Raw genomic sequence first — 100,286 nt, 5'->3', positions numbered from 1 at the left:
ACTCAGGCCCTGGTCATCATCGCCCGCAAGCTGGCTCGCATCGCGTTTTCTCTCATGAAAAACCTGAGCGAATACCAGTCGAAAGCGGTTTTGGAGGCTTCCCCAAAACCATAGAATCTCCCACAGTGATTGTGTTCACAACTCAAAATGTGGGAGCGGCGGTGCGACGATTCGACTTGCTCGCGATAGCAGGCGACCCGGTCTACAGCCTTACACTGGCAAACGTCGACTCATTGCGCGCCTGGCTCAACGCCGACAACGGCCCCGACAACGGTGACAACACCAGCGCCTGCGGAATCGGCAGCATCGCCACTTGCTGCGTGGTGTTGGAACCGACGCGCTCATCGCGTGGCGGAATGCCGAAATATTCGCGGTAGCACTTGGAGAAGTGCGGCGTCGACACAAACCCGCACACCGAGGCCACTTCGATAATCGACATCGGCGTTTGCTTGAGCAACTGCCGCGCACGAATCAGGCGCAGCTTGAGGTAATAGCGCGACGGCGAGCAGTGCAGGTATTTTTGAAACAACCGCTCCAACTGCCGACGCGATACGGCCACATACACCGCCAGTTCGTCCAGGTCGATCGGCTCTTCGAGGTTGGCTTCCATCAGCGCGACAATTTCCTGCAGCTTCGGCTGGTTGGTGCCGAGCATGTGCTTGAGCGGCACGCGCTGGTGGTCCTGCTCGTTGCGGATGCGTTCGTACACAAACATCTCGGAGATGGCGGCAGACAATTCACGGCCGTGGTCGCGGCTGATCAGGTGCAGCATCATGTCCAGCGGCGCAGTGCCGCCAGAGCTGGTGAAGCGGTTGCGGTCGAGGGTGAACAGGCGTGTGCTCATGGCCACGCGCGGGAAGGCTTCCTGCATCGACGCCAGGCATTCCCAGTGCACGCTGCAATCAAACCCATCGAGCAAACCCGCGCACGCCAACGCCCAACTGCCGGTGCACACAGCGCCGAGACGCCGCGACTGGCGCGCTTGGCTTTGCAGCCACGACACATGCTCGCGGGTGACGGTGCGCTGGATACCGACGCCGCCGCACACGATCACCGTGTCCAGCGCCGGCGCTTTGTGCATGGAGGCATCGGGGGTGATTTGCAGACCATCGCTGGCCCACACCTGGTTGCCGTCGACGCTCAGGGTTGTCCAGCGATAGAGCTCGCGGCCGGACAGTTGGTTGGCCATGCGCAGCGGTTCCACGGCGGACGCCAGGGAAATCAGCGTGAAATTGTCCAGCAGCAAAAAGCCGATGGATTGGGGCGCACGGTTCTGGGGTTGAGCCCCTGAGTTGGACGACGTCATCGCGGTATCTCCTCACACAAAGCGGGTGATGGCCTCAGGCGAGGCTCTTGTTATTGCGCTCTGTTCCCGAGCGATAAAAAGCGAAGGGAGAGAGGCTTTGAATGGATAGAGCAAATGCCATGCCCAAAATTGAATGACCATTCAATAACTCCTGAAAACGACCTGTTGACGTGTCTATATAAGCCCACGCAAGAAGTGCGGGATATGCCTCGAAAAACGCGTAGCCGTTGTCCGCTCAAGGTGTGTGAGCAGTTCGGTAGCACTTGTGTGAAGTGCGCTTTGCGGGCGTAGGAAAATTCTGTCACCACACGCACAGGTGACAGCGGGTCAGGCCGGGATTTGCTCGAAAGCGACTTATCTGTTTGCGACGCGCTAAAAGGTGGCGCTTTTGGAGTGGGGTGTGCACTTTATGAGCAGTAGTGGCTGCACCACCGCTATCGTGTCTGGCCACTCGCCCATCGGGTCCATAATGGCGGCGGTGTGCTGCCGTGACCGATGCCGGTGGCCGATAAAGACCCGTAACGCTGAACTTCGACCCGCCTGACTTGTTCCAACAGTTCACGTTCACGCAATGCCTGGACGAACAACGCCGCTGCGCGCATGGGGCCGACGGTGTGAGACCTCGAAGGCCCGATGCCGATCTTGAACAGGTCGAAAACGAAAACGCTGATCGCCATTGCCGTGCAACGCCTCGGTGAGCACAGGCCAGGCACCAGCGAGCTACACGGCCCAGATCGCGGCATCATCAGGCTTTTGCCCGTCATCAAGCCGTCTCATACCGACGTAACCATGCTAACCAGCGTCGCCCGTGCGCAATCGTCAGTTTTGGCCGTTTTTAACTGTGCATATCGGTAAAAACTACAGTTTTGCGGTTAAAAAAAGCTGTAAGCGACGTCACCGACACTGGATACGACCATCCCTGTACTGGATACGACGCCCCCTGTAGGCGTCAGATTTTCACTGGTACATGATCAGTCTCGACTCGTTTGCAAGGCACCGTGCCAGAGCTGTCTGTCGCACGTCCCAACCGCAACCCTTATAAAGCGCGGCGAATGCCGCCAGAAAAGACACAGGAGTCTACCCCCATGAAAGGTTCACCCTCGTTGTTGTTGGCCGCCATGTTGAGTCTGCCGGTGATGGCACACGCCGCAGAACCGGAACAGTGCAAGACCGTTAACTTCTCTGATGTCGGCTGGACCGACATCACCGTGACCACCGCCACCACCAGCGAAGTCCTCAAGGGCCTGGGCTACAAGCCGCGCACCACGATGATTTCGGTCCCGGTCACCTACAAGTCGCTGGCCGACGGCAAGAACATGGACATCTTCCTCGGCAACTGGATGCCGACCATGGAGAACGACATCAAGCAGTACCGCGATGCCGGCAGCGTAGAAACCGTGCGCGCCAACCTGGAGAACGCCAAGTACACCCTGGCCGTCCCCGAGGCGCTGTATGACAAGGGCCTGAAAGACTTTGCCGACATCGTGAAATTCAAGGATGAGCTGGACGGCAAAATCTACGGCATCGAACCAGGCAACGACGGTAACCGCACCATTCAAACCTTGATCGACAAGGATGCCTTCGGCCTGAAAACCGCAGGTTTCAAGGTGGTCGAGTCAAGCGAAGCCGGGATGCTCTCGCAAGTTGAGCGTGCCACCAAACGCGGCAAGGCCATCGTGTTCCTTGGCTGGGAACCGCACCCGATGAACACCCGCTTCAAGATGAAATACCTGACCGGCGGTGATGATTCGTTCGGCCCCAACTACGGCCAGGCCACCATCTACACCAACGTGCGCAAGGGCTACACGCAGGAATGCAGCAACATTGGCCAACTGCTGAAAAACCTCTCGTTCACGTTGAACATGGAAAGCACCCTGATGGGCAACGTGCTCGACGACAAGATGAAGCCCGACGCCGCAGCCAAGGCCTGGCTGAAGAAGAACCCGCAAGTACTCGACACCTGGCTCGCCAATGTGACCACCGTGGACGGCAAGCCAGGGCTTGAGGCCGTCAAAGCCTATCTCGACAAGTAAGCCTGTTGACCCCGGGCCGGTGCGCTGGCCCGGGATGTTTTTCCCTTCGCATGTGGACCTTCACTACCATGCTGACTGAACATAAAATCCCGCTGGGCCAGTACATCGCTGCCTTCGTCGATTGGTTGACCGAACACGGCGCCAACTATTTCGACGCAATCGCATCGACCCTGGAAACGATGATCCACGGCGTGACGTTTGCGCTGACCTGGTTCAACCCGCTGGCATTAATCGGTCTGGTTGCGCTACTCGCTCACTTTATTCAACGTAAATGGGGCCTGACGGTTTTTGTGATTGCCTCCTTCCTGCTGATCCTGAACCTGGGGTACTGGCAGGAAACCATGGAAACCCTCGCGCAAGTGCTGTTCGCGACCCTGGTTTGCGTGGTCATCGGTGTGCCGCTGGGCATTATCGCCGCGCACAAACCGATGTTTTATACGCTGATGCGGCCGGTGCTCGATCTGATGCAGACCGTACCGACCTTCGTCTACCTCATCCCTACCCTGACCCTCTTCGGGCTGGGTGTGGTGCCCGGGCTGATTTCCACCGTGGTGTTCGCGATTGCGGCGCCGATCCGCCTGACCTACCTGGGCATCCGCGATGTGCCGCAAGAGTTGATGGACGCCGGCAAGGCCTTCGGTTGCTCGCGCCGTCAGTTGCTCTCGCGTATCGAACTGCCGCACGCCATGCCGAGCATCGCTGCCGGCATTACCCAATGCATCATGCTGTCGTTGTCGATGGTGGTGATCGCGGCCCTGGTGGGCGCCGACGGCCTCGGCAAGCCGGTGGTCAACGCGCTGAACACCGCCGACATTGCCTTGGGCTTTGAAGCAGGTCTGGCGATCGTATTGCTGGCCATCATGCTTGACCGCATCTGCAAACAACCCGACGCCAAAACTGGGGGTGATGCATGAGCATTATTCGATTCGACAAGGTCGACGTGATCTTTTCCAAAGACCCACGCGAAGCGCTCAAGCTGCTCGACCAAGGCATGAGCCGTAACGAAATCCTGAAAAAGACCGGGCAAATTGTCGGCGTTGAAAACGCCAGCCTGGATGTAGAGAAAGGCGAAATCTGTGTGCTGATGGGCTTGTCGGGCTCCGGCAAGTCGAGCTTGCTGCGCTGCATTAACGGGCTCAATACCGTCAGCCGTGGTCAGTTGTTTGTGGAGCATGAAGGCCGTCAGATCGACATCGCCTCGTGCACGCCCGCCGAGCTGAAAATGATGCGCACCAAACGCATCGCCATGGTGTTCCAGAAGTTCGCCTTGATGCCTTGGCTGACGGTGCGCGAGAACATCAGCTTTGGCCTTGAGATGCAGGGCCGCCCGGAAAAAGAGCGGCGCAAGTTGGTGGATGAAAAACTGGAGCTGGTGGGCCTGACCCAGTGGCGCAACAAGAAGCCCGACGAGCTGTCCGGCGGCATGCAGCAACGCGTCGGCCTGGCCCGTGCCTTGGCGATGGACGCCGACATTCTGCTGATGGATGAACCCTTCTCCGCGCTCGACCCGCTGATTCGCCAAGGCCTGCAAGATGAACTGCTGGAGCTGCAACGCAAGCTGAGCAAGACCATCGTGTTTGTCAGCCATGACCTGGATGAAGCACTCAAGCTGGGCAGCCGCATCGCAATCATGAAAGACGGCAAGATCATCCAGCACAGCGTGCCGGAAGAGATCGTGCTGAACCCGGCGGATGACTATGTGCGCACCTTCGTCGCGCACACTAATCCGCTGAACGTGCTCTGCGGTCGCAGCCTGATGCGCACAGTGGACAACTGCACCCATGTGAACGGCTCGATCAGCCTGGACCCGGGCGGCGACTCCTGGCTGGACCTCACCGAAGGCAACGTGATCAAGGGCGCCCGCCAGAACGGCACAGCGTTGAACCTGCAGAACTGGGCACCGGGGCAACCGGTAGAAGGTTTGGGCCGCGTGCCGACGCTGGTGGATTCCAATATCGGCATGCGCGATGCGTTGCAGATTCGTTACCACACCGGGAATAAGTTAGTGCTGCAGGACAACAACCAGGTGGTGGGGATATTGGGCGACAGCGAGCTTTACCACGCCCTGCTCGGCAAAAACCTCGGCTAACCCAACACCCCAAACCCCACTGAAAAAACGCGGTCAGTGTGGGAGGGGGCTTGCTCCCGATAGCGGTGCAACAGTAGCAGCTGTGCTGACTGAAACACCGCCATAGGGAGCATGCCCCCTCCCACAGTTGAGCGCATTCCCACCGGGCTCAATCATCAGCTATAGACACGGCCAAGGAGCTGCCGATGGCTTTCAAACTGATCGAGCACGTCCCGGGTGATTTGTTCCTGGGCAAAGCCCATCAGGTCGTATTCCTGAGGCCCGTTGTGCAGGTAAACCTCGGCCCGGTAGTAACGCGTGCGCTCTTCCTCGGGCAAGTCGCCTGGGGCCGACGAGTAAGCATCCAGGCTCACTTCGTAAACGAACGGGTTGCCCTCCTCCATCTCGATGCGCAGACCAATACAGCGTTTGGATTTGCCCAACAGGGTCTGCACGTCCAGCCCCTGATCACGCAACGCCGTCGCCGCCTCTTCCAGCGCCGGCGTTACGTGCTTGTCCATAAAGCGCTGCACGGTGGCCTGGCTCGGTTGCAGGTCCAGCGCGGTCAAACGCTCGCTGAAACCACGGCGGCCACGCTCGGCCAGTTGCGCCTGCTCCTGTTCGATCGCCACGTCCTGGCGCATGGCCTTGTGCAAACCGAACATGAACAGAATCAGCACCACCGAAAACGGCAGCCCCGCCAACACCACCATGGTTTGCATGGCTTCGAAGTTGCCCGCAAACAGCAGGCCGATGGTCACCAGAGTGATCACCGCCGACCAGAAGATACGCAGCCAGTGCGGCGCATCTTCGTCCACGTTGCCGCCGGTGCACGACAGGTTAGCCATCATCACCGCGCCGGAATCCGCCGGGGTCAGGAACAACACAAAGCCGACGAAAATCGACACGCCGATCACGATGTTCGACGCCGGGTAATGCTCAAGCAACTGGTAGATGGCCATCGACGGTTGTTCCAGCGCCGTCTTGCCCAGTTCCACCGCACCGTGGTTCAGCACCAGGTCCAGCGCCGAGTTACCGAAGATCGACAGCCACGCCAGGGTGAAGCCCAGCGGAATCAACAGCACGCCGGCCACCAGTTCACGCACGGTGCGACCACGCGAAATACGCGCGATGAACATGCCCACGAACGGCGCCCACGAAATCCACCACGCCCAGTAGAACAGGGTCCACAGGCCCATCCAGCGCTCGGTCTTGTCGGCGTCGCCTGCGTACACATAAAGGTCGAAGGTTTTCAGCACAATGCCGTTGAGGTAATCGCCGGTGTTTTGCACCAAGCCATTGAGCAGGTGCAGGGTGGGGCCGAACAGCAACACGAAGATCAGCAAACCGCTGAACAGCACGATGTTGAGGTTCGACAGGCGGCGAATACCGTTTTCCACACCCGACACGGCGGCGATGGTCGCCACAGTGCTCATCACGATGATCACGATCAACAGGTTGGTGTTGCTGTGCTGCATGCCGAACAGGTTTTCCAACCCGGACGACACCTGCATCGAGCCGATGCCCAGGTTCGTCACCAGGCCGAGCAAGGTCACGAACATGCCAAAACCGTCCACCGCATGGCCAGCCGCGCCTTTTACCCAGCGTTCGCCCACCAGCGGGTACAACGCCGAACGCAACGCCAGCGGCTGGTTATGCCGGTACGCAAAGTACGCCACGGCCAAGCCGACCAGCGCGTAAATCGCCCAGCCGTGCAGGCCCCAATGCAGGAACGTCAGTTGCAACGCCTGGCGTGCCGCACCGTTGCTGGCGGCCGCGCCTTCGGGCGGGTTGAAGTAGTGGTCCAGCGGCTCGGAGGCGCCGAAGTACAGCAGCGAGATGCCGATGCCCGACGAGAACAACATGCCGGCCCAGGCGCCGTAGCTGAAATCCGGGGTGTCGTCCTTGCTGCCCAGTTTCAATTTGCCGTACGAGGAAAACGCCAGGCCAACCACGAACACGAGGTAGGCGGCGATGACCACCATGTAATACCAGCCAAAGCTTTTCGACAGCCAGGCCTGCGCTACACCCAGCATGCGCCCGGCCTCCTGCGGGGCGATGATCAAAATGGCGGTCAACAACAGAATCAGCGCGGTGGAGGTGTAAAACACCCAACCGTTGACCCTTACCTTTTCCGGCGGGGTCTTTATAAGAGAGGCAGAACTCATGGCGCAGATGCTCCAGGCAGTGCTAGAGAGAGAAACACAAGGCAACGGTTATCCCGGAACATCGATTTTTCGGCAGTCGACGGACGGGTGTTATAAAGACACCGCGAAAATTCCAGAGCCGACGCGAGCGTCAGCAAGGCCTTGATACGGCCTGTTTCAAGGGTTTTTGCAGGTGTCAGATGCTGCGGCCCACGCGTAGGAAATACCTGTAGGCCGCGGCTATTTGTCGCAGAGCTTATTCTTTGTTGATTGAACGTTCAATCAAAACAAAATAGACTGGCCTTCAAGCCGGGGACGTTTATCGCCCATCGGCAGGCCTAAGGAGAGGTGCTACATGCCCAAGGTCGGTATGCAACCCATACGCCGCCAACAGTTGATCGAAGCCACGTTAACGGCCATCGATCAGGTCGGAATGGGCGACGCCAGCATTGCGCTGATCGCCCGTTTGGCCGGTGTCTCGAACGGCATCATCAGTCATTACTTTCAGGACAAGAACGGCCTGATTGCCGCAACGATGCGGTACTTGATGAATGTGCTGATCGAGAACGTCCACGAACGCCGGCTGGCGCTGAAAGACGACAGCCCCCGTGCCCACCTTCAGGTGATCATCGGTGGCAACTTCGACGCCAGCCAAGTCAACGGCCCGGCGATGAAAACCTGGTTGGCCTTCTGGGCCTCCAGCATGCACCACCCGTCATTGCACAGGTTGCAGCGGATCAACGATCACCGCTTGTATTCGAACCTGTGCTGCCAGTTCCGCCGGGTGCTGCCGCTGCCCGAAGCACGCAGCGCAGCCCGCGGCCTGGCAGCGTTAATCGACGGTTTGTGGTTGCGCGGCGCCCTGTCGGGAGACGCTTTCGACACGGAGCAAGCGCAGCGGATCGCTTACGAATACATGGATTTCCAATTGGCCAAGCAGGTGAGTTAGAGCACACATAAACGCTCAACCCCTGAACGTCTGCCGCTCAGTGTTGCCAGAACCCCACGGCTCACTTTTTGGCGGGTAACGCCAACCACTTATGCACTTGCGAGGACTTTATGGCCCGTTTCGAACTGCAAAAACTCTACATTGACGGCGGCTACAGCGACGCTGGCAGCGATGCCACTTTCGACGCCATCAACCCGGCTAACGGTGAAGTTCTCGCCCAAGTGCAACGCGCAACGTTCGATGACGTTGAACGTGCCGTGGTCAGCGCTGAAAAAGGCCAGAAAATCTGGGCCGCGATGACCGCCATGGAGCGTTCGCGCATCCTGCGCCGTGCCGTCGACATCCTGCGTGAACGCAATGACGAACTGGCCGCGCTGGAAACCCTGGACACCGGTAAATCGTTCTCCGAAACCAAGTACGTCGACGTCGTGACCGGCGCTGACGTGCTGGAATACTACGCAGGCCTGGTGCCGGCCATCGAAGGCGAGCAGATCCCGCTGCGTGACACCTCGTTCGTCTACACCCGCCGCGAGCCGTTGGGCGTGGTTGCCGGTATTGGCGCGTGGAACTACCCGATCCAGATCGCCCTGTGGAAATCCGCACCGGCCCTGGCCGCCGGTAACGCGATGATCTTCAAGCCCAGCGAAGTCACCTCGCTGACCACCCTGAAACTCGCCGAGATCTACACCGAAGCCGGCGTTCCAGCAGGCGTGTTCAACGTACTGACCGGCAGCGGCCGTGAAGTCGGCACCTGGCTGACCGAGCACCCGCGCATCGAGAAAATCTCGTTCACCGGCGGCACCGACACCGGCAAAAAAGTCATGGCCAGCGCGTCGAGTTCGTCGCTCAAGGAAGTCACCATGGAACTGGGCGGCAAGTCGCCGCTGATCGTGTTCGAAGATGCCGACCTGGACCGCGCCGCCGACATCGCGATGATGGCCAACTTCTACAGCTCCGGTCAGGTCTGCACCAACGGCACCCGCGTGTTCGTGCCCAAGCACCTGCAAGCGGCATTTGAAGCGAAGATTCTGGAGCGTGTTGCGCGCATTCGCATCGGCGACCCGCAAGACGACAACACCAACTTTGGCCCACTGGTCAGCTTCGCCCACATGGAAAGCGTGCTCGGTTACATCAAGCTGGGCAAAGAGCAAGGCGCCCGCCTGCTGTGCGGCGGCGACCGCCTGACCGATGGCGACCTGGCCAAAGGCGCGTTCGTGGCACCGACCGTGTTCACTGACTGCACCGACGAGATGACCATCGTCCGTGAAGAAATCTTCGGCCCGGTGATGAGCATCCTCACTTACGAGACTGAAGAAGAAGTGATCCGCCGCGCCAACGCCACCGACTTCGGCCTGGCTGCGGGCCTTGTGACCAAAGACTTGAACCGCGCCCACCGCGTGATTCATCAACTGGAAGCGGGCATCTGCTGGATCAACGCCTGGGGCGAGTCCGACGCAAAAATGCCGGTCGGCGGCTACAAGCAATCGGGTGTTGGCCGTGAGAACGGCATCAGCTCGCTGAACAACTTCACCCGCATCAAATCGGTACAGGTTGAGCTGGGCGACTACGCATCAGTGTTCTGATGAGCCTCAAGCGGCAAGCTACAAGCTGCCAGTAACAGCAGCTTGGTTTGCCGCACCTCCCAGATACACCGCTCGCTGCACTTTCTTGCAGCTTGAAGCTTGAAGCTTACAGCTCCCAAGGAGACCTTATGACTACAGAATACGATTACATCATTGTGGGTGCCGGCTCCGCCGGTAACACCCTGGCGACCCGTCTGACCGAAGACGAAGGCGTCACCGTTTTGCTGCTGGAAGCCGGCGGCCCTGACTACCGTCTCGATTTCCGTACCCAGATGCCCGCCGCCCTGGCGTTCCCGCTGCAGGGCCGTCGCTACAACTGGGCCTACGAAACCGACCCTGAGCCACACATGGACAACCGCCGGATGGAATGCGGCCGCGGCAAGGGCCTCGGTGGTTCGTCCTTGATCAACGGCATGTGCTACATCCGTGGCAACGCCATGGACTACGACAACTGGGCCAAATTGCCCGGTCTGCAAGACTGGACGTACCTCGACTGCCTGCCCTACTTCCGTAAAGCCGAAACCCGCGACATCGGCGCCAACGACTGGCACGGCGGCGATGGCCCAGTCAGCGTGACCACGCCGAAAGCCGGCAACAACCCGCTGTTCAACGCCATGGTTGAAGCGGGCGTACAAGCCGGCTACCCGCGTACCGAAGACCTGAACGGCTACCAGCAAGAAGGCTTCGGCCCGATGGACCGCACCGTCACGCCAAACGGCCGTCGCGCCAGCACCGCACGCGGTTACCTGGACACGGCTAAAAAGCGTTCGACGCTGACCATCGTCACCCACGCCCTGACCGACAAAGTGTTGTTTGAAGGCAAGCGTGCCGTGGGCGTGCGTTACCTGATCGGCGCTGCCGAAGAGCGCGTTGAAGCCCGCGCGCGCAAAGAAGTGCTGGTGTGCAGCGGCGCAATCGCCTCGCCGCAACTGCTGCAGCGCTCCGGTGTCGGCCCGGCCAAACTGCTCGAAAGCCTCGACATCCCGGTGGTCCACGACCTGCCGGGCGTCGGCGAAAACCTGCAGGACCACCTTGAGCTGTACCTGCAATATGCCTGCACCCAACCGGTGTCGCTGTACCCGTCGCTGCTCTGGTACAACCAGCCAGCCATCGGTGCCGAATGGCTGTTCAACGGCACCGGGATCGGTGCCAGCAACCAGTTCGAAGCCGGCGGTTTTATCCGTTCGCGCCCGGAATTCGAGTGGCCGAACATCCAGTACCACTTCCTGCCGGTGGCGATTAACTACAACGGCAGCAAGGGCGTGCAAGAACACGGTTTTCAGGCGCACATGGGTTCCATGCGTTCGCCGAGCCGTGGCCGCATCCAGCTCAAATCGAAGAACCCGCGGGACTACCCGAGCATCCTCTTCAACTACATGGCCAGCGAGCAGGATTGGCAGGAGTTTCGCGACGGCATCCGCCTGACCCGTGAAATCATGCAGCAGCCGGCGCTGGATCAATACCGTGGCCGCGAAATCAGCCCCGGCATCGAAGTGCAAACGGATGAGCAGCTCGACAAGTTCATCCGCGAACACGCCGAAACCGCGTACCACCCCTCGTGCTCGTGCAAGATGGGCGACGATGAAATGGCCGTAGTCGATGGCGAAGGCCGTGTGCATGGCCTGCAAGGGCTGCGCGTGGTGGATGCCTCGATCATGCCGATCATCACCACCGGCAACCTGAACGCGCCGACGATCATGATCGCCGAGAAAATCGCCGACAAGATCCGTGGCCGCCAGCCATTGCCGCGCAGCACCGCCGACTACTACGTGGCAGGCGATGCGCCAGTGCGTGGCAAGCCGATGCGTGAAGTCGGCCCTACCGCGCAGTAACGGTGTCGCTCCCATCGGGAGCGAGCCCCCTCCCACATTTGAAGGTATTCACACATCAAAATGTGCGAGGGGGCTTGCTCCCGATGAGGCCCGAACAGGCACCTCAACGCCCTCCGCCTGCCTACACTCTCCTTGATCAGCGCCCCGCCCCAGGCCTACTCTGTTGCCTGCCCGCGATGAGCCGCCCACAAGGAAGGCCCCATGTTCGAACACCACGCCACACTCAAAAAGCATTTCAGTGCCCTGCGCACCACCGCTGAATTTTTCTCGCTGCGTTACGTGCGCGAATCCGGCCAATACCTGTCGGTACGCAAAAACGTCGCCGCACCGCCACACTTGAACCACGACGAGGGCGCCATGCTCACCGTGCGTGTCAATGGCGTGGAAGCCTACGCCGCCACCAACGACATCTCCCTTGCCGGCCTGCAAGCCGCCCTCGAACGCGCGGAACAACAAGCCCGGCGGATCTTGCCGCACGCTCTGCTCGACCTGCACACGCAGCCCGTCGCAACTGACGTCGCCGACTACGTGTCGCCCGACCTCGACCAGCCCTTCCCGTCCTTGAGCGACTGCTACCAATTGCTCGGTGACGAGTCTGCGAGCGTGCCCAAAGACCAGCGGCTGGTGAGCTGGGAAGTCAGCCTGGGCACCACCCGCGTCGAACAGATCTACCTCAACAGTGCCGGCGCCGAACTGCGCCAGGCGCAACGCTTTGTTTACCCGGGCGTGAGCGTCACCGCCTTCGACGGCAACGACAGCCAAACCCGCACCTTGGGCGGCAGCAACTTCGGCCAGCAAGGCGGCGCGAACGTGATCAGCCGCTTCGGCCTGGTCGGCGCCGCCAGCAGCGTCGCCGACCAAGCCCTGCAATTGCTGCTCGCGCCGAACACGCCGCACGGCCCGCGCGACCTGCTGTTAATGCCCGACCAGATGATCTTGCAGATCCATGAATCCATCGGCCACCCGCTGGAACTGGACCGCATCCTCGGCGATGAGCGCAATTACGCCGGCACCAGCTTTGTGAAGGCCAGCGACTTTGGCCACCTGCAATACGGCTCCAAATTACTGAACGTGACCTTCGACCCGGAGATCCCCGAGCAGCTCGCCAGCTACAGCCATGACGATGACGGCACCCGCGCCAGCAAGCAGTTCCTGATCCGCGACGGCCTGCTGATCAAGCCATTGGGCGGTGCGCTGTCGCAATTTCGCGCGAATATGCCAGGCGTCGCCAACAGCCGCGCGTGCGGCTGGAATCGCCCGCCAATCGACCGTATGGCCAACTTGAACATCGAGGCAGGCGACAAAAGCCAGGCCGAACTGATCAGCGGCATCGAGCACGGTATTTTGATGAGCACCAACCGCTCCTGGTCCATCGACGATGCGCGTAACAAATTCCAGTTCGGCTGCGAATGGGGCCAATTGATCGAAAACGGCGAGCTCAAGGGCGTGGTGAAAAACCCCAACTACCGGGCGATTTCCGCGCAGTTCTGGCGCAACCTCAGCGCCGTTGGCGACGCCAGCACCTTCAAGGTTTTGGGCACGCCAAACTGCGGCAAAGGCGAACCCAACCAAGTCATCCGCGTCGGCCATGCCTCGCCCGCGTGCGTGTTCAGTAATGTCGATGTTTTTGGGGGAGATGCCTGATGAACAACTTCAAGGCACTGGTGGATTGGCTCAAGCAGTCGATCACCGACAAGGAACAATTCCACCTCGGCTTTGCTGCCGAATCATCCGAATTCGTGCGTTTCAACCACGCCAAAGTGCGCCAGGCCGGGCAAGTGCAACAGGCCAGTGTGAACCTCAAGCTGATCAGCGATGGCCGGCATGCCGACCTCGGCATCACCCTCGCCGGTTCGCCGGAACTCGACCGCCAGCGCCTCGCCGATGGCCTGCAACAACTGCGCGAAACCCTGCCATTACTGCCGCAGGACCCGTACTTGCTGCTCAACCACGACGCCTGGCAAAGCCACAACGAACAGTTGCGACCCTTGCCGGAGCTGGCCAAGGTACTCGAAGCAATACACCAGGCCGCAGAAGGTGTGGACATGGTTGGCTTCTACGCCGCCGGCCCGATCAGCCGTGGTTTTGCCAGTTCAAACGGTGCATTCGGCTGGCATCAGGCCAATAGTTTTAACGTCGATTTCAGCTTGTTCCACGCCAACGGCGAAGCGGTAAAAGCCAGCTACGCCGGGCACACCTGGAACAGCGCCGAGTTCGCCGCGCGCTTCCAACAGGCGCGCGAGCAGTTGGAGTTTCTCGGCCGCCCGCTGCACAAGCTAGCGCCAGGGCAGTACCGCGCCTACCTCGCGCCGGCCGCACTGGAAGAAATCTTCAGCATCATCACCTGGGGTGGTTTTTCCGCCCAGGCCATCGCCAGCAAGGGCAGTTCGTTGCAACGCCTGTACGCGGGCGAACAGTCGTTGAGCCCATTGGTCACGGTGAACGAGCAGATCAGCGGCTCCTTGAGCCAGGCGTTTTCCACCGAAGGCTACCCGCGTGGTGATGTAACGCTGATCAGCGCGGGCGCAGCCTGCGGCCAACTGATCAACTCGCGCAGCGCCGCCGAATATGGCCTCAGCACCAACGGCGCGAGCAGCGACGAATCACCCAGCGCCCTGCAAGTGGCAGCAGGCAGTTTGGCCCAGGCCGATATTCTCAAACAGTTGGGCACCGGGCTGTACATCAGCAACCTGTGGTACTTGAACTACTCCGACCTGCCGGCGGCGCGCCTGACCGGCATGACGCGCTTCGCCACGTTCTGGGTGGAAGACGGCGAGATCAAAGCGCCGGTCAGCACCATGCGTTTTGATGACAGCGTGTACCAGTTGCTCGGCTCCCAACTCGAAGCCCTGACCGCTGAGCGAGAACTGCTGCTGTCGGCAAGTACCTACAGCCAGCGCAATACAGCCTCCAACTTGCTGCCGGGCGCCCTGGTAAAACGCCTGACGCTGACCTTGTAACCGCAGTTACTCCAATATAGGAGGGGCGGTGCGACGATTCGACTTGCTCCCGATAGCGGTGCATCAGCCAGTGAGTCATTGACTGATATACCGCTATCGGGAGCAAGCCCCCTCCCACAGTGTTTGTGCTGTTTTCACACACCTTGTTTCGCCCCTTCCTACCGCCCATTCCCATTTAACCCGTCTGCCCGCGTGGCCAGTTGTCGCCTCCAAAAAACCCCGCTATAACGGTTAGTGGCACTCTGCCACCCAACCCACGTGCGCGCACGTAAAGCATGACCTTGCCCGGGATAGGGCAAGCTGGAGCGTTGACATGAACCATGGAAGTTTTGTCATTCAAAAGCTGTTCAAACACTACAACGTGTACACAGAGCAACTAGGCAACGACCCAACCAAGAACACCGTGCTGATGGTCAATGGCGCACTGTCCACCACCCGCTCCTTTGCCCGCACCAGCAAGTGCCTGGCGCAACACTTCAACGTGCTGCTGTTCGATTTGCCGTTTTCCGGCTACTCCCGCGAGCACAACACTGACTTGGGCCTGGTGACCAAGGACGACGAAGTGCAAATCCTGCGGGCGCTGGTGGAGCGCTTCGAGGTCAACCACTTGGTGTCGGCGTCGTGGGGCGGCATCTCGACATTGCTGACCCTGGCGCACAACCCGCCCTCCATTCAAAGCTCGGTGGTGATGGCCCTGGCCCCCAACCTCAACCAGGCCATGCTCGATTATGTGGAACGCGTGCGCGTGCTGATCGAGGCCGACGACAAGTCCGCGGTCGGCGACCTGCTCAACGAGACGGTCGGCAAATACCTCTCGCCACGGCTTAAACGCAATAACCACCGGCACTTGTCGAGCATGGCCACTAACGAGTACTGCCAGGCGCGCTTTCATATCCAGCAAGTGCTGGCGCTGGGCGATGGCAATTATCTGCCGGCGCTTACCCAAATCGAAACGCCGGTGCATTTTCTCAACGGCACGCTGGACGAATACACGCCCGCCGACGAGGCCCAGTTGTTCAAGCGGTATGTGGGGCGCAGCAGCTTTGCCAGTGCCGAACACACTGGCCACTTACTCGACCTTGAGTCGCGCGAGGCGGCGCTGGCGGTGCACCGTGCGCTGTTGGATTTTTTGGTTGGAAAGCACGCTGCGTTGTCAGACCTAGACGAACAGCCAATGGGAAAAGGCGCGACGGATGGCGCATAATCGCCGACACATAGCCTGCTAACAAAAAGGGTTCACATGCCGAATCGCGTCCCTCTCGATGCCAAGACCGCCCGCTGGCTGCCCTGGGTGGTGGCGATTGCCTTCTTCATGCAGTCGCTGGATGGGACGATCCTCAACACGGCGCTGCCGGCCATGGCCCGCGACCTCGCCGAAAACCCGCTGCGTATGCAAGGCGTGGTGATTGCTTACATGCTCACCGTCGCCTTGCTGATTCCGGCGTCGGGCTGGGTGGCCGACCGCTTCGGCACCAAAAAAATCTTCTTCGGCGCGATCATGCTGTTCAGCATTGGGTCCTTGCTGTGTGCGCTGTCCAGCAGCCTGAGCATGCTGGTCGGCGCGCGAGTGATTCAAGGCTTGGGCGGCGCATTGATGCTGCCCGTTGGGCGCCTGGTGGTCTTGCGCGCTTACCCGCGTTCCGAACTGGTGCGCATCATGGGCTTCATTACCATCCCCGGCCTGCTCGGCCCACTGCTCGGCCCGACGCTGGGCGGCTGGATGGTGCAATACCTGACCTGGCACTGGATCTTCCTGATCAACCTGCCGGTGGGCATGATCGGTTGCTACGCCGTGTGGAAACTCATCCCCGACCTGCGCGGCAGCGAGCGCACGCGTTTTGACAGCATGGGGTTTGTGCTGTTTGGCGCGGCGATGGTGTTGATCACCATCGCCATGGAAGGCTTGGGCGAACTGCACCTGCCGCACCTGCGGGTGATGCTGTTGCTGTTCGGCGGGCTGGCGTGCCTCGCGGCTTATTGGCTGCGCGCCGGGCATATCGATAACCCGCTGTTCTCGCCGGTGCTGTTCAAGACCCGCACCTTTGCCGTGGGCATTTTGGGTAACCTGTTTGCGCGGCTGGGCAGCGGCGCCCTGCCGTTTCTGGTGCCGCTGCTGTTGCAGGTGGCGCTGGGTTACTCGCCGTCGGAAGCCGGCATGAGCATGTTGCCGCTGGCAGCGGCGGCGATGTTTGCCAAGTCCATCGCGCGCACACTGATCGAGCGCCTCGGTTACCGCGTGGTGCTGACCGGTAACACGCTGTTGCTCGGCATGATGCTCGCCAGTATGGGCCTGGTCAGCGAGCACACGCCCTACCCGCTGCTGCTGTGCATGCTGGCGGTTTTGGGGGCGATCAACTCGCTGCAATTTACCGCGATGAACACCGTCACCCTGATCGACCTCGACGACGCCCAGGCCAGCAGCGGCAACAGTTTGCTCTCGGTGGTCGCACAATTGTCCCTCAGCCTTGGGGTGGCCTGCGCCGGCGCACTGCTCGGCGGGTTTACCCTGGAAACCGGCAACGACGGCGTCGAAAGCGTATTGGGCGCCTTCCAGTTAACCTTCCTCACGGTGGGCATCATGGCGATGCTGGCGGCGGCGATCTTCTTGCAACTGTCGCCCAAAAAAACAGCTGCAAGCTAAGGGGCAGCTTCAAGCTAAGGTGCAGCTACAAGCTTCAAGCTTAGGAGCAGCTACAAGCTTTAAGCGGTGACGCTGCTTGTAGCTTGTAGCTTGTAGCTTGTAGCTTGCAGCTTGCAGCTTGTAGCTTGCCGCTTGCCGCTGCCCACCCCCTCGTCCGAACGATGCGAGAAATTGGGTGGGGGCCTGTTACACTGCGCGACATTTTGTTTTGCAGAGCCAGTCCCGTGACTACCATCGCCACCGCTTTTAATACTTTGCCGCTCTCCGCCGCCATGTTGGCTAACCTCGACTCGCTGGGTTATGTCGAGATGACGCAGATCCAGGCGCAAAGCTTGCCGGTGATCCTCAAGGGGCTGGACCTGATTGCCCAGGCCAAGACCGGCAGCGGCAAAACCGCCGCCTTCGGCATCGGCCTGTTGAACCCGATCAACCCGCGCTACTTCGGCTGCCAGGCGCTGGTCATGTGCCCGACGCGTGAGCTGGCCGACCAGGTCGCCAAGGAAATCCGCCGTCTGGCCCGCGCCGAAGACAACATCAAGGTGCTGACCCTGTGCGGCGGCGTGTCCCTGGGCCCGCAGATCGCTTCGCTGGAGCATGGCGCGCACGTTATCGTCGGCACCCCCGGCCGTATCCAGCAGCACCTGCGCAAAGGTTCGCTGGTGCTGGACGGCTTGAACACGCTGATCCTCGACGAAGCCGACCGCATGCTCGACATGGGTTTCTACGACGCCATCGAAGACATCATCAGCAAAACCCCGGCACGCCGCCAAACCTTGCTGTTCTCGGCCACCTACCCGGTGAGCATCAAGCAATTGGCCTCCAAGTTCATGCGTGCGCCGCAACAGGTCAAGGCCGAAGCGTTCCACTCCGATGACCAGATCGAGCAGCGTTTCTACGAGATCTCGCCGGAAGAGCGCATGGACGCGGTGACCAAAGTGCTCGCGCATTTCCGCCCGGCCTCTTGCGTCGCCTTCTGCTTCACCAAGCAGCAAGTGCAGGAAACCGTGGATCACCTGACCGCCAAGGGCATTTCCGCCGTCGGCCTGCATGGCGACCTCGAACAGCGCGACCGCGACCAGGTACTGGCGATGTTCGCCAACCGCAGCACCTCGGTGCTGGTGGCGACCGACGTTGCCGCGCGCGGTTTGGACATTGACTCGCTGGACATGGTGATCAACGTCGAACTGGCCCGCGACTCGGAAATCCACATCCACCGTGTAGGCCGTACCGGCCGCGCCGGTGAGACCGGCATCGCCATCAGCCTGGTGGCGCCGTCCGAAGCGCACCGCGCCCAAGCCATCGAGCAATTGCAAAAATCGCCGTTGAACTGGGACCAACTGGACAACCTCAAGCCACAAAGCGGCGGCCCACTGCTGCCGGTGATGAGCACCCTGTGCATCGGCGCAGGCCGTAAAGACAAGGTTCGCCCAGGCGACATCCTTGGCGCACTGACCGGTGAAGCCGGCATACCGGGTGCTCAGGTCGGCAAAATCGCGATCTTTGACTTCCAGGCGTTTGTGGCCGTAGAGCGCGGGATCGCCAAGCAGGCGCTGCAGCGCTTGAATGACGGCAAGATCAAAGGCCGTTCGTTGCGCGTGCGTATCCTGTAAAAGCGCTCCCCTTCAATGGAGGCCTAATGTGGGAGGGGGCTTGCTCCCGATGAGGGTATTTCAGTCACCTGATGTGTCGCTGAACCACCGCCATCGGGAGCAAGCCCCCTCCCACATTTGCCTGTATTCCAATTCAGCACTTGTATGAGGACACCGTTTTGCGCTCGACCGAAGTTGTGATCATTGGCGCCGGCGCCGCAGGCTTGATGTGTGCACTGACCGCCGCCGGGCGTGGGCGCAAGGTGATGTTGATCGACCACGCGAACAAGGCCGGCAAAAAGATCCTGATGTCCGGTGGTGGCCGCTGCAATTTCACCAATATGTACACCGAGCCTGCCAACTTCCTTTCGCACAACGCGCACTTCTGCAAATCCGCACTGGCGCGTTACACCCAGTGGGATTTTATCGCGCTGGTGGCCAAGCACGGCGTGCCGTACCACGAGAAAAAACTCGGCCAGTTGTTCTGCGATAACAAGTCGAGCGACATCCTCGGCATGCTGCTGGATGAATGCATCCAGACCGGCGTGAACATTCATCTGGACACCTCGATCGAGGAAATCGCCAAGCTCGAACGTGGTTATCAGTTGCAGACCACGCTGGGTGAGCTGCGCTGCGAATCGCTGGTGATCGCCACCGGCGGCTTGTCGATTCCGACCTTGGGTGCGACCGGTTTTGGTTATCAAGTCGCCAAACAGTTCGGCCATGAACTGCTGCCGACCCGCGCCGGGCTGGTGCCGTTCACCATCACCGACCAACTCAAAGACCTGTGCGGCGAGTTGTCCGGCACCTCGGTGGACTGCCTCGTCAGCTGCAACGACCAGAGCTTTCGCGAGAACCTCCTGTTTACTCACCGTGGCCTCAGCGGGCCGGCGATCTTGCAGATTTCCTCTTATTGGGAACCCGGCGACACCGTCGAAATCAACCTGCTGCCCGACCACGACGCCCACACTTGGCTGCAACAGCAACAGGTGGAGCGCCCCAACAGTGAGCTGAAAACCCTGCTGGGTGAAATCTTCACCAAGAAGATGGCCAACCTGCTGGCCGACACCTGGTTCGCGTCCAAACCGATGAAGCAGTACACCCACGCGGAAGTGGCTGACATCGCGCAAAAACTCGGCCGTTGGCAACTGGTGCCGGCGGGCACCGAGGGCTACCGCACGGCCGAGGTGACGCTGGGCGGTGTGGACACGCGAGAAGTGTCGTCCAAGACTATGGAATCGCTGAAAAGCCCGGGCTTGTACTTTATCGGTGAAGTGCTGGATGTGACCGGTCACCTCGGCGGGTTTAACTTCCAGTGGGCCTGGGCTTCGGGTTACGCCGCCGCGCAATACGCCTGAAAATTGGATGTGTGGGAGGGGGCTTGCTCCCGATAGCGGTGCCTCAGTCAGTACAGGTATTGCCTGAACTTCTGCCATCGGGAGCAAGCCCCCTCCCACATTAAGTGCAGTACAGGTATTGCCTGAACCTCTGCCATCGGGAGCAAGCCCCCTCCCACATTAAGTGCAGTACAGGTATTGCCTGAACCTCTGCCATCGGGAGCAAGCCCCCTCCCACATTAATTGCATTCCACATCTGGAGTGCAGTGCCTGGAATATATTTTGCCCATCGATGTGATCGCCACGCTTGCCGTGGCGTCTTTGATAGCTCAATTTAGCGGCATCGTCCCGGAAGACTCCAGACTTCATGTCATCGACCTCGTTCAAGCAGTCCATGCGGCGCCTGTGGGCGCTGGATAAATTCAGTTACAGCGTGCGCGTGTTCATCGCCCTCACCGGCAGCATGGCGCTGTGCTGGTATCAGGACGAGATGGCATTGCTGATCCCGCTGTTCCTGGGGATTATCGCCAGCGCGCTGGCCGAGACCGATGACAGTTGGCAAGGCCGCCTGAATGCCCTGGCGGTGACGCTGGTGTGTTTCAGCATTGCCGCGCTGTCGGTGGAGCTGCTGTTCCCGTACCCGTGGTTTTTCGCAATTGCCCTCGCCCTGGCCAGCTTCTGCCTGACCATGCTCGGGGCGCTGGGCGAACGCTATGGCGCAATCGCTTCGGCAACATTGATTCTGTCGGTGTACACCATGATCGGCGTCGACCAGCGCGGTGACGCCTTCACCGACTTCTGGCACGAACCGTTGCTGCTGGTGGCCGGTGCCGCATGGTACGGCGTGCTGTCGGTGCTGTGGCAGGCGCTGTTTTCCAACCAGCCGGTGCAGCAAAGTTTGGCGCGGTTGTTTCGTGAATTGGGGCGTTACCTCAAGCTCAAGTCCTCACTGTTTGAGCCGATTCGCCAGTTGGATGTGGAAGCGCGCCGCCTGGAGCTTGCCCAGCAAAATGGCCGGGTGGTCGCAGCGCTGAACGCGGCAAAAGAAATTATCCTGCACCGCGTGGGCAATGGTCGCCCCGGCTCGAAGGTCAGTCGTTACCTGAAGCTGTATTTTTTGGCCCAGGACATTCACGAACGCGCCAGCTCGTCCCACTACCCTTACAACGCCCTGGCCGACGCGTTCTTTCACAGTGACGTGTTGTTCCGCTGCCAGCGCCTGCTGCGCCAGCAAGGCAAAGCCTGCCAAACGCTCGGCGAATCAATCCAACTGCGCCAGCCGTTCATTTATGACGACAGCTTCGCCGAAGCGCTGGGCGACTTGAACGCCTCGCTGGAACACTTGCGCATCCAGAGCAACCCGGCCTGGCGCGGCTTGCTGCGCTCATTGCGTGCCCTGGCCGCCAACCTGTCGACCCTCGACCGCCTGCTCGGTGACGCGAGCAACCCCGACGCCCTCGCCGACGCCACCGACAGCAACCTGCTCGACCGTGCGCCGCGCAACCTCAAAGAAATGTGGACGCGCCTGCGCACGCAACTCACGCCCACCTCGCTATTGTTCCGCCACGCCCTGCGCTTGGCCCTGGCACTGACCATCGGCTACGGCACGCTGCACGCGATCCACGCCTCGCAAGGTTATTGGATCATCCTCACCACCCTGTTCGTCTGCCAGCCCAACTACGGCGCCACCCGGCGCAAGCTCGGCCAGCGGATCATCGGCACCGCCATCGGCCTCACCGTCGCGTGGGCGCTGTTCGACCTGTTCCCGAGCCCGCTGGTGCAATCGATGTTCGCCATCGCCGCAGGCCTGGTGTTCTTCCTCAACCGCACCACGCGCTACACGCTGGCCACGGCGGCAATCACGCTGATGGTGTTGTTCTGCTTCAACCAAGTGGGCGATGGCTACGGGCTGTTCCTGCCAAGGCTGTTCGACACCCTGATCGGCAGCCTGATCGCGGGCCTCGCGGTGTTCCTGTTCTTGCCGGACTGGCAAGGCCGTCGCCTGAACAAGGTGCTGGCCAGCACACTGACCTGCAACAGCATTTACCTGCGCCAAATCATGCAGCAATACGCCGCCGGCAAAAGCGACGACCTCGCCTACCGCCTGGCCCGTCGCAATGCGCACAACGCCGATGCGGCGCTGTCGACGACACTCGCGAACATGCTGATGGAGCCTGGCCACTTTCGCAAAGAAGCCGATGTGGGCTTTCGCTTTCTGGTGCTGTCGCACACCTTGCTCAGCTATTTGTCGGGGCTGGGGGCGCACCGCGAAACCCTGTTGCCGGCCGAAGTGCGTGAGCATTTGATCGACGGCGCGGGCAATACCCTGGCCGCGAGCATCGACGAAATCGCCACGGCGCTGGCCAACAAACAGCCGATCGCGATTCAGAGCGACGCCGAAGAAGCCCTGGCGGCGGACCTTGAGCAGATGCCGGATGAGATCGATGAAGGGCAGCGACTGGTGCAGACGCAATTGGCCTTGATCTGCCGGCAGTTGGGGCCGCTGCGCACGCTGGCCGCGCACCTGATCAAAGATACCCGCGCGGCTTAGGCCGCCCTCGGGCGCAAGCCCCCTCCCACATTTGGCCCACAAGAACGCTACATTCCGTGCGCCTTCATCAACCGCGCATAACTGCCATCGAGCTTCATCCTGGCAATCTCGCGGTCAAAACCGGCGACGATCTGCTCATGCTCGGGGTTCTTCAGGCTGACCAGAATATGCAGGCTGTTTTCACTCAACGGCGTCGGCAAAAACTCCACCGCATTACGCACCTTCAGCGACTCGCGCGCGAGGTAGTAGCGGGCCACATATTCATCTTCCAGCGTTAGCCTTACGCGCTGCGCCGCAAGCATGCGCACGGCCATGGCGAAGTTATGCACAGGTACTTTTTGCAACTGCTCATCTTGGTCGAATGCCGCCGAATAGGCATACCCGCGGACCACGGCGATGGGCTCGCCGTGCAGTTGCTGCAAATTCTGATACTCGATAGGGTCTTCAACGCGCTTGATAAAACGCACACGGTTAACCAGGTACGGTTCGGAAAACTGCCCCAACTGCGTACGCGCAGCGTCATACCAGGCATTGACCAACACGTCATAGCGGCCATCGCCCACGCCCAGCAACGCACGCGCCCAAGGCACCTGTTCGAAATCACTTGCGTAGCCTGCGCGCGCCAAGGCCGTGCTGACAATATCGGTGGCCAGCCCGCCGTTGATCAAGGTGGCATCGGTAAAAGGCGGCCATGCATCCGCGACCAGACGCAGGCGCTGCGCGAACGCTGGCTGGGCCAGCAACAACACTGCGATCAAAGCAACGGCACGAGAAAATCGCGGCATGCTCAAGGTCCTTGGCGGGGCAGGTGATGGCCTTATAACAATAGCTCATCAATAATCCTGTACTGCAGATTACACAAAGAAGTCAGCGACGACTGAACTCAATGATGGCGATATGACGCCACTCACACAATTGCCGAATTTAGACAGCGAGGCACGCTGCGCTTACTATCGGCAACCGTCACTCAGAAGAGATCACACCATGAGCGTTGAATGGGTCTGCAAACATCACGATGAGCTTGGCAAGGAACAGTTGTACGCGATTTTGCGCCTGCGCAGCGACGTCTTCGTTGTCGAACAGAAGTGCGCTTACGCGGACCTCGACGGGCAGGACCTGTCGGGCGACACCCACCACCTGATGGCCTGGAACGATGACGCATTGGTGGCATACTTGCGCCTGCTCGACCCGGAGTCTCAGGGCGGCGATGTGGTGGTGGGTCGAGTGGTGGTGGCGCCGGTGGCACGCGGCACCGGGCTGGGCCATCAGATGATGCAGGAAGCGCTCACGCGCATTGCATCTATCTGGCCAGAAACGCCGATTTTTCTGTCAGCCCAAGCGCATCTGCAGGGGTATTACGGGCGGTACGGTTTTGTGGTGGCGGGCGAGGAATACCTGGAAGACGATATTCCCCACATCGGTATGCGCCGCCTCTGAGGGCGCCATCGGGAGCAAGCCCCCTCCCACAGTTGAATGTGTTCACACATTGAATGGGGTGGCTGTGCTGAAGCCATCGGAGCAGGCTCTTTCTCATATTTTGACTGTGTTCACACATCCACTGTGGGAGGGGGCTTGCTCCCGATGGCGGCAGGCCAGTCACCGCAGAACTCAGGGGTAACCCAAAACCTGCTTGATCGACGCCAGATTCGCCTCGATCCAGCCCCGATCAATCGCGCCCCAGCTACGAATCCGATAGTGCCCCGCATGGTTGCGGGCGCCGTCTTCCTGCTCGAATTCGCACACAATATCCAGGTCGGCCAGTGCGGCAATGGTGTCCTGCGCCGTGCGCCGGGGCATGCCAGTGGCCTCGGTCAACGCCGGCACGCTGCTGGCCTGCTGGCTGTCAATCAAGTACGCCACGTACAGGCGGCGGTAAAAACTGCTTTTGGTTTTGCTCACGTCCATGGTCTATCGCCTGGTGAGGTTAGGGCTTGCCCTGCAAATCGCGATACGTGAGGTACACCCGCAGGTCGAATTCCACCTGATGGTAGCCCGGCATCATGTACTCGCAGAGTTTATAGAACGCCTTGTTGTGGTCCGACTCTTTGAAGTGCGCCAGCTCGTGCACCACGATCATGCGCAAAAATTGCGGCGCGGCCTCTTTGAACAACGCGGCGATGCGAATCTCTTTCTTGGACTTGAGATTACCGCCCTGCACCCGTGAAATCGTGGTGTGCAGGCCCAAAGCGCGGTGGGTGAGGTCGAGGCGGTTGTCGAAGAGTACTTTGTCGATGGCCGGCGCGTTACGCAGGTGTTCCTGCTTCAAGGCCAAGGCGTAGCTGTACAGCGCTTTATCACTCTGCACCGCGTGGCGCTCGGGGTAACGCTGATCCAGGTACGCGCCCAACTGGTCCTTGGCGATCAGTTGGCGCACTTGCTCCTGGAGGGCTGCGGGGTAGGCCTGGAGGTATTTCAGCGCGGTCATGGGGTCTGCAACAGGGTTCGAAAGGCCGCCAGTGTAGCGAATTCAAAGCAGACGGGGGCGAGACCAGGCGGCCAATTCCTCGGCCATCAGCGGTTGCGCTGCCCACGGCCCCTGGATAAACGAGCAACCATTGGCTTTGAGCCAGTGCGACTGTTCGAGTGTTTCCACACCTTCAGCGATCACCAACACATCAAAATGCCCGCACAACTGGATAATACTGCGGGCCATCGCCGCGTCCCGCATCGAGCCTGGCAAGCGCGCGACCAGTTGCGGGTCCAGCTTGAGCGTATCGAACTCCAGGTCACGCAGATGGGCCAGTGAACAGCGGCCCAAACCGAAGTCATCGAGGGCAATACGCACCCCAAGCTGACGCAATAACTTGAGCTGCTTGTTGGCCTCATCCACGTTGTTCATGAGGCTGTCTTCGCTGATTTCCACCTCCAACTGCCGCCCCTGTAACCCATGTCGCTCGATGACCTGCTGCAGTTGGCTCGCAAGGTTAGGCATATTAAATTGGCTGCTGCTCAAGCTCACGCTCAACACCAGGTCTTCGTCAAAGGTGCTGTGCCAGGCCTGGCGCTGCGCCGCCACTTGCTGGTAGATCCAGGTGCTCAACTGGCTGATCAGCCGCGCCTCCTCCAGCAACGGTAAAAACAGCCCAGGCGGCACGTCACCGACACTCGGGTGCTGCCAGCGCAACAGCGCCTCGACGCCGCGCAAACGGCCGTCATCCAGCGACACCTGCGGCTGGTACACCAGGGTGAAATCCTTGTTCTGAATGGCGCTGCGCACGCTGTCTTCGAGCATCAGGCGTGAACGCGCGCGGCCGTTCATTTCCTGATCGTAATAGCGATATTGCTGACGCCCCGCGCGCTTGGCTTCGTACATGGCAATATCCGCTGCGCGCAGCAGGCCGTTCAAGTCCGAGCCGCAGTCCGGGAACGTCGCAATGCCGATGCTGGCACCGAGCATCACATCCAAACCATCGACCTGCTGACACACCGACACGCGCTCGATCAGCTTCTCTGAAATCTTTGCCGCCTGTTCCGGGAATTCCAGCTCCAGCAACGCGGTGAACTCATCCCCGCCCATACGCCCCAAAATGTCGTAGGAACGCAAACACGCCTGCATTTGTTCCGACACCCAGCGCAACACGCGGTCGCCCGCATCATGGCCCAATGTGTCATTGACGCGCTTGAAGCCGTCGAGGTCCAGGTACAGCAACACCAGCGACAGCCCGTTGCGCTCGCTGCGCAATAAGGTGTTCTCCACCGCCTGGTGGAAGCCGCGCCGGTTCAGCAGCCCGGTCAACGGGTCGGTAACGGCCTGGAACTCCAGTTGCTGGTGCAGGTGGCGCACCTCGGACATGTCCAGCACCGTCACCACCATGGCCTTTTGCTCGGCGGGCAATGGCGCGCAGGACAAAGCCACCGGCACCTGCTGGCCGCGACCCGTGCGCAAAATGGCGTCGTGCTGGCGCCACGTCTGCCCCTTGCGGTACGCCTCGAACATCGGGAAACCCAACCAGGTGGGCACATGCGGCTTTTGCAGGAAACTCAAGAAGCTCTCGCCCTGCAACTCCGCCATGGTGGCATTGAGTAACCGGGAAATGGCCGGGTTGGCGTACTCGATCACACTGCCCTCGCCCACCACCAGAATGCCCTCGGCGGCGTTGTCGAGCACCGAGGCATTAAACGCGCGGGCAGATTCCAGGTCATGGCTCAGGCGCTGCAAGGCCCGGCGGTTGCGCTGCTGCTCCAGCAGGGCCTGCACCTTGGGCTTGAGGATATTCGGGTCAAAGGGCTTGAACAGGTAGTCGATCGCACCGCTGGCGTAGCCTTCCAGCACGGCGGCGGAGGACTGGGCATGGGCGCTCAAAAAGATAATCGGCGTCATACGCGTACGCTGGCTGCCGCGCATCAGGCGCGCCACTTCAAAACCGTCCATGCCGGGCATGCGCACATCCAGCAGCACCAGGTCGATTTCGTGCGCCAGCAGTAACTCCAGGGCTTCGAGACCGGAACTTGCGGTTATGACGCGCCAGTCTTCACGCTGCAAAAGCGCACGCATACTGCTGAGGTTTTCCGGGTAGTCATCGACCACCAGAAGAACCGAACTGCCATCGCCGTGGTGTGAAGCGCAATCCATGCTACGTCTCTTCCTGAAGGAACTACACCGGCTACTTCTGATAACAAAACCGGACAAACTCTGAGGGCTAACTCTAGCCCCGGTTCTAAAAAATCAGAAGTGACCTCAGTGCCATCATTGCGCCAAAGTTCAGGAAGCCGACTAACGGTCAACCTCTACAGCCCGCGGTTCATGGGAAACATGGCTTTTTGACACTCCTCTGACGCCAATAAATTGCCACGCAATGTTTAACAAGCCGGTGAGCACCGCCTATAAAGAAACAGTAAGGCCTGCGGGCCAAAGCCTTCACCCTCTGTAAAAGGCCAACACCATGATCGACCTTTCCACCTGGAACCTGAGCATTCCGGTCGGCTCCCCGCCCACGACAATCGACACGCCGAAACTGCTTAGCGGCTTCAAGGACCAATATTTCCAGGCCGAAGGCAGTGACGTGCAATTCTGGACGCCGGTGACCGGCACCCGCACCGAAAACGCCGTTTACCCACGCAGTGAACTGCGCGAAACCTACGCCGACGGGCGCTTGCGTAATTGGACCTACCCCGAGGCCGACAACTACCTGCGCGCCACCCTGGCCGTGACCCAAGTGCCGTCCTCCGGCAAAATCGTCATCGGCCAAATTCACGCGTATGACAGCCAAAAGCCGCTGATCAAACTTGAGTACCAATTCAAGGAAAAAACCCAGACCGGTAACATCGTCGCCAAAGTGCGCATGCGCCCGGATGAAGCGGAAGGCCGCGTGATCATCGTGGCCTCCAATGTGCCGTTGACGACGAGCTTCACTTACGTCATCAACCTCAATAAAGCCGGGCTGTTGAGTGTCGAGGCGGCCGACGGGCAGTGGAACGAGCGCATCGGCGCCGCGTGGGGCGACAAACCTTTGTATTTCAAGGCGGGGGCGTATGTGCAGGACAACAGTGGCGACACCAAGGAAGGCGCCCGCGTGACGTTTGCCAAGCTGGACATTGATCACGACTAAGCGCATTGGCCGCCATTTGTGTAGGCCATGTCCTATAAATACAAGGACCATTCCCTCAGCACAGTCACCCCTGTGGGCGGGGGCTTGCTCCCGATAGCGGTGGGTCAGCCACTTGATGCATGGGCTGGCCCACCGCCATCGGGAGCAAGCCCCCTCCCACAGTTGTTTTGTGTGGGCTGAGCAGGCAGTGTTGGTCCTACACGACCGTTGCGGCGGATCAGGTCGGCGCTTATAGTTCGCGCCGTCGCTGGCATTCATCAGCGACAGGGTTTCGCAGCCCTACAGAGTTAATTCCGCACCCGTCACAAACGGCCCCGGCGCTCAGCCGACGGCCGTCTTTGTTATGGCGGCTGTGCGTGGGAGACCTTCGGGTCTGCCGGGTCTTAACTCCTCGGTCTGCGAACCCGCGTACAGCTGCCACCCCACTTGTTTCGCAGCAAACGGTGGCTATTCTTCTCTTGAGTTAAGGATTTGCCATGACAACCCAACTGCCGCCCCGCCGCTTCTATCCCTGCGCGCAAACCGCCACCGACTCCCCCGTGCTGTTAATCGACAGCGAAGCCCCATTGCCGGACCTGCACGCCTGCCTGCGCGAACGCCTCAACGCAGCCGTTGAACACCTCAACCTGATGGCCTGCTCCAGCCTGCCGGACTTCGCCGAGCGCGACCTGAACAACGTGGCCAACACCGCACGCATTCTGGTGCAGGACGTGAGCGATGTGTTCCACGTGATCGAACAGCGTGGTTTGGATACGCCTGACGCAGCCTGATCAAATCTCACCCACAAAAAAGCCCGCATCGCTGCGGGCTTCTTTTAAACACCTAAGGCTTAGTTCACCTTGGCGTTCAACTCACCTTTCAGATAACGCTGGTACATCGCTTCCAGCGAGATCGGCTTGATCTTCGACGCATTGCCCGCCGTACCAAACGCTTCGTAACGTGCGATACACACGTCGCGCATGGCGGTGACGGTGGCGCCGAAGAATTTACGCGGGTCGAATTCGCTTGGGTTGGTGGCCATCAGGCGACGCATTGCGCCGGTGGACGCCAAACGCAGGTCGGTGTCGATGTTGACCTTGCGCACGCCGTACTTGATGCCTTCAACGATTTCTTCAACCGGCACGCCGTAGGTTTCTTTGATGTCGCCGCCGTACTGGTTGATGATCGCCAGCCACTCTTGTGGCACCGAGGAAGAACCGTGCATCACCAGGTGGGTGTTAGGGATGCGTTTGTGGATTTCCTTGATGCGGTCGATAGCCAGCACGTCGCCGGTCGGCGGCTTGGTGAACTTGTAGGCGCCGTGGCTGGTGCCGATGGCGATAGCCAAGGCGTCAACCTGGGTCTTCTTGACGAAGTCCGCGGCTTCTTCCGGGTCGGTCAGCATTTGGCTGTGATCGAGCACGCCTTCGGCGCCGATGCCGTCTTCTTCACCGGCCATGCCGGTTTCCAGCGAACCCAGGCAGCCCAGCTCGCCTTCAACCGAAACGCCGCAAGCGTGAGCCATGGCCACGGTTTGCTGAGTGACGCGTACGTTGTATTCGTAGTCGGTTGGGGTCTTGCCGTCTTCGCCGAGCGAGCCGTCCATCATCACCGAGCTGAAGCCCAGCTGGATGGAGCGCTGGCACACGTCAGGGCTGGTGCCGTGGTCCTGGTGCATGCACACCGGGATGTGCGGGAATTCTTCGATGGCGGCGAGGATAAGGTGACGCAGGAACGGGGCACCGGCGTATTTACGCGCGCCGGCCGAAGCCTGGACGATCACGGGGGAGTCGGTCTTGTCAGCGGCTTCCATGATGGCGCGCATCTGCTCAAGGTTGTTGACGTTAAAGGCTGGGACGCCGTAGCCGAACTCGGCTGCGTGGTCCAGCATTTGACGCATGCTGATAAGTGCCATTGTGTTGTCTCTCCCGATCGAGGGTCGTTAATCGTGCAAGCCTGCCGTAGCGGCGGCTGCTATTCAAGTTATTGCAGATCAAGGGGTTAAGGCTTGGCCTGCTGAATCGTTTTTTCTATGTCCGGCTCACGCTTATGCCAATTTTGGAACCGGATTTAATGTGGGAGGGGGCTTGCTCCCGATGGCGGTGGGGCAGCCACCACCTTCATGGACTGATAGATAACCATCGGGAGCAGGCCCCTCCCACACTTCAAATCTCAATGACATCAGAGATCGTGTTCGGTATTACTGAGCCTTACAACCGCGCCCAATCAAATCATCGGTGGCGACCCAGTAAATCAGGCCTTCTTCACCTTTGGTGTGAAACGCCAACTGGTCGTTGCTGTACAGCACGCCCGAGGCGGCAACGTCTTGTTTAAGGCGATACACCGGGTCAGCCCCGCCGAGGCGCACATCCACCTCGCTGTGGGCCGCGTTGGCAAAGCGCCAGTTGACTTCGGCCTTGCTGTCACAGGTCCAGGTGGTCCACGTGCCTTGCGGCTCTGCCTTGTTGAACAGGTTCATGCTGCTGCAACCGGCCAACAAGGCCAGTGCTGCCAGGGCGAAAACGCCTTTCATTGCCAATCCTCGAACGACGGCCCAAGGGCCGCCACTGCTGTCGGTTAGTTGATCAGACCCATCAAGGGCAACCCTGTTCCTGACCGTTGGGCGCGGAGTCGTATTTCTCCAGCCGTTCATTGCCGATGCGCTTGTTGATCACCGGCATGGTTTCGGCTTGCCAGTCAGCCTGGTAGCAGTTGTTTCTCTGCGCTGGCGCAGGCTTGCCGGCCGGTGACGGCGCCGCGCTTGGCGTGCTACCGCAGCCGGCCAACAGGCCCGCCGCGATGACCAGTGCCAACGACTTGATCATGGGAATGCTCCTTTTCCGGATCATGCGCCTTAGCCCTTGGCTCGGGTTTCCAGCACTTCAACGGCGGGCAGTACTTTGCCTTCGACGAATTCAAGAAACGCGCCGCCACCGGTAGAAATGTAGGAGATCTGGTCAGCAACGCCATATTTATCGATGGCCGCCAGGGTGTCGCCGCCGCCTGCGATGGAGAATGCCGAGCTTTCAGCGATGGCCTTGGCCAGCACTTTGGTGCCGTTGCCGAACTGGTCGAATTCAAATACGCCGACCGGGCCGTTCCACAAAATGGTCTTCGACGACTTCAGCAGTTCAGCGAAGTTGGCCGCGGTTTGCGGGCCGATGTCGAGGATCATGTCGTCAGCGGCCACGTCAGCGATGAGCTTGACGGTGGCTTCGGCGCTTTCGGCGAATTCCTTGGCAACTACCACGTCGACCGGCAGTGGCACGCTGACTTTTGCCGCAATAGCGCGGGCGGTGTCGAGCAGGTCCGGCTCGTACAGCGACTTGCCCACCGGGTGGCCGGCGGCGGCCAGGAAGGTGTTGGCGATGCCGCCGCCGACGATCAGTTGATTGCAGATTTGGCTGAGGCTGTTGAGCACGTCCAGCTTGGTCGACACTTTGGAGCCGGCAACAATGGCGGCCATCGGCTGCGCCGGGGCGCCCAACGCTTTGCCCAGTGCGTCCAGTTCAGCGGCCAGCAACGGGCCTGCCGCGGCCACTTTGGCGAATTTGGCCACGCCGTGGGTCGAGCCTTCAGCGCGGTGCGCGGTGCCGAAGGCGTCCATCACAAACACGTCGCACAGCGCCGCGTATTGCTGGGCCAGCTCGTCGCTGTTGCTTTTCTCGCCCTTGTTGAAGCGCACGTTTTCGAACAGCACGATGTCGCCGGCTTTTACGTCGACGCCACCCAGGTAATCCGCCACCAGTGGCACGTCACGGCCCAAGGCTTTGCTCAGGTAAGCGGCCACAGGCTTGAGGCTGTTTTCAGCGGAAAACTCACCTTCGGTCGGGCGACCCAGGTGCGAGCAGACCATCACGGCCGCGCCTTTTTCCAGGGCCAGCTTGATGGTCGGCAGCGAGGCCAGGATTCGCGCATCGCTGGTGACAACACCGTCCTTGACTGGGACGTTGAGGTCTTCGCGAATCAGCACGCGCTTACCTTGCAGATCGAGGTCGGTCATCTTCAACACGGTCATGGGTCGCAGTTCCTGAATTACTGTTGAGGTTGTTTAGAAGCGATGTGCAGATAATGTTCGGCAACATCCAGCATGCGGTTGGCAAAGCCCCATTCGTTGTCGAACCAGGCCAGAATATTCACCAGCCTTGGGCCGGAAACTCGCGTTTGGCTGGCATCGACAATTGCCGAATGCGGGTCATGGTTGAAATCACAACTGGCGTGCGGCAACTCGGTATAGGCCAGCAGGCCTTTGAGCGGGCCGCTGGTGGCGGCGTCGCGCAAGATCCGGTTGACCTCGGTAGCATCGGTGTCGCTGACGGTTTGCATGGTGATGTCCAGGCAGGACACGTTCACCGTCGGCACCCGTACGGCTTTGGCCTGTATACGCCCGGCAAGTTCCGGCAATAATCGCTCAATGCCACGGGCCAGGCCGGTGGACACCGGAATCACCGACTGGAACGCCGAGCGCGTGCGGCGCAGGTCTTCGTGGTGATAAGCATCGATGACCGGCTGGTCGTTCATCGCCGAGTGAATCGTGGTGATCGACACGTAATCCAGGCCAATCGCCTGATCCAGCAAGCGCAACAGCGGCACACTGCAATTGGTGGTGCACGAGGCGTTGGACACCAGCAGCTCGTTGCCGGTCAGGCAATCCTGGTTGATGCCGTAGACGATGGTGGCGTCGACATCCGCCTCGCTGGCCATCGGCTGGGAAAACAGCACACGCGGTGCGCCGGCGTCGAGAAAACGCTGGCCATCGGCACGCGTGTGGTAAGCACCGGAGCATTCCAACACCAGGTCGACGCCCAGCGCCGCCCAGTCGATGCCCTCGGGGGTGGCACTGCGCAAGACTTTTACGCAGTCGCCGTTGATATGCAGACAATCGCCTTCTACCCGCACTTCGCCGGGGAAGCGGCCGTGGGTGGAGTCAAAGCGTGTCAGGTATTCGATGCTGGCCATGTCGGCCAAATCGTTGATCGCGACAATTTCAAACCCGGCCGCCGCCCCTCGTTCGAACAGCGCACGCAAGACGCAACGACCAATGCGGCCGTAGCCGTTGAGTGCAACTTTGTAGGGACGCGGTTGGGGCATGGGGTTCTCGATCAATGTTAGTTCGGTGTTGAATGTTCTGACGCTATCGCGAGCAAGCCCGCTCCCACATTTGAGCGGGTTCACACAGGTTGAATTGTGAACCCATTCTAATGCGGGAGCGGGCTTGCTCTGGGCGGCATTCCGACGATGGGGCCCGAACAACCACCCCAATCTACAGCCTTAGTCTTCCAGCAGTTCTTCAGCCTGACCCAGAATATTTTCCAGGGTAAAGCCGAACTCTTCGAACAACGCTGGCGCCGGCGCCGACTCCCCGTAGGTGGTCATGCCGATCACGCGGCCTTCCAGGCCCACGTATTTGTACCAGTAGTCGGCGTGAGCCGCTTCGATGGCGATACGCGCGCTGACTTGCAGTGGCAATACCGATTGCTTGTAGCCGGCGTCCTGCGTTTCGAACACGCTAGTGCACGGGATCGACACCACACGCACCTTGCGGCCTTGCTCGGTCAGCTTGTCGTACGCCTGAACGGTCAGGCCCACTTCGGAACCGGTCGAGATCAGGATCAGCTCCGGCTCGCCCTCGCAGTCCTTGAGCACATAACCGCCACGGCTGATGTCGGCGATTTGCGCGTCGGTACGCACTTGGTGTTGCAGGTTCTGACGCGAGAAAATCAGCGCCGAAGGGCCGTCCTTGCGCTCGATGGCGTGCTTCCAGGCCACCGCGGATTCAACCGCGTCGGCTGGGCGCCAGCAATCCAGGTTCGGCGTGGTACGCAGGCTGGTCAGTTGCTCGACCGGCTGGTGCGTCGGGCCGTCTTCGCCGAGGCCGATGGAGTCGTGCGTGTACACATGGATCACACGCTTCTTCATCAACGCGGCCATACGCACGGCGTTGCGCGCGTATTCCATGAACATCAGGAAGGTCGCGCCATAAGGCACCAGGCCGCCGTGCAACGACACGCCGTTCATGATGGCGCTCATGCCGAACTCGCGCACGCCGTAGTACATGTAGTTGCCGCTGGCGTCTTCAGCCGACACGCCTTTGCAGCCTTTCCACAGGGTCAGGTTGGAACCGGCCAGGTCAGCGGAACCGCCGAGAATTTCCGGCAGCAGCGGGCCATAGGCGTTCAGCGCGTTCTGGCTGGCTTTACGGCTGGCGATGGTTTCGCCTTTGGCCGCGACTTCGGCGATGTAGGCCGAGGCTTTTTCGGAGAAGTCGGCAGGCAGGTCACCGGCCAGGCGACGCACCAGCTCGTTGGCCTGTTCCGGGAATTCAGCGGAGTAGGCAGCAAAACGCTGGTCCCACTCGGCTTCGGCGGCCAGGCCTTTTTCCTTGGCGTTCCACTCGGCGTAGATGTCGGCCGGAATCTCGAACGGGCCGTGGTTCCACTTCAGCGCAGCGCGGGTCAGGGCGATTTCCGCGTCACCCAGTGGGGCACCGTGGCAGTCTTCTTTACCTTGCTTGTTCGGCGAGCCGAAACCGATGGTGGTCTTGCAGCAGATCAACGTCGGCTGCTCGCTCTTGCGCGCGGTTTCGATGGCGGTTTTGATTTCTTCCGGGTCGTGGCCGTCGACGTTGCGGATCACCTGCCAGTTGTAGGCTTCGAAACGCTTCGGGGTGTCGTCGGTGAACCAGCCTTCGACTTCGCCGTCGATGGAGATGCCGTTGTCATCGTAGAAAGCAATCAGTTTGCCCAGGCCCAAGGTGCCGGCCAACGAGGAAACTTCGTGGGAAATGCCTTCCATCATGCAGCCATCACCCAGGAACACGTAGGTGTGGTGGTCAACAATGTTGTGGCCAGGGCGGTTGAACTGCGCCGCCAACACTTTTTCAGCCAGCGCGAAGCCAACAGCGTTGGCCAGGCCTTGGCCCAGGGGACCGGTGGTGGTCTCGACGCCTGGGGTGTAGCCGAATTCCGGGTGGCCCGGGGTGCGGCTGTGCAGTTGGCGGAAGCTCTTGAGGTCATCGATGGTGACGTCGTAGCCGGTCAAGTGCAGCAGCGAATAAATCAGCATCGAGCCGTGGCCGTTGGACAGCACAAAGCGGTCACGGTCAGCGAACAGCGGGTTGCTTGGGTTGTGTTTCAGGTAGTCACGCCAAAGTACCTCGGCGATATCCGCCATGCCCATCGGGGCACCGGGATGGCCGCTGTTGGCTTTTTGCACGGCATCCATGCTGAGGGCACGAATGGCGTTGGCACGCTCACGACGGCTGGGCATCGCTGTTCTCCTGAGGATAGTGAATAAAAGAAACGGAAAAAAGAACCCGCATTTTCCCTCAGCCACCGCCTTCGGGCAATGAAAGATAGTCACTTGTGGGTGTTTTTCCTGTGGTTGGCCCGGCAATCGCCTGCAGAAACCGTGCGTCGCTTCGTCTAAAGCTTATAGCCGCTGCTTATAACCGCCGATTATCGACCAATATCAAAACTTTTTGATATTGGCCTTGCAGGGATTTCCAGCCGTCACTAGACTGCTGGCCTTATGAACTTACCCGTGCCCTCCCTGCGTCCCGACGACGGCGATGAACTTGCAGCCTTGTGCAAGGCCGCCGGTGATCCGTTGCGCCTGAACGTATTGCGCGCACTGGCCAACAACTCGTTCGGCGTACTCGAACTGGCGCAGATCTTCGCCATCGGCCAGTCGGGCATGAGCCACCACTTGAAGGTGTTGTCACAGGCAGACCTGGTGGCCACGCGCCGCGAAGGCAATGCGATTTTTTACCGCCGCGCCCTGCCCCACACCGAGTTGCTTGGCGGCAAATTGCACGCGGCCTTGCTCGAAGAAGTCGACAACCTGGGCCTGCCCGGCGACGTGCAATCGCGCATCGGCCAGGTTCACGGGCAACGCGCGGCGGCCAGCCAGGACTTTTTCTCACGCGTGGCCGAGAAGTTTCGCGCCCAACAAGACCTGATCGCTGGCCTGCCCCAATACCGCGAAAGCGTACTGGCGCTGTTGGACAAGCTGAGCTTCAGTGAAGGGGCGACTGCACTGGAAGTCGGCCCCGGCGACGGCGGCTTTTTGCCGGAACTGGCGCGACGCTTTCAACAGGTCACGGCGCTGGACAACAGCCCGGCGATGCTCGAACTGGCGCGCCAGTTGTGCGAGCGCGAAGCGCTGGGCAATGTCAGCCTGCAGCTCGCAGACGCGTTGAACGACACCAGCCTGCGGGCCGATTGCGTGGTGCTGAACATGGTCTTGCACCATTTTGCCGCCCCCGCCGACGCCCTCAAGCAGATGGCCAATTTGCTGCAACCCGGCGGTAGCCTGCTGGTCACAGATTTATGCAGCCACAACCAGAGTTGGGCCAAGGAGGCCTGCGGTGATCTCTGGTTGGGTTTTGAACAGGACGATCTGGCCCGTTGGGCCACCGCTGCGGGACTCGTTCCCGGGGAAAGCCTCTATGTAGGTTTACGTAATGGTTTCCAGATTCAGGTCCGCCATTTTCAGCGGCCGGCTGGCGACACTCACCATCGGTAAATATCAGGAAAACATCGAGATGAGCGAATACTCCCTTTTCACCTCCGAGTCCGTGTCTGAAGGGCATCCGGACAAAATCGCCGACCAGATTTCTGACGCGGTGCTGGACGCCATCATTGCTGAAGACAAGTTCGCCCGAGTGGCGTGCGAGACTCTGGTGAAAACGGGCGTGGCGATCATCGCCGGTGAAGTCACCACCACCGCGTGGGTCGATCTGGAACAGATCGTGCGTGACGTGATCACCAAGATTGGCTACAACAGTTCCGACGTCGGCTTCGACGGCGCGACCTGCGGCGTGATGAACATCATCGGCAAGCAGTCGCCCGACATCAACCAGGGCGTGGACCGCGCCAAGCCTGAAGATCAGGGCGCTGGCGACCAGGGCCTGATGTTCGGCTACGCCAGCAACGAAACCGAGGTGCTGATGCCGGCGCCGATCACCTTCTCGCACCAGCTTGTGCAACGGCAAGCCGAGGCCCGCAAAAATGGCCTGCTGCCGTGGCTGCGCCCGGATGCCAAATCCCAGGTGACCTGCCGTTACGAAGGCGGCAAAGTCGTGGGTATCGACGCGGTTGTGCTGTCGACCCAGCACAACCCGGACGTGTCCTACGCCGACCTGCGCGCAGGCGTGATGGAGCTGATCGTCAAGCACGTGCTGCCTGCCGAACTGCTGACCAAGGACACGCAGTTCCACATCAACCCGACCGGCCAGTTCATCATCGGTGGCCCGGTGGGCGACTGCGGCCTCACCGGCCGTAAAATCATCGTCGACAGCTACGGCGGCATGGCCCGTCACGGCGGCGGCGCGTTCTCGGGTAAAGACCCATCCAAGGTTGACCGTTCGGCGGCCTACGCCGGTCGTTACGTGGCCAAAAACATCGTCGCCGCCGGCCTGGCCGAACGTTGCGAAATTCAGGTTTCCTACGCTATCGGCGTGGCTCAACCTACGTCGATCTCGCTGAATACCTTCGGCACCGGCAAGATCAGCGACGACAAAATCGTCAAGCTGGTGCGTGAGATCTTCGACCTGCGCCCGTACGCCATCACCACCATGCTCGACCTGCTGCACCCGATGTACCAGGAAACCGCAGCCTACGGCCACTTCGGTCGTACACCTGCGCAGAAGACCGTCGGCGACGACACCTTCACCACCTTCACCTGGGAAAAAACCGACCGCGCCAACGACCTGCGCATCGCTGCCGGCCTGTAAGCACTCGCGACACACAAGGCCCCGCAGGGTTTACCCTGCGGGGCTTTTTATTGCCTTGGCAAACGCCTTTCAAACGGTGCAGCGTCCGCTCAACAAAGGTTGCAACACATTTGCCAGGCCCGATAAAAACGCAGCGGGCGAAGCCTTGGCCGGCCTGTTCAGGCAAGCAGAAACACGCGGTAAACAGCCGCGCCCGCTCGGGGCTTTTTTATCGCCGCATGGATCACTTAGGCTGGGCACCCTTTGCGAGCAAGGATGCTCATATGCGCTTACTGACTGCTCTTTTACTCAGCGCCCTGCCCTTTTTGGCGTGGGCCGAAGCATGCCCCGAAGAGGCCCGATCACAGGTCGGCACCCTGGCCATCCAAGTCGAGCTGTGGGATGACAGCTACCACCGCCTTGGCCACTCGCCGGTCAGTGATGAGCTGTATGACCAGGCCCGCCAGCGCCTGGCGCAGTGGCGCGAATGTTTCCCCGCACCCAGCCAGGTGGCGGATAACCCACTGGCGAGTTCACGGGGCACCCAGCCTCACCCGGTCGCGCACACGGGCTTGAAAAAACTGCTGGATGAGCAGGCTGTTGGTGACTGGCTCAGCACACGCCAAGACGTATGGATTCAACCCAAGGTCGACGGCGTGGCCGTGACCTTGGTGTATCGCCAGGGTCGCTTAAGCCAACTGATCAGCCGGGGCAATGGCCGGCTCGGCCAGGATTGGTCAGCCGCCGCGCGCAAGATCCCCGGCATTGTTCAGCAACTGCCGGAGCCGCTCGACCTGGTGCTGCAGGGCGAACTCTATTGGCGCCTCGACGAGCATGTGCAATCAACCCACGGCGGGCTGAATGCGCGCAGCAAAGTGGCAGGCCTGATGAACCGCCGACAGTTGAGCGACACCGATGCCGCCGGTATCGGCTTGTTCATCTGGGGGTGGCCTGACGGCCCAGCGGACTTCAGCGAGCGCCTGGCCACGCTGACGCGCTGGGGCTTCACCGAAACCCGCCAATACAGCCAGCCCATCCAAACCCTCACTGATGCCGCGCAGTGGCGCACTTTTTGGTACAACCATCCGCTGCCCTTTGCCAGTGATGGCGTGGTGTTGCACCAAGCCTTGCACGCGCCCGCCAAACGCTGGCAGGCCAGCGCGCCTTACTGGGCGGTGGCCTGGAAGTACCCGGTCACCAAGGCGTTGGCACTGGTACGCGAGGTACAGTTCAAGATCGGCCGCACCGGGCGCATTACGCCCATTTTGGAGCTTGCACCGGTGCGGCTGGACGATCGGCAAATCAACCGCGTCAGCGTAGGTTCGCTGAAACGCTGGCAAGCACTGGATATTCGCGCAGGCGACCAGGTGTCGATCAGCCTGGCGGGGCAAGTGATTCCGCGCCTGGACCAAGTGGTCCTGCGCAACGAGACCCGCGTGCAGGTGCCAGTGCCCGACCCTCAGAACTTCCATGCCCTGAGCTGTTGGCAACTCGACCCGGGTTGCGAGGAGCAATTGCTCGCGCGCCTGACGTGGCTAAGCGGCAACCAGGGCCTGTCATTGCCGCACGTGGGGCGCGAAACCTGGAACGTATTGATCCAGGCCGGTCTAATCGCAGGCATTCTCGATTGGTTGACCCTGGATGCCGCAGAGCTTGCTAATATTGATGGCTTCGGTGATCGCAGCCGTGCGCGGCTGCTCGACAGCCTTCAAAGCGCTCGGCAACGGCCCTTCGCACAATGGCTTAAAGCCTTGGGCGTTCCGCCCTCGGCGCGCAACGAGCTGGACGGTGGCTGGCAAACCCTGGCTGCCAAAGACACCCAAGCCTGGCTGGCTACCGACGGCATCGGCCCGGGCCGCGCGGCGCAACTGAGCGCTTTTTTTCGCGACCCGCAGGTACAGGCCATGGCTGAAACATTACGTTTGGCCGGAATCGACGGGTTTTAAGCACGCCCCGGCCCATTATTGAACCTCGGCAGAATTCACCCTGCTCACCGATTGCGACCCTGGAGCACCACATGAAATACCTCGCCCCACTTGCCTTTTTAACCGTCGCAAGCTTCCTCACCACGCCACTGCTGGCCGCCGAAACAGCGCCAGAACTCACCGGTTGCGCCGCCAAACGCCAAGCCATCAGCACCCGGATCGAACAAGCCAAGGCGCACAACAACAGCGAACAACAAGCCGGCCTTGAAAAAGCCCTGAGCGAAGTCACCGCCAACTGCACCGACGCGTCCTTGCGCAAAGAGCGTGAAAACAAAGTGCTCGACGCCAAACATGACGTCAGCCGCCGTCAGGCAGACCTCGACAAAGCCATGAAAAAGGGTGACGCGGACCGCATCAACAAGCGCAAGGACAAGCTTGCCCAAGCGCGCAAAGACCTGCAGGACGCCGTCGAAGAACTCGACCAGTAAAACCGGTCAATGGTCTCGAAACTGTTTATGACACGCCGTGCAGGCATCTTCGACCTTCTGCACCGCAGGCCCAAGGTTGGCGGCCGCGTAAGGCTGCACCTGGCTTGCAACCACCAATTCACCGGTGGCGGCTTCAAGGTTGCGGGCCAACGCCTGGAAGCGTGCTTGTTGCTGCCACACGTTATCCTTGGCGCTGGTGTGATCTTCTTCACGCACATTCGGAAAATGCTGCCACGGCTCAAAGGACAATGCATTGAGCTTGACCGCACCGTCGGCGAACCGGGCGCCGTCGAACGGGATGCGCCCACGCAACATGCCGCCCAAGTCTTCGCTGGTCTTGAGCATCTGTTTGAAGATCGCTTTGCGCTGGCCCAGCGGCGAATTCGGATCGACACCGCCGCAGGCGGTCAAGGCCAGGCAGGCCAGCAATGCAACCGTCAATTTGTTAAAAGTCATGGTGGCTCAGGGTCACGGGAAACGGCGGCCAGTATCCTCGCCCCGCCCGTAAAGGCCAATAGCCCTATTAATAATAAGGGTTGCCGAGAAGCGCTACGGCGCGGGCAATCGCTTCAGGAATTGTGCGCATGAATATCACCTTTAATACCTGGAGCCGCCGCCTGGCGTGGGCTCTACCACTGTTTGCGCTGCTGGCCGGTTGCGATACGGGCAAAGACGCCGGCAAAAAAGAGGAAGCGGCCAAACCGCATGCCGTCGCCACTTACGTGAGCGCACCGTGGGAAGCGCTGCCGACAGTCTCGGACAGCGATTTGCTGGCCGGGTTTGAATCCTGGCGCAGCGCGTGCCAACGCCTCAAGGCCGACCCGATATGGGGCGCCACCTGTGCCGCAGCGGCCAGCGTGCCCGCAGATGCGCTGGCGGTTCGCGGTTTTCTCAAGGAACGCCTTGACGTGTTCGGCCTGCGCTCGGCCGACAACACACCCAACGGCTTGATCACCGGCTACTACGAACCGGTGTATCCCGGCAGCCTGACCGAAACCGCCACCGCGCATGTGCCGGTGTACGGCGTGCCGGATGACCTGATCATCGTCAACCTCGAAAGCATCTACCCGGAACTCAAGGGCAAGCGCCTGCGCGGTCGGCTCGAAGGCCGCGTGCTCAAGCCGTATGACGATGCCAGCACTCTCAACGGGAAAGGCTCCACGGCCAAGCCGATTGCCTGGCTGACCAACCCGATGGACCTGCAATTTCTGCAAATCCAGGGTTCGGGCCGCATTCAACTGTTGGATGGGCGCCAACTGCGCGTCGGTTACGCCGACCAGAACGGCTACCCCTACCGCCCTATTGGCCGCTGGCTGGTGGAGCAAGGCGCGCTGAAAAAAGACGAGGTGACCATGGGCGCCATCAGCGCCTGGGCCAAGGCGAACCCGCAGCGCATCCCGGAGTTGCTGGCGAGCAACCCCAGCTACGTGTTTTTCAGCGCCCGCCCCGACAGCAATGAAGGCCCGCGCGGTTCGCTGAACGTGCCGCTGACTGCCGGCTACAGCGTGGCGGTTGATCGCAAGGTAATTCCGCTGGGTAGCCTGCTGTGGCTGTCGACCACCAAACCCGATGGCTCGCCGATTGCCCGGCCGGTAGCAGCGCAGGACACCGGCGGTGCAATCACCGGCGAAGTGCGTGCCGACTTGTTCTGGGGCACCGGTGAGGCCGCCGGTGAGTTGGCGGGCAACATGAAGCAGCAAGGGCAAATCTGGATGCTCTGGCCAAAAGGCGCCGCCTTACCGCATGTGCCCGACGCACCGGCTGGCACCTGACAAACACTGGAGGCCAAAGGTGGGAGGGGCTTGCTGCTTCCCACACGGGCTTTGCGTCACGCCTCAGATCGAGACAAAAAAGAAACTCGCAATCAACGCCATGCCCACCAGCCACACCACTGAACGCAGCATCGCCCAATCCGCCAGGTAGCAAATGATGTACAGCAACCGGCTGGTGATAAACAACACCGCCAGCACGTTGATGGTTACCAGTGACGCCGTACCGGCCAAGTGCGCAATGATCACGGCAGCGGCAAACGCGGGCGTTACTTCAAAGCTGTTGAGCTGTGCACTGTGAGCGCGTTTAGCAAAGCCTTCGAGCGTGTCCAGAAAAGCGCGAGGGTCGTGGTTATTGCGCGGCCCGAACTTGCCGCCGCTGAACTTGGCCACACCCGTGCACAGGTAAGGCAGAAAAATTGCGATTAACACACACCAGAAAGCGACCGTCATCACACACTCCTTTTGTCGTTTTAAACAGCAATGGGCGTTTTAGCATTAAACCTGCCCAACCGCACTTACCCGCTATGAGCGCATAAAGCAGCCAAAGGTTCTATCACGCTTTTACCCAACGCCGTGCAACCTCACGCCGCCACTGCGGTCCATGCACCCATTAACGCTCTACCCACTCACTTCCAGGGACCCCGGATGCTTGAACTTGTCGCCGCCTTCATTTGCCTCACCACGCTGCTCACCTATGTGAACTTTCGTTTTATCGGCCTGCCACCCACCATCGGCGTGATGGTCACCGCCTTGCTGTTTTCATTGATCCTGCAAGGCCTCAGCGTTATCGGCTTTCCCGGCCTCGAAGAACATATTCAGCAATTGATCGGCCAGATCGACTTCGGCGACTTGCTGATGAACTGGATGCTGTCGTTCCTGCTGTTCGCCGGCGCCTTGCACGTCAACTTGAATGACTTACGCAGTTACCGCTGGCCCATCGGCCTGCTGGCGACTTTCGGCGTATTGATTGCCACCGTGGTGATCGGCAGCCTGGCGTATTACATCTTTGCCTTGTTTGGCTGGCACGTAAGCTTCCTCTACTGCCTGCTGTTCGGCGCGCTGATTTCGCCCACCGACCCGATTGCAGTGCTGGGCGTGCTGCGAACGGCAAACGCCTCGAAACCGCTTAAAACCACCATCGTCGGCGAGTCGCTGTTCAACGACGGCACCGCAGTGGTGGTGTTTACCGTGCTGCTGGGCATCGCACAGTTGGGCGAAACGCCGACCGTGGGCGCCACCGCCATGCTGTTCGCCCATGAGGCGATTGGCGGCGTGGTGTTCGGCGGGCTCATCGGCTACCTGGTGTACCTGATGATCAAGAGCATCGAGCAACACCAGATCGAAGTGATGCTGACCCTGGCGCTGGTCATCGGCGGCTCGGCCATGGCCACTGAACTGCACGTCTCAGCACCGATTGCGATGGTGGTGGCGGGGCTGATCATTGGTAACCTGGGCCGCAAGCTTGCGATGAACGACATGACCCGGCGTTACCTGGACGGCTTTTGGGAACTGCTCGATGACATGCTCAACGCCCTGCTGTTTGCGCTGATCGGCATGGAGCTGTTGCTGTTGCCGTTCAACTGGCTGCACATTTTTGCCGCCAGTTTGCTCGCCGTGGCGATTCTGCTGTCGCGCTTGCTGACCGTGGCGCCGGCTATCCTGCTGCTACGCCGCTGGCGCACGGTGCCGCGCGGCACTGTGCGCATCCTCACGTGGGGCGGCCTGCGCGGCGGGGTGTCGGTGGCATTGGCACTGGCCTTGCCGCTCGGCCCGGAGCGCGATTTGCTGCTGAGCATCACCTACATCGTGGTGTTGTTGTCGATCCTGTTGCAGGGTTTAAGCATCGGCAAACTGGTCAAGCACGTGACCAAAGGCGAACCCCAAGCCACGCCCGAACATCACTGATCCTTTTTAATCTGCTGCGGGTGCCTCGGGTCCGCAGCCGATTTACCCGGCAGGCTGCTTTCGCTGCGGATCTGCGCGTGGCTGATCAGCGCAAAAATAAAGCTGCCGCCGATGATGTTGCCCGCCAGGGTCGGCCCGGCGAACACCAGCCAGAAGTCCTTCCACGGCAATTCACCGGCAAACACCAGGTACGAGACTTCCGCCGAGCCGACGACGATGTGGGTGAAATCCCCCAGCGCCATCAGGTAGGTGATCAAGATGATGATGAACATCTTGGCGCTTTCCATCGACGGGATCATCCACACCATGGTGGCAATCATCCAACCGGAAATAATGCCTTTGGCGAACATCTGGCCGGGGTCGTTTTCCATGACTTTGCGGCCGATTTCAAGGAAGGCCTGGTCGGTCTTGGTGTCGAAAATCGGCAAATGCAGCATCACATAGGCCACCAGCAAAGTGCCGCAAAGGTTACCCACCAGCACCACCGACCACAGGCGCAACAGCCGCCCGGCATTTGCCAGGGTAGGTTTGCTCATTACCGGCAGCACGGCGGTCAGGGTGTTTTCGGTGAACAGTTGCTGGCGCGCGAGGATGACCGCGAGGAAACCCGCGCAGTAACCGAAGCTGGCGATGACTTTGAATGCTTCGCCGTCCGGCAGGCGCGAGTTGAGCAAGCCCATGCCCATCAGCGACAGGCCCATGGTCAGGCCAGCCGCCAGCGCCGACCACCACAGTGCGGCGACGTTGCGCTCCAGCTCCTGGTCGCCCTGGGTGCGGATAATTTCGTGCAGTACCGCCGCACGCGGCGGCTGGTTTTCGTCCACGTCCTGCTGCTCTTCCTGCGACAGGTTGGGGGTTTTACCGTCTTCTTGCGTGGCCATGGTGATACCTGAGCGGGGGCGATGTTCAGGTACGACCTATCGCCATCAAGAGCGTTCACTGGCCACCCACAGGATTATTCGGGAAGGCTGTCTTCCTGGAACTGATCCTTCACGTACTTGATCTCGGTACGCCCGTGCGGCGCCGGCAAGCCGTCTTCACCGAGGTTGACGAAGACCATTTTTTCCACAGTGAGGATGCTTTTGCGCGTGATCTTGTTGCGCACTTCACAGGTCAGGGTGATTGAGGTGCGACCGAACTCGGTGGCGGTGATGCCCAACTCGATGATGTCGCCCTGGCGCGAGGCGCTGACGAAATTGATTTCAGAGATGTACTTGGTCACCACGCGCTGGTTGCCCAGTTGAACAATCGCGTAAATCGCCGCTTCTTCGTCGATCCAGCGCAGCAAGCTGCCACCGAACAGGGTGCCGTTGGGGTTGAGGTCTTCGGGTTTTACCCATTTGCGGGTGTGGAAGTTCATGGCGGGGCTCCGGGTCTGAGGTGTTTGGGAGATAGGGTTATGGCCCCAGCTTCAAGTTTTAAGCTGCAAGCCGCAAGTAAAAGCCGAATCGCTTTGACTTGCCGCTTGTAGCTTGTAGCTTGAAGCTTGTCGCTTGTCGCTTGCCACTAGCCGGACAAAGAAAGCTATAATCGCCCCCGATTTCGAACGGCTATCCGTTCTCCCGCCACCTGTCCGAGGGGCGCTGCAGCAGGTTCAACCTGTCAGGCTCGGATGGGGCGTTGTCGGGGCAGGTATTACCTGGCCTGGTACTAAACGCACAACGGCGCCCATTCGCACACTACGAATGGAGGCTCTTCATGAGCGCTGTAATTACGCCTGCAGATTTCACCGACTACAAAGTCGCCGACATGTCCCTCGCTGCCTGGGGCCGTCGCGAAACGTTTATCGCCGAATCCGAAATGCCTGCCCTGATGGGTCTGCGCCGCAAATACGCCGGTGAGCAGCCGCTCAAGGGCGCGAAGATTCTCGGCTGCATCCACATGACCATCCAGACTGCCGTGCTGATCGAAACCCTGGTTGCCCTGGGCGCCGAAGTACGTTGGTCGTCCTGCAACATTTTCTCGACTCAAGACCAGGCCGCCGCTGCTATCGCCGCTGCCGGTATCGCGGTGTATGCCTGGAAAGGCGAAACCGAAGAAGAGTACGAGTGGTGCCTGGAGCAAACCATCCTTAAAGATGGCGCGCCATGGGATGCCAACATGATCCTCGACGACGGCGGCGACCTGACCGAACTGCTGCACAAGAAATACCCGCAGATTCTGGACCGCGTTCACGGCGTGACCGAAGAAACCACCACTGGCGTGCACCGCCTGCTGGACATGCTGGCCAAGGGCGAGCTGAAAATCCCGGCCATCAACGTCAATGACTCGGTGACCAAGAGCAAGAACGACAACAAGTACGGCTGCCGTCACAGCCTGAACGACGCGATCAAGCGTGGCACCGACCACCTGCTGTCCGGCAAGCAAGCGCTGGTCATCGGTTACGGTGACGTGGGCAAAGGCTCCGCTCAGTCGCTGCGTCAGGAAGGTATGATCGTTCGCGTTTCCGAAGTCGACCCGATCTGCGCCATGCAAGCCTGCATGGATGGTTTTGAACTGGTGTCGCCGTTCATCGACGGTATCAACACCGGCACCGAAGCAAGCATCGACAAAGCACTGCTGGGCAAGATCGACCTGATCGTGACCACCACCGGCAACGTCAATGTGTGCGACTCGAACATGCTCAAAGCCCTGAAAAAGCGCGCCGTTGTCTGCAACATCGGCCACTTTGACAACGAAATCGACACTGCTTTCATGCGCAAGAACTGGGCATGGGAAGAGGTCAAGCCGCAGGTACACAAGGTTCACCGTACCGGCGCCGGCACTTTCGACCCACAGAACGACGACTACCTGATTCTGCTGGCCGAAGGCCGCCTGGTAAACCTGGGCAACGCCACCGGCCACCCAAGCCGCATCATGGACGGCTCGTTCGCCAACCAGGTACTGGCGCAAATCTTCCTGTTCGGCCAGAAATACGCCGACCTGTCGCCAGCCCAAAAAGCCGAGCGCCTGACCGTGGAAGTGCTGCCGAAGAAACTCGACGAAGAAGTGGCCCTGGAAATGGTCCGCGGCTTCGGCGGTGTGGTGACTCAACTGACCAAAACCCAGGCCGACTACATCGGCGTGGCTGTTGAAGGCCCGTTCAAGCCACACGCTTACCGCTACTGATAGCAGCTGCAAGCTTTTAGCTTCAAGCGGCAAGTAAAAGCGGGTTGTTTACTTGCATCTGGTGGTTGAGAGCTTGCTACTTTATTGCTCCTTAAGCAGTTGAGAGATGTGAGCTTCAAGCAACAGCAACAGGCGCACCGCCCTCTTGCCGCTTGAAGCTTGCAACTTACAGCTGGAGACTCCCCATGTCCCAAGACCGTCGCTACAGCTTCGAGTTCTTCCCGACCAAGACCGATGCTGGGCATGAAAAACTGATGGCCACGGCCAAGCAGTTGGCCAGCTATAACCCCGACTTCTTCTCGTGCACCTACGGCGCGGGCGGTTCGACCCGTGACCGCACGATCAACACCGTGCTGCAGCTGGAAAGCGAAGCCAAGGTTCCTGCCGCACCGCATTTGTCCTGCGTGGGCGACAGCAAGGCCGACCTGCGCAGCCTTCTGACCCAATACAAGCAAGCTGGCATCAAGCGTATCGTCGCCCTGCGCGGCGACCTGCCGTCCGGCATGGGCATGGCCAGCGGTGAGCTGCGCTACGCCAATGACCTGGTGAGCTTTATCCGCGAAGAAAGCGGCGATCACTTCCACATCGAAGTAGCGGCTTACCCGGAGATGCACCCTCAGGCGCGTAATTTCGAAGACGACCTGCACAATTTCGTGCGCAAGGCTAACGCCGGCGCCGACAGCGCGATCACCCAGTACTTCTTCAACGCCGACAGCTACTTCTACTTTGTCGAGCGTGTGCGGGCGATGGGCGTCAACATCCCGATCGTGCCGGGCATCATGCCGATCACCAATTACAGCAAGCTGGCGCGGTTCTCCGACGCGTGCGGCGCAGAAATCCCACGCTGGGTGCGCAAGCAACTGGAAGCTTATGGCGATGACGTCAAGAGCATTCAGGCGTTTGGCGAGCAGGTCATCAGCGAGATGTGTGAAAGATTGTTGCAAGGTGGTGCGCCAGGCTTGCACTTCTATACGCTTAACCAGGCTGAACCGAGCCTCGCTGTCTGGAACAACCTGAAGCTGCCACGCTAAGGTTTTTTCCAAAGTGCCCAGGCCCTCATAAAGAGGGCCTTTGCGGTTTTAAACGCCCACGGAATTGTGCAGTCCATGAATACAGCAGCCCCGACGCCCCGCCCGCAACTGGTCTACCTGGTGTTCGGGGCAGAGACTTACCATCAAGAAGCGGTATTCAGTATCGCCAGCGCCCTGGCTTTTTTGCGCGATACGCAAGACGCCGCCATCGATATTCAGGTGTTCAGCGATAACCCCGAGCCTTATCGCCTGTTGCCGGTGCGTGTGCGCCCGCTGGATGAAGCCACGCGTAAACGCTGGTGCGAGCCGCATGGCTACCACTTCCGTACCAAACACGTGGTGCTGCGCCAGGTGCTGCAAGAGTCCGAAGTGGCCCTGTTGATCGACACCGACACGTTTTTTCATCACTCGCCCATGGCGCTGTTTGAACGCGTGCAACCGGGCACGCTGTTATGTAACGCCTTCTACACCAAGTACGGCGACAACCCCGAAAGCATTCTGTACAGCGCCCTGCACCAGCGGCTGCGTGACATGGGCGTGGCCGATGACGACATGATGACGCTTAATTCCGGGGTCATGGGCCTGCACCAGCAAGACGCGCACGTGCTTGATCGTTCGATCGAGTTGATGGACGAACTGTTCCCGCATGCCCAAGGCGCCTACACCCTGGAAGAGTTCTGCCTGTCGATCGCAGCTTACCGAACACTCAACGTGCGTGAATGCCCAGACCTGATCCACCATTATTGGAGCCGCAAGCAGCTGTTCCGGGCCAAGGTCAAGGCGTGGATCGCCAAGCACGCGGCCAACCCCACCAGCGCACTGGCCCTGGACGACACTCGCCAGGTGTCAGCCCACTTGCCACGCCCGCCGCGCCTGCAACGTTTGATGTACAAGCTGGTGACGCTGGTGCTGCCCAAAAACCAGCAGCAATTTATCCGCGAAATCCTCTACGGCTGCTATGAGCACGAAAACGAATTCGACCAGGCGTGCGGCCCGGTTTGGTGGGACAAGGCCCGACAAAATCAGGAAGAACGCCAGAAGCGCCCGATTGACGCGCACCTGCTTGAGCACTGGTTCGCCAACCCGGTGGTGCGGCTGATTCTGGGTGAGCGGCGCGAAGCGATCTATGAGCACCTGATGAAGTCCCCCGGCAAATAAAAACCCGCGCTGCCCGTCGACAGCGATACCAGCGCTTCTTTTTAGCCCGAGACAGACGTAACCTCGGGGCATGCGCGTATTTTTCCAGTTGCTAACCGCGGTTCTTTTCACTTGCCTGAGCCTGAGCGCCCAAGGCGAGAAACTGCGCATCGTCACCGAGCCGTGGGCACCTTACGTGTACGACGATAACGGCACGATGCGCGGGCTCGACTATGAAACCACGGTGATTGTGTTTCAGCGCCTGGGCATCGAGGTGGAATGGCAATTCCTGCCCTGGAAGCGTTGCCTGGCGATGCTCGACCAGGGCCTGGCGGATGGCGCGCTGGATATTTTTCACAGCCGCGAGCGCGGCAACCTGCTGCTCTACCCCAGCGAGCCGCTGTCCGACGTGGAGTTCGTGCTGTTCTACGCCACTGCGCGCCCGCATCCGTTCCACACCTTCGACGACCTGCGCGGCCTGACCATCGGCACCTCGCCGGGGTACCTCTATGGCGCTCAATTCAGCGAGTCCACCCTGTTCAATCAGGAGCCGGCCGCCAGCCATGAAGCCAACTTCGGCAAACTCGCGCTGGGCCGGGTCGACTTGGTGATCACCGACCGCCGGGTCGGCCAGCATGTGATCAAGGCGCTCGGGCTCAACGAGCAGATTACCCAGGCACCCGAAGTCATCAGTCGCCAGCCACAATATTTGGCGGTGCGCCGTGGCGCAGGCATGGATTTGCTGGTGCAGCGCTTTGCCGCCGAGCTTAAACGCTTCAAGCAAGAGCCCGCGTATGCGGCCTTAAGTGCCAAATATGCCGGCGTGAGCCCCCAAACCAACGCATTACTCGCGCCTGCACACACCGTTGAGCAGCAGGAAAGCAGCGCAGAGTGATTGCTCTGTTATACTCCGGCCTTTCCGCCAGGCTCACGCCCGGCCGCTGAGGTCTTGAAAAAGGCACCTAACCCCGCGACGAACGCAGCTTATAGCGCGCGACCGCCGGTGGAGTGCCCGCCAGACGCAGCAGGACCGGACGGGATTGCGCTCCCCTAAGCGCCATTCACGCCCGGTAAGATTATCCCTTTGGGCCAAGCCCTAACTAAAACAGGATTACTCATGTCCTTTGCTTCCCTCGGTCTCTCCGAGGCTTTAGTCCGCGCCATCGAGGCAGCGGGCTATACCGAGCCTACTCCGGTGCAACAGCGGGCCATTCCCGCCGTGTTGCAAGGCCGCGACCTGATGGTTGCGGCGCAGACAGGTACTGGTAAAACCGGTGGTTTCGCCCTCCCGATTCTGGAGCGGTTGTTCCCTAACGGTCACCCGGACAAATCCCAGCGTCATGGCCCGCGCCAACCGCGCGTACTGGTCCTGACCCCTACCCGCGAACTCGCCGCCCAAGTGCACGACAGCTTCAAGCTGTATGCCCGCGACTTGAAGTTCGTCAGCGCCTGCATCTTCGGCGGCGTCGGCATGAACCCACAGGTTCAGGCCATGTCCCGTGGTGTTGACGTGCTGGTTGCCTGCCCCGGTCGCTTGCTCGACCTGTGCGGCCAAGGCAGCGTCGACTTGTCCCACGTGGAAATCCTCGTGCTGGACGAAGCTGACCGCATGCTCGACATGGGCTTTGTCCATGACGTGAAAAAGGTCCTCGCCCGCCTGCCGGCCAAACGTCAGAACCTGCTGTTTTCGGCAACGTTCTCCAACGACATCACCGCCTTGGCCGGCAAGCTGCTGCACAACCCGGAGCGCATCGAAGTCACGCCGCCGAACACCACGGTCGAGCGTATCGAGCAACGCGTATTCCGCCTGGCCGCCAGCCACAAACGTTCGCTGCTGGCGCACCTGATCACCGCCGGCGCCTGGGAACAAGTGCTGGTGTTCACCCGTACCAAGCACGGCGCCAACCGCCTGGCCGAGTACCTGGACAAGCACGGCCTCACCGCCGTTGCCATCCACGGCAACAAAAGCCAGAATGCTCGCACCAAAGCGCTGGCCGACTTCAAGGCCGGTGAAGTGCGCATCCTGGTCGCCACCGACATCGCCGCGCGCGGCCTGGACATCGACCAACTGCCGCACGTCGTCAACTTCGAGCTGCCAAACGTCGACGAAGATTATGTGCACCGTATCGGCCGTACCGGCCGTGCCGGGCGTTCGGGTGAAGCCATCTCGCTGGTTGCGCCGGACGAAGAAAAACTGCTGAAAAGCATCGAACGCATGACCAAGCAGAAAATCGCCGACGGCGACCTGATGGGCTTCGATTCCAGCGCCGTAGAGGCCGAAAAGCCTGAAGTGCGCGAGCGCCCGGACGTGCGTAACCCACGCAACCCACGCGGTCCGAAGGGCGATGGCCCGAACGGCGGCGGTGGTGGCGGAGGTCGTCGCGACAAGGGCAAAGACAAGGGCGGCAAAGAAAAAGCGCCGGTCAATGGCCGTGGCGACCGCCCGGCCCGCGAGCAAAAACCGCGTGAAGGCACCCCGGCCCGCGAACAGCGCCAGCCGAGCCAAACGCCACGCGCCGCAGCCGACCGCGCGCCGGACGAGTTCCTCGACGACGATGTGGATAACTTCGGTAACCGCGTTGATTACGTGCCCCAGGCCAAACCAGCCCAAGGCCGTGGCCGTCGTCCAGGTGCTCCGGCACAAGGCGCCGGTGCAGGTGCCGCCAGCGGCGCGCCACGTGGCGGCCAGCCACAGGGCGGTCGTCAGAATGGTCCGCGCAACAGCAGCGGCGGCACCACCGGCACACCACCTGCCAAGCGCAGCGGCCCGCGTAATGGCGCACCGCGTGACGGCCAGGCGCGTCGCGAAGACTCGCGCAGTAACAACCGTCGCCCGGCCCGTGACGAGCAGCCTCGTTTGTCCGAGCCCGCCGTGCAAAACCCACGCGGTGGCCCGGCGCCGAAGATCATCCACAAGGAGTCGAAAGCTGACCGCTTCCCGACACCTGAGCAGTTGGATCAACTGCCAGGCCGCCCTCGTGGTGAAAAACCAGCGTTGCTGACCCGCAACCGCTGAGTTTTAAACGGCAAAAAAAACGCCCCGATTAATCGGGGCGTTTTTGCATCCGGCGGTTAATTTATTGATCAGCCGCCTCGCCCGCTTTATGAAATAGTTTGGCGAAGATCATCCAGCGCCCCTCAACTTTCATCAGATTCAAATAATCGACCATTACATTATTGAACAAGCGCAGACGCACTTTCACGATGGCCATTTCTGCGGACATCACGTCAATCATCAGCACTTCATCAAGTTGCGGAAAACCGCCTTCTTGTGGCGACTTTCGGCCTTGAACCATGCTCCGATACTCGGCAAAAGGTCGCACAACCACCTGCGCATTCTGCGCGCTATAAAGCACGCAGCCACGGTGAAAGACTTTATCGAATGTGCCCAAATCCTGGGTTTGCAACACATTAAAGTAGTCCTTCAGAAACGCTTGAATTTCATCTATCACGGCTCACAACTCCCGACGTTCAGCACGCGGTTATTTAAATAAATAACCCGTCGCGCATTATCGACAGACCACTGATTTCACGTATAGCGGCTATTATTGGGCTTTTATGTGAAAGGAATTCATACATTGAAACTTCCTCCACTCGCCGCACTTCGCGCCTTCGAAGCATTGGCCCGGCTAGGCAAGGTGACCCTGGCCGCCGCCGAGCTGCATGTCACCCACAGTGCCGTCAGCCATCAAATTCGGTCTCTTGAAGAGTATGTGGAGATAGCGCTGGTGTTGCGCAACAAACGCTCCCTGGCGCTGACCGATGAGGGCCGCGTGTACGCCTACCAGATCAGGCAAGCGCTGGGCGAGATCGCCAGCGTCACGGAAAAACTGCTGGCGAAAACCAAACACGCGCAACTGAGCATTTCAGTGCTGCCCTCCTACGCCATGCATTGGTTACTGCCGCGCTTGCATGATTTCAGGAGCGCCCACCCCGAGGTGCACCTGAGGTTGGAGTCGAGCATGGCGTTCGCCAGCTTCGAGCAGGGCCCGCTGGATTGCGCCATCCGCTTCGGCCATGGGCAATGGCCCGATGTGCATTGCGAAACGCTGATGGGCGACTCGCTGCTGGTGGTCGCCGCGCGCGACTTCAACCACGGCGTTCTGCCAGGCACCGCGCAAGCCATCCTGCAGCAGCCCCTGCTGCACGCCAGTGAAAGCTGGCCGATCTGGCTCGGCGCTGCGGGCCTGGAAGGCCAACGCCCTCAAGCCTCAGTGGAGTTTACAGAGTCTACGCTGATGCTCGAAGCGGTCAGGCTGGGGCACGGGGTCGCGTTGACCCGCCGTTCCATTGCCCATTCACTGATTCAACGCGGGGACCTGGTCAGACTCACCGACATCGAACCGGCGCACCCTTCACGCTACTTTCTGGTCTGGCCGGTGGGCAGTAAACATTCAGCGCAGTTAACCTTGCTGCACACTTGGCTGAAAGAACAGGTGCTGGCCTATCAAGCTGGTTTATAGACCGCCAGGCAGCAAAACGCCGACCCTGAGGCCGGCGCTGTGCGTGCAAAACAGCGAAATAATTACTTCGCTTTGACACCTTCCAGCGAGATGTCCAGGTCCAGTGTCTGCGAAGACGGGCCTGGGCCTTTGATGCCGAAGTCGTTCAGGTTCAGCGTGGTGGTGGCGTTGAAGCCAGCACGTTCGCCGCCCCATGGGTCTTTGCCTTCACCGTTGAAGGTAGCCTTGAAGGTGACAGGCTTGGTCACGCCGTGAAAGGTCAGGTCGCCGGTCACGTCAGCGGTTTTCTCGCCGGTGGATTTAACCGCGGTAGACACGAACTTGGCGTCGGCGAACTTGGCAACGTCCAGGAAATCTTTGCTGGCGATGTGCTTGTCACGTTCTGCGTGGTTGGACCACAGGCTGGCGGTTTTCACGTCGACTGCGATTTTGCTGGCCTCAGGCTTGGCGGCATCCCAGCTGAACGTACCGTCCCAATCCTTGAAAGTACCGTGGATGTAGCTGTAACCCAGGTGGCTGATTTTCCAGTCGATGAAGGCGTGTTGGCCTTCTTTGTCGATTTTGTAGTCAGCGGCCATTACCGAGCCTGCAGACAGCAGGGCAGAACCGAGTGCCAGAGCAACGAGCGTCTTTTTCAACATGCTTTCTATTCCTTGTGAGTCGAGGTTGAACATCAGGCTTTGCGCCCCAGCATTCGCGTGAGGGTCGCATCACGATCGATAAAGTGGTGTTTCAAGGCAGCCAGGCCGTGCAAACCGGCGAAGACCACCAACACCCAGGCGAGGTACAAATGCACCACGCCGGCGGTGTCTGCCTGGTCCGGTAGCCCGGAAACCACGGCAGGAATCTCAAACAGGCCAAACACCGGAATACCGACACCGTCTGCGGTGGAAATCAGGTAACCGGCAATCATCACGGCAAACAGCCCGACATACAGGAACGCATGGCCGAACGCAGCCCCAATACGCGTCAAACGGCTGTAGCTGGCCAGCGCGGGCGGCGGCGGGCTAAACAGGCGCCAGACGATGCGTATCAGCATGATGGCGAACAGCGTGATGCCAATGCTTTTGTGCAGGTCGGGCGCCTCTTTGCGCCAGGTGCTGTAGTAGTCGAGGCCGACCATCCACAAGCCCAGCGCGAACAAACTGAACACTACCAAGGCTACGCCCCAGTGCAAAACAATGCTGACCCACCCATAGCGGGCCGATGAATTACGTAACTGCATGTCCCAACTTCCGTATTAGCTGTGCCAAAGACTAGCGATTTACCTATCGGATTAAAGCCGAAAATTTCGCTTTGAACTATCGAGAAATACGATCTTGAGATTATGCACAGTACGTTAACAATCAATTAAGGACTATTCCCAAGAAACGTGACAGATCGTCCTGCGTTTACGGCGAATTCATCCTTCAGGCCTGCAATGGGTTGTGGCACAGCCTGGCATTGCATAGGCTTGCGCGATTGTTTCACCTGCGCCGGCCGCAGGGCCGCTTCGAGGAGATAGACGATGGGCTTGAATAACCAGTGGATGCAACGCGACCTCGCGGTGCTGTGGCATCCCTGCACCCAGATGAAAGACCACCAGCAACTGCCGCTGATCCCGATCAAGCGCGGTGAAGGCGTTTGGCTGGAAGACTTCGAAGGCAAGCGCTACCTTGATGCTGTCAGCTCCTGGTGGGTCAATGTGTTCGGCCACGCCAACCCGCGTATCAACCAGCGCATCAAAGACCAGGTGGACCAGTTGGAGCACGTGATACTCGCGGGTTTCAGCCACCAGCCGGTGATTGAGCTGTCGGAGCGCCTGGTCAAGATGACGCCCGAAGGCCTGACGCGCTGCTTTTACGCCGACAACGGTTCGTCGTGCATCGAAGTCGCGTTGAAGATGAGCTTTCACTACTGGCTCAACCGTGGCCAGCCGAACAAAAAGCGCTTCGTCACCCTGACCAACAGCTACCACGGCGAAACCATTGCCGCGATGTCGGTGGGCGACGTGCCGCTGTTTACCGAAACCTACAAGGCGCTGCTGCTCGACACCATCAAGGTGCCGAGCCCGGATTGCTACCTGCGCCCCGAGGGCATGAGCTGGGAAGAACACTCGCGCAACCTGTTCAAGGCCATGGAACAGACCCTCGCCGAGAATCACGACAGCGTTGCGGCGGTGATCGTCGAACCGCTGATTCAGGGCGCCGGCGGCATGCGCATGTACCATCCGGTGTACCTCAAGCTGCTGCGTGAAGCCTGCGACCGTTACGGTGTGCACCTGATTCACGACGAAATCGCCGTGGGTTTCGGCCGCACCGGCACTATGTTCGCCTGTGAACAAGCCGGCATCCGCCCGGATTTCCTGTGCCTGTCCAAAGCGCTCACCGGCGGGTACCTGCCCTTGGCGGCGGTGGTCACCACCGACGATGTGTACGACGCGTTCTACGACGACTACCCAACCCTGCGCGCCTTCCTGCACTCGCACAGCTACACCGGTAACCCGCTGGCGTGCGCGGCGGCCCTGGCGACGCTGGATATTTTTGAAGAAGACAACGTCATCGAGAACAACAAGGCCCTGGCCCAGCGCATGGCCACCGCCACCGCGCACCTGGTGGACCACCCGCACGTGTCGGAAGTGCGCCAGACCGGCATGGTGCTGGCGATCGAGATGGTCCAGGATAAAGCCACCAAAACCGCCTACCCGTGGCAGGAACGCCGTGGCTTGAAGGTGTTCGAACACGCTCTGGAGCGCGGCGCGCTGTTGCGGCCATTGGGCAGCGTGGTGTACTTCTTGCCGCCGTATGTGATCACGCCGGAGCAGATCGACTTTTTGGCTGAAGTGGCCAGTGAAGGGATTGATATTGCGACCAACAGCAACGTCAGCGTGGCCGTGCCCAAGGACTTTCACCCAGGCTTCCGTGATCCGGGCTAATCGGTAATCCAGGGCGAACCGGCTAGCGTGGTGAGCGGGCCTGTTTGCCACAATAAGCATGCCCGTCACACTGAACACTGCCGCCCTTTAGGCTTCGTACATTTTTCAGAGAACAGAAATGAGACTGTCCCGCTTTTTCACCGACATCCCGCTGAGCCTCGGCGAGTTCGAATTACCGGAAGCCCAGGCGCATTACATCAGCCGCGTGTTGCGCATGAACGAAGGCGACGCCGTGCAACTGTTCGACGGCTCCGGCCAGGAGTTTTTGGGCACGTTGCTGGAAGTCGGCAAAAAGCGCGTCAGCGTGCAACTCACCGAACACTTCGCCGGCCAGGCTGAATCGTCGCTGCATATCCACCTCGGCCAGGGCCTGTCGCGCGGTGAGCGCATGGACTGGGCGATTCAGAAAGCCACCGAACTGGGCGTGAATGCAATCACGCCGATTTTCAGCGACCGCTGTGAAGTGCGCCTCAAGGACGAACGTGCCGACAAGCGCCTGTTGCACTGGCGCCAAGTGGCGATCAGCGCGTGCGAGCAATGCGGGCGCTCCACAGTGCCGGTGATTCACCCGCCACTGTTGCTGGCGGACTGGCTGAAGCAGGCCGAGGCGGATTTGAAGCTGGTATTGCACCCGGTGGCCGAGCCGCTGGTCAGCCATGCGAAGCCTGCCAGCCTCGCCTTCTTGATCGGCCCTGAAGGCGGTTTGACCGACCTTGAAGTCGACACCGCCCAACGCGCCGGCTTCCATGCCGCCCGCCTCGGCCCGCGCGTGCTGCGCACCGAAACCGCGCCAGTGGTGGCGCTGGCCGTGGCGCAACAACTGTGGGGCGACTTCTAACCCTGCTGTGCAAACCCAGTCAAGAAGGTGGCAGCAGCATTGTGCAGGCGACTCGGTATCTCAGTGGTACCCAGTGAAATGTGGGAGGGGGCTTGCTCCCGATGACGGTGTATCAGACGGCAAATGTACGGGCCGGCCCACCGCTATCGGGAGCACGCCACCTCCCACCTTTTGCACGGGTTGGCGGTTAAAGCACGTAATGCATGATCGCCACGAAATGCAGCAAACTCCCGCCGATCACAAACAGATGCCAGATCCCATGGGAATGCCGCAGGCGATCCTCCAGGGCAAAAAAGATAATGCCCACGGTGTACAACACCCCGCCCGACGCCAGCCACACAAACCCCGCCGTCCCCAGCGCAGCGATCAGCGGCTTGACCGCCACCAGCACGATCCAGCCCATCACCGCGTAAATCACGATCGACAGAATGCGTGCCTCGGAGCGCGGCTTGATCTCTTGCAGAATGCCGATCACCGCCAGCCCCCACACAATACCGAACAGCGTCCACCCCCACGGGCCTCTTAACGTGACCAGGCAGAACGGCGTGTAGCTGCCGGCGATCAGCAGGTAGATCGAGAAGTGATCGACCTTCTGCATGATCTCTTTTCGCCGCCCGCGCACGCTGTGGTACACCGTCGACGCGCTGTACAGCACCAGCAGCGTAAAGCCATAAATCGCCACGCTGACAATCTTCCAGGGGCTGCCGTCCAGGCTCGCCACCACCAACATACACACTGCGCCAACAAAGGCTGCAACCGCCCCGAGCAAATGGCTCCAGGCGTTGAATCGTTCCCCGTGATACATGTGCCACTGACCTCCAGCTCTCGTTAGCGATTCACCTATAAGGGTCCAGCGTTGCGCAGCAGAGTGCAAGACCGTTGTTATCGGGGCACAATCGAGCGCATTCGAACAAGAGCCACGGCCATGCTGATCGACGAAGAATTCACCCTCAAGAAGCTCGAGATCTTCCTGGCGTTCATGCGCACCGGCAACCTGGCCCGCGCAGCCGCCGAGTTGCACACCAGCAACGTCAGCGTGCACCGCGCCATCCACTCGCTGGAAAACGCGCTGCGCTGCCCATTGTTCAAACACGAAGGGCGCAACCTCACCCCGCTGGAAAGCGCCTATGTGCTGGAAGAGCGCGCGCAAAAGCTGGTGGCCGACGTGGTCGACAGCGTGCGCCTGACCCGCGAAGCTGCCGGTTTTTCCGCCGAGCGCTTCAAGCTCGGCTCGCTGTATTCGCTGACGGTGAAGACCGTGCCGCAACTGATCATGGGCCTGAAAATCCGCCGCAGCGAACTCAACATCGACCTGATTCTGGGTTCCAATTTCGACCTGCTGTACAAGCTCAAGAACATGGAAGTGGACGCTATCCTCATCTCCCTCGACGAGCGCGCCAACGACCCCGACTGCGAACAGATTGCGCTGTTTACCGACGACATCTTTTTGGCCACCCCGGCGGATTCGCCGTTCGACCGCGAGCAGCAAATCGACCTCGCCGACGTGCGTGACGCTACGTTCATCACGCTCACTCAAGGCTTCGCCACCCACCAGGATGGCAACCGTGTGTTCAAGCAAGCGGGGTTCGAGCCGAAGGTGGCGATGCAGGTGAACGACATCTTCACCCTGTTGAGTATGGTCAGCTCGGGGGTGGGTTACGCGTTGCTGCCGGGAAGGATTGCGGCGGTGTATGAGAACCGCGTGAAGCTGATACCGCTGCAACCCCGGTATCGGTTGCAGCAGCACATTGGCGTAGTGTTCTTGAAAGCCAAAGAGCGCGACCCGAACTTGCTCGCGCTGTTGGCAGAATGCCGGATGTACGCCAATCGGCAGGTGCCAGCCTGACACAAAGCCATCGGGAGCAAGCCCCCTCCCACATTGGGCTGCAGTCCAAATATCGGCGTACAGATCCAATCAAATCTGAGAGAGTTTCTTGCCTCATACATTGGGCTGCAGTCCAAATAGGGGCATGCAAACCCAATCAAATCTATGAGGGGATTCTTCCCTCACACACTGGGCTGCAGTCCAAATAGGGGCATGCAAAGCCAATCAAATCTGTGAGGGGATTCTTGCCTCACACACTGGGCTGCAGTCCAAATATCGGCATGCAAACCCAATCAAATCTGAGAGGCTTTCTTGCCTCACACACTGGGCTGCAGTCCAAATATCGGCATGCAAACCCAATCAAATCTGTGAGGGGATTCTTCCCTCACACATTGGGCTGCAGTCCAACTACCGGCATGCAAATCCAATCAAATCTGAGAGGGTCTCTTGCCTCACACATTGGGCTGCAGTCCAACTATCGGCATGCAAATCCAATCAAATCTGAGAGGGTTTCTTGCCTCCCACACTGGGCTGCAGTCCAAATATCGGCATGCAAGCCCGATCAAATCTGAGAGGCTTTCTTGCCTCACACACTGGGCTGCAGTCCAAATAGGGGCATGCAAACCCGATCAACTGTGGGAGGGGGCTTGCTCCCGATGGGGCCAGACCAGGCACTCACATTCCCGAATTTAGCCGACCAAACCACGCACGATGAAGTACAGCAGCGACGGCCCGAGCAGGCAGCCAAGCCCGGTGTGGAACGTCGCGGTCAACGCGCCATACGGCACCAACCGCCGATCCGTCGCGGCCAAGCCTGCGGTCACACCGCTCACGGTGCCGGCCAAACCACCAAACACCATGGCCGAACGCGGGTTATCCAGGCCCATCCAACGCGCCGCCACCGGCGTGCCGACCATCACCAGAATTGCCTTGATCAAACCGGTGGCAATCGACAGCGCCATCACGTCCGAGGTCGCGCCAATCGCGGCACCGGTCACCGGGCCGACGATGTAGGTCACCGCCCCCGCGCCGATGGTGGTCATGCTGATCGCATCACGGTAACCAAACGCCCAGGCCATGCTCGCGCCAACAATAAACGGCAGAATCGTCCCGAGCAGCAGCGCAATCACACCGATCATCCCCGCTTTACGCGCTTCGGTGGCTTGCACTTCAAACGCCGTGGCGACGATGGCAAAGTCACGCAGCATGGCGCCGCCCATCAAGCCAATACCCGAGAACAGCGCCACGTCGGCCAAGCCTTTTTGCCCGCCGGTCAGCGTGCCGCCCACCCAGGCCAGCACCAAGCCGATCACGATGGCAATCGCCGAGCCGTGAATGCGCCCGAAGGTCAGGCGCTTGGACAGCACCACCGACACCCACATCACCACGCCGACGAACGCGAACGCGGTGACCAGGCCGTTATTCACCAAGCCTTTTTCAATCAGAGGCCACATATCAGCGGCCCCCCGCAACAGGTGTCGGCGCAATCAGCGGTTCTTCATCGGGCAACGGTTCGCCTTTGTGAGTACGGCTGATCAGGGCGATGGTGCAACCACACACCACCACCGAACCGATGGCCGCCAGCACCGCCACCGGGCCGCCGTGCAAGGCGGTAACCACGTTTTGTTGCGCGGCCATGGCGACGACCACCGGGATATACATCGCGCCCCAGAAGCCCACGCCCATCTCGCAATCCTTGGTCATGCCGCCGCGCTTTTGCATCCACAGGCGCGCGCAGATCAGCAGGATCATCGCGATGCCCACCCCGCCCACATTGGATTTAACGCCGAGCAACACGCCGAGCATGTCACCCAGTATCACGCCCGCCAGCATGCAGATTGCCAGCAGGGCCACACCGTAAATAATCATTGTTGTTATCCTCAAAGTGCTCGATCGAAATTGTTGTTTTTGTGCTTCGAAAGCCTTGGGTGATGCTTTATCGGTGGCGGCGCTCCTCCTCTTGCAGCAGGGCCTGCAAGGTGTCCAGGCGCGCGCCTTCACAGGCGATCACCGTGCCTTGTTCAAATACGCGGCGTGACAGGCCGGTCAGCACGCTGCCGGGGGGCAGTTCGATTTGCAGGCGCACGCCGCGCTCATAGGCGCTTTGCACGGTGCCGCGCCAGTCGACGACGCGGCACATGTTGAAGGCCAGGTCGTCGCGCAACTGTTCGGGGTTGTGGATCGGCCGCGCGCGGGTGCTGCTCAAGTAGGTGATGCGCGGCGTCTTGAGGGTAACGAAGGCTTGCGCCAATGCCCGCGCCGGTTCCTCCAGCAACGCGCAATGCGACGGCACGCTGACCGCCAGGCGCCTGGCGACGCCGTTGCCTTTGATGCGCTCGGCCACACGCTGCATGGCTGCATCGCTGCCGGCAATCACGGTTTGGTTGTCGGCGTTGATGTTTGCCAAATACACCGGGGTTTCGCGGCTGTGAATGTCGGCCAGCACCTGTTCGACTGTGGATAACTCGGCGCCGATGATCGCGGTCATGCCGTAGCCTTGTGGATAAGCGTTTTGCATCAACTCGCCGCGCAGGCTGACCAGTTTCAGCGCATCGGCAAAGTCCAGGGCGCCCGCGATGACTGCCGCCGGGTACGCGCCAATCGACAGGCCCGCCACGTAATCCGGGGTGTGTTGCAGCAGGCGGGCATGCGCCACACCGGCGATCAACAGACAAAGCTGCACGGCACGCGTGGACTCCAGAGCGTGCGCCACATCGAGCTGACGGACGTCTTCACCTAACGCATTGCTGGCTTCCTCCAACACCTCAGCGGGCAACCGCTGGAGCATGCCGGGCCGTTGGGCGCCCTGCCCTGGAAACACCAGCAGGCTGCTCATGCCACGGCCTGCCACGGGTCGAGCACCAGGTGCGCCCCGCTGGCGGTTTTCAGCAGCACGCGGCGTGAGCCACCCGCCCATTCACGCAGGGCAAACGCGCCAAATGGGCTTTGCAGTTGCAGGTCTACCGCGCAGGGCGCCGTGTCCAGTAACGCCAGTAACGCCTCGGCATCGCTGCGTTCAAGCCGCTCGGGCGCACACACAATCAAATCCAGATCGCTGCCGGCATGCAGCGCTTGAATGCCGGTGGCCAACTCAAACCCTGCGCTACCGGTGACGCCCCACGGCGCCTGCGCCAACACCGGCCGCAGTTGATCAAGTGCGCGCAACGCCGGTAAATCGCGCGGTGAGATCACCTCGCGCAGCGCCTGCGGCGTCACTCGCCGCTGAATCGCTGCGGTGGGCATCACGGCCGCAAACCGTTGCTCACGCAGGCGCCCGCGCACGCCCACCGCCACCGTGCCCGGCGCGGTGAGCGCGCGGCGTACCACCACGGGCTCGCCCGCCGCGATGACCTCGGTCACCCACGCCGGGACAGCGGCGGGCAGATGCGCCGGGGTCATGCCCCAGAGCAAATCGTGGGCGTTCACCATTGCTCCCGCAGCAGTTCGCGCACGTGGCTGGAGGCGGCGCGATTGGCTGCGCCGAGGCGGCCGCGCAAATCACTGCCGCCTGCCTGTACATCCTTGATCGCATTCGCCAGACAATCACCGACCCGCGCCACATCATCGGCGCTGGGCTGTTCAATTTGACTGACCGACAAGGTTTCCCAGAGCAACCCGAGGCTGGCGTAGCTGTCGATGTCATAGGCCATCGGCGGCACACTGGCGGCCAGGGCTTCCAGCTCTTCGACACTGCGCAAGGTCACTCGCGCCGCCGATGCCTTGCCCATCGCGTGCACCATCACGCCGGGGTCACGCAGGGCGATCAGGCGGTTGGCCTGGTAGCCGTGGGCCAGAAACGCGCCGGACATGGCCTTGCCCACCAACAGCGCGATCACCGGGTGCCCGGCCAACCGAGCGCGCGCGTAGCTGTCGGCAGCAGCGGCCAGCGCCTGGTGAATACCGAGGGCTTCTTCGCGACGGCCATAGGCTTGGCTGGGCACATCGACGATGGCGATAATCGGGCGCTGGTCGCCACGCTCGATGGCGGCGTCCACCGCCTTGGCCAAGCCCCAACCTTCGAGCAAACCGACCTCGCCATTACGCGCGCGCGGGAAGCGGTTGTGTTCATCGGTGACCACGGCGATAAAGCGCACGGCGTGTTCGCCCAACATGCCATCGGCGACTTTCAGCGACGCCGGCAAACCGTCGACGGGCGTGGCGCCGTTGCTCAATGCATTGAACCACTGCAACCCTCTCATGAGCGTTCTCCTTGATACAGCTCGCGCACCGTCGCCGGGTCGATTTGCGGTGTGGCGTCCAGCTCGGCCAGGCGCGCCAGGTAAAACCCGGCGCGGCGGCTGCGTTGCTCGTCAGGTAAACCGTGTTGCAACAATGCGCTGACGGTGTGTTGAACCTGCGCCACATCGTCGGCCACATAACGGTCGGCCAGGCCGCTGTTAAAACGCTGCTCGCCGCCGGTCAGGCTCCAGATAAACGGGCGGTCGCGCGAATCGTATTCTTCCAGGCCCGCTTCCTGCTCGATCACCTGTGGGCCGTTGAGGCCAAGCCGCGCTTCACGGGTGACCACGAGGTAACTGCACAACCCGGCGGCGATGGACATGCCGCCAAAACACCCGACGCTGCCTGCCACCACACCGATCACCGGCTGATACTGGCGCAGGTCGACAATCGCCGCGTGAATATCGGCAATCGCGGCCAAGCCCAGGTTGGCTTCCTGCAAGCGCACGCCGCCGGTTTCGAGCAACAGCACCGCACGCGTGGGGATGCCCTTGCGGTTGTCCTCGGCGGCCAGCTCCAGTGCACCGGCGATTTTTGCGCCGCCGACTTCACCGAGGCTACCGCCTTGAAAGTTGCCTTCGATGGCGGCCACCACCACCGGCAAACCGGCGATGTTGCCCTTGGCGATCACCACGCCGTCGTCGGCCTGAGGCACCACGCCTTGGCGGCTCAGCCACGGCGACATCACGCGTTGGAATGGGTCGATCAGTTCACGGTAAGAGCCAGCGTCGAGTAACGCCTTGGCTCGCTGCCGCGCGCCGAGTTCGACAAAGCTGTGTTTAGCCAGCAAGTCAGTCATGGCCGATCTCCTCGAAACCCTGCTCCAAGCGCAAGCGCACCACGCCGGGCGTCGCACCGAAGTCGTGGATGTCAATCTTCAATGCCGGGGGCGTCTGCTCCTGAAAGATTCGTTCGAACAGATGCTGCCAGCGCTGTTCGGCGCCATTCACCGAGGTCTGCACCTGAATCGTCAGCGTGCCGGGCGTGCCCGGCTCCAGCAGCACTTCAAGGTCGCCGGAACCGACGCAACCTACCAGCGCACGGCCTTTTGGCGGCTGCCCGGCGGGGAATTCAAAGGTTAAGGTTTCCATCAAAACGCTCCGTCGAGGCGGTCGAGAAACAGGCAGGCGGCCAACAGGTCAGCGGCGCCACCGGGGGAGGCATTCAGGGCCAGCAGGTGTTGGTCGAGTTCGTGCAGTTGGCGGCGCCCGGCGAGGCTTGCGCTGCCGCCGGCCTCCAACACTGCCTGCGCGCCGCGTTGCATGGCGTGCAAGCCTTCGGTGCCCGCGCGGTAAAGCACGCAGGTGTCGGCCAGCTCGGTCATGATCGCGAGCAACGCATCCAGGCGCGCGTTCTGTTCGCCGGCGTTTTGCAGGCGGCTTTTGTGCAGTTGCGGCAGGCCGCGTTGCATCACCGCAGGGAAGCCGAGCTGCGCTTCTTCCCGCGCACCGCGTGCGCCGTAGCGTTGCGCAACCTGAGCACCGTGGCTCAGAGGTTGCGGGGCGTAGCGGTCGTTGAGCAAGGCAAGCCTGGCAGCGTTCAAGGTGATGGCGCGAGGTGCCAGAGCGGCCGCCGCCGTGAGCAACCCGAGGGCCCAGATGGCGCCGCGATGGGTGTTCACGCCGCCGGTAGTGACGAGCATTGCCTGCTCGCCTTCGCGACCAATACGCCCGAGGGCTTCGCGCAAGGGCAAGCCGACTTCACCGCATTCAAGCGCGGCTTCGGCCATTTCCTTGAACATCGGCCACAGCGACAGCGCCGAGGCGTGCATCAGCCCCAGGTGCAAATCGCTGTGCGCGCCGTTACCGCGACGGTCGACCAAGGCAGGTTTTGGCGACAAGTCAGCCTCATCGATCAACGCCTCCACGGCCCTATCTGCCAGGCGATCCGCCAGGCTCAGTTCGTGCAGTTTAAGGGCGCGCATTTACCAGCTCCTGAACTTGGCGGGTGGGTTGTACAGGCCGCCGGACCATTCCACCAAGTCGGCCACGCTCTTGGCGGCCAACAGTTCGCGGGTGGCGTCGGTGCGGCGGATGCCCAAGTCTTCCGGCAACGCGATCAAGCCTTCGCGGCGCATGCGCGCGGTGTCTTTGGGGTTATGGCGCATGCCGATGGCGGTCACCCCGGCGACGGCGGCGATCATCGCCTGGCGTTCTTCAAGCGAGCGCGCTTTGTACAGGTAGGCGATGCCTTCTTCGGTCAGCAAGTGGGTAACGTCGTCGCCGTAGATCATGATCGGTGCCAGCGGCATGCCGCTTTTGCGCGCCACTTCCACCGCGTCGAGGGTATCGACGAAGGTCGGCTTGCCGCCTTCCTGGAAGGTCTCGACCATTTGCACCACGAGCTTTTTGCCGCGCTCAAGCAAGGCTTCAGGCGCGTCGTCGTGGCGCATATCCAGCCACGCCGGCGTGCTGTGGCGACGGCCGCGCGGGTCGTGGCCCATGTTCGGCGCACCACCAAAACCTGCGAGGCGACCCCGCGTCACCGTGGAGGAATGGCCGTCGCCGTCGACTTGCAGGGTGGCGCCGATGAACAGGTCGACCGCGTATTGGCCAGCCAGTTGGCAAACCATCCGGTTGGAGCGCATCGAGCCGTCGCGCCCGGTGAAGAACACATCCGGCCGCGCGGCGATGTAGTTTTCCATGCCCAGTTCGGTGCCGAAGCAATGCACGCTGTGCACCCAACCGCTTTCGATGGCGGGGATCAACGTCGGGTGCGGGTTGAGTGTCCAGTTGCGGCAGATCTTGCCCTTCAGGCCGAGGGATTCGCCGTAGGTGGGCAGGATCAATTCGATGGCGGCGGTGTTGAAGCCGATGCCGTGGTTGAGCGACTGCACGTTGTGTTTTTCGTAGATGCCACGGATCGCCATCATCGCCATCAGCACATGCACCGGCTTGATGTGGCGCGGGTCGCGGGTGAACAGCGGTTCGATGTAGAACGGCTTGTCGGCCACCACCACAAAGTCCACCCAACTGGCCGGGATGTCGACGCGTGGCAATTCGCTGACATCATCCACCAGCTGGTTAACCTGCACGATCACGATGCCATCGCTGAACGCGGCGGGCTCGATCAGCGCAGGCGTGTCTTCGGTGCTGGCACCGGTGTAGATATTGCCCGCGCGGTCGGCCATGAAGCCGGCGGAAAGCACCACGTTGGGGATCAGGTCCACCACCAGCCGTGCGTAGAGTTCGATGTACGTGTGGATCGCGCCGATTTCCAGCAACCCGTCTTCGAGCAACTGGCTGATGCGCAGTGATTGGGTGCCGGCAAACGAGAAATCCAGTTTGCGCGCGATGCCTTTTTCAAACAGGTCGAGGTGCTCGGAACGGCCGACACTCGGCATGATCATGTGCAAATCGTGGAGCTTGGCCGGGTCGGCTTTGGCCAGGGAGCGCGACAGAAAGTCGGCCTGCTTCTGGTTGTTGCCTTCCAGCACCACGCGGTCGCCGGGCAGGATCAGCGCCTCAAGGGCTTCGACGATCTTGTCACTGGGCAACACCGCCCCGTCGGCAAACTGCTTGACCAGCCCGAGGCGCCGCTGCTTCTCGTCGCGCCGCCGCGTCCAGCGCGAGTCGGGGGTGATGGTTGTTGTCATGGTCGCTCCACGGGTTTGCTGTCGTGGGCTGTACCTTAGGAGTGAACGGCGGGGCTATCAATCAAGCTCAGCGCTGGATCGTTACGGCGGGGTTAATGATGACTCAATGAATACGGGCTTAATCTTCTTCGCCATTCGCTGCGATGGAACCATAACGTCCTGAACAGCGCCACGGCGGCGAAGATGTGCAGCCCCACAACCGCCGCCGCACTCCATTGCCAAAGGCCCGACAGTGCCTGGCCGTACACCGGCAACAGCAGCACGAGCAGCGCCACCAGCGCGCCTGCACCCAGTTGCTCCCAGTTTTGCAGGCGACTTGGACGGGAGACGATCGCGTAACCAAGCAAGGCGCCCAGACACACGATCAGCAGGCTTAACAGGTCCTGCTCTGCGACGGGAGGCCACTCCAGCAAACTGAGTGGCAGGCCGATCGCGAACACGGTGAATGAGCAAATTCCGACAAACACAAAGGCATATTCGAGGGCGTCCAACAGGCGGTTACGGATGAAACCCCGCGCCTGCTCATCTTCATCGTTGCTTGGGCCTTGGGATATAGCCACCGCCAGCAGGCCCGAGCCGAGGCCGCCCAGCGTCATGACCACAAAATTGCTCACAACCCCTTTGATCGCGTTGTCGGCACCGATGAGCTTGAGACTTTCCAGGTACACCAGAATAAACACCGCGCCTGCGCACGAAACCATGAACCCCCACAGCTTGCCGCGGTTGGACTGAACGTTCATGGTCACAGCGGCCGTCAGCACCAGCACCACAAACCACATGAGCAAGGCACCGGTAAACCGATTGAGGTTGTACAGCCAGGCGAACCCATCCAATAGCCACATTGCGTCGATACTTCCATCGAAAAACTCCCTTGGCTATCGGCAGTGGGTCGAGGATCTTTACCGCGCGCGGTGCGATCAGGTGGGTCAGTTGAATGGTGTCAACTGCCAGGTCGCCATCGGGAGCAAGCCCCCTCCCACAGTTGATCTGTGGCATCTGCCAGGTATCAGTCCCCTATAGGGGACCATTTTTTGATTCGGGTGAAGGGCTGACTTGCTCCAGCGCTCTGTCGACCAGTAACTGCGCCAACTCTGCCATTTGCTGAATCGCCAGCATCGTCGCGCGCTGGGCGGTGTCCAGGTTGAAGGCTAGATTGCAGGTCATTGCGTTGAGAGAAGACAAGGTTTCGCTGGCGTTGACCAGCACGGCTTCGGTGTTTTGATGGGGGTTTACGGTGAACAGTTGGGCAGGCGGATTTGGAGTGGGTTTGACCATGATTAAGCTCCTAAACAGTTAATAAGGAGCGCCATCGTTCGCTTGCACGCGAATGAGGGTGGCGACCGTGCGCAGGTGTGCAAGACCGGGCCTGTTCAGGACACCCAGCAGGTCCGAGGACCTCCTGCGTGCAGCCGCCATAAAGCAGAGAGCACAAAAAAAGCCCGTGGTTGGCTGGGCGTTTTTACGCCTAAACAGTTTCGTCGGGCTTGCACGTCCGTGTCACCGCTTTTCGATGACGGAACTAAGACTAGCCGCCATGGGGCCATGCAAAGTGCCTATGACTTATGGCAGGCCGAACATCGGGAGCAGCCGGTGATTGAGCGGTTTGCGCGCATTGAGTAGCGGGCTCGGTCTGCCAGGCACAGGAAATAAATGTGGGAGGGGGCTTGCTCCCGATGGAGGTGGGTCAGCTGCATCTGTATCAACTGACAGGTCGCCATCGGGAGCAAGCCCCCTCCCACACTAGAGAATGGCGGATCAGGCCAGGCCAGACTCGACCAGCAGCGCTTCCAAGCCCATGAGGTCGGGTATTTTCGCCACGTGTTCGCCCACTTGCACTGCCGCAAGCTCCAGCGGGCACAGCGGCACGTCGACGTAACTCAACTGGCTGTCGAGCTTGTACGAGCGTGGAATGCCTTGTATCACCAGCGCGATAAACTTCAGCGTCGGCCGCCCGCCCAGTGCGTTCAGCACGACGATGCGCGAGCGCTCGCCGGTCATGATCGCTTCGCCGCACGCCGCTTCAAAGCTGATCAGCGGCAATTGCCGATCACGCCAGGTCACTTGCCGCAAATACCATGGCGGCGCGTCGCTGGCGGGTTCGCCGCGCTGGAAGTCGATCAGCTCGGCGATGGCGACGTTGGGCAGCACCAGGTTGCGATCAGCCAGGGGCAGCAGCAGGCCGGTGAGTTGGCGGGTGCGGTGGTCAAGCATCGGGCTTGCTCCAATAGGCGATGCTTTCGAGCAGCACCGACTCTTGATACGGCTTGCCAAGGTAGTCGTTGACGCCGATGGCCATGGCGCGGTCGCGGTGTTTTTGGCCAGTGCGCGAGGTGATCATGATGATCGGCAGGCGCATCAGCCGCGGGTCGTTGCGCACCTGTATGGCCACCTCAAAACCGTCCATGCGCGGCATTTCGATGTCGAGCAGCATCAGGTCCGGCGTGTGTTCCTCAAGCAGGGCGATGGCGTCGATGCCGTCTTTGGCGGTGAGCACGTTCATGCCGTTGCGCTCCAGCAGGCGGCTGGTGACTTTGCGCACGGTGACCGAGTCGTCCACCACCAGCACCAGCAGCGGGCGCTTTTTCAGCGGGTCGTTGAGCGCCAGCGGTGCGTCGACTGTTTGGGCCGGCAAGGCCGGTTGCCGCGCGCGAATGTGCGCGAGCAAATCGATGATCAGCACCACGCGGCCATCACCCAGAATGGTCGCGCCCGACACACCCTGCACGCCCGCAAACTGCGGCCCAAGGCCCTTGACCACGATTTCCCGGGTATCGGCCATGGCGTCCACGTGCACCGCCACACGCCGCTCATTGCAGTGCACCAGCAGCACCGGCACGGCCTGGTACTGGCCGAGTAATTTCGGGCGGGCGACGGTGTGCAGCAGGTCGCCGAGGTAAAACAACTCGTAGCGCTGGCCAGCGTATTCATAACGCGGCGGGTCTTGCTGATAGTGCCCGGCCAGTTCGTGGGGCAGCACACGCACCAAGCCTTCGATGGTGTTGATCGGGATCGCGTATTGATCGTCTGCGCAGTGCACCATCAGCGCCCGGTTGACTGACACGGTAAACGGCAGGCGCACGCGAAAGTGCACGCCCACGCCCGACGTAGAATCAATGAACATCGAGCCGCCCAACTGGCGCACTTCTTCGTGCACCACGTCCATGCCCACGCCGCGCCCGGAAATTTGCGTAATTTTTTCGGCGGTGGAAAACCCCGGTTGCAGAATGAACTGCAGCACATCGCGGTCACTGATCTCTTGATCAGGGCTGAGCAAGCCGCGCTTGATCGCCTTGCGCCGCACCGCGTCGAGGGGCACGCCGGCACCGTCGTCGCGCATGTCGAAAACAATATCACCGCCTTCGTGGGTCAGGTCCAGCGTGATGCGCCCCTTCGCCGGCTTACCCGCCAGCAAGCGCGCCTCGCGAGGCTCCAGGCCATGGTCGACGGCGTTGCGCAGCATATGTTCGAGCGGCGCGACCATGCGTTCCAGCACGTTGCGGTCCATCTCGCCCTCGGCGTTGCCGACCACGAAATCCACGTCCTTGCCCAGCTCTTGCGCCACTTGGCGCACGATGCGCTTGAGGCGCGGCACCATGCGTTCAAACGGCACCATGCGCGTGCGCATCAGGCCTTCCTGCAATTGGGTGTTGATGCGCGCCTGTTGCTGCAACAGGTTATGCGCGTCCGCGTTGCGCCGGTCGAGGGTTTCCTTAAGGTCCAGAAGGTCTGAGGCCGACTCGGACAGCGCGCGCGACAACTGCTGCAACTGTGAGTGGCGGTCCATTTCCAGCGGGTCGAATTCTTCATAACCCAGGCGCTCGGCCTCGGCCTGTTGGCGGCTGAGGATGCGCCCCTGGGTTTCGGTGTCGAGGCGGCGCAGTTGGTCGCGCATGCGCTCAATGGTGGTTTCGACCTCATTGAGGGCGGTGCTCGCGTCGTTGACCTGCTGCTCGATGCGGCCACGAAAAATCGACGTTTCACCGGCCAGGTTGACCAGCTCATCGAGCAAGTCGGCGGATATTTTTACCATGTCGGCCGCAGGATCAACCGGCGCTTCGGCCTTGCCCGCCGGCAACGCTACCGGGGCCAACGGCTCATCGCTCGGGTGCAGCAGGCTTTTGATGCGCTCGATCAGTTGATCCACCGGGCCTACCGGCAAACCACCCGCCACTGCATCGATCATCTGCGCCAGGCGGTCATGGCAATCTTGCAGCAACGCGAACAGTTCAAGCGAAGGTGCGAGCAAACCGGCAGACAGGCCTTCGTACAGAAACTCCAGCTCATGGGCCAGGTCGCCAATCGGCCCGATCTCGACCATGCGCGCGCCACCCTTGAGGGTGTGCAAGTCGCGCAGCAGGGTTTCCACCTCTTGGCGATTATTCGGCTCGGCCTGCCAGCGCAGCAACGCGCTGTTTGAGCTGTCGAGAATATCGGCGGCTTCTTCCAGGAAAATTTCCAGCAGCTCGGGATCAGCCCCTGGCGCCTCGGCGGCAATTACCGGGGCAGCCGGCGTGTTGCTCTGGCGGAACGCGCGCAGTTGGCCGACCAACTCGCTGGAGTCGCTCAGGGCCTGGTGGTCTTGCAGTTGATCCAACTGCAATGCCAACCGCTCATGGCTGGCCATCAGTAGCAAAGACAGTTCTGCACAGTAGCTGTAGCGGCGGTCGACCAAGCCTTCATACAGGCATTCCAGCTCCTGGGCCAGGTCACCCACCGGGCCTATTTCGGCCATGCGCGCGCCGCCTTTGAGCGTGTGCAAATCGCGTTGCAATGACGACAACGGCGCCACGCTATCGGGCTCCAGCAACCAGCGTTTGAGCGACTGCCCGGCACTGTCGAGAATGTCGACCGCCTCTTCCAGGAAGATCTCAACGATCTCGTCGTCAATCGCCATGCTCTGGTCCAACTGCGCGGTGGCGGCGCCCAGTTCGGAGATGCTCAGCGCGCGGCTGCCGTCGCTTGTGATCAGGCCGGTGGCGGACGGGTCGAGGGCTTCATCGAGCAATTCACGCAAGGCCCGCACACGCGCGGGCGCGGGGCTGATTTCCTGGCCGGCCGCGAGTTGGTCGAGCATGTTGATCAGTGCTTCATGCGCCTGTTCGGCTTCCTGAAAGAACCGTTCGCTGACCGCCAGGCTGCTTTCTTCCACGGCGCCGTAGAGGTCGAGCAAGGCTTCGCACACTTCGTCGATGGCGTGCAGGTCGGCGACGTGCGCGCCCTGCCCCAACGTGGTCAGCTCATCCAGCAGCGCGGTCAGTTCCTGGCGCTCGCCGGGGTGTTGTTGCCAGCCGCGCAGCAGGCTTTCAGCATCCAGCAAAATATCCATGCCTTGGGCCAAAAAGCCTGTGATCAACTGCGGGTCGCGCTTGATACGCAGCCCGGTGTTGGGTGCGTCGAGCAGCGCTTCAAGCTTTTGATCGAGCAGGCTCTGCGTGCGGCTGATCACGTCGGCGGCGCCCCTGATCGGCACCAGCGGGTCATTGCCCAGTTGGCGCAGCCCCAACTGGAAGAGGTTTTCGGCTTCCAGCAGCAACGCCACTTCGTCCAGGTCCAGCGGCAAGCGGTGGGCCTTGTACTCGCGGGTGAGGTGATCAAGCGGCCGTGTCAGCTCGGCAATCGGCAGCACGCCCGCCATGTAGGCGCTGCCCTTAAGCGTGTGCAGTGCGCGTTGCAGTTCATCACTGACTTGCAACGGTACGTGTTCGGCGGCTTGTTGCAAAAAGTGGTTGAGGCTATCGAGATGGCTCTGCGCTTCGTTGCGGAAGATCTCCAGCAACATCGGGTCGTGCGCTTCGGCGGCCGAGGGTTCAGCGCCGCTGGCCAAGGCGTGGGCGCGCGCGGCCAGGGTATCGACCTCGTCGCGCTGACGCTGAGCATCGGTGGCAAAATCGGCGATCAATTCCGGCAGCAGGGCCACCGCGTCATCCAACACCCGTTGCACCTCGGGGCTCAGCGCCACGCTGCGCTCCAGCACGCGGTTGAGCAGGTTCTCGACGGCCCAGGCCAGCTCCGCCAGCACCAGCGCGCGCACCATGCGGCCACTGCCTTTCAAGGTATGGAACGCGCGGCGCATTTCACCTTGTGCGGTTTTGTCGGCGCTGTTCGGCAGGTGGCGGTGCAGCGCCTCAAGCACTTCGTCAGTTTCTTCGAGGAAGACTTCGCGCAGCTCGTCGTCAATCGGTTCTTCACCGTCCGGCGGCGGCAACAGGCTACCGGGGCGCTGCAGCGCCGGCGGGTTCAGGCGCGACGTGGGGCTGGCCAGTGCGTCGAACTGCGATTGGCTCGGTGCGCCCTCGGCTGCCAGCGTGCCTTCCGGTGCGGCCAGTGCCTGACGCCACGGTTTCTGCGCGGGCAGGTAGCCGAGGGCGGCCAGGCCTTGAGTGGCCAGCTCCAGCACCCGTTCGCCAGCCGCGTCGGGGTCTTGGAGCATGCGCTCCAGGTAGTACTCCAGACCGCTGACCACGTCGGCAAAATGCTCCAGCTGCGCCAACGCAGGCGCGGCGTCGTTGAGCATTAATTGTTCATCGACGTAAGCGCTACAGCCGCGCATCAGGCTCGCGGCACGCGGCAGCGGAATCATCGCCAACGCACCGCGCACCTGGCTTAGCAGCTCCGGCAGTGACTCCAGACGCTGGCGGTCCCAGTGGGCTTCAACGCAATCAATCACCAGCTCTTTGGCTTGGCGCAGGCATTGGCAGGATTCGCGGATCACCAACTGGTGAATCTGGGTCAGGTCGGTGGTGGGCAAGCGGCTTTCTTCGCGGCTTTCCGGCTCCACCGTGCCGGCCATGCCCGCCAGCGTGGCTTCGACATAGAGCAACGCGCCGGCGACGTCCATCAGCACCGCATCGTTGGGCTCGCGCTGGCCTTGAGCCAGGCTCAGCACCACCGCAAGTTGGTCGATGATGACCTTGCGCGGCTGGCCGAAGCCGAGTACCGCCAGGGTGTCGGCGATTTGGCGTAACGGCGCCAGCAGCGCCTCAAGGTCGCGGGTGTGTTGGCGGTCACTGCGCACGAACAGGTCGAGGCGTTCCTTGACCCGCACCAGTTCCTCGCACAAGGCGCCGAGCACCGAGCCCATGGCATTGCGATCCGGCCCGGCCAGCCGCGCGCGCTCGGCATCGACCACGGCGCTGTCGGGCAAGGCCTCATCAAGACCGTAGCGCTCCTTGAGGCTTTGCATGCGCGGCGTCGGCCGGGTGACCTTGGCCACATAGAACAACAGGCTTTTGAGTAATTCATCCGGCGCCGGCTGGTTGATGCCGCCAATACCTTGGGCCAGCAGGCGCTTGAGTTGTTTGTCGCAGGCTTTGAGCAGGCTGCGCAGCGCCGGGCTGTTGGCGATCACGCCGGTGAGCATGCCTTCGACCAGCGCCGAGGTGACTTGCCACAACGGCAACAGCGGCGCGCCCTGGCACAGCGCCTCAAGCCGCGCGAAAACCCGCGCCATGTCTTCAAGGTTGCTCGGGCCGTGGTCTTCGCGCAGCAAACCGGCCAAGGCCTGTTGCAGCAATTGATGCCACTGGCGCAGTTGACTGCTCAGGTCGGGCGCCATGCGTTGCGCCAGCGCCTCATCGGGTAATGGCGCAATCGACAGCAGTTGCGGGCTGAACAGGCTGGTCTCCGACAGCAGGCTTTCACCGCGTGCGCTGCGCAGGTCGTTGAGCAGCGGCAACACCACCAGCGGCAGGTCGCGGCGGGCGCTGTGCACGCGGTCCAGGTACAGCGGCAATTGGCTGAGGGCTTGTTGCAACAGGCGGATGCTTTCGTCGCGCTGGCTGACGCGCTCGGCTTGCAGGGCGAGGGCCAGCTCTTCGATCTCTTCGGCCAACAGCGCCGCGCCGTAGAACTCGACCATTTGCAACGCGCCATGCACTTGGTGGATGCCGGCCAGGCACTCGCCGAGGGCGTCGCCGTCGCGTGTTTCGACAGATGCGTCGAGCGCCGAACGGGCCTGTTTCAGGGTTTCGGCAATGTCGCCCTTGACCCATTCGAGGGCCACGTAGTCGTGCCGATCAACCATAACTGCTCCGCTTAAAATTCGTGGGTTGCGTGTGTTCTTGCCCAGCAGGTATTTCCAGGTAAACGGAGATCTACTGTGGGAGGGGGCTTGCTCCCGATAGCAGTGGGTCAGTCACCTGATCGATTGGCTGATACACCGCCATCGGGAGCAAGCCCCCTGCCACATTCGGATGGCATTTCACTCATCTACCGGTCGCGCCGGCGGCAAGGTGAAACCCGACACCGAGCGGCGCAACTGGCTGGCCATTTTTGCCAGGTTGCCGATGCTTTCAGCGGTGGCGGTAGAGCCCGACGACGTTTGCGTGGTGATCTGCTGGATCACGTTCATGGTCAGGGAAATCTGCCCGGCCGACGACGTCTGTTGCTGCGCCGCATTGGAAATACTCTGAATCAACGCTGCGAGGGTTTTCGACACGCCTTCAATCTCTTCCAGCGCCACCCCGGCATCCTGGGCCAGCCGTGCGCCGCGCACCACTTCGGTGGTGGTCTGTTCCATGGAGATAACCGCTTCATTGGTGTCGGTCTGAATCGCCCGCACCAGCGTTTCAATCTGTCGCGTGGCGGCCGACGAACGCTCGGCCAGCCGCTGCACTTCATCGGCCACCACGGCAAAGCCGCGCCCGGCGTCACCGGCCATGCTCGCCTGAATCGCGGCATTGAGGGCGAGGATGTTGGTTTGGTCGGCAATGTCGTCGATCAGGCTGACGATGTCGCCAATTTCCTGAGACGACTCGCCCAAGCGCTTGATGCGTTTGGCGGTGTCCTGAATCTGCTCGCGAATGTTGTCCATGCCGTGGATGGTGTTGTGCACCACCTCGTTGCCCTTGTTGGCAATTTCTACCGAACGCTCGGCCACCGCCGAGGACTCCGCAGCGTTGGCCGACACTTGGTCGATGGACTGGGCCATCTGGTTGATCGCGGTCGACGCCTCGGCAATTTGCTGGGCCTGATGCTCCGAGGCTTGGGCCAGGTGCATGGCGGTGGCCTGCGTGTCTTGCACCGCACCCGCGACCTGCCCGGCCGTCAGGTTGATGGTGGCGACCAGGTCGCGCAACTGGTCCACGGAATAGTTGATGGAGTCGGCGATGGTGCCGGTGAAGTCTTCAGTCACCGAGGCCGTCACGGTGAGGTCACCGTCGGCCAGGTCTTCGATCTCATCCAGCAGGCGCATGATCGCGTTCTGGTTACGCTCGTTTTTCTCGGCGGTTTCATGCAATTGGCGATTGGTTTCACGCACCATCACCAAACCGATCAGGATGATCGAGGTCAGCGCCAACAGGCCCAGCACGTAGCCGCCGATGGTGTCGAAGCTGCGCCCGCTGGCGAGGTTTTCGAAGCCGGTGGCCAAGTGCGAGGCTTCATCGAGCAGGGTTTGCGACAGGTTGAAAATATTGCTCGCCGACGCACGCACCTGAAACAACTGCGGCGAGGTTTCGAGAATTTCATCCACGGAGCCTGAGACAAACTCAAACAGCTCGGCGATTTCGGCCAGTCGTGCACGCGCATCGGGGTCTTCGACCTGGCTGATGCGCAGCCCGGCGTTACCCTGCAGCATGCCGTTAAGCACCTGACCAAAACGGTTGGCGTCACGGCCAAACGCATCGGCGGCCTGCACCGAGGTTTCGTCGCCGGCCAGCACAGTGTTGACCGCGCCCAAAATTCGCTCAGCGAGCAACGATTGGCGCTGGGCCAGTACCACTTGGCTGGCCGGGGCGCCGCGTTGCAGCAGGATGTCGACAACCTTTTCCGACTCCATCTGCAATTGCGGCACGGTCTCGGCCAGGGTTGCGGCCACTTGGTGCAACGACAACACTGTCTGCTCGCTGGCAAGAATCGCGTCGGTGTTTTTCAGCAGGGCTTCCCAGTCGGTCTGCACCGCGCGCATTTCTGCGCGCACCGCGTTGGGCGCGGCGGGCAGCCCGGTCTCGGTGTCACCTTTTTTCAGGTAGCCCCAGCGCTGGGCGAAGTCGTTGCGCGCATCGCCCAGCAGTTTGAACGCGGCAGCCTTGCCGGCAGCGGCTTCGGTGGCGTTCTTGGCGATGCGCTGGGACAACACGCGCAGCTCACCGGCGTGGCCGATGTACTGCTTGTCGTAGGTGGACTGGGTGTTGAGGTACGCGAAGTTGGCGAACAACAGCATGATGAACACGATCAGCGCGATAAACAGCACGATGATCTGCGAACGGCTGCGCGACGCGGCTTGCGGTTTGGGCGTGGTAGCGGTGCTCATGCGGCGACATCCATGAAGCCTGGCGCCTGGGCCAAAGCGAAGGGGCTGAAGACCTGCCACAGCCGGTCGCCGTCGAACTGGCCCTGGATAAACGGCGCGTCGGGGCTGGCGCTCGTTAACAATGCGTCTTGTGCAAAATGCTGCATGCCCACCACCTCGTCCACCAGCAGCCCGACAAACAGGTCATTGAATTCCACCACCAGCACGCGCCGTTGCTTGCGCGCCTTGGACAGCTCAAAGCCGAGAAAACCGCCCAAGTCCAACACCGGCAGCAAGCGCCCGCGCAGGTTCGCCACGCCCTTGACCCAAGGTTTTACCCTTGGCATCACCGTGCAGCGCGGCTCATGCAGCACCTCGGCGACTTCACCCATGGGCGCCACGTACGCATGCGGCCCCAGGCGAAAGCCGATCCCGCTCCAACGCTGCAAGCGAGCTTCCTGGGACGGCAGGTCGGCGGCCAAAAGGCGGCAGCGGTTGTCGATGCCCAGCAGCAGCTCGAAGGCGGTTTGCGACTCGGTCATGATGGCGTGCCGTCAGCCGGCCAGCACCTTGTTCAGGGTGGCGATCAGGGTTTCTTCGTCCACAGGTTTGGTCAGGTAGTCCTTGGCGCCTTGGCGCGCGCCCCAGATTTTGTCGGTTTCCTGATCTTTGGTGGTGATGATGATGATTGGAATGCCGTTGGTTTCAGGCTCTTTGGACAACTGGCGCGTCGCCTGAAAACCATTAAGGCCCGGCATCACGATGTCCATCAGCACCGCATCGGGTTTTTCCTGGCGCGCCAGGGCCACGCCGTCCGCGCCGTTTTCAGCCTTGAGAACCTGGTGGCCGTGCTTTTCGAGCATGCCGGTGAGTTTGTACATTTCAGTCGGCGAATCGTCGACGATCAGAACGCGTGCCATGGTTTTCCCCACTACATTGGTAGACGCAGGCCCCTCTGGGGCGCCGTCAGTGTGCTTGTTGTTCTACTGCGGCGAAGCCGGGCACATAGGCCTTGATCGCGCTCAGCAGTTCTTCCTTGCTGAAAGGTTTGGTCAAAAACTGATCGACACCGACGATGCGCCCCTTGGCCTTGTCGAACAGGCCGTCTTTGGAAGACAGCATGATCACCGGGATCGACTTGAACGCCGGGTTGTTCTTCACCAACGCGCACGTCTGATAACCATCAAGGCGCGGCATCATGATGTCGACAAAAATAATGTGCGGGTGATGATCAACAATCCGCGCCAGAGCATCAAAACCGTCGATGGCCGTGATCACATCGCAGCCTACGTTTTTCAACAAGGTTTCAGCCGTGCGGCGGATGGTTTTCGAATCGTCGATCACCATCACTCTCAAGGCGTTGGAATGCTGTTCCATATCTGCTCTACCATCGCCACAGCGAATCGGTTTTCGGTGTGTACTGCCTGATGTTGTAAAGGGTGTGCAGTGAAACCCAATGGTGCATGAGCTTATGTGCCATGGGAGCCTTTTTAGCACAGTCTGGAGAAAATTCATCTCAGGAGAGTAGGGGTTTCGATCCGCAACAGCTTAAAAAACGCGAACTTTCCCACTTAAACTAACAACCCTTCCGACAGATAGCTCAGCCACTACCCGGTAGCGTTCTTGCACCAAAAAGAACGAACAAGGATGCCGCATGAGCGGTTATGTCCCCAAGCCGGCACGTCCCAACGCGAGCACCACAAGCCGCAATAGCGGTGTAGAACCTGTCGACCTCCACGCCTTGTACTGGGCGCAATACCCCGACCTTCCCGACGAGTCGCAAACCCGGCCCACGCCCACAGGCTGCGTTTTTGCCAAGAGTTGCAACCTGCCCGACGGCGTTATCAACCACCAGCACCCGACGGGTTTTGTACCCGTTGAAAGGCTGGCCGACTACGGCATGTGGGCAGTGCTCGGCACTGGCACCGCGATTTCGGCGCAGGGTTCACCGCTGCAATGGGTTGCTGGCTCTGCCTCCGGCCGCGCTGTCGCCAATCGCCTGGCCGGCTCACTGGCGCTGACACTGCTGGAGGGCGCGGGCGCCCTGGCTGCAAGCGCCACAGTCGGCACCGTCGCACTGCTGATGCCGAACGCTACCGCAGCCGACAGTGCCTTCTACACACAAGACCAGTACGCAACGCTTGAAGCGGGCCGCACACGGGTGCGCGTCAACGTGAAGACCTTGCCGGATGGTTCGGTCAACGCCTACGGCTTCTACACGGGCGGTAAAGCGGACTGGGAAAGTGTTCCGGTTATCAAGGCTGAAAAAAAGGGCGAGCAGTACGTCGCCGATATAGGCAACGGCATTGGCCTGACGTGGACGCCCGCGGTGAATCCGCAGGGTGTGCTGGGTATTCCGGCACTGGAAGGTGCGCCACCGCTGCGCACGGTTTGGGTGTACCCGCCGACACCGCAGGCGGAAGCTGCGCTGCACAACCCGCAACATCCGCCGGAGTTTCAGGATGCGATTATCTGGTTTCCAGCGGATGCGGGTATTGCGCCGATTTATGTGGTGCTTAGTACGCAGCTGGAGAAGAACAAGGTGGCGGGGGCTGCTTATGAGGAAGAAGCTTATGGGCTGTATTCCAAAAACAGGCAATACGCAGTCCAACAGATAACCTTGAAAACCGAGAGCGGTACGAAGGTTCGCGTCGATATGATGGGAAGAGGCTCTGATGGTGAGATCGAATGCATCGAATGCAAAGCCTCCGAGACGGCACCACTGACGCGCAATCAAAAACGCGCATTCCCGGAAATAGAGGAAAGTGGCGCAGTAATTGTAGGCAAGGGTAAGCCCGGTTTTCCAGGGGGGACAGTTATCCCGCCCACTCGAATAAAGATCTCTCGACCGAAAAAAACTTAATGAAAAGAAGGAGCAACCATGTCCGTAACAGACCCCAAAGTCATTGATATGTGCGGTTTCCCAAATGAGGATTGCAGCAAGATAACTCTAGGCATCTCGGACCACCTCGGCTGGGCTAATCCAACTGAACAGGGTGAACACCTGCTAATGCTCCAGGCAAAAATCAATGCGTATGTCGCGTTCATTGAGAGCGGAGAGATTTACACCGAGGTGCCTCGCGCAGTGGGTAAACACCCGATCATTCAGGTGCTCGGGTTGTATGCACTCTCGGAACAAGGCGAGCGGTTCATCAAACAAGCAACGGCGGTGCTGGAGCCCCTCGGTATCGGGCTGGAATTCGAATACTACGGTGATAAAGAACAATTCGCAGTCTTTCGCACCTGACAGTTCAGCCTGACACGCAGGCTCTCTGACAGCGGTTTTTCCTTGACCCACAACAGCCGCAGCGCCACTCTGACGCCACTTTTATGCGCCCTAATTTGCTAGAGGAAATACCCCATGAGCGTACGCGTCGGCATTGTCATGGACCCTATCGCCAGCATTTCCTATAAAAAGGACAGCTCGCTGGCCATGCTCCTGGCCGCCCAGGCCCGCGGCTGGACGTTGTTCTATATGGAACAGCGCGATCTTTACCAAGGCGACGGCGAGGCCCGTGCACGCATGCGCCCGCTGCAGGTGTTTGCCAACCCAGAGAAGTGGTTCGAGCTTGCGGACGAGATCGACAGCCCGCTGAGCGATCTGGATGTCATCCTGATGCGCAAGGACCCGCCGTTCGACATGGAGTTTGTTTACTCCACCTACCTGCTGGAGCAGGCCGAACGCGCTGGCGTGCTGATCGTCAACAAGCCGCAGAGCCTGCGCGACTGCAATGAAAAGCTGTTCGCCACCCTGTTCCCACAGTGCACGCCGCCCACCGTGGTCAGCCGCCGCGCCGATGTGTTGCGTGAATTCGCCGCCAAACACGGTGACGTAATCCTCAAGCCGCTGGACGGCATGGGCGGCACCTCGATCTTCCGTCACCGCGCAGGCGACCCTAACCTGTCGGTGATCCTCGAAACCCTGACGGCGCTGGGCACCCAACAGATCATGGGCCAGGCTTATATTCCGGCGATCAAGGACGGCGACAAACGCATCCTGATGATCGACGGCGAGCCGGTGGACTATTGCCTGGCGCGTATTCCGGCAGCGGGCGAGACCCGTGGCAACCTGGCCGCCGGTGGTCGCGGCGAAGCGCGCCCGCTGACAGAAAAAGATCGCTGGATTGCAGCCCAAGTCGGCCCAACCCTGCGGGAAAAAGGCCTGCTGTTTGTAGGACTTGACGTAATCGGTGAGAACCTTACCGAAATAAACGTCACCAGCCCGACGTGTATTCGCGAGATAGACAACGCATTTGGCACGAACATCGGCGAAATGCTGATGGCAGCCATACATGCAAAACTGCAAGCCGCAGGCGGCAAGCCGCACGCTTAAGGCGAACCGCGTACAAGCTCGCGGCTTGTAACTTGTCGCTTGAAGCTAAAAACCAACATTGCGTTATCATGCGCAACCTGTGAAACGCGCGATGTTGGTTTTTTTGTGATGACGCTCCCGTCCGATCTGCCCCCCGAACTCTCCCGAAGCGGCGTGCGCCCGGCTGATCGGCTCGGATTTACGCTGTTCCTGGCGGCACTGATCCACCTCGCGTTGCTGCTCGGCCTGGGCTTCACCTTTGCCGAACCCAAGCAAATCAGCAAAACCCTGGAAATTACCCTCGCCACGTTCAAGAGCGAAAAAAAGCCCGAAAAGGCCGACTTTCTGGCTCAGGACAACCAGCAAGGCAGCGGTACGCTCGACAAAAAAGCCGTGCCCAAGACCACCGAAGTGGCGCCGTTCCAGGACAACAAGGTGAATAAAGTCTCACCGCCGCCGACGCCCAAGCCCGAGGTCAAGCAGGCTGCGCCCAAGGCCGCAGTCACCACCGTCGCGCCCAAACCGCAAAAAGCCCCGACCCAGCGCGAGAAAACCAAGACCGAGCCGCAGCCCGAGCCGGTTAAACCGGCACCGACTTTCGACAGCTCGCAGCTCTCCGACGAGATCTCCAGCCTTGAGGCGGAATTGGCCAACGAACAACAGTTGTATGCCAAACGCCCGCGTATCTATCGGCTGAACGCCGCCTCGACCATGCGCGACAAAGGTGCCTGGTATAAGGACGAGTGGCGCAAAAAGGTCGAACGCATCGGCAACCTCAACTACCCGGACGAGGCCCGACGCCAGCAAATCTATGGCAATTTGCGCTTACTGGTGTCGATCAACCGTGATGGTTCGTTATACGAAGTGCAGGTGCTGGAGTCGTCCGGCCAGCCGCTGCTTGACCAAGCCGCCCAGCGCATCGTGCGCCTGGCCGCGCCTTTTGCGCCGTTCACCGGCGACCTGAACGACGTCGACCGTCTGGAAATCATCCGCACCTGGAAATTCGCCCGGGGCGACCGCCTGTCGAGCAATTAAAGGCGCAAGAGCCTTTGGGTTGTAACAAGGCTGCCCATTGTGGCGGGCGGGCTTGCTCGCCGCAGTTTCATTAACTCCAGCTTGTCAGTTCGCCACTCCAACGCCACACTAGAGGACATGAAAAATGTCAGCCCGACCTACCTCAAGCATCAATTCTTGATCGCCATGCCGCATATGGCCGACCCGAACTTTGCGCAAACCTTGACCTACATTGTCGAGCACACAGCCAATGGTGCGATGGGGTTGGTGGTGAATCGCCCGCAGACGCTGAACCTGGCGGATATTCTTGAGCAATTGCGCCCCGAAATCGACCCGCCAGCGCGTTGCCAACACGTGCCGATCTACAACGGTGGGCCGGTGCAGACTGATCGCGGTTTCGTGCTGCACCGCACCGGGCCGACGTTCCAGGCCACGGTGGACCTTGACGGCGTGTCGCTGTCGACGTCCCAAGACGTATTGTTCGCTATCGCGGACGGCATCGGGCCTGAGCAAAGCGTGATCACCCTCGGCTATGCCGGGTGGGAAGCCGGGCAACTGGAGGCCGAGCTCGCCGACAATGCCTGGCTGACCTGCCCTTTCGACGCCGACATCCTGTTCAATACCGCAAGCGAGGCGCGCCTGGAAGCGGCGGCAGCCAAGCTGCGCGTCAACCTCAGCCTGCTGACCAGCCAGGCGGGGCACGCCTGATGGCTTTGCGTTTGATCCTCGGTTTTGACTATGGCACCAAACAGATCGGCGTAGCGGTCGGCCAGGTCATTACCGGCCAGGCCCGCGAACTGTGCACCCTCAAAGCCCAAAACGGCGTGCCGGACTGGAACCAGGTCGAAGCGCTGATCAAAGAATGGAAACCCGACGCGGTGGTGGTCGGCCTGCCGTTGAACATGGACGGCACACCGAGCGAGATGTGCCTGCGCGCCGAAAAGTTCGCGCGCCGCCTGAATGGCCGCTACAACCTGCCCTTCTATACCCACGACGAACGCCTGACCACCTTTGAAGCCAAAGGTGAGCGCCGCGACCGTGGCGGGCAAAAAGGCAGCTACCGCGACAACCCCGTGGACGCCATCGCCGCCGCTTTGCTGTTGCAAGGTTGGCTGGACGAAAACACCGCGTTATTTGAATCCTGACTGACGCGGCTTGCCGCGTCTTTTTACGTTTGAGCCCGGACCTTGCGGCCACCTCGCTACGCAAGGCCTTGAAGGAGCCACCATGAGCCTGCCCAATCCCGCCGAACTGATCAGCCAGATGGCGACTAGCCTCAAGGCGCACCTGCAACAGCGTGCCATCAGCGAACCGCGTTTTATCGGCATTCGTACCGGCGGCGTATGGGTGGCCCAGGCGTTGCTGGAAGAGCTGGGCAGCGACTCGCCACTGGGCACGCTGGATGTGTCGTTTTATCGCGATGACTTCAGCCAGAACGGCCTGCACCCGCAAGTGCGGCCCTCGGCGCTGCCGTTCGAAATCGAAGGCCAGCACCTGGTGCTGATCGACGACGTGCTGATGAGCGGCCGCACCATCCGCGCCGCCCTGAACGAACTGTTCGACTACGGCCGGCCCGCCAGCGTGACACTGGTGTGCTTGCTTGACCTTGAGGCTGGCGAATTGCCGATCAGCCCGGACGTGGTCGGTGCCACGCTGTCGCTTTCAGCCCACCAGCGGGTAAAATTGTCCGGTCCCACGCCGCTCGAACTCGAACTGCAAGACCTTGCCCTTTAAACCGCCTTGTAAAGAGTCCCCGCGATGACGCCTTTAGATGCCAAGCGCCCGCTGCAGCTCAATGCTCAGGGTCAGTTGCAACACTTCTTGTCCCTCGACGGTTTGCCCCGCGAACTGCTCACTGAAATTCTCGACACTGCCGACTCGTTCCTCGAAGTCGGTGGCCGAGCGGTGAAGAAGGTCCCGCTGCTGCGCGGCAAAACCATCTGCAACGTGTTCTTCGAGAACTCGACCCGCACCCGCACCACCTTTGAACTGGCGGCCCAGCGCCTCTCCGCGGACGTGATCACGCTGAACGTGTCGACCTCGTCGGCGAGCAAGGGCGAGACCCTGCTCGACACGCTACGCAACCTGGAAGCCATGGCCGCCGACATGTTCGTGGTGCGCCACGGCGACTCCGGCGCCGCGCATTTCATCGCCGAACACGTGTGCCCGCAGGTGGCGATCATCAACGGCGGCGACGGCCGCCACGCCCACCCGACCCAAGGCATGCTCGACATGCTGACGATCCGCCGGCACAAAGGCGGCTTTGAAAACCTCTCGGTGGCCATCGTCGGCGACATCCTGCATTCGCGGGTGGCGCGCTCGAACATGCTGGCCCTGAAAACCCTGGGTTGCCCGGACATCCGCGTGATCGCACCGAAAACCCTGCTGCCCGTCGGCATCGAGCAGTACGGCGTGAAGGTTTACACCGACATGGCCGCAGGCCTCAAGGGTGTGGACGTGGTGATCATGCTGCGCCTGCAACGCGAGCGCATGTCGGGTGGCCTGCTGCCGAGCGAAGGCGAGTTTTACCGCCTGTTCGGCCTGACCACCGCACGCTTGGCCGGCGCCAAACCGGACGCCATCGTGATGCACCCAGGTCCGATCAACCGCGGCGTGGAGATTGAGTCGGCGGTGGCCGACGGCCCTCAGTCGGTGATCCTGAACCAAGTGACTTACGGCATCGCCATACGCATGGCGGTTCTGTCCATGGCCATGAGCGGGCAAACCGCGCAACGTCAATTCGAGCAGGAGAAGGCCCAGTGAAGCTCAGCATTCTTGGCGCCCGAGTCATCGACCCGGCCAGTGGCCTGGATCACGTTACCGACCTTCATCTGGAAGCCGGCAAGATCATCGCCATCGGCGCCGCGCCCAGCGGTTTCAGCGCCAGCCAGACCATCGACGCCAAAGGCTTGGTGGCCGCGCCGGGCCTGGTCGACCTCAACGTCGCCCTGCGCGAGCCGGGTTACAGCCGCAAAGGCAACATCAACAGCGAAACGCGTGCCGCCGCTGCGGGTGGCGTGACCAGCCTGTGCTGCCCGCCGCAGACCAAGCCGGTGCTGGACACCTCGGCCGTGACCGAGCTGATCCTCGACCGCGCCCGCGAAGCCGGCAATTGCAAAGTGTTCCCTATCGGCGCCCTGAGCAAAGGCCTCGAAGGCGAACAACTCGCTGAGCTGATCGCCCTGCGCGACGCCGGTTGCGTGGCCTTCGGCAACGGCCTGGAAGGCTTTCGCAGCACCCGCACACTGTGCCGCGCGCTGGAATACGCGGCCACGTTCGATTTGACGGTGATCTTCCACTCGCAAGACCGCGACTTGGCCGAAGGCGGTTTGGCGCATGAGGGCGCGGTGGCCAGCTTCCTCGGCCTGCCGGGCATCCCGGAAACCGCCGAAACCGTGGCGCTGGCCCGCGACCTGCTGTTGGTGGAGCAAAGCGGCGTGCGCGCGCACTTCAGCCAATTGACCAGCGCTCGCGGCGTCGCCCTGATCGCCCAAGCTCAGGCGCGCGGCCTGCCGGTTACGGCGGATGTGGCGCTGTATCAGCTGATTTTGACCGATGAAGCGCTGATCGACTTCTCCAGCCTGTACCACGTGCAGCCGCCGCTGCGCACCCTGGCTGACCGTGACGGGTTGCGTGCGGCAGTGAAGTCGGGTGTGATCTCGGCGATCTCCAGCCATCACCAGCCGCACGAGCGGGATGCCAAGCTGGCCCCGTTTGGCGCGACAGAGCCCGGCATCAGCAGCGTCGAGCTGTTGCTGCCGTTGGCGATGACGTTGGTGCAAGACGGTTTGCTCGACCTGCCGACATTGCTGGCACGCCTGAGCGCAGGCCCAGCCGAAGCGCTGCGTTTGCCAGCGGGTAAGTTGGCGGTGGGCGCGGCGGCGGATCTGGTGCTGTTTGATCCGGCCCGTTCCACGGTGGCCGGTGAGCAGTGGCTGTCCAAAGGCGAAAACTGCCCGTTCATCGGCCATAGCCTGCCGGCGACGGTGCGGTACACCTTGGTGGATGGCCGAATCAGCTACCAGGCCTGATAGCGATCGTTCCCACGCGCGTGGGAACGATCAACAGACTCAGCGCCCGCCGATGCGCTCGGCATTGCGGATCGACACCTGCGTGTTCAGCGTCCAGAAGTCATACAGCACCCCCACCAGAAACAAACCGCCGGTCAGCAGGTAAATCAGGCCGGTGATCCATTTGCCCTGGTACATGCGGTGCACGCCGAACACCCCCAGGAACGCCAGCAGTATCCAGGCCACGTTGTATTCGATAGGCCCGGCGGTAAAACGCAGGTCCGCTTCACGGTCCATGGCCGGGATCAGGAACACGTCAATCAGCCAGCCGATACCGAACAAGCCAAAGGTGAAAAACCAGATCGTCCCGGTCACAGGCTTGCCGTAATAGAAACGATGCGCCCCGGTAAAACCTAAAATCCAAAGCAGGTAACCAATCACCTTGCTGTGGGTGTCCTGCTGCGAATAATCCTGTCGATAGGTGTTCATGACGTACCTCTTTTGCCTCGATAGATAAATTTTTTCATTTTCTTTGTGACTTTTTTACGGGCGCCCGACGCACGGCAAATGGTATCTTCCTTCCCGCAAAGCCTTATGCCACCTGACTTCTGTCGGACAATAGCGTCAATTCGTCGCGTTTTAACGAATTTGACCCCAGGGTTCAGTCGACAAACGGCCTGAGAACGACACAAAAAGCTGTTATAAAGTTGCGCGCAAACCTAAAAGAGCCACGCCGAATGCGACCATTTTTCAAGACATGGCTAACCATCTGCCTATTAATGCCACTGGCCGCCCACGCCACCAATCGTGAGCAACGACTTCCTAACGTTAACGGTTTTACCCCTAAAGTTCATAGCGCTCCAGGCACTGCCAAAACCGCAAAGCTGACTGTTAAACGCCCAACTCAATTGAGCAAGGCCCACAACGGTAAAGCCACTCCCGGTCTTATGGCGGTTAACACCAAGCAAAGCAGCAACGTCCTCAGCCGCGCCGTTAACGTGCTCGGCACTCCTTATCGTTGGGGCGGCAGCAGCCCAAGTAAAGGGTTCGACTGCAGTGGTTTGGTGAAATATGCGTTTAACGACGTAAAAGCTGTGGATTTGCCGCGCACCTCCAACGCCATGGCCGCTGGCCACGGGATGAAGGTTGACCGCAAAGACTTGAAACCGGGCGACCTGTTGTTCTTCAAATTGAAGAGCCGCCAGGTCAACCATGTTGCCATCTACATGGGCAACGATCGCTTCATCCACGCCCCAAGCCGTGGCAAAGCGGTGAGCATCGACACGCTGAAAAAGCCGTTCTGGGACAAGAACTACGTGGTTGCCAAACGTGTTCTGCCTAAAGAACAAAGCAATCTGCGGATTGTGCAGCGCTGATACCGGGCTGAATGCGGTAAACATGTGGGAGGGGGCGCTGCACCCTCCCACATTTGATTTGATTTGCCGAGCGGCCTCATAGGTCTGCTGGCACCCTCGCCTGCCCGCGCGCGTCTTCCAGGCTAACCACCCCCTCGCCGACCAACGCCTTCAAACTCATGTCCAGCGTCTTCATGCCCAGCGCCCCGCCGGTCTGAATCGCTGAAACCATCTGCGCGACCTTGTCCTCGCGAATCAAATTACGAATGGCCGGTGTGCCCAGCATGATTTCGTGCGCCGCCACTCGCCCACCGCCGACCTTTTTCACCAGCACCTGGGCCACCACCGCCTGCAACGACTCAGACAGCATCGAGCGCACCATGGCCTTTTCCCCCGCCGGGAATACATCGACCAGCCGGTCTACGGTTTTCGCCGCCGAGGTTGTGTGCAAGGTGCCAAAGACCAGATGCCCGGTCTCGGCCGCGGTCAGCGCCAGGCGGATGGTTTCGAGGTCACGCAATTCGCCCACCAGAATCACATCCGGGTCTTCGCGCAGCGCCGAACGCAGCGCTACCGAAAAACTGTGGGTATCGCGGTGCACCTGCCGCTGGTTGATCAATGCCAGTTGCGGCGTGTGGATAAATTCGATGGGGTCTTCCAGGGTGAGGATGTGCTGACGCCGGTGCCGGTTGAGGTAGTCGATCATCGCCGCCAGTGTGGTGGACTTGCCGCACCCGGTAGGCCCGGTGACCAACACCAGGCCGCGCGGCAACTCGGCAATGCGCTGAAACACAGGCCCCAGCCCCAGGCCTTCCAGGCTTTGCACCTGTGCCGGAATCGTACGAAACACCGCGCCCATGCCGCGATCCTGCTGAAATACATTCGCCCTGAATCGCGCGACGCCCGGCAGTTCAAAGGCGAAATCCGTTTCAAGAGATGTTTCGAAATCCTTTTGTTGGTATTGGCTGAGCAAAGGGCTTAATAAGTCCGCAACTTGCGGCGGTGAAAGCGCCGGCCCATCCAGCGGCCAGACCTCGCCATCGACGCGCAGCATCGGTGCCAGCCCGGCCGACAAATGCAGGTCGGAGGCGCCACGGCGCACGCTGGCCGTGAGCAATTCAGTGATATCCATAGGGCTTTCCATTTCCAGTAGAATGCCGCGGACTCCATATCCACGGGTGCATCTTGAATGTCGACGATAGCAGACAACATTGGTTTGGTTAGCGAGCGTATCCGTGCCGCGGCCCACGCCGTGCAACGTGACGAAAGCAGCATTCACCTGCTGGCCGTGAGCAAAACCAAACCCGCGCAGGCTGTGCGTGAAGCGTTTGCCGCCGGGGCCCGCGATTTTGGCGAGAACTACCTGCAGGAAGCCTTGGGCAAACAGGCCGAATTAACCGACCTGCCCTTGAGTTGGCACTTCATCGGCCCCATTCAATCGAACAAGACGCGCGCTATCGCCGAGAACTTCGCTTGGGTGCATTCCGTGGAACGCCTGAAAATCGCACAACGCCTGTCCGAACAACGCCCGGCCGAGCTGCCGCCGCTGAATATCTGCATTCAGGTCAACGTCAGTGGCGAAGCCAGCAAGTCCGGCTGTACGCCCGCCGACCTGCCGGCCCTGGCCAATGCGATCAGCGCCCTGCCGCGCCTGAAGCTGCGTGGCCTGATGGCAATTCCTGAGCCGACGGACGATCGCGCCGCGCAAGACGCAGCGTTCGCTACCGTCAGCGAGTTGCAAGCCAGCTTGAACCTGCCGCTCGACACACTTTCCATGGGCATGAGCCACGACCTTGAGTCGGCCATCGCCCAAGGCGCCACGTGGGTGCGGATCGGTACCGCGCTGTTTGGCGCCCGCGACTACGGCCAGCCATGAAATGGCTGACTTCCCTCTGAATAAGGACCTGTCATGAGCAACACGCGTATTGCCTTTATCGGCGCCGGTAACATGGCGGCCAGCCTGATCGGTGGCCTGCGGGCCAAAGGCCTGGAAGCGGCGCAGATCCGCGCCAGCGACCCGGGCGCCGAGACCCGCGCCCGCGTGAGCGCCGAGCACGGCATTGAAACGTTTGCCGACAATGCCGAGGCCATCCAGGGCGTTGATGTCATCGTGCTGGCAGTCAAGCCGCAAGCCATGAAGGCCGTGTGCGAAAGCCTGCGCCCGAGCCTGCAACCGCACCAGTTGGTGGTGTCGATCGCCGCCGGCATTACCTGCGCCAGCATGACCCAATGGCTCGGCGCTCAACCCATCGTGCGCTGCATGCCCAACACCCCGGCGCTGCTGCGCAAGGGCGTGAGCGGCTTGTACGCGACTGCCGAAGTCAATGCCGCACAGCGTGATCAGGCGCAAGAACTGTTGTCTGCGGTGGGCATCGCCGTGTGGCTGGAACACGAACAGCAACTGGACGCGGTCACCGCCGTGTCCGGCAGCGGCCCGGCCTACTTCTTCCTGTTGATCGAAGCCATGACCGCCGCTGGCGTGAAGCTGGGCCTGCCACGCGAGATTGCCGAGCAACTGGCCGAGCAAACGGCTCTGGGCGCTGCGACAATGGCGGTGTCCAGCGAAGTGGATGCTGCCGAGCTGCGCCGCCGCGTAACGTCGCCAGGCGGCACCACGCAGGCTGCCATCGAATCGTTCCAGGCCGGGGGCTTTGAAGCCCTGGTGGAAAAAGCACTGGGTGCTGCCTCGCATCGTTCGGCTGAAATGGCCGAGCAACTGGGCAAATAGTCGTCCCCTTCATAGGAAACCAACATGCTCGGAATCAATGACGCTGCCATTTTCATCATCCAGACCTTGGGCAGCCTGTACCTGCTGATCGTGCTGATGCGCTTTATCCTGCAACTGGTGCGGGCGAACTTCTACAACCCGCTCTGCCAGTTCGTGGTCAAGGCCACCCAACCGCTGCTCAAGCCGTTGCGCCGAGTGATCCCGAGCCTGTTCGGCCTGGATATGTCGTCGCTGGTGCTGGCGCTGCTGTTGCAGATTGCGCTGTTTGTGGTGATCCTGATGCTCAGCGGCTACCAGGCCTTCACCGTGCTGCTGTTGCCATGGGGCCTGATCGGCATTTTTTCGCTGTTTTTGAAAATCATCTTCTGGTCGATGATCATCAGCGTGATCCTCTCGTGGGTCGCACCGGGCAGCCGCAGCCCTGGCGCCGAGCTGGTGGGCCAAATCACCGACCCAGTGCTGGCGCCTTTCCGTCGGTTGATCCCCAACCTCGGTGGCCTGGATATTTCGCCGATTTTCGCGTTTATCGCGATCCAGCTGCTGCAAAGCTGGGTGATCCCGCGCCTGGCTTACTATGCGTTCATGCCTAAAGAGCTGTTCGGGCTGATCTGATTCGCGAGCCGCGTGTGTGGGGGCTGGCTTGGCTGCGATTGAATCACTGCGGTGTAACTGAAACACCTTGGTGCCTGCATCGCAGGCAAGCCAGCGCCCACATTTTGTATCTGCGTACTGGTGCAGGCCTTTGCTTGCCGCTGGGGTCCCCGCTCTTTAGACTTACGCCTCATTTAAACGAGAGCAGGGTCGATGCCAACTGCCTTTCCCCAAGATTCTGTTGGACTGGTCGTGCCCCAAGTGGCGCACTTCGGCGAACCGCTGGCCTTGGCCTGCGGGCGTTCGCTGCCTGCCTATGACCTGATCTACGAAACCTACGGCCAACTGAACGCCACGGCGAGCAACGCCGTGCTGATCTGCCACGCCTTGTCCGGCCATCACCACGCTGCTGGTTTCCACAGCGTTGACGAGCGCAAGCCCGGCTGGTGGGACAGCTGCATCGGCCCCGGCAAGCCCATCGACACCGACAAGTTCTTTGTCGTCAGCCTCAACAACCTCGGCGGCTGCAACGGCTCCACCGGCCCGAGCAGCCTGAACCCGGAGACCGGCAAGCCGTTCGGCGCAGACTTCCCGGTACTCACCGTCGAAGACTGGGTGCACAGCCAAGCGCGCCTCGCCGACCTGCTGGGCATTCGCCAATGGGCTGCCGTTATCGGCGGCAGCCTCGGCGGGATGCAAGCGCTGCAGTGGACCATCAGCTACCCGGACCGCGTGCGCCATTGCCTGGCGATTGCCTCGGCTCCCAAGTTGTCGGCGCAGAACATCGCCTTCAACGAAGTGGCGCGCCAGGCGATTCTCACCGACCCCGAGTTCCACGGCGGCTCGTTCCAGGAGGCCGGCGTGATTCCCAAGCGCGGCTTGATGCTGGCGCGAATGGTCGGGCACATCACTTACCTGTCCGATGATTCCATGGGCGAGAAATTCGGCCGTGGGCTCAAGAGCGAAAAGCTCAACTACGACTTCCACAGCGTCGAGTTCCAAGTCGAGAGCTACCTGCGTTATCAGGGCGAGGAGTTTTCCGGGCGTTTCGACGCCAATACCTACCTGCTGATGACCAAGGCGCTGGACTACTTCGACCCTGCGGCGAACTTTGACGACGACCTGGCAAAAACCTTCGAAGGCGCCACGGCCAAGTTCTGCGTGATGTCGTTCACCACCGACTGGCGCTTCTCGCCAGCGCGCTCGCGTGAGCTGGTCGACGCCTTGATGGCCGCCAAGAAAGACGTCTGCTACCTGGAAATCGATGCTCCGCAAGGCCATGACGCCTTCCTGATTCCGATCCCGCGTTACCTGCAGGCTTTCAGCAACTACATGAACCGCATCATTTTGTGAGAACGCCATGAGAGCCGACCTGGAAATCATCCAAGACTGGATCCCCGCCGGCAGCCGCGTGCTCGACCTTGGCTGCGGCGATGGCGAACTGCTGAGCTGGCTGCGCGACAACAAGCAAGTCACCGGCTATGGCCTGGAAAACGACCCGGACAACATCGCACAGTGCGTGGCCAAGGGCATCAACGTGATCGAGCAGGACCTGGACAAAGGCCTCGGCAACTTTGCCAGCAACAGCTTCGACATCGTGGTGATGACCCAAGCCCTGCAAGCGGTGCATTACCCGGACCGCATACTCGACGAAATGCTGCGTGTGGGCCGCCAGTGCATCATCACCTTCCCCAACTTCGGCCACTGGCGCTGCCGCTGGTACCTGGCCACCAAGGGCCGGATGCCGGTATCGGACTTCCTCCCATACACGTGGTACAACACGCCGAACATCCACTTCTGCACCTTCCAGGACTTCGAAGCGTTGTGCGGCGAGCGTGAGGCCAAAGTGATCAACCGCCTTGCTGTCGATCAACAGCACCGCCACGGCTGGGCGAGTAAACTATGGCCCAATCTGTTGGGCGAAATCGGTATTTACCGGGTCAGCAGCCCGGGCCTCGCGGACCACAAAATTGCCGTCTAATCATTTTCAAGAGGGACGCACATGAGTCGTTTGGCTGTTTTTTTACTGACCGCACTGCTTGGCGTCAACGCCATGGCGGCCGACGTTATCGACCCTGATCGCAAGAAAGAATTTGGCGACATCACCGTGCGCTACAACACCTTCACGTCCAGCTTCCTGCAGCCCGAAACCGCGCAGGCGGTGGGCGTGGTGCGCAGCAAGAACAAGGGTTTGATCAATGTGTCGGTGTTCAAGGGCGTGACGCCCGTGGTGGCACAAGTCACCGGCACCATCAAAGACTTGAGCGGCAAGAGCGAAGTACTGACGTTCAAGCAGATCACCGAAAAAGGCGCGACCAATTACCTCGCGCCGTATTCGGTGCCGCAACAGGAATTCAGGACCTTCACGATCAACGTTGAAACCGGTGGCAAGGCGCACAGTTTCAATTTCGTCCAAGAACTCTTTCCGGCTGAATAATGAACCTCACACACCTCGTACTGGCCAGCCATAACGCCGGCAAACTCAAAGAACTCCAGGCCATGCTCGGTGAGTCCGTGCAACTGCGCTCCATTGGCGAATTCAGCCAGGTTGAGCCGGAAGAAACCGGCCTGTCGTTCGTCGAGAACGCCATCCTCAAAGCGCGCAATGCCGCGCGTATTTCCGGCCTGCCAGCGCTGGCGGATGACTCGGGCCTGGCGGTGGATTTTCTCGGCGGCGCGCCTGGCATTTACTCGGCGCGTTATGCCGACGGCAAGGGCGACGCGGCGAACAACGCCAAGCTGCTGGAGGCGCTCAAGGACGTGCCGGATGCACAACGCGGCGCGCAGTTCGTGTGTGTGCTGGCGCTGGTGCGGCATGCCGATGACCCGTTGCCGATTCTCTGCGAAGGCCTGTGGCACGGGCGCATCCTGCACGCCGCCAGCGGCGAACAGGGTTTTGGCTACGACCCGCTGTTCTGGGTGCCGGAGCGCAATGTGTCGAGCGCTGAACTGAGCCCGGCGGACAAGAACCAAATCAGCCATCGCGCCCGCGCCATGGTGCTGCTGCGTCAGCGTCTGGGCCTGAACTGAAATGACCCAGAACACCTCCGCGCAGCCGCTGATCCACGGCGGCGCGCAAACACCGCGGGCGCCACTGCCGCTGCTGCCGCCCCTGGCGCTGTACATCCACATCCCGTGGTGCGTGCGCAAATGCCCTTATTGCGACTTCAACTCCCACACCGCGAGCAAGGTGCTGCCGGAAGAAGAGTACGTGGACGCGTTGCTGGCTGACCTTGATCAAGACCTGCACGCGGTTTACGGCCGTGAGCTGAGCTCGATCTTTTTTGGTGGCGGTACGCCCAGCCTGTTCAGCGCCGCCGCGCTGGGCCGTTTGCTTGAGGGCGTACAAGCGCGCATTGCGTTTGCCGCCGACATCGAGATCACCCTGGAAGCCAACCCCGGGACCTTCGAGCAAGAGAAGTTTGTGGCCTACCGCGCGCTGGGGATCAACCGGCTGTCGATTGGCATCCAGAGCTTCCAGCAAGAAAAACTCCAGGCGCTGGGCCGTATCCACAACGGCGACGAAGCCGTACGTGCGGCCGGCATGGCGCGTCAGGCCGGGTTCGATAACTTCAACCTGGACCTGATGCATGGCTTGCCCGACCAGTCACTGGAAGACGCCTTGGGCGACCTGCGCCAGGCCATCGCCCTCAACCCGACGCATTTGTCGTGGTACCAACTGACGCTGGAACCCAACACGGTGTTCTGGAACCAGCCGCCCGCACTGCCGGAAGACGACACGCTGTGGGGCATTCAGGAAGCGGGCCAGGCGTTGCTGGCCGAACACGGTTACGCGCAATACGAGGTGTCGGCCTACGCCCAAGCGGGCCGCCCGGCGCGGCATAACCTGAATTACTGGAGCTTCGGCGACTTTATCGGTATCGGCGCCGGCGCCCATGGCAAGCTCAGCCACCCGGACGGGCGCATCGTGCGCACCTGGAAGACCCGCGCGCCAAAGGACTACCTGAACCCGGCCAAAAGCTTTCAGGCCGGCGCGAAAGAACTCACCAATGACGAACTGCCCTTCGAGTTCCTGATGAACGCGTTGCGGCTCACCGAAGGCGTCGACGCCAGGCTCTACGCCGAGCGCACAGGCCTCGACTTGGCGAGCCTCACTGAAGCACGCACAGAAGCAGAACAAAGTGGCTTAATGCAGGTCGAACCGTCACGCCTGGCGGCGACCGACCGCGGGCAACTCTTTCTCAATGACCTGTTGCAGAAGTTTTTGAGCTGACGCTCTAAGGAAATCGAATGGATTGGGTACTCGACCTGCTCGCCACCGCGTCGCGCTGGAGCCGTAGCAACCTGTCGGAAATCTCGCTGGCACTTGTCGGCTGCCTGCTGGTGCTGTTCGGCGCCGACATCAAAGGCTGGGTTGAAGGGCGCCTGGGCAGTATCGCCGGCGCCTTGCGCGTACCGTTGATGGCGCTGGTGTGCATGGTCGGCAGCGGCGCGGCGTTGATCTACGCCACGCCGTGGATTGTGCGCGGGCTCAGCCAGTTCAATAACTACAGCCTGGCGCCGGTGTTGGTGGTGGTGCTGGTGTTGATCGGCGTAGTTGCCGACCGCCGCTGAGCCCTCACTCGACACAGATACACAGTGTGGGAGATACACCTGTGGGGGGGGGCTTGCTCCCGATGGCTGATTAACAGTCGACATCAATGTGACTGATTCACCGCCATCGGGAGCAAGCCCCCTCCCACATTTGATTGCATTTCAAGTCGAAGACGAATTAAGCCAGCTTCTCGAACTTCAAATCCCACACGCCATGCCCCAACCGCTCACCACGGCGTTCGAACTTGGTGATCGGGCGCTCAGCCGGGCGTGGCACGCATTTGCCGTCTTCGGCCAAATTGCGATAGCCAGGCGCTACGTCCATCACTTCCAGCATGTACTCCGCGTACGGTTCCCAGTCGGTGGCCATGTGCAGGATGCCGCCGGTTTTCAGCTTGCTGCGCACCAGTTCTGCGAAGGACGCTTGCACGATGCGACGCTTGTGGTGGCGCGACTTGTGCCATGGGTCCGGGAAGAACAGCATCAGGCGGTCGAGGCTGTTGTCGGCGATGCAACGGTTGAGCACTTCGATCGCGTCGCAGTCGTACACGCGCAGGTTAGTCAGGCCTTGCGTCAGTACGCCATTGAGCAGCGCGCCGACACCCGGACGGTGCACTTCAACACCGATGAAATCCTGTTCCGGCGAGGCCGCCGCCATTTCCAGCAGGGAGTGGCCCATGCCGAAGCCGATTTCCAGGGAACGCGGGGCCGAACGGCCAAACACCTGGTCGTAATCCACCGGCGCATCGGCCAGCGGCAAGACGAACAGCGGCGTACCCTGCTCCAGCCCTTTTTGCTGGCCTTCGGTCATGCGACCGGCGCGCATCACAAAACTCTTGATGCGGCGGTGCTTGGACTCGTCGCCTTCGTCCACGGTGTTCGGCGTTTCGTTTGATTCAGTCATCAATGGCTCTTACTTGATCAGACCATCCAGCGGCGAGGAGGCGCTGGCGTACAGTTTTTTCGGCATGCGCCCGGCGAGGTAAGCCAGGCGGCCCGCGACGATGGCGTGTTTCATGGCTTCGGCCATCATGATCGGCTGCTGGGCATTGGCGATGGCCGAATTCATCAGCACCGCTTCGCAGCCCAGTTCCATGGCGATGGTGGCGTCGGAAGCAGTGCCCACGCCTGCGTCCACCAGCACCGGAATTTTCGCTTCTTCGAGGATGATCTGCAGGTTGTACGGGTTGCAGATGCCCAGGCCAGTGCCGATCAGGCCAGCCAGTGGCATCACCGCGATGCAGCCAATTTCGGCGAGTTGGCGGGCGATGATTGGGTCATCGCTGGTGTAGACCATCACGTCGAAGCCTTCCTTGACCAGCGTTTCGGCGGCCTTGAGGGTTTCGATCACGTTGGGGAACAGGGTTTTCTGATCGGCCAGCACTTCCAGCTTCACCAGGTTGTGGCCGTCGAGCAGCTCACGCGCCAGGCGGCAGGTGCGCACGGCTTCGATGGCGTCGTAGCAACCGGCAGTGTTCGGCAGGATGGTGTAGCGGTCCGGCGGCAGAATATCCAGCAGGTTCGGTTCGCCCGGGTTCTGGCCGATGTTTGTGCGGCGCACGGCCACGGTCACGATCTCGGCGCCGGAGACTTCAATGGCCAGGCGGGTTTCTTCCATGTCGCGGTACTTGCCGGTGCCCACCAGAAGACGCGACTGGTAGGTACGACCGGCCAAGACGAAGGGCTTGTCGCTACGAACGATGCTCATGGGAAATCCTCGAAATAGGGTGAGGTTCTGCACAATCTCGGCAGGCGACTAGCCGCCGCCAATGGCGTGGACCACTTCAACCTGGTCACCCTCGGTGAGCGCGGTTTCGGCGTGCTGGCTACGCGGCACGATGTCCCGATTGAGCTCCACTGCGACCCGACGCCCGGTTAAGTCCAGACGGGTCAACAGGGCCGCAACGGTTTCGCCGTCGGGCAGTTCAAAGGGTTCGCCGTTCAACAGAATGCGCATGCCACGGGCCGCCATCGTTTTTAGGGGCCAGCATTCTAGCCCGATTGGCACTAAAGGTCAGCACCGAGCGTCAAGCGGGCAGTTGCAAGCGCCAAGCGGTGAGGCCCAGGAAGAACCAGCCGAGCAGGAACGCCAGCCCGCCAAACGGCGTGATGATCCCGAGTTTGCTGATGCCAGTCAGCGTCAGCACGTACAGGCTGCCGGAGAACAGCAAGATACCGAAGACAAACGAGATGCCCGCCCACGTCACCAGTCGGCCAGGAACGTGCACGGCCAATAACGCCACGCCGAACAGCGCCAGCGCGTGCACCAACTGGTAGGTCACGCCAGTGTGGAAGATCGCCAGGTACTCGGCGCTCAGACGGTTTTTCAGGCCGTGGGCGGCAAAGGCACCGAGAGCAACGCCGGTGAAGCCGAAAAAGGCAGCCAGCATCAGAAAGCTACGCAGCATGAGGAACTCCAATCAGACTCAAAGGGCCGGGTCTGTATAATGGCCCGCTCAACGGGTTCGGCCAAGCCATCTCTATGCTGCGTATCCTCTTCAAGCGTTTTCTCAAAGTCGTGAAATGGTTTGCCATCGGCAGCGTGCTGCTGGTGCTGCTGTTTCGTGTGGTGCCGCCGCCGTTCACCGCGTTAATGGTAGAGCGCAAGGTTGAATCCTGGTTTGACGGCGAGCCGATTGACCTGCAGCGCACGTGGGTGTCGTGGGACCAGATCTCGGATGACCTTAAAGTGGCGGTGATGGCCGGTGAAGACCAGCGCTTCCCGCAGCACTGGGGCTTTGATTTTGGCGCGATTCAGGCGGCGTTGCTGCATAACGAGCGCGGCGGTTCGATTCGCGGGGCCAGCACCTTGACCCAGCAAGTGTCGAAAAACCTGTTCCTGTGGACCGGCCGCAGCTATCTGCGCAAAGGCCTGGAAGCCTGGTTTACCGGGCTGATCGAGGTGTTGTGGCCCAAGCAGCGGATTCTTGAGGTGTACCTCAACAGCGTGGAATGGGACGAAGGTGTGTTTGGCGCAGAGGCGGCGGCGCGGCATCACTTTGGGGTGAGCGCCAAAGCGCTTTCGCGTCAGCAGGCCAGCTACCTGGCAGCGGTGCTGCCTAACCCACGGGTGTGGAGCGCCAGCCACCCCACGGCCTATGTGGCACAGCGCGCGGCGTGGATTCGTCAGCAGATGGGCCAGTTGGGTGGTGATGGTTACTTGGTGGAACTGAACAATTCCCGCAAGGCGCCCTGGTCGGACTGAAACTACACAAACCACTGTGGGAGGGGGTTTGCTGGAGAATGGGGGTGGCTCGGTTAACATTTTGCGGTGGTAGACATTGCGCCATCGCGAGCAAGCCCGCTCCCACAGTTGATCGCATCTCCAAGCGGCACAAAACAACTGTGGGAGAGGGCTTGCTGGAGAATGGGGCTGGCGCAGTTAACATTTTGCGGTGGTAGATATTGCGCCATCGTGAGCAAGCCCGCTCCCACAGTTGATCGCATTTTCAAGCGGCACAAAACAACTGTGGGAGAGGGCTTGCTGGAGAATGGGGGTGGTTCAGTTAACATTTGCGGTGGTAGACATTGCGCCATCGCGAGCAAGCCCGCTCCCACAGTTGATCGCATTTTCAAGCGGCACAAAACAACTGTGGGAGAGGGCTTACTGGAGAATGGGGGTGGTTCAGTTAACATTTGCGGTGGTAGACATTGCGCCATCGCGAGCAAGCCCGCTCCCACAGTTGATCGCATTTTCAAGCGGCACAAAACAACTGTGGGAGAGGGCTTGCTGGAGAATGGGGGTGGCTCAGTTAACATTTGCGGTGGTAGACATTGCGCCATCGCGAGCAAGCCCGCTCCCACATTTGATCGCATTTTCAAGCAGCACAAAACAACTGTGGGAGAGGGTTTGCTGGAGAATGGGGCTGGCGCAGTTAACATTTTGCGGTGGTAGACATTGCGCCATCGCGAGCAAGCCCGCTCCCACAGTTGATCGCATTTTCAAGCGGCACAAAACAACTGTGGGAGAGGGCTTACTGGAGAATGGGGGTGGTTCAGTTAACATTTGCGG

Annotated in this window: 94 protein-coding genes, 3 pseudogenes and 1 riboswitch; of the genes and pseudogenes, 53 read left to right on the top strand and 44 right to left on the bottom strand. The window is 60.8% G+C overall.

From position 1 onward, the window contains the following. Window positions 1–114 (top strand): annotated as a pseudogene (locus ACOZK9_RS20510) (IS110 family transposase); the annotation flags it as partial. Window positions 115–202: 88 nt separating this feature from the next. On the opposite strand, the gene gbdR reads toward ACOZK9_RS20510, so the two are convergent. Both gbdR and ACOZK9_RS20500 read right to left on the bottom strand, forming a co-directional pair. Then, the gene (gbdR, locus tag ACOZK9_RS20505) at window positions 203–1,306 is read right to left on the bottom strand and encodes a choline metabolism transcriptional regulator GbdR (RefSeq protein WP_058415176.1); all 1,104 of its coding nucleotides are present in this window, start codon (window positions 1,304–1,306) and stop codon (window positions 203–205) included. 435 nt (window positions 1,307–1,741) lie between these two features. Then, window positions 1,742–1,977: pseudogene (locus ACOZK9_RS20500) on the bottom strand (serine dehydratase beta chain); the annotation flags it as partial. A gap of 414 nt (window positions 1,978–2,391) precedes the next feature. Between ACOZK9_RS20500 and ACOZK9_RS20495 the strand changes: the two are divergent. The 3 genes from ACOZK9_RS20495 (at window position 2,392) to choV (ending at window position 5,428) form a co-directional block, all read left to right on the top strand. After that, the gene (locus tag ACOZK9_RS20495) at window positions 2,392–3,339 is read left to right on the top strand and encodes a choline ABC transporter substrate-binding protein (RefSeq protein WP_152750674.1); all 948 of its coding nucleotides are present in this window, start codon (window positions 2,392–2,394) and stop codon (window positions 3,337–3,339) included. A gap of 68 nt (window positions 3,340–3,407) precedes the next feature. Continuing rightward, entirely contained in the window at window positions 3,408–4,253 is an 846-nt protein-coding gene (choW, locus tag ACOZK9_RS20490) for a choline ABC transporter permease subunit (protein WP_058415173.1), read from the top strand. Next, window positions 4,250–5,428, top strand: coding sequence for a choline ABC transporter ATP-binding protein (gene choV, locus ACOZK9_RS20485; protein WP_058415172.1), 1,179 nt, complete (start codon window positions 4,250–4,252; stop codon window positions 5,426–5,428). Before choW ends, choV begins: the two co-directional genes overlap by 4 nt. Window positions 5,429–5,583: 155 nt before the next feature. On the opposite strand, the gene ACOZK9_RS20480 is transcribed toward choV, so the two are convergent. Further along, window positions 5,584–7,518: a BCCT family transporter gene (locus tag ACOZK9_RS20480; protein WP_341869428.1), complete on the bottom strand. Its 1,935-nt coding sequence runs from the start codon at window positions 7,516–7,518 to the stop codon at window positions 5,584–5,586. A gap of 391 nt (window positions 7,519–7,909) precedes the next feature. Between ACOZK9_RS20480 and betI the strand changes: the two genes are divergently transcribed. From betI to yccS, 10 genes are all read left to right on the top strand, one after another. Next, window positions 7,910–8,503: a transcriptional regulator BetI gene (gene betI / locus ACOZK9_RS20475; RefSeq protein WP_058415170.1), complete on the top strand. Its 594-nt coding sequence runs from the start codon at window positions 7,910–7,912 to the stop codon at window positions 8,501–8,503. A 110-nt stretch (window positions 8,504–8,613) separates the two neighbouring features. Then, complete coding sequence (gene betB / locus ACOZK9_RS20470) at window positions 8,614–10,086, top strand: betaine-aldehyde dehydrogenase (protein ID WP_058415169.1); 1,473 nt, start codon at window positions 8,614–8,616, stop codon at window positions 10,084–10,086. A gap of 128 nt (window positions 10,087–10,214) precedes the next feature. Next, window positions 10,215–11,918: a choline dehydrogenase gene (betA, locus tag ACOZK9_RS20465; protein ID WP_058415168.1), complete on the top strand. Its 1,704-nt coding sequence runs from the start codon at window positions 10,215–10,217 to the stop codon at window positions 11,916–11,918. Between the two features lie 201 nt (window positions 11,919–12,119). Beyond that, the gene (locus ACOZK9_RS20460) at window positions 12,120–13,562 is read left to right on the top strand and encodes a TldD/PmbA family protein (protein ID WP_421556425.1); all 1,443 of its coding nucleotides are present in this window, start codon (window positions 12,120–12,122) and stop codon (window positions 13,560–13,562) included. Next, window positions 13,562–14,878, top strand: a complete 1,317-nt coding sequence (locus ACOZK9_RS20455) for a TldD/PmbA family protein (RefSeq protein ID WP_152750678.1) — start codon at window positions 13,562–13,564, stop codon at window positions 14,876–14,878. Before ACOZK9_RS20460 ends, ACOZK9_RS20455 begins: the two co-directional genes overlap by 1 nt. A 313-nt stretch (window positions 14,879–15,191) precedes the next feature. Beyond that, window positions 15,192–16,082, top strand: coding sequence for an alpha/beta fold hydrolase (locus tag ACOZK9_RS20450; protein WP_152750680.1), 891 nt, complete (start codon window positions 15,192–15,194; stop codon window positions 16,080–16,082). Window positions 16,083–16,118: 36 nt separating this feature from the next. Next, complete coding sequence (gene mdtD / locus ACOZK9_RS20445) at window positions 16,119–17,519, top strand: multidrug transporter subunit MdtD (protein ID WP_058415164.1); 1,401 nt, start codon at window positions 16,119–16,121, stop codon at window positions 17,517–17,519. 272 nt (window positions 17,520–17,791) lie between these two features. Then, on the top strand, window positions 17,792–19,129 hold the full coding sequence (gene dbpA / locus ACOZK9_RS20440) for an ATP-dependent RNA helicase DbpA (protein WP_235592463.1): 1,338 nt from the start codon (window positions 17,792–17,794) through the stop codon (window positions 19,127–19,129). A gap of 158 nt (window positions 19,130–19,287) precedes the next feature. Beyond that, window positions 19,288–20,466, top strand: coding sequence for a BaiN/RdsA family NAD(P)/FAD-dependent oxidoreductase (locus tag ACOZK9_RS20435; RefSeq protein ID WP_058415162.1), 1,179 nt, complete (start codon window positions 19,288–19,290; stop codon window positions 20,464–20,466). Window positions 20,467–20,812: 346 nt separating this feature from the next. After that, window positions 20,813–22,996 carry a YccS family putative transporter gene (gene yccS, locus ACOZK9_RS20430; protein ID WP_152749140.1) on the top strand — a complete coding sequence of 728 codons (2,184 nt, stop codon included), beginning with the start codon at window positions 20,813–20,815 and terminating at the stop codon, window positions 22,994–22,996. Between the two features lie 47 nt (window positions 22,997–23,043). On the opposite strand, the gene ACOZK9_RS20425 is transcribed toward yccS, so the two are convergent. Then, complete coding sequence (locus tag ACOZK9_RS20425; RefSeq protein ID WP_122252407.1) at window positions 23,044–23,781, bottom strand: substrate-binding periplasmic protein; 738 nt, start codon at window positions 23,779–23,781, stop codon at window positions 23,044–23,046. 199 nt (window positions 23,782–23,980) lie between these two features. Here ACOZK9_RS20425 and ACOZK9_RS20420 point away from each other — a divergent pair, with 199 nt between their 5' ends. Beyond that, on the top strand, window positions 23,981–24,433 hold the full coding sequence (locus ACOZK9_RS20420; RefSeq protein ID WP_152749139.1) for a GNAT family N-acetyltransferase: 453 nt from the start codon (window positions 23,981–23,983) through the stop codon (window positions 24,431–24,433). A 171-nt stretch (window positions 24,434–24,604) separates the two neighbouring features. On the opposite strand, the gene ACOZK9_RS20415 is transcribed toward ACOZK9_RS20420, so the two are convergent. Genes ACOZK9_RS20415 through ACOZK9_RS20405 form a run of 3 tightly spaced genes read right to left on the bottom strand, consistent with a single transcriptional unit; the run spans window position 24,605 to window position 27,569 of the window. After that, window positions 24,605–24,901 carry a winged helix-turn-helix domain-containing protein gene (locus ACOZK9_RS20415; RefSeq protein ID WP_058415158.1) on the bottom strand — a complete coding sequence of 99 codons (297 nt, stop codon included), beginning with the start codon at window positions 24,899–24,901 and terminating at the stop codon, window positions 24,605–24,607. Between the two features lie 19 nt (window positions 24,902–24,920). Beyond that, window positions 24,921–25,421, bottom strand: coding sequence for a M48 metallopeptidase family protein (locus ACOZK9_RS20410; RefSeq protein WP_058415157.1), 501 nt, complete (start codon window positions 25,419–25,421; stop codon window positions 24,921–24,923). Between the two features lie 42 nt (window positions 25,422–25,463). Beyond that, the gene (locus tag ACOZK9_RS20405; RefSeq protein ID WP_058415156.1) at window positions 25,464–27,569 is read right to left on the bottom strand and encodes a putative bifunctional diguanylate cyclase/phosphodiesterase; all 2,106 of its coding nucleotides are present in this window, start codon (window positions 27,567–27,569) and stop codon (window positions 25,464–25,466) included. A gap of 310 nt (window positions 27,570–27,879) precedes the next feature. Here ACOZK9_RS20405 and ACOZK9_RS20400 point away from each other — a divergent pair, with 310 nt between their 5' ends. Both ACOZK9_RS20400 and ACOZK9_RS20395 read left to right on the top strand, forming a co-directional pair. Continuing rightward, window positions 27,880–28,545 carry a polysaccharide lyase family 7 protein gene (locus ACOZK9_RS20400; protein WP_152749138.1) on the top strand — a complete coding sequence of 222 codons (666 nt, stop codon included), beginning with the start codon at window positions 27,880–27,882 and terminating at the stop codon, window positions 28,543–28,545. A gap of 476 nt (window positions 28,546–29,021) precedes the next feature. Next, window positions 29,022–29,315, top strand: a complete 294-nt coding sequence (locus tag ACOZK9_RS20395; RefSeq protein WP_152749137.1) for a fructose-bisphosphate aldolase — start codon at window positions 29,022–29,024, stop codon at window positions 29,313–29,315. 59 nt (window positions 29,316–29,374) lie between these two features. Here ACOZK9_RS20395 and fba read toward each other — a convergent pair whose 3' ends face one another. From fba to tkt, 6 genes are all read right to left on the bottom strand, one after another. After that, window positions 29,375–30,439 carry a class II fructose-bisphosphate aldolase gene (gene fba / locus ACOZK9_RS20390; protein WP_003177554.1) on the bottom strand — a complete coding sequence of 355 codons (1,065 nt, stop codon included), beginning with the start codon at window positions 30,437–30,439 and terminating at the stop codon, window positions 29,375–29,377. A gap of 285 nt (window positions 30,440–30,724) precedes the next feature. Next, the gene (locus tag ACOZK9_RS20385; protein WP_099234787.1) at window positions 30,725–31,057 is read right to left on the bottom strand and encodes an MliC family protein; all 333 of its coding nucleotides are present in this window, start codon (window positions 31,055–31,057) and stop codon (window positions 30,725–30,727) included. A gap of 61 nt (window positions 31,058–31,118) precedes the next feature. Then, window positions 31,119–31,349, bottom strand: coding sequence for a hypothetical protein (locus ACOZK9_RS20380; RefSeq protein ID WP_122252395.1), 231 nt, complete (start codon window positions 31,347–31,349; stop codon window positions 31,119–31,121). A gap of 29 nt (window positions 31,350–31,378) precedes the next feature. Continuing rightward, on the bottom strand, window positions 31,379–32,542 hold the full coding sequence (locus ACOZK9_RS20375) for a phosphoglycerate kinase (protein WP_058415150.1): 1,164 nt from the start codon (window positions 32,540–32,542) through the stop codon (window positions 31,379–31,381). Window positions 32,543–32,559: 17 nt separating this feature from the next. Continuing rightward, window positions 32,560–33,615: an erythrose-4-phosphate dehydrogenase gene (gene epd, locus ACOZK9_RS20370; protein WP_058415149.1), complete on the bottom strand. Its 1,056-nt coding sequence runs from the start codon at window positions 33,613–33,615 to the stop codon at window positions 32,560–32,562. Between the two features lie 180 nt (window positions 33,616–33,795). Then, entirely contained in the window at window positions 33,796–35,793 is a 1,998-nt protein-coding gene (tkt, locus tag ACOZK9_RS20365) for a transketolase (RefSeq protein ID WP_058415148.1), read from the bottom strand. 261 nt (window positions 35,794–36,054) lie between these two features. Here tkt and ACOZK9_RS20360 point away from each other — a divergent pair, with 261 nt between their 5' ends. The 4 genes from ACOZK9_RS20360 (at window position 36,055) to ACOZK9_RS20345 (ending at window position 40,652) form a co-directional block, all read left to right on the top strand. After that, window positions 36,055–37,050, top strand: coding sequence for an ArsR/SmtB family transcription factor (locus ACOZK9_RS20360; RefSeq protein WP_058415147.1), 996 nt, complete (start codon window positions 36,055–36,057; stop codon window positions 37,048–37,050). A 19-nt stretch (window positions 37,051–37,069) separates the two neighbouring features. Beyond that, complete coding sequence (gene metK, locus ACOZK9_RS20355) at window positions 37,070–38,260, top strand: methionine adenosyltransferase (RefSeq protein ID WP_421556424.1); 1,191 nt, start codon at window positions 37,070–37,072, stop codon at window positions 38,258–38,260. Window positions 38,261–38,523: 263 nt separating this feature from the next. Beyond that, on the top strand, window positions 38,524–40,185 hold the full coding sequence (ligB, locus tag ACOZK9_RS20350) for an NAD-dependent DNA ligase LigB (RefSeq protein WP_152749135.1): 1,662 nt from the start codon (window positions 38,524–38,526) through the stop codon (window positions 40,183–40,185). Between the two features lie 71 nt (window positions 40,186–40,256). Continuing rightward, the gene (locus ACOZK9_RS20345; protein ID WP_421556423.1) at window positions 40,257–40,652 is read left to right on the top strand and encodes a DUF1090 domain-containing protein; all 396 of its coding nucleotides are present in this window, start codon (window positions 40,257–40,259) and stop codon (window positions 40,650–40,652) included. A gap of 6 nt (window positions 40,653–40,658) precedes the next feature. Here ACOZK9_RS20345 and ACOZK9_RS20340 read toward each other — a convergent pair whose 3' ends face one another. Then, a complete protein-coding gene (locus ACOZK9_RS20340; protein ID WP_058415143.1) occupies window positions 40,659–41,108 on the bottom strand; it encodes a c-type cytochrome in 450 nt (149 codons plus the stop codon). Window positions 41,109–41,236: 128 nt separating this feature from the next. Here ACOZK9_RS20340 and mltA point away from each other — a divergent pair, with 128 nt between their 5' ends. Next, complete coding sequence (gene mltA, locus ACOZK9_RS20335; RefSeq protein WP_421556422.1) at window positions 41,237–42,424, top strand: murein transglycosylase A; 1,188 nt, start codon at window positions 41,237–41,239, stop codon at window positions 42,422–42,424. 63 nt (window positions 42,425–42,487) lie between these two features. Here mltA and ACOZK9_RS20330 read toward each other — a convergent pair whose 3' ends face one another. After that, a complete protein-coding gene (locus ACOZK9_RS20330; RefSeq protein ID WP_058415141.1) occupies window positions 42,488–42,874 on the bottom strand; it encodes an MAPEG family protein in 387 nt (128 codons plus the stop codon). Window positions 42,875–43,069: 195 nt separating this feature from the next. On the opposite strand from ACOZK9_RS20330, the gene ACOZK9_RS20325 reads away from it, so the two are divergent. Further along, window positions 43,070–44,329: a cation:proton antiporter gene (locus ACOZK9_RS20325; protein WP_058415140.1), complete on the top strand. Its 1,260-nt coding sequence runs from the start codon at window positions 43,070–43,072 to the stop codon at window positions 44,327–44,329. Here ACOZK9_RS20325 and ACOZK9_RS20320 read toward each other — a convergent pair. Then, window positions 44,323–45,210 (bottom strand): formate/nitrite transporter family protein, encoded by an 888-nt coding sequence (locus ACOZK9_RS20320; protein ID WP_058415139.1) that lies wholly within the window; start codon window positions 45,208–45,210, stop codon window positions 44,323–44,325. The genes ACOZK9_RS20325 and ACOZK9_RS20320 overlap by 7 nt on opposite strands. A 74-nt stretch (window positions 45,211–45,284) precedes the next feature. Then, complete coding sequence (locus tag ACOZK9_RS20315; RefSeq protein ID WP_058415137.1) at window positions 45,285–45,689, bottom strand: acyl-CoA thioesterase; 405 nt, start codon at window positions 45,687–45,689, stop codon at window positions 45,285–45,287. Window positions 45,690–45,898: 209 nt separating this feature from the next. Continuing rightward, window positions 45,899–46,006, top strand: a riboswitch (S-adenosyl-L-homocysteine riboswitch). 21 nt (window positions 46,007–46,027) lie between these two features. Here ACOZK9_RS20315 and ahcY point away from each other — a divergent pair. From ahcY to ACOZK9_RS20290, 5 genes are all read left to right on the top strand, one after another. Further along, window positions 46,028–47,437 (top strand): adenosylhomocysteinase, encoded by a 1,410-nt coding sequence (ahcY, locus tag ACOZK9_RS20310; protein WP_058415136.1) that lies wholly within the window; start codon window positions 46,028–46,030, stop codon window positions 47,435–47,437. 185 nt (window positions 47,438–47,622) lie between these two features. Then, window positions 47,623–48,468 carry a methylenetetrahydrofolate reductase [NAD(P)H] gene (gene metF / locus ACOZK9_RS20305; RefSeq protein WP_058415135.1) on the top strand — a complete coding sequence of 282 codons (846 nt, stop codon included), beginning with the start codon at window positions 47,623–47,625 and terminating at the stop codon, window positions 48,466–48,468. A 75-nt stretch (window positions 48,469–48,543) separates the two neighbouring features. Then, the gene (locus ACOZK9_RS20300; protein ID WP_058415134.1) at window positions 48,544–49,626 is read left to right on the top strand and encodes a hypothetical protein; all 1,083 of its coding nucleotides are present in this window, start codon (window positions 48,544–48,546) and stop codon (window positions 49,624–49,626) included. A 70-nt stretch (window positions 49,627–49,696) separates the two neighbouring features. After that, complete coding sequence (locus ACOZK9_RS20295; protein ID WP_421556421.1) at window positions 49,697–50,500, top strand: substrate-binding periplasmic protein; 804 nt, start codon at window positions 49,697–49,699, stop codon at window positions 50,498–50,500. 222 nt (window positions 50,501–50,722) lie between these two features. Continuing rightward, window positions 50,723–52,621: an RNA helicase RhlE2 gene (locus tag ACOZK9_RS20290; protein WP_058415132.1), complete on the top strand. Its 1,899-nt coding sequence runs from the start codon at window positions 50,723–50,725 to the stop codon at window positions 52,619–52,621. A 61-nt stretch (window positions 52,622–52,682) separates the two neighbouring features. On the opposite strand, the gene ACOZK9_RS20285 is transcribed toward ACOZK9_RS20290, so the two are convergent. Next, entirely contained in the window at window positions 52,683–53,057 is a 375-nt protein-coding gene (locus ACOZK9_RS20285) for a nuclear transport factor 2 family protein (protein WP_058415131.1), read from the bottom strand. Window positions 53,058–53,183: 126 nt separating this feature from the next. Between ACOZK9_RS20285 and ACOZK9_RS20280 the strand changes: the two genes are divergently transcribed. After that, window positions 53,184–54,068, top strand: coding sequence for a LysR substrate-binding domain-containing protein (locus ACOZK9_RS20280; RefSeq protein ID WP_421556420.1), 885 nt, complete (start codon window positions 53,184–53,186; stop codon window positions 54,066–54,068). Window positions 54,069–54,130: 62 nt separating this feature from the next. Here the strand turns inward: ACOZK9_RS20280 and ACOZK9_RS20275 are convergent, their stop codons facing one another. Together ACOZK9_RS20275 and ACOZK9_RS20270 are read right to left on the bottom strand one after the other, a co-directional pair. Then, window positions 54,131–54,709, bottom strand: coding sequence for a YceI family protein (locus tag ACOZK9_RS20275; RefSeq protein ID WP_058415129.1), 579 nt, complete (start codon window positions 54,707–54,709; stop codon window positions 54,131–54,133). A gap of 32 nt (window positions 54,710–54,741) precedes the next feature. Beyond that, window positions 54,742–55,293: a cytochrome b gene (locus ACOZK9_RS20270; RefSeq protein ID WP_421556419.1), complete on the bottom strand. Its 552-nt coding sequence runs from the start codon at window positions 55,291–55,293 to the stop codon at window positions 54,742–54,744. A 282-nt stretch (window positions 55,294–55,575) separates the two neighbouring features. Between ACOZK9_RS20270 and ACOZK9_RS20265 the strand changes: the two genes are divergently transcribed. Together ACOZK9_RS20265 and ACOZK9_RS20260 are read left to right on the top strand one after the other, a co-directional pair. Next, window positions 55,576–56,982 (top strand): adenosylmethionine--8-amino-7-oxononanoate transaminase, encoded by a 1,407-nt coding sequence (locus tag ACOZK9_RS20265; RefSeq protein WP_122251146.1) that lies wholly within the window; start codon window positions 55,576–55,578, stop codon window positions 56,980–56,982. A 118-nt stretch (window positions 56,983–57,100) separates the two neighbouring features. Next, window positions 57,101–57,820 (top strand): 16S rRNA (uracil(1498)-N(3))-methyltransferase, encoded by a 720-nt coding sequence (locus ACOZK9_RS20260; RefSeq protein WP_421556418.1) that lies wholly within the window; start codon window positions 57,101–57,103, stop codon window positions 57,818–57,820. A 187-nt stretch (window positions 57,821–58,007) separates the two neighbouring features. On the opposite strand, the gene trhA is transcribed toward ACOZK9_RS20260, so the two are convergent. Further along, window positions 58,008–58,625 (bottom strand): PAQR family membrane homeostasis protein TrhA, encoded by a 618-nt coding sequence (gene trhA, locus ACOZK9_RS20255; protein ID WP_058415125.1) that lies wholly within the window; start codon window positions 58,623–58,625, stop codon window positions 58,008–58,010. A 120-nt stretch (window positions 58,626–58,745) separates the two neighbouring features. On the opposite strand from trhA, the gene ACOZK9_RS20250 reads away from it, so the two are divergent. Further along, complete coding sequence (locus ACOZK9_RS20250) at window positions 58,746–59,666, top strand: LysR family transcriptional regulator (protein ID WP_058415124.1); 921 nt, start codon at window positions 58,746–58,748, stop codon at window positions 59,664–59,666. 668 nt (window positions 59,667–60,334) lie between these two features. Here ACOZK9_RS20250 and madM read toward each other — a convergent pair. The 11 genes from madM to ACOZK9_RS20195 form a co-directional block, all read right to left on the bottom strand. Then, the gene (madM, locus tag ACOZK9_RS20245) at window positions 60,335–61,099 is read right to left on the bottom strand and encodes a malonate transporter subunit MadM (RefSeq protein ID WP_058414523.1); all 765 of its coding nucleotides are present in this window, start codon (window positions 61,097–61,099) and stop codon (window positions 60,335–60,337) included. A 1-nt stretch (window position 61,100) separates the two neighbouring features. Beyond that, the gene (gene madL / locus ACOZK9_RS20240) at window positions 61,101–61,514 is read right to left on the bottom strand and encodes a malonate transporter subunit MadL (protein ID WP_058414524.1); all 414 of its coding nucleotides are present in this window, start codon (window positions 61,512–61,514) and stop codon (window positions 61,101–61,103) included. 67 nt (window positions 61,515–61,581) lie between these two features. Beyond that, window positions 61,582–62,481 carry a malonate decarboxylase subunit epsilon gene (gene mdcH / locus ACOZK9_RS20235; RefSeq protein ID WP_421556417.1) on the bottom strand — a complete coding sequence of 300 codons (900 nt, stop codon included), beginning with the start codon at window positions 62,479–62,481 and terminating at the stop codon, window positions 61,582–61,584. After that, window positions 62,478–63,074, bottom strand: coding sequence for a malonate decarboxylase holo-ACP synthase (locus ACOZK9_RS20230; protein WP_152750398.1), 597 nt, complete (start codon window positions 63,072–63,074; stop codon window positions 62,478–62,480). The genes mdcH and ACOZK9_RS20230 overlap by 4 nt, the downstream gene beginning before the upstream one ends. Continuing rightward, the gene (gene mdcE, locus ACOZK9_RS20225) at window positions 63,068–63,844 is read right to left on the bottom strand and encodes a biotin-independent malonate decarboxylase subunit gamma (protein ID WP_421556416.1); all 777 of its coding nucleotides are present in this window, start codon (window positions 63,842–63,844) and stop codon (window positions 63,068–63,070) included. Before mdcE ends, ACOZK9_RS20230 begins: the two co-directional genes overlap by 7 nt. After that, complete coding sequence (locus tag ACOZK9_RS20220) at window positions 63,841–64,683, bottom strand: biotin-independent malonate decarboxylase subunit beta (RefSeq protein ID WP_122251149.1); 843 nt, start codon at window positions 64,681–64,683, stop codon at window positions 63,841–63,843. The genes mdcE and ACOZK9_RS20220 overlap by 4 nt, the downstream gene beginning before the upstream one ends. After that, entirely contained in the window at window positions 64,676–64,975 is a 300-nt protein-coding gene (locus tag ACOZK9_RS20215) for a malonate decarboxylase subunit delta (RefSeq protein WP_058414529.1), read from the bottom strand. Before ACOZK9_RS20215 ends, ACOZK9_RS20220 begins: the two co-directional genes overlap by 8 nt. Next, a complete protein-coding gene (locus ACOZK9_RS20210; RefSeq protein WP_421556415.1) occupies window positions 64,975–65,808 on the bottom strand; it encodes a triphosphoribosyl-dephospho-CoA synthase in 834 nt (277 codons plus the stop codon). The genes ACOZK9_RS20215 and ACOZK9_RS20210 overlap by 1 nt, the downstream gene beginning before the upstream one ends. Then, window positions 65,809–67,479 (bottom strand): malonate decarboxylase subunit alpha, encoded by a 1,671-nt coding sequence (gene mdcA, locus ACOZK9_RS20205; RefSeq protein WP_058414531.1) that lies wholly within the window; start codon window positions 67,477–67,479, stop codon window positions 65,809–65,811. A gap of 92 nt (window positions 67,480–67,571) precedes the next feature. Further along, a complete protein-coding gene (locus tag ACOZK9_RS20200; protein ID WP_421556414.1) occupies window positions 67,572–68,321 on the bottom strand; it encodes a hypothetical protein in 750 nt (249 codons plus the stop codon). A gap of 172 nt (window positions 68,322–68,493) precedes the next feature. Then, window positions 68,494–68,754: a DUF6124 family protein gene (locus ACOZK9_RS20195; protein ID WP_152747142.1), complete on the bottom strand. Its 261-nt coding sequence runs from the start codon at window positions 68,752–68,754 to the stop codon at window positions 68,494–68,496. 264 nt (window positions 68,755–69,018) lie between these two features. Between ACOZK9_RS20195 and ACOZK9_RS20190 the strand changes: the two are divergent. After that, window positions 69,019–69,099, top strand: a pseudogene (locus tag ACOZK9_RS20190) (HigA family addiction module antitoxin); the annotation flags it as partial. Window positions 69,100–69,234: 135 nt separating this feature from the next. Here ACOZK9_RS20190 and ACOZK9_RS20185 read toward each other — a convergent pair. From ACOZK9_RS20185 to pilG, 6 genes are all read right to left on the bottom strand, one after another. Next, the gene (locus ACOZK9_RS20185) at window positions 69,235–69,690 is read right to left on the bottom strand and encodes a chemotaxis protein CheW (RefSeq protein WP_058414533.1); all 456 of its coding nucleotides are present in this window, start codon (window positions 69,688–69,690) and stop codon (window positions 69,235–69,237) included. Beyond that, on the bottom strand, window positions 69,683–75,502 hold the full coding sequence (locus ACOZK9_RS20180) for an Hpt domain-containing protein (RefSeq protein WP_421556413.1): 5,820 nt from the start codon (window positions 75,500–75,502) through the stop codon (window positions 69,683–69,685). Before ACOZK9_RS20180 ends, ACOZK9_RS20185 begins: the two co-directional genes overlap by 8 nt. 177 nt (window positions 75,503–75,679) lie before the next feature. Next, window positions 75,680–77,731 carry a methyl-accepting chemotaxis protein gene (locus ACOZK9_RS20175; protein ID WP_058414535.1) on the bottom strand — a complete coding sequence of 684 codons (2,052 nt, stop codon included), beginning with the start codon at window positions 77,729–77,731 and terminating at the stop codon, window positions 75,680–75,682. Continuing rightward, window positions 77,728–78,252 (bottom strand): chemotaxis protein CheW, encoded by a 525-nt coding sequence (locus ACOZK9_RS20170; RefSeq protein ID WP_421556412.1) that lies wholly within the window; start codon window positions 78,250–78,252, stop codon window positions 77,728–77,730. Before ACOZK9_RS20170 ends, ACOZK9_RS20175 begins: the two co-directional genes overlap by 4 nt. 12 nt (window positions 78,253–78,264) lie before the next feature. Continuing rightward, the gene (gene pilH, locus ACOZK9_RS20165) at window positions 78,265–78,630 is read right to left on the bottom strand and encodes a twitching motility response regulator PilH (protein WP_014720320.1); all 366 of its coding nucleotides are present in this window, start codon (window positions 78,628–78,630) and stop codon (window positions 78,265–78,267) included. A gap of 46 nt (window positions 78,631–78,676) precedes the next feature. Continuing rightward, on the bottom strand, window positions 78,677–79,087 hold the full coding sequence (gene pilG / locus ACOZK9_RS20160) for a twitching motility response regulator PilG (protein ID WP_058414537.1): 411 nt from the start codon (window positions 79,085–79,087) through the stop codon (window positions 78,677–78,679). A gap of 277 nt (window positions 79,088–79,364) precedes the next feature. On the opposite strand from pilG, the gene ACOZK9_RS20155 reads away from it, so the two are divergent. The 9 genes from ACOZK9_RS20155 (at window position 79,365) to ACOZK9_RS20115 (ending at window position 87,067) form a co-directional block, all read left to right on the top strand. Continuing rightward, a complete protein-coding gene (locus tag ACOZK9_RS20155) occupies window positions 79,365–80,573 on the top strand; it encodes an S-type pyocin domain-containing protein (RefSeq protein WP_421556411.1) in 1,209 nt (402 codons plus the stop codon). Window positions 80,574–80,591: 18 nt separating this feature from the next. Then, window positions 80,592–80,957: a DUF6572 domain-containing protein gene (locus ACOZK9_RS20150; protein WP_421556410.1), complete on the top strand. Its 366-nt coding sequence runs from the start codon at window positions 80,592–80,594 to the stop codon at window positions 80,955–80,957. Between the two features lie 114 nt (window positions 80,958–81,071). After that, window positions 81,072–82,043 carry a glutathione synthase gene (gshB, locus tag ACOZK9_RS20145; protein WP_122251158.1) on the top strand — a complete coding sequence of 324 codons (972 nt, stop codon included), beginning with the start codon at window positions 81,072–81,074 and terminating at the stop codon, window positions 82,041–82,043. Window positions 82,044–82,151: 108 nt separating this feature from the next. Next, the gene (locus ACOZK9_RS20140) at window positions 82,152–83,057 is read left to right on the top strand and encodes an energy transducer TonB (protein WP_058414541.1); all 906 of its coding nucleotides are present in this window, start codon (window positions 82,152–82,154) and stop codon (window positions 83,055–83,057) included. Window positions 83,058–83,174: 117 nt separating this feature from the next. Then, window positions 83,175–83,744, top strand: a complete 570-nt coding sequence (locus ACOZK9_RS20135; protein WP_058414542.1) for a YqgE/AlgH family protein — start codon at window positions 83,175–83,177, stop codon at window positions 83,742–83,744. Next, the gene (ruvX, locus tag ACOZK9_RS20130) at window positions 83,744–84,181 is read left to right on the top strand and encodes a Holliday junction resolvase RuvX (protein ID WP_003213744.1); all 438 of its coding nucleotides are present in this window, start codon (window positions 83,744–83,746) and stop codon (window positions 84,179–84,181) included. Before ACOZK9_RS20135 ends, ruvX begins: the two co-directional genes overlap by 1 nt. 82 nt (window positions 84,182–84,263) lie before the next feature. Further along, window positions 84,264–84,770 (top strand): bifunctional pyr operon transcriptional regulator/uracil phosphoribosyltransferase PyrR, encoded by a 507-nt coding sequence (pyrR, locus tag ACOZK9_RS20125; RefSeq protein WP_058414543.1) that lies wholly within the window; start codon window positions 84,264–84,266, stop codon window positions 84,768–84,770. A 24-nt stretch (window positions 84,771–84,794) separates the two neighbouring features. Next, complete coding sequence (locus ACOZK9_RS20120; protein ID WP_058414544.1) at window positions 84,795–85,799, top strand: aspartate carbamoyltransferase catalytic subunit; 1,005 nt, start codon at window positions 84,795–84,797, stop codon at window positions 85,797–85,799. Next, window positions 85,796–87,067 (top strand): dihydroorotase, encoded by a 1,272-nt coding sequence (locus tag ACOZK9_RS20115; protein ID WP_122251160.1) that lies wholly within the window; start codon window positions 85,796–85,798, stop codon window positions 87,065–87,067. Before ACOZK9_RS20120 ends, ACOZK9_RS20115 begins: the two co-directional genes overlap by 4 nt. A 39-nt stretch (window positions 87,068–87,106) precedes the next feature. Here the strand turns inward: ACOZK9_RS20115 and ACOZK9_RS20110 are convergent, their stop codons facing one another. Next, window positions 87,107–87,535, bottom strand: coding sequence for an NINE protein (locus ACOZK9_RS20110; protein ID WP_058414546.1), 429 nt, complete (start codon window positions 87,533–87,535; stop codon window positions 87,107–87,109). A gap of 248 nt (window positions 87,536–87,783) precedes the next feature. Between ACOZK9_RS20110 and ACOZK9_RS20105 the strand changes: the two genes are divergently transcribed. Further along, window positions 87,784–88,422, top strand: a complete 639-nt coding sequence (locus tag ACOZK9_RS20105; RefSeq protein ID WP_099234834.1) for a C40 family peptidase — start codon at window positions 87,784–87,786, stop codon at window positions 88,420–88,422. A gap of 76 nt (window positions 88,423–88,498) precedes the next feature. On the opposite strand, the gene ACOZK9_RS20100 is transcribed toward ACOZK9_RS20105, so the two are convergent. Beyond that, window positions 88,499–89,533 carry a type IV pilus twitching motility protein PilT gene (locus tag ACOZK9_RS20100; protein ID WP_058414548.1) on the bottom strand — a complete coding sequence of 345 codons (1,035 nt, stop codon included), beginning with the start codon at window positions 89,531–89,533 and terminating at the stop codon, window positions 88,499–88,501. Window positions 89,534–89,590: 57 nt separating this feature from the next. On the opposite strand from ACOZK9_RS20100, the gene ACOZK9_RS20095 reads away from it, so the two are divergent. The 9 genes from ACOZK9_RS20095 (at window position 89,591) to ACOZK9_RS20055 (ending at window position 96,295) form a co-directional block, all read left to right on the top strand. Continuing rightward, window positions 89,591–90,277: a YggS family pyridoxal phosphate-dependent enzyme gene (locus ACOZK9_RS20095; protein WP_421556409.1), complete on the top strand. Its 687-nt coding sequence runs from the start codon at window positions 89,591–89,593 to the stop codon at window positions 90,275–90,277. 33 nt (window positions 90,278–90,310) lie between these two features. After that, on the top strand, window positions 90,311–91,129 hold the full coding sequence (proC, locus tag ACOZK9_RS20090) for a pyrroline-5-carboxylate reductase (RefSeq protein WP_152748003.1): 819 nt from the start codon (window positions 90,311–90,313) through the stop codon (window positions 91,127–91,129). 24 nt (window positions 91,130–91,153) lie between these two features. Further along, the gene (locus ACOZK9_RS20085) at window positions 91,154–91,741 is read left to right on the top strand and encodes a YggT family protein (protein ID WP_421556408.1); all 588 of its coding nucleotides are present in this window, start codon (window positions 91,154–91,156) and stop codon (window positions 91,739–91,741) included. Between the two features lie 192 nt (window positions 91,742–91,933). Continuing rightward, window positions 91,934–93,073, top strand: coding sequence for a homoserine O-succinyltransferase MetX (metX, locus tag ACOZK9_RS20080; RefSeq protein ID WP_058414552.1), 1,140 nt, complete (start codon window positions 91,934–91,936; stop codon window positions 93,071–93,073). A gap of 7 nt (window positions 93,074–93,080) precedes the next feature. Next, window positions 93,081–93,701: a methionine biosynthesis protein MetW gene (gene metW, locus ACOZK9_RS20075; protein WP_058414553.1), complete on the top strand. Its 621-nt coding sequence runs from the start codon at window positions 93,081–93,083 to the stop codon at window positions 93,699–93,701. A 21-nt stretch (window positions 93,702–93,722) separates the two neighbouring features. Further along, window positions 93,723–94,157: a DUF4426 domain-containing protein gene (locus ACOZK9_RS20070; RefSeq protein WP_058414554.1), complete on the top strand. Its 435-nt coding sequence runs from the start codon at window positions 93,723–93,725 to the stop codon at window positions 94,155–94,157. After that, entirely contained in the window at window positions 94,157–94,750 is a 594-nt protein-coding gene (gene rdgB, locus ACOZK9_RS20065; protein ID WP_421556407.1) for an RdgB/HAM1 family non-canonical purine NTP pyrophosphatase, read from the top strand. Before ACOZK9_RS20070 ends, rdgB begins: the two co-directional genes overlap by 1 nt. Before the next feature lies 1 nt (window position 94,751). Then, window positions 94,752–95,954: a radical SAM family heme chaperone HemW gene (gene hemW, locus ACOZK9_RS20060; RefSeq protein WP_421556406.1), complete on the top strand. Its 1,203-nt coding sequence runs from the start codon at window positions 94,752–94,754 to the stop codon at window positions 95,952–95,954. A gap of 17 nt (window positions 95,955–95,971) precedes the next feature. Continuing rightward, entirely contained in the window at window positions 95,972–96,295 is a 324-nt protein-coding gene (locus ACOZK9_RS20055) for a DUF3392 domain-containing protein (RefSeq protein ID WP_058414557.1), read from the top strand. Window positions 96,296–96,452: 157 nt separating this feature from the next. Here the strand turns inward: ACOZK9_RS20055 and trmB are convergent, their stop codons facing one another. The 4 genes from trmB to ACOZK9_RS20035 all read right to left on the bottom strand — a co-directional run bounded on the left by trmB (window position 96,453) and on the right by ACOZK9_RS20035 (window position 98,682). After that, complete coding sequence (gene trmB, locus ACOZK9_RS20050) at window positions 96,453–97,178, bottom strand: tRNA (guanosine(46)-N7)-methyltransferase TrmB (RefSeq protein ID WP_058414558.1); 726 nt, start codon at window positions 97,176–97,178, stop codon at window positions 96,453–96,455. A gap of 9 nt (window positions 97,179–97,187) precedes the next feature. Continuing rightward, window positions 97,188–97,982, bottom strand: a complete 795-nt coding sequence (locus ACOZK9_RS20045; protein ID WP_421556405.1) for a thiazole synthase — start codon at window positions 97,980–97,982, stop codon at window positions 97,188–97,190. A gap of 48 nt (window positions 97,983–98,030) precedes the next feature. Next, window positions 98,031–98,231 carry a sulfur carrier protein ThiS gene (gene thiS / locus ACOZK9_RS20040; protein ID WP_172979986.1) on the bottom strand — a complete coding sequence of 67 codons (201 nt, stop codon included), beginning with the start codon at window positions 98,229–98,231 and terminating at the stop codon, window positions 98,031–98,033. A gap of 70 nt (window positions 98,232–98,301) precedes the next feature. Continuing rightward, window positions 98,302–98,682, bottom strand: coding sequence for a DUF423 domain-containing protein (locus tag ACOZK9_RS20035; protein WP_421556404.1), 381 nt, complete (start codon window positions 98,680–98,682; stop codon window positions 98,302–98,304). Window positions 98,683–98,756: 74 nt separating this feature from the next. Between ACOZK9_RS20035 and mtgA the strand changes: the two genes are divergently transcribed. After that, window positions 98,757–99,479, top strand: a complete 723-nt coding sequence (gene mtgA, locus ACOZK9_RS20030; protein ID WP_058414561.1) for a monofunctional biosynthetic peptidoglycan transglycosylase — start codon at window positions 98,757–98,759, stop codon at window positions 99,477–99,479. The last annotated feature ends 807 nt before the right edge of the window (window positions 99,480–100,286 follow it).

It is taken from the genome of Pseudomonas kitaguniensis, assembly GCF_049199985.1.
GTDB lineage: Bacteria > Pseudomonadota > Gammaproteobacteria > Pseudomonadales > Pseudomonadaceae > Aquipseudomonas > Aquipseudomonas kitaguniensis.
The sequence above is the reverse complement of the archived record's forward strand: the minus strand, read 5'-3'. Positions and strand labels throughout refer to the sequence as shown.

Excerpts from the sequence above, each read along its gene's own strand:
- ACOZK9_RS20385 (WP_099234787.1), bottom strand. The coding sequence starts at position 31,057 with ATGAAAGGCGTTTTCGCCCTGGCAGCACTGGCCTTGTTGGCCGGTTGC.
- fba (WP_003177554.1), bottom strand. The coding sequence starts at position 30,439 with ATGGCACTTATCAGCATGCGTCAAATGCTGGACCACGCAGCCGAGTTC.
- ACOZK9_RS20265 (WP_122251146.1), top strand. The coding sequence starts at position 55,576 with ATGGGCTTGAATAACCAGTGGATGCAACGCGACCTCGCGGTGCTGTGG.
- ACOZK9_RS20070 (WP_058414554.1), top strand. The coding sequence starts at position 93,723 with ATGAGTCGTTTGGCTGTTTTTTTACTGACCGCACTGCTTGGCGTCAAC.
- choW (WP_058415173.1), top strand. The coding sequence starts at position 3,408 with ATGCTGACTGAACATAAAATCCCGCTGGGCCAGTACATCGCTGCCTTC.
- mltA (WP_421556422.1), top strand. The coding sequence starts at position 41,237 with ATGAATATCACCTTTAATACCTGGAGCCGCCGCCTGGCGTGGGCTCTA.
- trhA (WP_058415125.1), bottom strand. The coding sequence starts at position 58,625 with ATGTATCACGGGGAACGATTCAACGCCTGGAGCCATTTGCTCGGGGCG.
- ACOZK9_RS20150 (WP_421556410.1), top strand. The coding sequence starts at position 80,592 with ATGTCCGTAACAGACCCCAAAGTCATTGATATGTGCGGTTTCCCAAAT.
- dbpA (WP_235592463.1), top strand. The coding sequence starts at position 17,792 with ATGTTGGCTAACCTCGACTCGCTGGGTTATGTCGAGATGACGCAGATC.
- ACOZK9_RS20085 (WP_421556408.1), top strand. The coding sequence starts at position 91,154 with ATGCTCGGAATCAATGACGCTGCCATTTTCATCATCCAGACCTTGGGC.
- gbdR (WP_058415176.1), bottom strand. The coding sequence starts at position 1,306 with ATGACGTCGTCCAACTCAGGGGCTCAACCCCAGAACCGTGCGCCCCAA.
- yccS (WP_152749140.1), top strand. The coding sequence starts at position 20,813 with ATGTCATCGACCTCGTTCAAGCAGTCCATGCGGCGCCTGTGGGCGCTG.
- madL (WP_058414524.1), bottom strand. The coding sequence starts at position 61,514 with ATGATTATTTACGGTGTGGCCCTGCTGGCAATCTGCATGCTGGCGGGC.
- madM (WP_058414523.1), bottom strand. The coding sequence starts at position 61,099 with ATGTGGCCTCTGATTGAAAAAGGCTTGGTGAATAACGGCCTGGTCACC.
- ACOZK9_RS20045 (WP_421556405.1), bottom strand. The coding sequence starts at position 97,982 with ATGAGCATCGTTCGTAGCGACAAGCCCTTCGTCTTGGCCGGTCGTACC.
- ACOZK9_RS20345 (WP_421556423.1), top strand. The coding sequence starts at position 40,257 with ATGAAATACCTCGCCCCACTTGCCTTTTTAACCGTCGCAAGCTTCCTC.
- betB (WP_058415169.1), top strand. The coding sequence starts at position 8,614 with ATGGCCCGTTTCGAACTGCAAAAACTCTACATTGACGGCGGCTACAGC.
- ACOZK9_RS20120 (WP_058414544.1), top strand. The coding sequence starts at position 84,795 with ATGACGCCTTTAGATGCCAAGCGCCCGCTGCAGCTCAATGCTCAGGGT.
- ACOZK9_RS20380 (WP_122252395.1), bottom strand. The coding sequence starts at position 31,349 with ATGATCAAGTCGTTGGCACTGGTCATCGCGGCGGGCCTGTTGGCCGGC.
- ACOZK9_RS20455 (WP_152750678.1), top strand. The coding sequence starts at position 13,562 with ATGAACAACTTCAAGGCACTGGTGGATTGGCTCAAGCAGTCGATCACC.
- ACOZK9_RS20420 (WP_152749139.1), top strand. The coding sequence starts at position 23,981 with ATGAGCGTTGAATGGGTCTGCAAACATCACGATGAGCTTGGCAAGGAA.
- ACOZK9_RS20460 (WP_421556425.1), top strand. The coding sequence starts at position 12,120 with ATGTTCGAACACCACGCCACACTCAAAAAGCATTTCAGTGCCCTGCGC.
- betI (WP_058415170.1), top strand. The coding sequence starts at position 7,910 with ATGCCCAAGGTCGGTATGCAACCCATACGCCGCCAACAGTTGATCGAA.
- ACOZK9_RS20135 (WP_058414542.1), top strand. The coding sequence starts at position 83,175 with ATGAAAAATGTCAGCCCGACCTACCTCAAGCATCAATTCTTGATCGCC.
- hemW (WP_421556406.1), top strand. The coding sequence starts at position 94,752 with ATGACCCAGAACACCTCCGCGCAGCCGCTGATCCACGGCGGCGCGCAA.
- ruvX (WP_003213744.1), top strand. The coding sequence starts at position 83,744 with ATGGCTTTGCGTTTGATCCTCGGTTTTGACTATGGCACCAAACAGATC.
- ACOZK9_RS20105 (WP_099234834.1), top strand. The coding sequence starts at position 87,784 with ATGCGACCATTTTTCAAGACATGGCTAACCATCTGCCTATTAATGCCA.
- ACOZK9_RS20315 (WP_058415137.1), bottom strand. The coding sequence starts at position 45,689 with ATGAACTTCCACACCCGCAAATGGGTAAAACCCGAAGACCTCAACCCC.
- ACOZK9_RS20275 (WP_058415129.1), bottom strand. The coding sequence starts at position 54,709 with ATGTTGAAAAAGACGCTCGTTGCTCTGGCACTCGGTTCTGCCCTGCTG.
- ACOZK9_RS20230 (WP_152750398.1), bottom strand. The coding sequence starts at position 63,074 with ATGGTGAACGCCCACGATTTGCTCTGGGGCATGACCCCGGCGCATCTG.
- metF (WP_058415135.1), top strand. The coding sequence starts at position 47,623 with ATGTCCCAAGACCGTCGCTACAGCTTCGAGTTCTTCCCGACCAAGACC.
- metK (WP_421556424.1), top strand. The coding sequence starts at position 37,070 with ATGAGCGAATACTCCCTTTTCACCTCCGAGTCCGTGTCTGAAGGGCAT.
- mdcE (WP_421556416.1), bottom strand. The coding sequence starts at position 63,844 with ATGAGAGGGTTGCAGTGGTTCAATGCATTGAGCAACGGCGCCACGCCC.
- ACOZK9_RS20300 (WP_058415134.1), top strand. The coding sequence starts at position 48,544 with ATGAATACAGCAGCCCCGACGCCCCGCCCGCAACTGGTCTACCTGGTG.
- ACOZK9_RS20405 (WP_058415156.1), bottom strand. The coding sequence starts at position 27,569 with ATGGATTGCGCTTCACACCACGGCGATGGCAGTTCGGTTCTTCTGGTG.
- mdtD (WP_058415164.1), top strand. The coding sequence starts at position 16,119 with ATGCCGAATCGCGTCCCTCTCGATGCCAAGACCGCCCGCTGGCTGCCC.
- choV (WP_058415172.1), top strand. The coding sequence starts at position 4,250 with ATGAGCATTATTCGATTCGACAAGGTCGACGTGATCTTTTCCAAAGAC.
- mdcH (WP_421556417.1), bottom strand. The coding sequence starts at position 62,481 with ATGAGCAGCCTGCTGGTGTTTCCAGGGCAGGGCGCCCAACGGCCCGGC.
- ACOZK9_RS20340 (WP_058415143.1), bottom strand. The coding sequence starts at position 41,108 with ATGACTTTTAACAAATTGACGGTTGCATTGCTGGCCTGCCTGGCCTTG.
- ACOZK9_RS20215 (WP_058414529.1), bottom strand. The coding sequence starts at position 64,975 with ATGGAAACCTTAACCTTTGAATTCCCCGCCGGGCAGCCGCCAAAAGGC.
- ACOZK9_RS20450 (WP_152750680.1), top strand. The coding sequence starts at position 15,192 with ATGAACCATGGAAGTTTTGTCATTCAAAAGCTGTTCAAACACTACAAC.
- ACOZK9_RS20035 (WP_421556404.1), bottom strand. The coding sequence starts at position 98,682 with ATGCTGCGTAGCTTTCTGATGCTGGCTGCCTTTTTCGGCTTCACCGGC.
- ACOZK9_RS20400 (WP_152749138.1), top strand. The coding sequence starts at position 27,880 with ATGATCGACCTTTCCACCTGGAACCTGAGCATTCCGGTCGGCTCCCCG.
- ligB (WP_152749135.1), top strand. The coding sequence starts at position 38,524 with ATGCGCTTACTGACTGCTCTTTTACTCAGCGCCCTGCCCTTTTTGGCG.
- ACOZK9_RS20175 (WP_058414535.1), bottom strand. The coding sequence starts at position 77,731 with ATGAGCACCGCTACCACGCCCAAACCGCAAGCCGCGTCGCGCAGCCGT.
- ACOZK9_RS20320 (WP_058415139.1), bottom strand. The coding sequence starts at position 45,210 with ATGGCCACGCAAGAAGACGGTAAAACCCCCAACCTGTCGCAGGAAGAG.
- ACOZK9_RS20425 (WP_122252407.1), bottom strand. The coding sequence starts at position 23,781 with ATGCCGCGATTTTCTCGTGCCGTTGCTTTGATCGCAGTGTTGTTGCTG.
- ACOZK9_RS20210 (WP_421556415.1), bottom strand. The coding sequence starts at position 65,808 with ATGCGCGCCCTTAAACTGCACGAACTGAGCCTGGCGGATCGCCTGGCA.
- pyrR (WP_058414543.1), top strand. The coding sequence starts at position 84,264 with ATGAGCCTGCCCAATCCCGCCGAACTGATCAGCCAGATGGCGACTAGC.
- trmB (WP_058414558.1), bottom strand. The coding sequence starts at position 97,178 with ATGACTGAATCAAACGAAACGCCGAACACCGTGGACGAAGGCGACGAG.
- metW (WP_058414553.1), top strand. The coding sequence starts at position 93,081 with ATGAGAGCCGACCTGGAAATCATCCAAGACTGGATCCCCGCCGGCAGC.
- proC (WP_152748003.1), top strand. The coding sequence starts at position 90,311 with ATGAGCAACACGCGTATTGCCTTTATCGGCGCCGGTAACATGGCGGCC.
- ACOZK9_RS20395 (WP_152749137.1), top strand. The coding sequence starts at position 29,022 with ATGACAACCCAACTGCCGCCCCGCCGCTTCTATCCCTGCGCGCAAACC.
- ACOZK9_RS20270 (WP_421556419.1), bottom strand. The coding sequence starts at position 55,293 with ATGCAGTTACGTAATTCATCGGCCCGCTATGGGTGGGTCAGCATTGTT.
- betA (WP_058415168.1), top strand. The coding sequence starts at position 10,215 with ATGACTACAGAATACGATTACATCATTGTGGGTGCCGGCTCCGCCGGT.
- ACOZK9_RS20170 (WP_421556412.1), bottom strand. The coding sequence starts at position 78,252 with ATGACCGAGTCGCAAACCGCCTTCGAGCTGCTGCTGGGCATCGACAAC.
- ACOZK9_RS20095 (WP_421556409.1), top strand. The coding sequence starts at position 89,591 with ATGTCGACGATAGCAGACAACATTGGTTTGGTTAGCGAGCGTATCCGT.
- ACOZK9_RS20200 (WP_421556414.1), bottom strand. The coding sequence starts at position 68,321 with ATGTGGCTATTGGATGGGTTCGCCTGGCTGTACAACCTCAATCGGTTT.
- mtgA (WP_058414561.1), top strand. The coding sequence starts at position 98,757 with ATGCTGCGTATCCTCTTCAAGCGTTTTCTCAAAGTCGTGAAATGGTTT.
- ACOZK9_RS20155 (WP_421556411.1), top strand. The coding sequence starts at position 79,365 with ATGAGCGGTTATGTCCCCAAGCCGGCACGTCCCAACGCGAGCACCACA.
- ACOZK9_RS20100 (WP_058414548.1), bottom strand. The coding sequence starts at position 89,533 with ATGGATATCACTGAATTGCTCACGGCCAGCGTGCGCCGTGGCGCCTCC.
- ACOZK9_RS20180 (WP_421556413.1), bottom strand. The coding sequence starts at position 75,502 with ATGGTTGATCGGCACGACTACGTGGCCCTCGAATGGGTCAAGGGCGAC.
- ACOZK9_RS20185 (WP_058414533.1), bottom strand. The coding sequence starts at position 69,690 with ATGCTTGACCACCGCACCCGCCAACTCACCGGCCTGCTGCTGCCCCTG.
- rdgB (WP_421556407.1), top strand. The coding sequence starts at position 94,157 with ATGAACCTCACACACCTCGTACTGGCCAGCCATAACGCCGGCAAACTC.
- tkt (WP_058415148.1), bottom strand. The coding sequence starts at position 35,793 with ATGCCCAGCCGTCGTGAGCGTGCCAACGCCATTCGTGCCCTCAGCATG.
- ACOZK9_RS20220 (WP_122251149.1), bottom strand. The coding sequence starts at position 64,683 with ATGACTGACTTGCTGGCTAAACACAGCTTTGTCGAACTCGGCGCGCGG.
- ahcY (WP_058415136.1), top strand. The coding sequence starts at position 46,028 with ATGAGCGCTGTAATTACGCCTGCAGATTTCACCGACTACAAAGTCGCC.
- epd (WP_058415149.1), bottom strand. The coding sequence starts at position 33,615 with ATGCCCCAACCGCGTCCCTACAAAGTTGCACTCAACGGCTACGGCCGC.
- ACOZK9_RS20055 (WP_058414557.1), top strand. The coding sequence starts at position 95,972 with ATGGATTGGGTACTCGACCTGCTCGCCACCGCGTCGCGCTGGAGCCGT.
- ACOZK9_RS20140 (WP_058414541.1), top strand. The coding sequence starts at position 82,152 with ATGACGCTCCCGTCCGATCTGCCCCCCGAACTCTCCCGAAGCGGCGTG.
- mdcA (WP_058414531.1), bottom strand. The coding sequence starts at position 67,479 with ATGACAACAACCATCACCCCCGACTCGCGCTGGACGCGGCGGCGCGAC.
- ACOZK9_RS20495 (WP_152750674.1), top strand. The coding sequence starts at position 2,392 with ATGAAAGGTTCACCCTCGTTGTTGTTGGCCGCCATGTTGAGTCTGCCG.
- pilH (WP_014720320.1), bottom strand. The coding sequence starts at position 78,630 with ATGGCACGCGTTCTGATCGTCGACGATTCGCCGACTGAAATGTACAAA.
- ACOZK9_RS20110 (WP_058414546.1), bottom strand. The coding sequence starts at position 87,535 with ATGAACACCTATCGACAGGATTATTCGCAGCAGGACACCCACAGCAAG.
- thiS (WP_172979986.1), bottom strand. The coding sequence starts at position 98,231 with ATGCGCATTCTGTTGAACGGCGAACCCTTTGAACTGCCCGACGGCGAA.
- ACOZK9_RS20330 (WP_058415141.1), bottom strand. The coding sequence starts at position 42,874 with ATGACGGTCGCTTTCTGGTGTGTGTTAATCGCAATTTTTCTGCCTTAC.
- ACOZK9_RS20290 (WP_058415132.1), top strand. The coding sequence starts at position 50,723 with ATGTCCTTTGCTTCCCTCGGTCTCTCCGAGGCTTTAGTCCGCGCCATC.
- ACOZK9_RS20250 (WP_058415124.1), top strand. The coding sequence starts at position 58,746 with ATGCTGATCGACGAAGAATTCACCCTCAAGAAGCTCGAGATCTTCCTG.
- pilG (WP_058414537.1), bottom strand. The coding sequence starts at position 79,087 with ATGGAACAGCATTCCAACGCCTTGAGAGTGATGGTGATCGACGATTCG.
- metX (WP_058414552.1), top strand. The coding sequence starts at position 91,934 with ATGCCAACTGCCTTTCCCCAAGATTCTGTTGGACTGGTCGTGCCCCAA.
- ACOZK9_RS20325 (WP_058415140.1), top strand. The coding sequence starts at position 43,070 with ATGCTTGAACTTGTCGCCGCCTTCATTTGCCTCACCACGCTGCTCACC.
- ACOZK9_RS20360 (WP_058415147.1), top strand. The coding sequence starts at position 36,055 with ATGAACTTACCCGTGCCCTCCCTGCGTCCCGACGACGGCGATGAACTT.
- ACOZK9_RS20375 (WP_058415150.1), bottom strand. The coding sequence starts at position 32,542 with ATGACCGTGTTGAAGATGACCGACCTCGATCTGCAAGGTAAGCGCGTG.
- ACOZK9_RS20195 (WP_152747142.1), bottom strand. The coding sequence starts at position 68,754 with ATGGTCAAACCCACTCCAAATCCGCCTGCCCAACTGTTCACCGTAAAC.
- gshB (WP_122251158.1), top strand. The coding sequence starts at position 81,072 with ATGAGCGTACGCGTCGGCATTGTCATGGACCCTATCGCCAGCATTTCC.
- ACOZK9_RS20415 (WP_058415158.1), bottom strand. The coding sequence starts at position 24,901 with ATGGACGTGAGCAAAACCAAAAGCAGTTTTTACCGCCGCCTGTACGTG.
- ACOZK9_RS20410 (WP_058415157.1), bottom strand. The coding sequence starts at position 25,421 with ATGACCGCGCTGAAATACCTCCAGGCCTACCCCGCAGCCCTCCAGGAG.
- ACOZK9_RS20295 (WP_421556421.1), top strand. The coding sequence starts at position 49,697 with ATGCGCGTATTTTTCCAGTTGCTAACCGCGGTTCTTTTCACTTGCCTG.
- ACOZK9_RS20260 (WP_421556418.1), top strand. The coding sequence starts at position 57,101 with ATGAGACTGTCCCGCTTTTTCACCGACATCCCGCTGAGCCTCGGCGAG.